Source organism: Streptomyces sp. NPDC102437, assembly GCF_044765565.1.
Taxonomy (GTDB): Bacteria; Actinomycetota; Actinomycetes; order Streptomycetales; family Streptomycetaceae; genus Streptomyces.
Window position 1 is genome coordinate 224,018 of sequence record NZ_JBIWKI010000003.1, and the last position, 112,227, is coordinate 336,244.

Here is a 112,227-nt window from a genome sequence, read left to right on the forward strand (position 1 = left end):
ATGACACCCAGGGCTGGACCCTCATCACCTCACGCAACCCCGGTGACCTGGAGCCGTTCCTCCGCGAGGTGGACTCTGCACTGGCCGTCAACACCCAGTGAGCACGTTGCCGGGACGGGTTTGCGGGCCCGAGACCGTGAACGCGTAACCGCCCGCTGTTCAGCCCGCTGCCCCGATCCGGTGCAGCGGAAAAGCCCAGCCGGCCTGTGGAGCGCGCCCTCAGCGCGGCCCCCGATGTGGCTCCGCCGGGTAGGTGACTGCCTCGGCTGTTCTCGCGCGCGGAGCGCCGATTTTGCGTGCAGGGCCTGTTGTCTGTGTGCTTGCGCCCTCCTCCCGAGGGGCGATGGATCCAAGGAGGGGTGCTGTGACGGAGCAGGGCGGCGATGTGATCGTGGAGCTGACGGCCGATCATCGTGAGCTGGAGGAACTTTTTTCGCAGATCGAATTGCAGCCGATCGATCACCCGCAAAGACGGGTGCTGGCGGACCGGCTGACTGCGGAACTGGTTCGGCATACGATCACCGAGGAACTGCATCTGTATCCCGTCGTGCGCCGGCACGTATCGCACGGGCCGGCACTGGCGGACAAGGAACTCGCCGATCACGCCAGAGTCGAGCAGATGCTCAAGAGCCTCGAAGACCGAAGCGTCTGTGATCCGCGGTTCAACGACACGATCGCGAAACTGAAGTTCGAGGTCGCCTCCCACGTGCGGGAGGAAGAGCACGAGCTGTTCCCGAGACTCTCGGCGGCGCTCCCGCCCGAGCAGCTGGACGAACTCGGCCGACTGGTCCGACGGGCCAGGGAAGCTGCCCCTTTCCGCATTCGCGCCTCCCTCCCGAGCACCTCGCCCGCGAACAGGCTGCTCGTTCCCGGGGCCGGATTGGTGGACCGCGTTCGCAACTTGTTCCACAGCCACAGAACCACCAGTTGAGACCCAACCCGCGCGTGCCCCGCCGTCCATCCCGCATCCGGAGGAACACATCGAATGCCTAACATCGAGAGAAGCACGCCGGTGACCGGCGCACCGTGCTGGGTGAACCTGATGACACAGGACCTGCGCGCGGCACAGTCCTTCTACTCCAACGTCATGAACTGGACGTTCAGGGAGAGCGCACTCGGCAGCGACTTCTCGGTCGCTCTGGCGCACGGCAAACCGGTCGCCGGAATCGGATGCTGTTCAGGCGGTGGCTATCCGGCCGTCTGGACCCCGTACTTCGCCGTCAGGGACGCGGACGAGACAGCAGCACGGATCAGCGAGCGCGGTGCCACACTCGCCATCGGCCCTCTTCCCCTGGGCGAGGGGCGTGCCGGGATCGCCGCCGACCGGGACGGCGCCATCTTCGGATTCTGGGAAGGCCCGACGGTGTCGTGGTCCGTCGGGTGGGGCAGTGCCCCGGCCCGGCTGGACCTGCGGACCCGCAACGCATTCGACGCCGCCATCTTCTACGCGGGGATCTTCGACTGGGCCCAGCCGCCGGGAGGCTGCACGGTGGACTATGCCCAGGACCACATCATCATCCAGGCCGCGGGACATACCGTCGCCACCCTGTACAGCGGAGGCCTCGAAGCCGACCCGAACCCAGATGTCCGCCCCAGGTGGAACGTTGACTTCCGCGTCGATGACAGCAAAAAGGCCGCAGCGGCCGCCGCCACAGCTGGGGGCAGTTCCTCGCCGGCGCCCTCACCCGCGGGCGCCCCGGCCAACGCCTTCACCATCCGCGACTCCGACGGCGCCGTTTTCACCGTGTCCGGCACTTGACGACGTCCGCCTTGTCCGGCGTGCTTCCACTGCCCGCTCCGGGTAGTCAACACCCTTCGGCGCGCAAGGCCTCGAAGGGTCCTCATGCGAGGAATCGTGCCGCCGTTCTCAGATCCGACAGGAGCCCTCCGTAGGCGTCGGCTCGGTTCTTCGCCCGCAGTACGGCCGAGGGATGCACGGTGGCGAGGAACCAGTGGCTGCCTGCGGTGTCCTCCCGCTCGGCTCCGAGCGTCGTGGGGATGTCCCAGTGCGATACCGGCAGCAGCGCTCCACGGGCCTCCGTCACCCTGTAGGAGCTGCCGAACAATGCCTTGCCCGCGGTAGCACCGAGCGCGATCACCAATGCCGGATCGACACGGTGCAGTTCGGCTGCCAGCCACGGGCGGCAGGCACTGATCTCCCGAAGGTCCGGCGTCTTGTGGATACGCCGCTTCTGTGTACTCGTGCTCGGTGCGAACTTGAAGTGCTTGACCGCGTTGGTGAAGTAGACCTGCTCCTCTTCCATTCCGGCTTCGGCCAGCGCCTTGCGCAGAAGCCGGCCTGCCGGACCGACAAATGGCAGGCCTTGGCGGTCCTCTTGGTCGCCGGGCTGCTCTCCGACCAGGACGGTCCGGGCACGGGCCGGGCCTGTACCGAAGACCGTCTGTGTGGCCTGCGCATACAGCGGGCACCCACGGCAGTCGGCCGCGGCCCGGCGCAGCGCCGACAGGCCTCCCCGAACAGGCACGTAGGCGAGAGCGCTCTCGTGGGGGCCTTCCGCGGTATTGGGCATGACGCCTCCTTGCGTGGCCCCCTCGTGAGACGAACGCCGTCCCGTGGCTGCTGGGCCCCACACCCCGGCGGCATCCATCATTTCAGGTCAGCGCTGGCCTGTCCTGGTGGCGGTATGCGGCGACCGCTGAGGCGAATAGCGCGCTGGAGCCGTCGTCTCCAGCGGGGCTGCTGCTATCACGCCCTCGCCTTCGGTGTGCGGCGCAGCGGCCGGCCGGTGCGTGGCGGCCGCAGGCGCGGCTCATAGGCACGACTCATCCACTCCCTGTGGGTTTCCCCGCGTCCGATGCCCGAAACGGACCGGACTTCGTGATCGCTCCTTCGCACGTGGTCGCCACCGCCCCATGGGCATCCGGGCCACGAGAGGCGAGATGGCTCGGTCACTGGTTCGCTGGATGAGTCGGCTCGTACCGGCGCGAAGCGGCTTGGCAGACCTGGACGGCGCTCGACCGCGTCGGAGCCCGCGATCGGCGGGGCCGCCTCTGCGGGTACTTCAAACCACTGACGGGTGTGGGAGCAGCCCATCCATGAGCGCGCTTTCAGCGAGGCACTGTCGGGAGGAGCGACCCAATGCGTGCACTCACCTATCGGGGAGCGTGACACGCATGGAGACCCCCGTGGTCCACTTCCTTACCCTTCCACCTCCCGCTGTCCGCTGTCGGGCGGCCCGAAGACATCGCTTGCGCACTGCTCCTGGCAAGGAGGGCGAATGTTGAAGAAACGTTGCCGGCCATTGCGGGGCCCCGCGCCCGCTGTGCGCAACGCCCCGTCGCGCACAGCGCCCACGCTGTCGCCGAGCCCACCTTGGGCCCGTTCGGGAAGAGAAGGGAATGACGATGAGCACACGTGAGCGCTTGCGGGTCGTGGTGACAGGGGCCACGGGCAATGTGGGGACCAGTGTGGTCAAGGCCCTGTCGCAGGACCCGGACGTGGCGTCCGTTCTGGGCCTCGCTCGCCGGCTGCCGAAGCTGTCGATCCCAGGGGTGACATGGGGCACGGTGGACCTCTCCCGGCATGACAGCCCCGGCGCCCTGGACAAGCACCTGGCCGGCGCGGACGCCGTCATTCACCTGGCCTGGCGATTCCAGCCCACGCGTGACCCTGTGGTCACCTGGCGGAGTAATGTTCTGGGGTCGAATCGGGTCTTCGAGGCCACAGCGAGGGCGAGTGTGCCGGTGCTGATCCACGCCTCCTCGGTGGGCGCCTACTCCCCCGGCCCCAAGGACGAACCGGGGGTGGACGAGGAGTGGCCCACGCACGGGTGGCCGGATGCCGCCTACTGCCGGGAGAAGTCGTACCTGGAGCGTGTGCTCGACACGTTCGAGTTGCGACACCCCGGGATCCGGGTGGTCAGGATGCGGCCCGGATTCCTGTTCAAGGAACAGGCAGCCAGTGAGCAACGTCGAATTTTCGCGGGCCGTTACGTCCCCGGTGCACTGCTGCGCCCCGACCTCCTGCCCTTCGTTCCTGATCTGGAAGGGCTGCGTTTCCAGATTCTCCATACCGATGACGCGGCGCAGGCCTACCGGGCGGCCGTGACAACTGACGTTCGGGGTGCGTTCAACCTGGCGGCGGAACCGGTCATCGACGCGCAACAACTCGCCGACCTCCTGGACGCCAAGGTGGTGCGGGTTCCAGCGGCACTGATGCGGAGCGCTCTGACTGCCGCGTGGCACGCCCGCGCGGTCCCCGCTTCGCCACATCTCTTCGACGCGGTGTTGCGGCTGCCGGTCCTCGACTGCGGCCGGGCGCACGATGTGCTGGGGTGGCAGCCGACCAGAACGGCGCAGGAGGCGCTGTCGTCGTTTCTGAGGGGGGTACGTCGCGGCGCGGGCCTGGAGACGGCACCGCTCGCAGACAAGCAGTTCGGGTGACCAGGAAGTGCAGTGGGCTCCCGGCGGACCCCACGCAACCTCCTTCGCCTTGGCCCGCGATCGCTTCGTTGTGCCTCTCAGTAGTCATCGGGAAGAGGATCAGCCATGAAGTCCGAGCCTTTCTCCCGGCCCCCTGGGCCAGGACAGGAATCCTTCGCCGACGCGGCCTTGGATACCAACGCGCTGGAGAGGGAACTGCGCCGGCGTGTACGAGGAGAAGTGCGCTTCGACGCGGGCAGCCGAGGGGCCTACTCCACGGATGGATCGAACTACCGACAGGTGCCGATCGCCGTCGTCGTCCCTGACGATGTCGATGCGGGAGCTGAGGCGGTGAAGGTCTGCGCGCGGTTCGGCGCGCCGGTGCTGTCCCGGGGCGGGGGGACCAGCCTGGCCGGTCAGTGCACGAACGCGGCAGTGGTCATCGACTGGACGAAGTACTGCCATCGGCTGGTCTCCGTGGATGTCGGGCAGCGGACCTGCGTGGTCGAGCCCGGCATTGTTCTTGACGAACTGAACCGCCAGCTCAGCGGGCGCGGGCTGAAGTTCGGGCCGAAGCCTTCCACGCATAGTCACTGCTCGCTGGGAGGCATGATCGGGAACAACTCCTGCGGCGCGTCGGCACAGGCGTACGGCAAGACCGTGGACAATGTGCGGCGTCTGGAGATCCTGACGTACGACGGGATGCGTTGCTGGGTCGGACCCACGTCGCGGGCCGAGTGCGAGGACGTCGTGGCTGCAGGGGGGCGCCGCGGCGAACTCTACGCGGGGCTGCGCTCAGTGGTGGATGGTCACCTTGCGGAGATCCGCCGTGGTTTCCCAGATATTCCGCGCCGGGTGTCCGGGTACAACCTCGACTCGCTGCTTCCGGAGAACGGGTTCGACCTGGCACGCGCGCTCGTCGGGAGCGAGGGCACCCTCGTCACCGTCCTGCGCGCCGAACTCGATCTGGTACCCGTGCCGCCGTGCGAGGCGATGGTCGTACTCGGTTACGACGACATCTGTGCCGCGGCCGACGATGTGCCGCGGTTGCTGGAGTGCTGCGAGCCGGAACTGCTGGAGGCGCTGGACGGCCGTATGGCTCAGCTCATGCGCGAGGAGCATTCCCATGTCGAGTCGCTGAACACCTTGCCCCAAGGCGAGAGTTGGCTGCTCGTCCAGTTCAGTGGGGCGACCAAGGACGGTGTGGACGGGCAGGCGCGAGATCTGCTGGACGCCCTCGGGCGCCGCGCCGACGACCCGATGGTCTCCTTCTCGGACGACCCTGGGCGTGAGCAGAAGATGCTCCGTGCGCGCGAGGCGGGCCTTGGGGTGACCGCACGTCCTCCCGACGAGCGGGAAACATGGGAGGGGTGGGAGGATTCCGCGGTTCCGCCGGACCGGCTCGGTGACTATCTCCGCGACCTGAAAAGGCTGTTCGCCGAATTCGACTACGATCACCCCGCGCTTTACGGGCACTTCGGCCAAGGGTGCGTGCACACACGTATCCCGTTCGAGCTCAGGCATGCCGAGGGGGTGGCGGCTTTCCGGGAGTTCCTGTTCCGAGCCGCTGACCTGGTGACGTCCTACGGCGGGTCCCTTTCGGGAGAGCACGGCGACGGGCAGGCTCGGGGTGAACTGCTGGTGCGGATGTTCGGTCGGCCGCTCGTCGACGCGTTCGAGCAGGTGAAGCGGCTCTTCGACCCGGGCAACAGGATGAATCCGGGGAAGGTCGTCGCACCGTACCGGACTGATGAGAACCTCCGGCTCGGAGCACGGTGGCATCCGGCCGACCACGCCACGCACTTCGGCTACCCGGACGACGACGGCTCCTTCACCAAGGCGGTGAAGCGTTGTGTCGGGATCGGCAACTGCCGGAGTCACACAGGTGGGGTGATGTGTCCGTCCTTCCGGGCGACGGGTGAGGAGGAGCATTCCACGCGCGGCCGGGCGCGTCTGCTGTTCGAAATGCTGGGCGGACACCGTGATTCGCCCGTGACTGACGGCTGGCGCTCCACCGAGGTCCGTGACGCGCTCGATCTGTGTCTGTCCTGCAAGGGGTGCAGGTCCGAATGTCCCGTCGGGGTCGACATGGCCACCTACAAGGCCGAATTTCTGTCCCACCATTATGCGCGGCGGCTGCGTCCGGCGGCCCACTACTCGTTGGGATGGCTGCCTGTGTGGGCGCGACTGTCGCGTTTCGCACCGCGTGTGGTGAACGCGCTTCTCCACGCTCCCGGCATTGCCAGTGCGGGCAAACTTCTGGCGGGAGTGGCCTCGGAGCGCGCGGCGCCGGTCTTCGCACCGGAGTCCTTCAGTCAGTGGTGGGCCGCACGTGGCATGCCCGAACCCGACCCCGCCGACCACCGTACGGTCGTTCTGTGGCCGGACACGTTCAGCAACTACTTCCATCCGGCTGTGGCGAAGGCCGCAGTGCGGGTCCTTGAAGACGCCGGGTTCCGTATCGCAGTGCCGCCTCCTCCCGTTTGCTGCGGCCTGACCTGGATCTCCACCGGCCAATTGGTCACCGCGAAGAAGGCGCTGCGCCGTATGGCGAACCTGTTGCGTCCGTGGATCGAGGCCGGCACGCCGATCGTCGGACTGGAGCCTTCATGCGTCGCCGTCTTCCGCGCCGACGCCCCCGATCTCATGCCGCAGGACCAGGACATCCAGCGCTTGTCCCGTCAGTTCCGCACCTTCGCGGAGCTGTTGGTCAACGACGTTCCGGACAGAAACTGGCGGCCTCCGAGGCCGGCGCGGACCGCCGTGGTTCAGACGCACTGCCACCAGCACGCCGTGCTCGAGTACGACGCGGACCGTGAACTGCTGCACCGTGCCGGTGTCGACGCCGTCGTGCTGGACGAGGGCTGTTGCGGACTCGCCGGGAACTTCGGCTTCGAACGGGGGCACCACCGTCTGTCCATGGCAATCGGCGAGCAGGGCGTCCTGCCTGCCGTACGGACCGCGCCGCCTGCTGCGCTGGTCCTCGCGGACGGCTTCAGCTGCCGCACCCAGATCGAGGGCGGCGGAACAGGGCGGCGCGCGATGCATCTGGCCGAGGCACTGGCGCTCGCCTTGGACGGCCCCCTGCCGTCGGACCTGCCGGAGAAACTCACCGACCGGCCCGAGGCTTCGGCGGACGACGGGCGGCGCATGACACTTGCCGTCCTCGCCGCGTTGGCAGCCGCGTGCGCCGCCGCGCGCACGATGCTTCGGCGCAGCCGTCTCCGGTCCGATACCCGCACCTGACCACAAGAGCCCACCCGAGTGCCTGACCCATCGCGCCGAGGGTCGGTCCCGCGGCCACAGGCACCGGAACGAGATGAGAGGACCGAGGCAGATGAAGGTAGCCGACTACGTTCTTCAGCGCCTGCGCGAGTGGGAGGTTGACCATGTCTTCGCCTACGCCGGCGACGGCATCAACGGTCTCCTCGCTGCCTGGGGGCGCGCGGACAACGATCCCGAGTTCATCCAGGCCCGCCACGAGGAGATGGCCGCCTTCGAGGCGGTTGGCTATGCCAAGTTCTCCGGCAAGGTAGGGGTGTGCGCGGCGACCTCGGGGCCGGGCGCCATCCACCTTCTCAACGGGCTGTACGACGCGAAGCTCGATCACGTTCCCGTGGTCGCCCTTGTGGGGCAGACGAACCGCAGCGCCATGGGAGGCTCCTACCAGCAGGAAGTCGATCTGCTGAGCCTGTACAAGGACGTCGCGTCCGACTTCTGCGAGATGGTGACCGTCCCCGAGCAACTCCCCAACGTCATCGACCGGGCATTCCGCACCTCGTATGCCGGCCGCACGGTGACGGCGGTCATCATCCCAGCGGATGTCCAGGAACTCGACTACACACCGCCCACGCACGCCTTCAAGATGGTGCCCTCCAGCCTGGGTCTGGCGTCGTCGGCCCCGGTTCCTTCCGGCGAGGACATCGCACGGGCCGCCGACGTGCTGAACGCGGGTGAGAAGGTGGCGGTCCTGATCGGACAGGGTGCCCGGCATGCGCGGGCGGAGGTCGAGGAACTCGCGGACGTGCTCGGTGCCGGGGTGGCCAAGGCGCTGCTGGGCAAGGACGTGCTGTCCGACGAACTGCCGTACGTGACCGGGGCCATCGGGCTGCTGGGTACGCGTCCCTCGTACGAGCTCATGCGGGACTGCGACACATTGCTGGTGGTGGGCTCCAGTTTCCCCTATACGCAGTTCCTGCCCGAACTGGACCAGGCCCGCGCGGTGCAGATCGACATCGACCCGCACATGATCGGCCTCCGCTACCCGTTCGAGGTGAACCTGGTAGGCGATGCGCGGGAGACGATCAGAGAGCTGCTGCCGCACCTGAAGAGGAAGAAGCACGGGGCCTGGCGCAAGAAGATCGAGAAGGACACCGCCCGTTGGTGGGAGGTCATGCAGCGCCGCGCCGCCGTGGAAGCCGACCCCGTCAACCCGGAGTACGTCGTGCACTGCCTCGACGCGCTGCTGCCGGACGATCTCCTACTGGCTGCCGACTCCGGTTCCGGCGCCAACTGGTACGCGCGCCATCTGCGTCTGCGCGGCCGGATGCGCGGCACGCTCTCGGGGACACTCGCCACGATGGGCCCGGGCGTGCCGTACGCCATCGGTGCGAAGTTCGCCCACCCCGACCGGCCGGCGCTGGCACTCGTCGGAGACGGCGCCATGCAGATGAACGGCATGGCGGAACTCATCACCGTCGCGAAGTACTGGTCGCAGTGGCAGGACCCGCGTCTGGTCGTCGCAGTGCTCAACAACCAGGATCTGAACCAGGTCACCTGGGAAATGCGCGCGATGTCCGGGGCCCCGCAATTCCTGCCCTCCCAGTCCCTGCCCGACGTGCCGTACGCCGACTTCGCGCGCTCGATCGGTCTCGGTGGCATGCGAGTCGAGAAGCCCGGTGACGTCGAGGACGCCTGGCGGCGGTCCCTGGAAGCCGACCGCCCCTTCGTCATCGACTTCGTCACCGACCCGGCCGTCCCGCCCATCCCCCCGCACGCCACCCGGGAGCAGGCCGAAGCGGTGGTCTCCGCGATCGCGAAGGGCGACAGCGACCGTGGCGGTGTGATCAGACAGGGGCTCAAGGCAAAGGTGCAGGAGCTGCTGCCCGGACACCACCACCGCGGCGCTGCCCCGGCCGGGCGCGGGAGAGCTGAGTGAACGCGATCCCGGCAAGTGGCGAACCGCTGATACGCACGGTCGAAGCCGCGGCGTACACAGTCCCGACGGACACCCCGGAGGCGGACGGCACCCTGGCATGGGGGTCGACCACCCTGGTGCTCGTGCGGGTGGGCACAGGCGAAGCGACGGGGCTCGGATACACCTACGGTGCGGCCGGCGCCGCGCGGGTAGTCGACGATCTGCTGGCAGATGTCGTGACCGGTCTGCGCGCGTGGGATCCGCCAGGCGCGAACGAGGCGATGCGACGCGCGGTGCGCAACGCCGGCTTCCCAGGACTGGTCGCGGGCGCCGTCTCGGCCGTCGACATCGCTCTGTGGGACCTCAAGGCACGCCTGCTGGGGCTCCCGCTCGTGGATCTGCTCGGCGCGAGCGCACGCGACGTGCCGGTGTACGGCAGCGGAGGCTTCACCACCTATGCCGCCGGGCAACAGGACCGTCAACTGCGCGGCTGGGTCCATGACCAAGGCATACCCCGGGTCAAGATCAAGATCGGGGAGTCGTGGGGCCGCGCCGAACAACGCGACCGGCAGCGCATCGCCGCGGCCCGCGCGAGCATCGGTGACACCGCGGAACTCTACGTGGACGCGAACGGCGCCTACACCCGGAAGCAGGCAGCCAGACTGGCCCCGTTCCTCGCCGCCGAAGGCGTGACCTGGTTCGAGGAACCGGTTTCCTCCGACGACCTGACGGGGCTGTCCATGGTCCGGGCCGCAGCCGCAGCCGACATCGCTGCCGGGGAGTACGGCTGCACGTTGCCTTACTTCCGCCGAATGATCGATTCGGACGCGGTGGACTGTCTCCAGGCGGACGCGACCCGGTGCGGGGGAATCACCGGTTGGCTGCGCGCGGCTGCTCTGGCAGAGGCCGCCGGGCTGCAGATCTCCGCACACTGCGCGCCCCACATCCACGCCCATGCAGGGGCCGCCGTGGCCAACCTCCGCCACGTGGAGTGGTTCCACGACCACGTCGGCATCGAACAGCGCCTCTTCGACGGCGCACTGACCCCTGAGGCCGGAACGCTTCGTCCGGACCGCGGCGGCGGCTCGGGCCTCGGCCTGGAACTGCGCGAGGAGGTAGCCGAGCGCTACCGGGTCCGACGGTGATCCACGTCGGCACCGGTTGCCGGCCAGAACGAGGAGGCCCCATGTGAACCGCATCCGCCCGTCCCGGAGCAGTACACCCCAGCCCCATGCGCTGCGCGACTACGCCCTGATCGCCGACGGCGAGCGCGGGGCCCTTGTCGGCCCGCGCGGGGACATCTCCTGGCTGTGCGCGCCACGCTGGGATTCGGAAGCGGTGTTCGCGGCCCTCATCGGAGGCGCCGGCCACTACACGGTCACTCCGCGCGGTCGCTTCGTAAGAGGCGGCTACTACGAAGACGGCAGCCTCGTCTGGTGCAACCGGTGGATCACCGAAAGAGGCATCGTCGAGTGCCATGACGCTCTCGTGCTTCCCGGCGATCCGCACCGGGCTGTCCTGCTGCGCCGGATCGAGGCTGTGGACGGGACTGCCGAGGTCATGGTGGGTCTGGAACCGTGTGCGGGTTTCGGCACGGAGGCGGCCCGAGACGTCCGCCGGGACGCGGAGAAAGTCTGGACGGGGCGGTGCGGCACCTTGCGGTGGCGGTGGAGCGGGGCGCCGGAGGCGCAGCCCGTGCGCCGAACGCTTCGCACCACGGGCCTGGCCGCGGACCTCGTTCTGGATCCGGGAAGCTCCCGCGATCTGGTGCTGGAGATCTCCGACCAGCCGCTGGGCGATCCGGTGGTCGCGTCGCGGGCGTGGGCGGCGACCGAGAACGCATGGGCCGAGGCGGTCCCCGTACTCGCGTCGACGCTCGCGCCCGGGGACGCCCGCCAGGCCTGCGCCGTACTGCACGGTCTGACCAGTGCCGCGGGCGGGACGGTCGCCGCGGCCACGACGAGTCTGCCGGAGCGTGCCGAGGAGGGCCGCAACTACGACTACCGCTACGTCTGGATCCGTGACCAGTGCTACGTGGGGCAGGCCGCGGCGGCCTGCGGTGATCACGCACTGCTGGACAGTGCGGTGCGGTTCGTGACCGCCCGCCTGCACCAGGACGGTCCACGGCTTGCCCCCGCCTACACCGTGACGGGCGGCCCGGTTCCCGATCAGCGCACCTTGGGGCTGCCTGGCTATCCCGGCGGGTACGACCGGGTCGGCAACCTGGTCAGCAAGCAGTTCCAGCTCGACGCCTTCGGCGAAGTGCTGCTGCTCCTCTCCGCTGCCGACCGGCTCGGCCGGCTCGACACCGACGGCCGGCAGGCCGCCTGCGTCGCAGCCGACGCGATCGCCCGCCGCTGGCAAGACCCCGACGCCGGGATCTGGGAGCTGGAGAACCGCCCGTGGACCCACAGCCGCCTGATCTGCGCGGCCGGCCTGCGCTCGGGCGCAGGTATCGCTTCTGCCGGACGGGCCGCTTCCTGGGCCGCTCGCGCCGACCGGATCGTCGCCGCGGCCTCGGCCACCGACCTCCATCCCTCAGGACGCTGGCAACGTTCCCCGGGCGACCCGCGCGTCGACGCGGCGCTGCTGCTGCCACCACTGCGCGGGGCGCTGCCGGCTCAGGACCCGAGAACACGGGCGACTCTGCAGGCGTACCGGCAGGAACTGACCACCGATCACTACGCCTACCGGTTCCGGCACGACGAACGGCCGCTGGAGGAGGCGGAGGGCGCCTTCCTGCTCTGCGGCTACGTCATGGCCCTCGCCGAGCACCAGCAGCATCATCAGGAAGAAGCCCTGCGATGGTTCGAACGCAATCGCGCCGCCTGCGGGGCGGCGGGGCTCTTCGCCGAGGAGTACGACATCCGTCAACGACAGCTCCGCGGAAACCTCCCCCAGGCCTTCGTCCACGCGTTGTTCCTGGAGAGCGCCGCCCGGCTCGCGCAGCCTCCGCGTTGACAGGTTCGCCCGCTTGCGGAAGATCACATGACGGCGGGGCGTGTGCGTCAGAGGTCTGTCACCCGTTCGGCAGCGAATCCCCCACGGCCGGGCTTCGTTCATATCGGTGGAGAGCCTGTGTACCGGGTCTGTCGCCGGTCGCCCTCACCGTCGGCAAGCCCGGCCAGGCCCCTGCACAGGCGGGTTTTCGGCCGATCGGATGAGGCTGCCCAGCATGCGCGGTAGTGGATCCGGCCACTGCTGCCAATCGGAACGGCGGAGGCGCCCCATGTCACGGCTGGAACATCCACGGTGGGCGCTCCCGGAGGAGGCTGTGCGCGACAGCCCCCGGGTGCTCGCGGGGTCCCGGATCCGGGAGATCGTGACGACGACCGATCACAAGACGATCGGCAATATGTACCTTGTCACGTCGTTCGCCTTCTTCCTGTTCGCCGGGACGCTGGCGATGATCATGCGCGCGGAGTTGGCGCGGCCGGGTATGCAGATCCTGAGCCCGTTTCAGTACAACCAACTGTTCACCGTGCATGGCACGGTCATGATGCTGCTGTTCGCGACGCCGACCTTCGCCGGTTTCGCGAATGCCATCATGCCGCTGCAGATCGGTTCGCCCGACGTGGCGTTTCCCCGGCTCAACGCTCTGACCTACTGGCTGTTCCTCTTCGGCGGGCTGATCGTCGTCAGCGGTCTCCTCGTTCCCGGCGGTGCCGCCTCCTTCGGCTGGTTCGCCTACGCCCCTCTGAACAGTGCCATCCGCTCGCCCGGGGCCGGGGGTGACCTGTGGGCCATGGGGCTGGTCCTGAGCGGTATCAGTACCACTCTGGGATCCGTGAACTTCATCGCCACGATTCTCTGCCTGCGTGCCCCGGGGATGACGATGTTCCGCATGCCGATCTTCACCTGGAACATCCTCTTCACCTCGCTCCTGGCGTTGCTGGCGTTCCCCGTTCTGACGGCGGCCCTGCTGGCGCTGATGGCGGACCGCAAGTTCGGCGCGCACGTCTATGACCCCGCCAATGGTGGAGCGCTGCTCTGGCAGCATCTGTTCTGGTTCTTCGGGCATCCGGAGGTCTACATCGTCGCGTTGCCGTTCTTCGGTGTGGTGACCGAGATTCTTCCCGTGTTCAGCCGCAAACCCGTCTTCGGCTATGTAGGGATGGTGGGTGCCACCATTGCCATCACCATGCTCTCGGCCGCCGTCTGGGCCCACCACATGTTCGCCACGGGGGCCGTGCTGCTGCCCTTCTTCTCTCTCATGTCGTTCCTGATCGCGGTCCCGACCGGTGTGAAGTTCTTCAACTGGATCGGCACGATGTGGAGCGGAAGCCTCTCGTTCGAGACTCCGATGCTCTGGGCCCTGGGGTTTCTCGCCACTTTTCTGCTCGGCGGGCTGAGCGGCGTCCTCGTCGCCTCACCGCCCATGGACTTCCACCTCACCGACAGCTACTTCGTCGTCGCCCACCTGCACTACGTCCTGTTCGGCACGATCGTCTTCGCCATGTTCGGCGGCTTCTACTTCTGGTGGCCCAAGCTGACCGGCCGAATGCTCGACGAACGGCTCGGCAGAATTCACTTCTGGACACTCTTCATCGGATTCCAGATCACCTTCCTGGTCCAGCACTGGCTCGGCGAGATGGGAATGCCCCGCCGGTACGCGGACTACCTCGCAGCCGACGGCTTCACCGTTCTCAACTCCCTCTCCTCAGCGGGCTCCTTCCTGCTCGGACTCTCCACCCTGCCGTTCCTCTACAACGTCTGGAGGACCGCCAAGTACGCACCCGCTGTGACGGTGAACGACCCCTGGGGGTTCGGCCGTTCGCTCGAGTGGGCTACCTCCTGTCCCCCACCACGGCACAACTTCGAGGCCTTGCCACGGATCCGTTCCGACTCGCCGTCCTTCGACCTGAACCACCCGGAGGCGTACGGGCCGGGAGCGGCGGAGAGCAGCGGTGCGCCTACACCGGACACGCTCGAAGGGCGGAGCGGATGAAACCGGAAGCCCAACTCTTCGCAGGCGTAGCGGTGTTCTTCCTGGTGACCGATGTCGTCTATGCCTGTTTCGCGCGCGAACCCGCCGGCGTCGCTGCCCTGACCGTCTCATTCCTCATGTCGGCGCTCATCAGCTTCTTCTGCGGGACGAACCATCGCAGGAAGGGCTCGCGACCTGAGGACCACCGGGACTCGGAGATCCGGGAACGTTCCGGCGTCGTGGACTTCTTCCCCCCGCACAGCGTCTACCCGGCGGTCATCGCCGTGGGCGCGGCACTGATGGGCCTGGGCGTGGTCTACGCACTCTTCCTGTTCCTCATCGGCCTGGGGGTCGCCCTCGCCGGGGTGTTCGGCATGACGTTCCAGTTCGCCGGGCGGGAGGACTGAATGTGACGCAACGCGGCCTTTACGAGCCGACCCCTGCCGAACCGTGTCAGGCCCCTTCGTGAACCCAGGAGAGCCGGCACCTCTCGCGGGACGGTGCGTTTCCCGGACAGAGCGGCACTGCCGCACGGCGGGGAGACGAGCGTTTTTCTACCGCTTCTCCGGATCCCCCGCCAGGTCGTGGAGCTTTTCCTCGATCTGCGCGCGCTGTTCGGCGGTCGTCGGCATGTCGACCCGGTCGCGGTAGTACCAGCGGCTCAACAGCGAACGAACCCGTGCACCTCGTGTTGCTCTGCCGCTTGGCGGGGCGAGGGGGCGGGGAATGTCCCTCACGAGTGCACGGTAGCGCCGGGCGGGGTCGAGCGGTCGGTGGCCTTCGCTGATCGCACCGTAGACATTCTGCTCGACCTGGCCCGTTTCTGTTCCACTTCGCATGAGTTGACGCTCACGTGACTGCAAGGCGAGGCACACACGTTTGGTGACGAGGAAGGCGATCACCGGACCGGCAACCAACGCGATTCTGAGGATCCACGTCAGTACTTCCACGGAGACGCGGAAGACGAGGGCCGTGACGTCGTTGCCGCCCGCCAGCAGCAGTACCGCGTAGAAGACGACGGCCGCCACGCCCAGACCGGTGCGTGTGGGGCGGTCCCGCGGCCGGTCGCAGAGATGATGTTCCACTTCGTCGCCGGTGACCCACTTCTCGAAGAAGGGGTAGAGGTAGAGGACGAGGAAGAGCAGGCCGGGCAACAGCACCGCGGGGACAAGCACGTTCCACATGAGCGTGTGCCCTGCCACCTCGTTCTCCCAAGGGGGCATGAGCCGCAGCGCGCCTTCCAGGAATCCGACATACCAGTCGGGCTGTGAGTCGAGGGAGACTTGATCCGCCCGGTAAGGGCCGTAGCTCCAGACCGGGTTGATCTGGGCGGTGGCGCCGAGCCAGGCGGTGACACCGGCGACCATCAGGCTCAGCCCTGCAGACTTGGCGGCGAAGTGCGGAAACATCGGCTGTCCCACCGCGTTGCGATTGGTCTTGCCGGGCGCCGACCACTGAGTGTGTTTCAGGTAGACGACCATCACCAGGTGCAACAGCACCAGGCCGATGAGCAGAGCAGGAACGAACAGGACGTGGACGACGTAGAGGCGCGGAAGGATGGCATGGCCGGGAAACGACCCGCCCCACAGAAAATGGCTCAGGTACGTACCCACAACGGGGAGGGACATCACGATGGTGTTCGCCGTACGCATACCGGTCCCCGACAGCAGGTCGTCGGGCAGGGAGTAGCCGCAGAAACCCTCCAACAGAGCAAGGAGGAACAACGTCACGCCCACCATCCAGTTGACCTCCCTGGGCCGGCGGAACGCACCGGTGAAGAACACCCGGAGCATGTGCACGCCCAGGGCCGCGACGAAGATCAGGGCAGCCCAGTGATGCATCTGCCGGACCAGCAGCCCGCCTCGCACATCGAAGCTGATGTGCAGTGTGGTGGCGTACGCCTGTGAAACGGTCAAGCCGCGCAGGGGACCGTAGGAGCCGAGGTAGGGCCCTGATTTCATGCTGGGGTCGAAGAACAGCGCCAGAAAGCTGCCGGTCAGCACCAGGACGACCAGACTGTACAGGGCGAGTTCGCCAAGGAGGAACGACCAGTGGTCCGGGAACGCCTTTCGCATCATCCCCTGTGCAGCCTCTGAAAGAGGTGTTCTACGGTCGGCCGCGACAAACCCCGCCTGGGCGATCCGGTGTGTCCTCTCCTTGATCACGCGTCTGCGTCTGGGAAACAGAAGCACCGCTCGACTCCCTCTTCAGCTTGCGGCCGGCACACCGAGTAGCGCGACCACGACATACACCGCACCACTGCGACTATGGGGGGCTGTCTGGGACGGACTGCCGCATTACGCGGATCAGGGGCACGGCGCTCCCACGAGCGGCTGCCAAGGGGCTTCGCCGGACAGCGCAGCCGCGACGTCGGCGGCGGCGAGCGGGAGGAGCATGGGTCAGCGGGTGAGCACTCCCTCTCCCCCGAGCCGCTCACCAAGTCCACCGCCGCGCGGGGACGGCCCGCGGTGGGAGCCAGGACCTCACGGAGCTCCCGGATCGGCCAGGAGGCAGGCGGCCCAGCTGACGACGGTCTCGTCGACCCAGGTGCGCCAGGCGGTGTCGTCGGGATGTGGGTCGCATCCGGTGAGCCAGTCCAGTCGGCGGGATCCGCTGGGGGCGAGCAGCGGAGCAGTTGGACGTAGGGAGACGCTCGCGTCGTGGCAAAGCCGGAAAGTGGGAGCATTGAGAAGTGGGGGCGTCTCACGATGGGGCGCCGACGCACGTGAGGAGGGCTCGTCTCATGTCCGACCCCGAGTTCTACCGCCGTGACCGGCCGGAGGACACCAGTCTTCCCGAGGACCGGCCCCGTGGAGGCGGCCCCGAAGATCCATCACCCAGACACCGCACTCCGTGGGTGTGGATCATTGTAATCGTGATCATCCTGGTGGCGGTCGCCATCGTCGTACCGCTGATATAGATCGGGGCAAGGAGCCGCGCCGGTCACCAGTGTTCGTGCGACGTCGTCTCACCAGGTGACCTCTGCCGCCCGGCCGTGCGCCGGGCGGCGGTCATTCCTGACTCGAGCGAACAACGGCTCAGCAGAGGTACGTTGTCAACGCGAAGATGCTGGTGGACCTGACTGCCCAGACTCGGAACTGCCAGGCTGCGGCGGCCTCCGTCACGGCGGGAGTCCTGACCGGTTCCCTCTCCCGTCGGCGCCCCGAGCTGCGCCTTCGGCATCCGCGGCTGCGATGGCGCCCTCTTCACTGTGTCCGACATCTGACGACGGGCGCCCTGTCCAGCGTAATCACCAAAACCGATCCGCCAACCGGGTGTGCGACCGACCGCGGAGCCGGGGTAGCTCTCGGACTTGATCTACTGCACCACCGCCACTCTGAGTGACGGAACCCTTCTGGTCCACGCCGGGGCGGAACCGCCGGGCGGACCAGACTCTCCTGGGTCGGTTCGTTGCGGCGCTCTGGCTCTGCGGCGGCGGCCGAATACACCATGCAGCGTCCGACGCACCGTGCCTGGTCTCGCAGCAACCCGATACCGCGCGTTAACACATGACAAGCGTCTGAGGGCTGCTGCTGCGAGGATGTGATGGTGCGGACCGTTGGTGTGGAGGAGGAACTGCTGCTCGTCGACGCACACAGCGGCGAGCCTCGGGCGCTTTCGACGGCCGTGCTGGCCGTCGCGGAACGCCGCTCGGAGGGAGATTCGGCCTTCGAGCCGGAGCTCCACGATCAGCAACTCGAATTCGCCACCGAACCGCGCAGGGACATGCGTGAGCTCGCGGACGAGGTTCGCCGCTGGCGCGCCGAGGCAGCAGAGAGCGCCGCCCGGGCGGGGGCAGCTGTAGTGGCCCTTGCGACCTCTCCTCTGCCGGTCAGTCCTTCGGTCGGCCAGGGAGAGCGGTACAGATGGCTGGCTGACAGGTTCGGCCGGACCACGCAGGAACAGCTCACGTGCGGATGCCACGTACACGTCTCGGTGGTATCGGACGAGGAGGGCGTCGGTGTGCTGGACCGCGTGCGCACCTGGTTGCCAGTGCTACTGGCGCTGAGCTCCAACTCGCCTTTCTGGCAAGGTCGCGACACCACGTACAGCAGTTACCGGAGCAGAGTATGGGGGCGCTGGCCCTCGGCCGGACCGGTCGAGATCTTCGGCTCCGCGGAGCGTTACCACGAAGAGGTCCAGGCACTCATCCAAACGGGAGTCCTGCGGGACAAAGGGATGATCTACTTCGACGCGCGGCTGTCGCACAGGTACCCCACGGTCGAGATCCGGGTGGCGGACGTCTGCCTGGACCCGGCCGACACCGTCCTGCTTGCCACGCTCGTCCGCGGCCTCGTCGAGACCGCGGCACGCGAATGGCGCGCCGGCGATCCGCCGGACCCGGCGGGAGCGAGTGTCCTGCGTATGGCTGCCTGGCAGGCCGGCAGGTCGGGACTGGAAGGACAACTGCTCCACCCTCGCACCATGCGCCCCGAACCCGCGGCCGATGTCATCGCGGCCCTGCTCAGGCACGTTCGAGGTGCCCTGGAAGACAGCCACGATTTCGCTTCGGCTGAGCAAGCACTCATGGACGTACTGGAACGGGGGACCGGGGCACGGACCCAACGGGAACTACTCGCTCGCACCGGCAGTCTCCGTGACGCAGTGGCCGAGTGCGTGTCCAGGACACTTGGCTGAACCTCGGTGCCAGGGCACCGTGAGCGGTGGGATGAGTCGCGGTTGTCCGATCGGTGCCTTGAGGCCGGAATGGGTTCTGCCCGACAGGTGTGGTGGCAGAGCCAGTCATTCGCCGCGACCGGTGATGAAGTCGCGTACACGGTCTACCAGTCCCAGCCCAGGAGAAAGGATCTTGCCGACCAGTGCGGAGCTCGGGATGCCGGGGTGCGGACGAGTGGGAGCCGTCTCCTTGGCCGTTCGGACCTCTTGCCCCAGAAGATCCAGAAGCTCTGGACCACAGGCCGCGCGAAGCTGAATGAACAGATTGTCTTCCTCGTCCCTGACATGTGCACGGACCTCGGTGCGGAGCTTGACGAACAGGTGGATAAGCTCGGGATCGTCCGCACTCATCCCCTCCAAGTCTTTCAGCAGCCGCTCGACGCGGACGTGATCGGCAGTCTCCTTTTCGACCAGCGCATCGCCGCCCGGGACGTGCTCTCGCACAGCCGGGTACAGATGCCGCTCCTCTGCGACTGCGTGCCGTACGAGCTCCATGGTCAGTTGGTCCAGCAGCCGTCTGCGTTCCGGGCCCCGTGCCGGAACGGCTTCGATCCGGTCGAACAGTTCGTCCGCCTCACGGTGGTCGGCCATCAACTCCTCGACGACATCGCCGCTATCCCGCATGATGCATACCGCCTTCGGGTCCAGGTTGCGCGGCCGGAACGGACACGCGGAAGAATGAAACGCGTCCACAGCCGTGCAACAGACATCCCACGCAGCGGCTCTGCTGGACATGTCCGCAGCCCCGCCGTTGCTTCGTCCCCTGGCCGCCGGCCCGGAACGTTTTTCGCCGAGCCGCCCTGTCAATGACCGAGTGCCTTGCGCAACTCCTCTTTGTTCATCGTCGAGCGGCCCTCGACGTGCTTCTTCTTCGCCTCCTCGTACAACTGGTCCTTGGTGGGCCCCTGAGCTCCGCGATGGGACCGCTCTCCGCCACGCTGTGAGGCGGATTTCGGATCGCGCGTCGAGGTCTTGCTGGCTGTTTTGGCCTCCCCGGACCGGGCCCGCTCCTTGTTGACCGTGCGCGCGGCAAGCTCCTTCGCACGCTCCTCGGAAGCACCGCGCTTCTCCGCACTCTCCTTGATGTGCTCGTACTGCCTCTCCCGCTTACGACTCGAACCTGCAGGCATCAAATGCTCCTTCTCTCATGTCCGACTCCGGGCACGGAAGTCCGCGAGGGACTCCCACGCCGGGCGTGCTGACCCTCACCGGGCCGCCGCGTCCACTCCACCCATACGCCCCCCACGCCACCCACGCCACCCGGGACAGCCCGGCGACCCGTATGGGGGCACTCGCCCGGTGGTAGCGGTGGGGCCGCTGGCGGCGGTCGGGCGTGGCAGGCAGGCCGGGCCCGTCGCTCACCGCCGCGGGGGTGTTCGGCGAGTCCCGCCAACTCGGCTGCCGTGGAACGGATCTGGGAGACGAGTGCTGGGGGCACCATCGATGCCTGGCCGGAGGTGGAGCCCCGCTCCCGTCAGCGTGCTGTGCGGGTTGGGGACGAGTGCTCGCCTCTCGTCTCGTGTGTCTCAGCACGGAGAGCAGGCGCGGAAAAAAGCGGTGCGGCGGGTGTTTGTGTGGAACCAGAATCGGTGTCCCGCGTCTCATGGACGCCGAACTGCCGGCGGGATCACTCCCCTGGCAAGCGTTCGTTGCCTCGCGCTCTGGTGCTGATCACACTCCGCCACCCTCGGTCGGCTTCGCGTCCTTGAAATGCCCGTGACACATTCCGTCGAGCGAGCCGTCCCCAGCTGAGGCAGGCGGTCAGGGATGGAGGCACGCTTCGAGTATGGGTGAGATGCGGCTGAGGACGAGTGACGCCGACGGGCCTGGTATCAGACGTGTCCGTTCGGGCCGCGGATTTCGCTACCAGGATGCCTCGGGGCACCGCATCGGCGACCCCGAGGAGAAGGACCGACTGCGGCGGCTCGCCATTCCCCCGGCGTGGCGGGACGTCTGGATCTGTCCTTGGCCCAACGGGCACCTCCAAGCCACCGGTACCGACTCCGCAGGCAGGCGCCAGTACCTGTACCGCCCGAGGTTCCGCGAACAGCAGGAGGCCGCGAAGCACGACCACGTCCTTGAGGTCGCCGCCGCGCTGCCCGAAATGCGCGCGCACGTCGCGGAGGACCTCGATGGGCGCGGATTGACCCGCGGGCGCGTCCTGGCCTGCGCCGTCCGCATGATTGACCTGGGATTCTTCCGCGTCGCAAACGAGGCGTACCGGCGGGACAACGGGGCATACGGACTGACCACCCTCTCAAGGAGCACGCCGTCTGCCGGAGCGGCGAGGTGTGCCTCACCTACCCGGGGAAGTGCTCGAAGACGCAGACGCGCGCGTTCGTCGACCCTCCCGCCTGTACAGTGCTGCGCTCTTTGCTGCGCCGCCGCGGCGGCGGTGAGCGGCTGTTCGCCTACTGGGAGGGCCGGGCCTGGCACGGGGTACACGCCGAGGAGCTCAACGACTACTTGCGTGCCCGCGCGGGAGCGGACATCACGGCGAAGGACTTCCGGACCTGGCACGCCACCGTCCTCGCGGCGGTCGCCCTCGCAGTGTCGGCAGAGGTGGCCGATGAGTCGAAGACCGCACGCAAACGCGCCGTCGTCCGCGCTGTCCGCGAGGTCAGCGAGTACCTCGGCAACACGCCCGCGGTATGCCGGGCCTCGTACATCAACCCAAGGGTCATCGAACTCTTCGAGGAAGGCCACACGGTCGCCATCGCGCTCAGCAGACTGGGCGACGGCGCTGCCCTGGGCCGGCCGGCACGCAGGGAGCCGTTGAGGAGGCGGTCCTGCGGCTGTTGACCTGAGATGGCAGCACCGCACGGGCCCCTGCCGGGGGCCGAAGCGCCGCAGCCAGTCGTGGCTGCAGGACGGCAGCGTCATCACGCTGCTTCGTACCGGTGCGCCCGCCCCCCGCGCCATTCGATCCAGTGGGGGTCGTCGACAAGTTCCCACGCGTCGTCGAGCCCGGCACGCCTCAGGAATTCGACGAGGTCGCTGTCGTTATGGGCCAGCCCGACGACCTTGCCTTCGATAGCGACTCTTCGTCCGCCAGAACGGGAGAGGCCATGGACAATTATCGGCGCCTTCATCTCTCCAGGGTGCGACGGGATGCTGCTCACAGCACCCCGCGTTCCATGTCTGACGACGTCTTCCGACGGTGTAGCCGTGGCAGAGGCCGGCCAAGCCGACGAATGATCGGTCGACGCTGCTGCCCACTGCCTGGCAGGCGGTCGCCTACGCGGACGTGCCGCCCGGAGGCAGCGTCACGGTCCTGGGCCCTGGACCCATCGGCGACATGGCAACCAGGGTCGCCCAGCACCGTGGTGCCGGGCTTGTGATCGGTGTTGATCTTGTGCCTGAGCGGCTGGTCAGGTCCACCGGGCGCGGGGTTCAGGTGTTCGACGTGAGCCAATACGGACAGACTCTGCCCGATGCCCTCGGGACCTCACCCACGGACGGGGCAGTGATGCCGTCATCGACGCCGTGGGCATGGAAGCCCATGGCGCGCCTCTCGCGAAGGCAGCTCAGCGGGCGACCGCGGGGGTGAACTGCGTGCCATTGGAGTGTGCTCTTCCGGCTTTGCGTCGAGCCGCGACCTGCGCCGGGCAGGCCGCTCACATCATGAGTGTTCGGCCTGGCGGGAGCAGGCAGGCCAGGAAGCAGAGAGAACACAGAATGGCTGGCGCACGAGAAGAGACGACCTCAGAGGCCTGGCACACGGGCGGGGACTCGCCGAGGTCCTGTGCGCCATGACGGAGCAAGGGGCCCAGGGCCGTGGGTTGGCGAGGACCACCGCCTGGCGCACACTGCTGGTCGTTCCTGTCCTCGGTGTGGTACTCGGCGGGTGCGGCGGCTCCGGCGAGCGCGGCTCGGACGCGTCTGCTGCCGCGGCGGGATTCGAGCGGGCCATCGGCACCGGGGATACGACAGCCGTATGTGCGGCTCTGGCACCGGATACCCGCAGCGAGGTGGAGGAGTCCGGGAAGGGAGCGTGTCCCGACGCGATCCCCGAGGCAGAGCTGCCCGTCGGCGGATCCGTTCTGACAGTCGATGTCTACGGTCGGCAAGCACGGGTCGTCCTCGCGGCGGACACGCTGTTCCTCTCGCAGTTCGCCGACGGCTGGAAGATCGTCGCCGCCGGGTGCCGGGTCCTGACCGGCCGCCCGTACCAATGCTCCATCAAGGGTGGGTGAGACGTGTGCGGGTCATGTTCACACTGCTGCTGGGCGGGGTACTGACGGGTCTTGCCTATTTCATCGCGATCGGGTTGATGCACCGGTGAGGCCACGCGGAGTTGCAGGTCAGGAGAGGGCCGGAGTTCTTCGCTTCTTGCGTGACAACGGACTGAGTCTGGGCTTCGGAACCGCCTTCCTGCTCGCTCTCGCGGGGCAGGCGATCGCCGGGCATGCGGAGTTCAACGATCAGCTCGCGACCGACGGCCTCGCGCGGATCGGGTTCGGCGCCTATCTGATGTCCTCGGACTTCGCCGTCGATGTGACGGAGAACTGGCAGTCGGAGTACCTGCAGTTCTTCCTCTACATCGTCGCGACGGTCTGGCTGCTGCAACGCGGTTCGCCCGAGTCCAAGAAACTGGACAGAGCCGGCACCGAATCGGACCGGGAACAGCGGATGGGTAAACACGCCCGCGAAGACTCCCCACGCTGGGCCGGCATCGGCGGAGCCCGCCAAGCGCTGTTCAGCCGCTCCCTCGGCCTGGTCATGGCCGGACTGTTCCTGCTGTCATGGCTGGCGCAGTCCATCGCGGGCGCCAGCGCCTACAACGAACAGCAGCTGCGCTCGCTCCAGGCCCCCATCAGCTGGGGAAACTACCTCTCATCCGCCGACTTCTGGGGCCGCAGCCTGCAGAACTGGCAGTCCGAACTCCTGGCAGTCGCCTGCATGGCCACCTTCTCCGTATACCTGCGCCAGCGCGGATCCCCGGAATCCAAACCCGTAGGAACCCCTCACGGAACAACGGGAGTCGAGGGATGACACGCCCTCCCCAACGACGAACCGGACGGTACCGGTCCGGCCAACCCGCCAACGAGATAGGACCGCTTGAGAACTCATCTCAATTGGTCAGTGCGCTGCGCTTCGACGAGTGAGGGCCAGGTGCTTTTCGGTCCAGGCGCGATGGCTTGATCGTGATGTGAGACTTGCAGCATGGATCTGGAGCGTGAGTCGCGGTGGGAAAAGGACGCAATGACGGTGGAGATCGTTTTTGCTCTGGTGACTGCAGTCGTGCTGGCTGCGGCGGTCTTTGGCAGTCGCTCTGGCTCTCACACTGGCTCTTGGCGTCTCTGGTCCAGCGGGGAAGGGCACGTTGGTGGGGGGTGCGCTGCTCGGAGCGGCAGCCGGGGTGCGGCGTCTGGTACGGGTGCTGTGTCGGTTCGACGCACAGCGCTGTAGAGGTCACTGACTGCGGGCCTCCTCCCGGTCGATAGCCTGCCGGCGTGGGGACTGTCCAGGGGCTGGTGCCGGATGAGATGTGGGAGTTGTTCCAGAGTGGTGCGCCGAAGGCACCCTCGCGCCTCAGGGTGACGGTCTGCGTCGGCGTGGCGACCGTGGGGTGCTGGCGGCGATCGTGTTCGTGGATGCACGTGGCAGCAGCCGTCCGCCGCGTCGTTCGGGCCGTCCGGGGATCAGCGATGACCTGCACGTTCATCTCGTGCCGCTTGGCCTTCCCGGAGTGGTAGGGGCGGTCGGGGGGCCCGGAACCGAGAAGGGTCAGCGCATGCCGACTACGATGGAATGGCGTCATGTGAATATGGCGTGGGTCAGTAATGTCGTCTCCGAAATCCCGGAGAGGGAACATGGCCGTAGACGAAGAGGGCGAGACAGAGAGTGTCCGGCGCCCGTCCAGCAGGAAGACCGCCGGGAAAAGCAACACGGGTCGGGCCGAAAACCGTACGAGCGCGACGAAGCGCGCGCCCCGTCGGACTTCGGCACCGCGGGCCATGCGGTACGCGGCTGAGCAGCTCCAGGAGCTTCTGGGACGAGCTCCCGAATCTGTCTCGGCGCTGAAACCGACTGATGACGGCTGGCAGGCGGACGTAGAAGTCCTGGAGCTGGAACGTGTTCCCGGCACGACAAGCGTGATGGCCAGCTACCGGGTGCTGTTGGACAAGGGTGGCGAACTGGTGTCGTACGAACGCACACGGCGCTACACCCGAGGGCAGATCGACCGGGGCTGAGGCCCGATATGACGCGCCGATGCGCCGTTTGTCGCCCGCACGAGAAGGTCGCGCCGGAATCGGAGCGAGCCGTTGAAAGGGGGCACCATGACTGTGGTGCCGCAAGCCGGAGGAGCCATTGCCAGGGGCGGTGGAGGAGGTTCCGCCAATCTTTACGACATCCTCGATCTGATCCTGGACCGCGGTCTGGTCATCGATGTCTTTGTACGTGTCTCGCTGGTGGGCATCGAGATCCTCAAGATCGATGCCCGCATAGTCGTGGCGAGCGTGGACACCTATCTCCGCTTCGCGGAGGCCTGCAACCGCCTCGACCTGGAGCAGGGCCGCAAGGCCCCCTCCAAGCTGACCGACCTGGTGGGCGAGGTCACCGAGGGCGGAGCACACGGCAAGACCAAGGGCGCCCTGGCCGGGGCCGCCGAAATGCTGACCGATGCCCTCAAGGGAGGCGATGACGACGAGACCGAGCATTCCGGAAGGAGCCGCAAGGAGCCCGAGGAGAGGCGGGAGCGGCCGCGGCGTCGGCCCGCCGCCCGGCGCCGCGAGGAGTGAGCCATGGCCGTATACGTCTACTCCATCGTCCTGACCAGCCATCCGCAGCGCCTGAACGGCCTCGAGGGAGTGGGGGAACCACCGGCAGCACTGCGGACCGTGCATACCGGGAAACTGTCCGCTGTCATCAGCGACGCGCCCGAGGAGCTGAGGCCCAAGCGTCGGGACCTCGGCGCGCACCAGGCTGTCCAGGAGAGGCTGATGGCCGACGGTACGGTTCTGCCGCTGCAGTTCGGTTTCACCGCCCCGGACGACGATGCGGTGCGAGCGGTTCTGGAGCACCGTGCGGATGAGTTCAGCGAACGCCTGCGAGCGCTGGACGGCTGCGTCGAATACCACCTGAAGGCTGCCCAGGACGAGGATGCCCTGCTGCGCCGGATCCTTCAGGAGTCCGATGAAGCCCGCGAGCTCAACGAGGCGATCAGGAGTGGCAGCAGCAGCCCGGACCTTCCCCTGGCCCTCGGCGAACTGGTCTCTCAGGAAGTGCAGGCGCGGCAGGATCAACTCGCGGCAGGCATTGTCGATGCGCTGCGCGGATTCGCGCGGGAGGAACGCTCGTCGCAGGCGACCGGGAACGACTTCCTGAATGTGTCCTTCCTCGTGGCGCGGGACAACGAGCAGAGCTTCCTCGGCGAAGAGCAGGGTCTGGCCAAGGAACTGGGCGAGGACTTCGACCTCCGGCTGCTCGGACCGCTACCCACCTACAGCTTTGTCTAGGGAGCGTTCATGGGACTGCTGACTCAACTCGCGACCCTTCCACTGGCTCCGGTCCGCGGCGTGACCTGGGTGATGGAGCGCGTGGTCGAGGCCGCGGAGAACGAGTACTACGATCCAGCGCCCGTCGAACGGGAACTCGCCCAACTGGAGCGACAGCTCGTGGCCGGGGAAATCGACGAGGAGACATTCGACCGGCGTGAGGACGCGCTGCTGGACCGGCTGGACGAGATCAGGAGGCATTTCCAGGGCGCCTCCACCTGATCACCCGCAATCCGCGGAACGAAAGAGCACGGTCATGCGGCGCCGTTGATGTGTCGTGATACCAGGGAATCGAGGTGCAGGGTCCGTGTCCGAACCCGTCGCCAGGAGACTGGGCGATCTTCCGTCCAGGTCCGCTCCGTACGGCCAAGGCTCCTCAGCCAATCTCGCCGACATCTTGGAACGGGTCCTGGACAAAGGCATCGTCATCGCCGGCGACATCCAGATCAACCTCCTGGATATCGAACTGCTCACGATCAAGCTGCGCCTGCTCATCGCTTCGGTGGACAAGGCGAAGGAAATGGGCATCGACTGGTGGGAACACGACCCGGCACTGTCCTCCGGCGCCAACGACGGCTACCGGTCACTCGCCGAGGAGAACAAACGGCTGCATGCCGAGATCGCCGCCCTGCACGAGGACCGTGAGCTGCCACCGGCCGAGGAGAGAAAACGTCCCTCGACCCCCCGCCGCACCAAGCGGGCAGATTCCAGAGCCCGCGGCGAAGGGCGGGACGAGCCGTGACCAGGACCCTCACCTACGCGTACGCCGTCGCACGGGACGCCGACGGAACCTTGGCAAAAGCGCTCTCCGAGCTCCATGGAGTGTCGGATGCGCCAGTGCATCTGGTGCGTGCACCCGAGGGCCGCGATGTGGTGGTCGCCGTGAGCCCGGTACCCGAGCGGGACTTCCAGGAAGCCGCACTGCGAGTCCATCTCGAGGACTTGGAGTGGCTGGAGTCCGTCGCCCGCTCCCACCACCACGTGATCGAGGCACTGGCCGCCCGCACCACCGTCCTGCCGCTCCGTCTGGCGACGGTGTACCTGGACGACGAACGCGTACGAGTCATGCTCTGTTCCCACCACGAGGCGTTTGACCGTCGGCTGACCGACCTGGCGGCGCAGGTGGAGTGGGGTATCAAGCTCTACGTCGAAACGGCCGCGTCGACCGAGATCCCTGAGGAGGGGCCCTCGCAGACGGGCCTTGGTCCCGGGCGGGCGTACCTCAGCCATCGCAGGGCACAGAGACACGCTCGCGAAGACACCTACCGGGACGCCGAACGGGCAGCCGCGCGGGTCGAGACCGCCGCCCGCAGCCGTGCGGTTGATCGCGTGCAGCACCGGCCGCAGCAAGGCGAACTCGCCCGCGGGCCGGGGGTGAACGTCGTCAACGACGCCTACCTTGTGCCGTTGAGTCAGACTGAAGAATTTCGCGCCGACGTAGTGAGGGCGGCAGATGGAATTCCCGGAGTGCGTATCGAAGTCACCGGGCCGTGGCCTCCGTACTCCTTCGCCGCCGAGATCGAACCGTTGAAGGGGGCCACTTCATGAGGGCGGTGGGCAGTCTTCCAGCCACGTCGCGGGAGCCGCTGCCGGAACGACAGATCGCACTGATCGACCTGCTGGACCGGTTGCTCAGCGGAGGCGTGGTCCTCACCGGCGATGTCGTACTTTCCATCGCGGATATCGACCTCGTGCGCATATCGCTGCGTGCCGTGATCGGCTCCATCACTGAGCAGTACCCCTCCCCGTGGAGTGCAGTCTCAGCACACGTGGGAGAGGACCATGACGGCTGAGGAACATGCACCTCGTGATCGCCTCGACGAGGTTGCCGACGCCGCCGTCCGCGCCTTTCGCATGCTGCCCGCGATGCCACAGGACGCCCCGCCCCGGGACAGGGCGGAAGCGCGAAGGCCGGCCCGCCGGGTCACCACGGACCCCGACACGGTGGAACGGGACTTGATGAAGCTCGTCCTCACCCTCGTCGAACTGCTGCGACAACTCATGGAACGCCAAGCGCTTCACCGGGTCGACGCAGGAGATCTCACCGAGGAACAGGAGGAACGTCTGGGAGCAACTCTGATGATTCTACACAGTCGTATGATTGAACTCTGCACCCGATACGATCTTTCTATGGAAGATCTCAATCTGGATCTCGGGCCCCTCGGGCCTCTGCTACCACCAGCCGAATAACTCCCATGGAGCACAAAATGGGCCTCGGAAAGAAAGCCAAGAACATCGGAAAAATAGCAGAGGGGAAGACCAAGGAAGCGGCCGGGAAGGCCGTAGGAAATGAAAGCCTGGAAGCAAAGGGAAGGGCACAGAAGACGAAGGGGCAGGTGAAGCAGGTGATCGAGAAGGGCAAGGACACCTTCAAGCACTGACGGATGCCAAGCGCATCAAGAGCCAGACGCCGGCCTGCCGCACTCGGAAATGCGGCAGGCCCCGCCTGGTGCGGTCAGTGAACTGGTAGGGGGCCGGCCGCCGTTGCCGATACATGCGGCCCGCGCTGGCGTTCTCTGTGACGCTGCGTTTCACAACGGTGGCGAGTCGAGGCCTGTGGCAGGAAGAGCGATATCTTTCCCCGGCCTCCGTCGGGTCGACCCACAGGCCGACCAGCGTGTCCAGCGACTGCAGCGCTCCACACCTGTGACCGCCCGGCACGGCCCCGTCCGGGACCCTCGCTTCCTCATCGTCGCCTTACCCTTCGGCGCCCTCTCTGCACGTCTCCATCCTCGTCCTCCTCGCCTTCGCGGTCGTACTCGTCTTCCTCGCCGTCGTGCTCGCCGTCGTGCTCGTCGTCGCGGTCGTACTCGTCGTCCGCGCCGTCATATTCTTCGTGAGCCCCTTCTTCTTCAAGAGCCCCTTCTTCTTCAAGAGCCTCTTCGTGGGTCTGCACGACCTCGCCGTCGCGGATTTCTCCTCGCCAGCCCTCGGGCTCTTCGTCGGTGAGAGTGACGTGGCGCTGGAAGTGCTTGAGGTCCAGCCGAAGTCGCCGCCCCTGAGCACGCCAGAGATTTCCAGTCTTCTCGAAAAGACCCGATGCGTAGTATTCAACGACCAGAACAATTCTGGTCAATCCGGGCGCCAGTTCATGGAAACTCACCGCACCGCGCGTCGACCCTTTTGCTCCCTCGGATGTCCAGACGATGCGTTCGTCCGGTACCTGTTCCTGCACAGTCGCTTTCCAGCCCCGAGTCGACGGGCCGACCTTGGCTTTCCAGTCGCTGGTCCTCTCACCGGTCCGAGAAACATCCCGTACGCCCTTGGTGAAGCTGCTGAACTTCTCGTACTGCGTCCAGTGGTCGTAGGCGGTACGCAACGGCACACCGACATCGATGACCTCGATGATATTGGTGACCTTCTTATCTCCTGACTTGCGCCCCTTACCGCCGCCGAGGGCTCCCTTCGCCTTCCCTATGACGTTGTCCTTGACGTTCTGTGCCGCCCCGGAGAGCATGCCTTTGAGCGGGGAGTCGCCTCCCAGGAGGTTCGCTCCGACCTTGGAGAGCGATCCGCCGTTCTCGGCGACGTCGGTGAGCTGGTCCGTCGCGTCGATCAGTTTGTCGCCGGCTCTTTCTGCCAGGTCCCCCACCCGGGCCGTCAGGTAGTCACCGAGTTCTTCACGCAGCCGATCAAGTCCCGAGTACGCGTTGCCTTGCTCCGTTTTTGACATGATCCGCTACCTCCGACGCTCGACGCCCGATGACGCCTTCTTGGCCCTCTTCCTGGTGGTCTTCTTCGCAGCGGGCGCAGCTTTCCTTGCCGCAGCTCTCTTCCTCGCAGGCGCCTTCTTGGCCGTTTCTTTGGGCGTTCCGGTTTTCTTTGCCGCCGCCTTTTTCGCAGTAGACTTTTTGGCAGTGGCTTTCTTGGCTGCAGTTTTCTTTTGTGGCGCAGATTTCTTCGCAGCAGCCCTCTGGGAGGTCGCTTCTTTCTTGGCGGTCTTCTTGGGAGCCGACTTTCTTGCATCCTTCTTGGCAGGGGCCTTTGCCGCTTCACCTTGACCAGCGGCCGACTTGCGCCTCCGTGGCGGAGGCTTTTCAGCAACGTGGGGAGCACGACGTCGGGCCCGCTCTTTGCGCTCTTCCTCCGGCTCCGCGTTCTCGGGCTCTTCCTCTTCCCCTTCATATTCCTCTTCAGGCTCGGTCTCGTCTTCCTCCTCGTAATCTTCTTCGGGCTCCTCCTCCCCCTCGTCGTACTGGGGCCCTTCTTCCTCTTCCTCCTCCTCATCCGGTTCTCCCCCACGACTCTCAAGCTGGAGGGTGCGTTCATGGAGTGAATCAGCAAGTGTCGTCATCCGACGGTTGAAGGCTGCCGCGACAGCCTCCCGGCCGGCGTCCTTGACCTCCCCTCGCAGCTGCTCGCCCAATTCCGCGACTTGAGGAATCTCCCCTAGCTTGCGCATACCTTGTGTCACGAGCTTTCGCGGTTCGAGTCCGAATTGACGTCCAGCAATGTACGACGCGGCTGTGAGGGCGAGTCGGCCTTTCTTCGTGCGGCCCAGCAAATAGCCGCCGGCCAAGGCAGCGGCAAGCAGAATCCTGTTTCCATCGTTCACGGGTACGTCACCTTTTCGTGGGGGTCTACAGCCGTGGGCGTCTGCTCAGCAGGACGCCACTCACCGGCACAGCCCTGCCATACCTCCAGAGTGATCGGTGTCCTCGTCCACGCATCCCGAGCAGGCCGACAATGCTCCGTTGGCGCGAAAGGCCCAGGGGAGCGAGTTCCTGGATGCCAGGGGAGCTCGTTGTGCACGGCCCGTCATACGGGTTCACACTCCGTCGGTGGCCGGGGTGGGACGCCGCAGACCGGCTGCCTCGAACCTGCATCGGGGCTGTCACACCAGGCCAAGCGCGGCCACTACGGCGCGCACACCTACCGCCGCACCGACCGCGAGGGTTCCTTCCACACTCTCTGGGGCGGCGACCGGTCGGAGGTCCTCGCGGGCTGACGCGCGGACTGCGGGGGCGGATCGCCGGGCCGCCCCGCGTTCGGTCGGCCGGATGGCCGCGGTTGCGGCCCCTTCGCGGCCGTGCGTAAGTGGCAACTGACCCCCGCCCCATCCCGCACCACAAGGCCCACTGCCCCTTCCCGACGTCGCCGCCCCTGGAGCCCTCCTATGCCCGACGCCACCACGGAGCCGGATACGGCCGCGGCCCAGCCCGTAGTCGCGCCGCTGACCAGCGCCGCGCTCATCCTGGTCGCCACGATCGAGCCCGGTGGCGAGCCCGCCGTGCGCGAGGTGCTGCCTGGCCTCGCGGCCTTCGCCCGCTCCATCGGATTCCGGTTCCCCGACGCCGGCCTGGCCTGTGTGACCGCCATCGGGTCCGGTGCCTGGGACCGGCTGTTCGACGGGCCGAGGCCGAAGCAGCTCCACCCGTTCCAGGAACTCGACGGTGCCCGCCACCACGCGCCCGCCACCCCGGGGGACCTGCTGTTCCACATCCGGGCCGAGCGGATGGACGTGTGCTACGAGTGGGCGGCCCGGATGCTCGACCGGCTCGGCGGCGCGGTGACCGTCGTCGACGAGACGCAGGGGTTCCGCTACTTCGACCAGCGGGACCTGCTCGGGTTCGTCGACGGCACGGAGAACCCGGTGGGGACGGACGCCGTCTCGGCGGTCCTGGTGGGCGCCGAGGATCCCCCGTTCGCGGGCGGCAGTTACGTCATCGTGCAGAAGTACCTCCACGACCTCACGTCGTGGAACGCGCTGAGCACCGAGGAGCAGGAGCGGGTCATCGGCCGTACGAAGTTCGACGACATCGAGTTCGCCGACGACGCCAAGCCCGCCGACTCGCACATCGCCCTCAACACGATCACGGACCCGGACGGCACGGAGCACGACATCCTGCGGGCCAACATGTCGTTCGGCAGCTTCGGACAGGGTGAGTTCGGCACGTACTTCATCGGCTATGCGGCCGATCCCGGCGTCACCGAGCAGATGCTCCGCAACATGTTCCTCGGCAGTCCGCCCGCCACCCACGACCGCATTCTCGACTTCTCGACCGCGGTCACCGGCACCCTCTTCTACGCCCCCAGCGCCGACTTCCTCGACGCCCCGCCGCCTCCGCCCTCCTCGGCCGGGACCGATTCCGTGCCGGAACCCGCGTCCGCGCCGGTGACGGCGAAGACCTCGGCCCCGGCCGCCCCTGCCGACGGTTCGCTGCACATCGGCAGCCTGCAAGAAAGCGCCCAGTGATGAACAATCTGCACCGCGAACTCGCCCCTGTCACGGAAGCCGCCTGGGACCAGATCCAAGAAGAGGCCCGGCGCACCTTCAGCCGCCATGTGGCGGGCCGCCGGGTCGTCGATGTCACCGGCCCGGACGGGCCCGAACTGGCTGCCATCGGCGACGGTCATCTGCGCGACGTCGATCCGCCCGCTCCCGACGTCATCGCACGGGCCCGCACGTCGGTGCCGGTCATCGAGTGGCGCGTGCCGTTCACGGTGACCCGGTCGGCCGTGGACGATGTCGAGCGCGGTTCGGACGACAGCGACTGGCAGCCCGTCAAGGACGCCGCCCGCACCTGTGCGTTCGCGGAGGACATGGCGATCATCGACGGGTACGCGTCGGCCGGGATCACCGGGCTCCGGGACGGCTCCTCGCACTCGCCGCTGGCACTGCCCGCCGATGCCCGGGACTATCCGGCCACCGTCAGCCAGGCGCTGACACAGCTGCGGCTGTCCGGTGTCGACGGCCCGTACCGGCTGCTGCTGGGCGCCGACGCGTACACCGAGGCCACCGAGACCTCCGACCACGGGTATCCGGTCGCCACCCATCTGGCCCGGCTGCTCGACGACCAGATCCTGTGGGCGCCCGCGGTCACGGGTGGGGTGCTGCTGTCCACCCGTGGCGGCGACTTCGAACTGCGCCTGGGCCAGGACCTGTCGATCGGCTATCAGGACCACGACGCGACGAGCATCCGGCTCTACTTCCATCAGGCGTTCACCTTCCGGATGCTGACGCCGGAGGCCGTGGTCCCGATCATCGCCTGAGCGGCTACCGCCTGTGCCCGGTCGCCCTGACGTTCCAGGTCAGGGTGTCGGTGGCCAGGGCGCGGACGGCGGGGTCGCGGATGGCGTCCGTACGGTCCACGGCCTCGGCGGTCATCCGGTGGCTGCGGCCGTCCGCGCGGACGCCGAGCGCCGCGGGGGTGACGGCGGTGCGCCCACGGGCGGACACCTTCTCGACGCCGTCGACATACCAGCGCAGCTCGGTCCTGGCGAGACCGGTGGCGGCACCGGGGCGGTTCGGGTGCGTGCCGGCGACAGCACTGCCGAGGTCCGCCAGGCTCACGGCGATCCGCCGGCCCGGTCCGACGGCGACGCCGGTGTCGACGGAGCTGCTCAGCGCGTTGCCCGCGCGGTAGAACCCGGCGATCATCGCCTCGCGCCCCGGCAGGTTGAACTCGGTGTTGCTCAGCTCCCGCATGATCGACGACTCGGTGGGGCGGTTGAGCCCGAGCGGGTAGTAGGCGCTGCCCTCGAACGTACCCACCGTGCCGCCCGCGGGGTCGGTCCGGCCCAGCCAGCGGTACCACTTGGCCTGCTTCTCGGCGAGCTGCGCGGCCGTGTAGGTGGTGGAGTTGGTCCCGCCCGGCTCGCCGCCGGTCCACGTCCCGTACTCGGGATAGGTGTACTCGTCGTCGAGCAGGCCGACCGAGTGCCCTATCTCGTGGGCGGCGATCAGGCTGGACGAGGCATGGTCGGAGGAGAGGGTGGAGACCCCGTTGAAGGGATGGCCCTCGGCCTGGAGCCCGGAGTAGCCCGCGCCGCCGTACTTGGTGGAGTTGGCGATGACGACCACGAGGTCGGCGGCGGGGGCCTGGGCGGCGTACGCGGCCACCTTGTCGATGTCGGTACAGATCAGCCGCTCGATGTCGGAGCACCAGAAGTAGCTGCCGAGCGCGGTGTCCCTGACGGTGTCCGGACCGGGATCGCCGCTGATGCCGGACTCGTTGGAGACCGCGTCGACCGTCCACACGTTGAACAGACCCTGGTAGCTCTTGTACGGCTCCAGGGCGGTGATGTCGGCCCACTTGGCGGTGGCGTCGGCGTGGAAGTCCTCCTGTTGGTCCGCCGTGTAGCCGTCGCCGATGATCACGATGTCCAGCCGGTCGTCGGACGGACCGGTCACCGCCTGTTCGCCCACCGTGCCGTCGACGGCGGCCTCCGCCGCGCTCAGCGGCGACGCGGCCGCGCCCTTCCGGACGGGGGCACCGACAGGGACCTCGACCGTGCGGCCCGAGCCGCCCGGATCGGGGAAGTATTCGACGGCCACGCGTCGGTCACCGCCGGCACCCGTGGGGGCGGCCGAGGCGGGTGCGGTGGCGGCGGTCGCGGCCAGGAGGCCGGCGAGGGCGAACCCCGCCACAGCTCCTGCCGTGCGGCGCGTGTGGAGGCGTCTACGCATGGACAACTCCTTCTGATTCTAGGGGACTTGGCGAACATCACGGGCACTTGCGGGTGCTAGCGAGTACTCGCAGGGACTATCGGAGGTACGCGGTGGCTCACAGGGCACGGACATCACATAACCCATGAGTTAAATCGACTTAATGCAATGCTTAACCTAGAGGTGGACGGGGTTCTCGAACAAGGCCCGGATGCCTGGTGGTTGAGGATCACAACCGGGCATTTACGATGCATGGACCGCATTTCGGAGCGGGGCGAGGCGGAAGGGACGGTGCGATGGACGAGGGGCGCACAGCGAGAAGGGGCGCAGGGCCGGCCGACGACCCCGGCGCCGTCGGCCGCCGGGTCCAACGACTGCGCACGAAACGCGGCCTGACACAGCGGCAGCTGGCAGAGCCCGCCTACACCCCCGCCTACATCTCCACGCTGGAGGCCGGCCGCGTGCGCCCCTCGGAGGCGGCCGTGCGCCACCTCGCGGACCGGCTCGGCGTCACGTACGAGGAACTGGCGACGGGGCGCCCCGCCCATCTCGCGACCGGTCTGCGGCTGAAACTCGTCGAGGCCCAGCGGACCCTGGCCACCGGCGCCGCCGAGGACGCCGCCGGCGCCTACAGCGGTCTGCTCGCCGAGGCCGTCCGGCACGGGCTCGACGACGAACGCGCCGCGGCGACGCTCGGGCTGGGCCACTGCGCACTGGAGACGGGCGATCTGCCCGCGGCCCGCGAGCACTTCGAGGCGGCGGAGAGGCTGCTCGCCGACGCCCCGCTCCCCCGGCGCGCCCCGGCCGTCCGGGGCAGAGCGGTCGCACACCTCCTGGCCGGCGAACTCCGTTATGCCTGCTACCTGTTGGAGAGCGCGATCGACGAGCTCAACACCTCCGGCCTCCAGGACCCGAGCGCGCTACTGCTGCTGTACACGGCCGCGATCGCCCCGTACATGGACATGGGCGCGCACGCCCGCGCCGCCCAGGCGAGCGAGCTGGCGCTGGCCCTCGCGCCACAGGTGTCCGATCCGGAGCTGGTCGCCGGACTGCACCGGAGCGTCGCCCGTACGCTCATAGCGGCGGGCCGCACCGCGGAGGCGGACGCGTCGCTGGCCAGGGCGGCCGAGATCTACCAACAGCTACAGATCCGTACGGAGCTCGCGCACTGCCACTGGATGCGCGGCTACGTACACGCGCAGGACGGCGATCTGTCCGGCGCCGAGGCCGAACTGCGCGCCGCCCGCGACATGCTGGCATCGAAGCGCGCCGCCCTGTACACCGCTCAGGTCGAGGTGGAGCTGGCCGATGTGCTGCGCCGGGGCGGCAGGACCACCGAGGCCCGGGAGCTGCTGCACAGACTCCTCGGCGAACTGCACCCGGAGCGGGGGGCCGTCCACGCGGGCGGCGCGCATCGGCTGCTGGGTCTGATCCACGAGGAACAGGGCGAGCTCGATGCGGCCGAGGAGCACTACGTCGCCGCACTGGCGCTGCTGGAACGGGCGGGTGCCGCTGGGGATCTCGCGGACATCTGCCGGCTGCTGGGCGATCTGCTGCGGCGGATGGGCCGGACCGAGGCGGCGATGGACGCCTACCGGACCGGGCTCGGCCATCGGGCCTCACCCGGCAGCACCACACTGGGCCCGGCACCGGTCCGCCCACCCACGGCCTGAGCCCGGTCCGGTGGCCGGGCCGCCCGCCCCGTCGGGCCGGTCTACGCCCAGGTGAATGCCGCCTTGTTCGCCCGCCCCGTCACCAGCCCCGCTGGGGTGCGGGCTCCGGCACCGGCTCGGGGCGTGGTTCGGGCGGCTGCGGGATCGGGTCCGGCGCGGGGCCGGGGGGGACGGGGCCGGGTGGTGGAGGCGGCGGCTCCGGCAGCGGCGACGGCGGCCCGGGCATCGGTCCGGGGGTGGGCGCCGGCGGCACGGGGTCGGGGTACGGGTTCGTCATCGGGAGGCCTCCGAACGGTTCGGGTGGATCTGCTTCCACCGTCTCCCGGAGCAGCGGCCCGCGCCTGGTGAGTCCGGGCCCGCGGGTTCGGGATGACCGGCCGGGGGCCGGGGCCGTACGGAGGTCAGCGCGCTGCGGCCGCCGCGGCGGCGAGACCCGGGCCGGGGCTGGAGAGCATCGGAATGCGGGTGCCCGTACGGGTGACCGCGTCGGCCATGGACGCCTGTGCCAGCACGATCGCGTCGGCGTCGCTGACCGCGTCGGCCGCGGCCGCGACGAGGTCCAGGTAGCCGTCGCGGTCACCGGCCTCGAAGCGTGCCCAGGCCCCGTCCACCACGACGGTGCGTACGTCGACGGGTCGGTCCCCCGCCTCTTCGGCGAGCAGCGCGAGGGTCGGCGCCAGGGTGCCGGCGATCGCCGCGAGCACCACCACGCGGTCCTGTGCCGCGGCGGCGGACGCCATCGGGCGGTCGACGCGCAGCACTGGAACTCCGAGCGTCGCCGACTCCGCCTCGGCGACGGCGCCGATCGTCGAACAGGTACAGAGCACGGCGCGGGCACCGTCCGCGACGGCGCCCGCGAGCAGGGCCCCGATCTCGCCCGCCACCGCTTCGGGGCCCGATTCCCTGGCCCTGGCGAGTAGGTCCTCGTGCACCAGGTGGCGGAGCGCGAGTCCGGGATGGCCGGCGTCCCGGAGCGCGTCGAAGACACGTACGTGAACCGGGGAGGTGTGCAGCAGCGCGAGCGTCATCCGCCGACGGTACCGCCCCGGCCCACGTCGGTCAGTACAGCTCGGGGTGCGCCTTGAGCTGCGTCTTCGCCTGCTCCACCAGGTCGGCCGGGACCTCGGGAGCCTGGTCGGGGTGGCGCGCCGCCCACTTCGCGGCGTACGGGCAGAGCGGCACGACGGGCACAGCCTGGCGCGCCGCGGCACAGAACTCCCGGACGAGGGCGCCCGCGATGCCCCTGCCCTCGTGTCCGGGCTCGACGACCGTGTGGACGGCGACGAGCGCGGCGGGTTCACCGTCCATCACGAAGTACGCGACGACCCCGGCGGCCTTGCGGTTCTCGTACGCGAGCAGGTTCCCGCTCGCGCGATCGTCGCGGATGTCGAGTTCGACGCGTTCTGCCGGCTCTGCCATGACGATGCTCCCTCGGGTGTCCGGACCGGGTCAGCGCGCCGGGGGAACGGCGTGCGGGCTCCGTTCGGTGACGGTGCCGGGTACGGGTGCGGACGCGTCGGAGCCGAGTCCGATGATCCTGTTGCCGGCGTCGACGTGCACGACGCGCGGCTCCAGGTCACGGGCCACGGCGTCGTCGACCTGGGCGTAACTGATCAGGATGACCAGGTCACCGGGGTGGACGAGGCGGGCGGCGGCGCCGTTGATGCCGATGACACCGGAGCCGCGCTCGCCCTCGATGACGTACGTCTCCAGACGGGCACCGTTGTCGATGTCGACGATGTGCACCAGCTCCCCGGGCAGCAGATCCGCCGCCTCCATCAGCTCGGCATCGATGGTGACGGAACCCACGTAGTGCAGGTCGGCCTGGGTCACGGTGGCCCGGTGGATCTTTGATTTGAACATCGTGCGCAGCATCGAGGTACTCCTGAACATAGGCTCCCTGCCTGCGTTTTTGCAGGTCAAAGGCGGTTTCCCTACCATACAACCAGTCGCACGTCCGGTCAGCATTCCCCAGGTTCTCCATGGCTCATGCTGACCACTTGCCGACTCTTCCGACACATCGTCAGGTGACTGCTGGAGAGCTTCGCCCGCTCTCCCGGAACCCACCACGACGCCTGCACGCAGCGCCCTCCGAGAGCCATGCGCTCCACCGTGCCGACTGCCGCGACCGCCTCCGGGGCGGCTGCGACCGTGACCCTGGGCAACTCGTCCGGACTCGGGTGCGAGCCCACGCGGCCCACCCGCTCCGCGTCGAGAACCAGTGTTCGGGCACGAAGTTCGAACATCATCGGCTGGTCAACGGCGTGGCGGTGACGCTGGTGGCTTCACCGGATGCCCCCCGATACCGGACGACTTCAGCCCGACCGGACCAGGGCGGTGGGCATCGGTTTCCGTGGATGGGCCTATCTTGGCGCGTATGCAGTTCTACACAATTGGCCAGGCCGCCCGACTTCTTGGTGTGAGCCCGGATACCGCTCGGCGCTGGGCCGACGCCGGCCGGGTGGTCACCCGTCGGGACGAGGGCGGGCGGCGACTCATCGAGGGGAAGGATCTTGCTGCCTTCTCCATGGAGCTGGCCAAGGGCAGCGGCGGTGAGGAGGACGCCTCGTACACCTCGGTCCGCAACGCCTTCCCCGGGATCGTCATCGCGGTGAAGATCGGTGACGTCGCCGCCCAGGTGGAGATCCAGGCCGGGCCGCACCGACTGGTGTCGCTGCTGACGCGGGAGGCAGTGGAGGAGCTGGGGCTGGAGGTCGGGATGGAGGCCACCGCCCGGGTGAAGTCGACGAATGTACACATCGACCGCGCCTGACTGAGCAGCGATGGCCTCCCTCGGACCAGTCGCTGCCCGAGTACGAATGCGCCCCGGTACTGATCGTGGACGACGCGGTGGCGCAGGTAGAAGGTCCAGGCGGGCCGGCCTCAAGTGGTGTCGCTCCGGACCGGCGTCCTGGGCAACCAGGCGGCTCAGCCATGTCCGTGCGTTCTGCGGCAGCGCGTGGCGCCTCGGCGCGGCCCATCCGGACGAAGTGCCGTGCCCGCCGAGCTGGACGCTCTACGCCATCACCCCACCTACGTGGAGTTCTGGCAGGCGAGCATCGACCGTGTCCGCCACCGGATGGTGTGCGGCCGGGACGAGGCCGGACAGCCCACCTGGCACCACGGACTGCTCTGGCCCTGACGGCGCGCGGCGGCGGCCAGGGCCCGGCGGGCGCGGGCGGGTCGTCACGTCCAGGAGGCGTAGCCGCCGTCCACGCGAATCGCGTCGATGCCGCTGATGTGCCGGGCGCCGCAGCGGTCCTGGGGGCAGGACGAGCTGGGCGCCGGCGTGGTCGAGCAGCGTGCCGTCGACGGTGGCGGCGAGCAGTACGGGCGCGCGGCCGAAATCGGGGTCGATCTCCGCCCAGGACAGCAGGGTGTGGTGGCCGTCCGTGCCGGACACCGCGATCAGGAAACGCAGGCGGTCCTTGCGGCGGGCGCGATCGAAGACGGGACCGGCCGACGAAAGGACGTCGTGCAGGAGCGGCCCGGTGAAGCGGTGGTGCCGGGTGCCGCTGGTGGCGCACTCGAAGCTGACATCGGCCTCGTGCTGCGGCCAGGCGAGCAGATCGGGCACCGTCAGGCGGGTCGGACGGGTCAGGTCTCCGGTGAGGGCGGGTTCCGCCATCGTGACCGCCGATGCAGGGGACTGGCTCATGGGCTACCACTTCCTGGATGCCCATACCCCGGCGCCCTTCCCGTACAAACGCACATGCAACCCAGAAGGATCTGCACTCCGGCTCATGCAATGACACAGAAGACTTTCACCTCGCATCTGCGGCACTATCATCAGTGCATGCACATCTACCGGATCGGGGACGCGGCCGCCTTGCCCGGCGTCAGTGCCCACACCGTGAGGCGTCTGGTCGACGGCGGGAAAATCACCGCCGAACGTGACGGGACCGGCTGCCGGATCATCCCCGGGCCGGCCCTCGCGGCCTACGCCCGGCAGTTGCATCGTGCGGAGCGGGATTCCACGGGCTCATCGGCCCACAACGGCTTCTCCGGCATCGTCGCCGATGTGATCCGCGGCGACGTGTCGGCGCAGGTGGAAATCCAGGCCGGGCCGTTCCGGGTGGTGGCGATGGTCAGCCGCGAGTCGGCTGAGGAGCTGAAGCTGGAGCCCGATGTTCCGGCGGTTGCCGTGATCAAGTCGACCAACGTGGTCGTCGACAGACCGTAGACATGTCCGTCAGGACCAGAGGGAGTGGACCCTTGATAACCCGTACCGCACGCCGGACTCTGCAGGTGACCGGTGCAGGCACCGCCGCGCTGCTGGGACTGAGCGCCTGCTCCTCGTCCGACGATTCCTCGTCGGTGAAGTCGGACTCCTCCGCCTCGGACAAGCTGTCCGGCACGGTCACCGTGTTCGCCGCGGCCTCGCTGAAGGAGAGCTTCACGACCCTGGGCAAGGAGTTCGAGAAGCAGCACCCGGGGACAAAGGTGACCTTCAGCTTCGGCGGCAGCGACTCCCTCGCCGCGAGCATCACCGGCGGCGCACCTGCCGACGTGTTCGCCGCGGCCAGCCCCAGGACGATGAAGGTCGTCACCGACGCGGGCGACGCCTCCGGCACGCCCGCCACCTTCGTCCGCAACCAACTGGAGATCGCCACCCTGCCGGGCAACCCCGACAAGATCTCCTCCCTCAAGGACCTCACCGAGTCGAGCCTGAAGGTCGTGCTCTGCGACAAGGAGGTGCCGTGCGGTGCCGCCGCGCAGAAGGCCCTCGACGCCGGCGGTCTCAAGCTCACCCCGGTCTCGTACGAGCAGGACGTCAAGAGCGCCCTGACCAAGGTCGAGCTGAAGGAGGCCGACGCGGCGGTCGTGTACAAGACCGATGTGAAGGCAGCCGGTGACAAGGTGGCGGGCGTGGAGTTCCCCGAGTCGGCCGACGCCGTCAACGACTACCCGATCACCCTGCTCAAGAACGCCCCCAACGCCGACGCCTCCAAGGCATTCATCGCGCTGGTGCAGTCCGCCCAGGGTCAGAAGGTCCTGACCGGGGCCGGGTTCCTGAAGCCGTGACCTCGACCACGAAGTCCGACGCCGCGACCGGCACCCTCCGGGGTGGGCCGCGGCGTCGGCGCGTCGGGACGGGTGGCGGCCGCGGTGCACCACTGCCTCTGCTCGTGCCCGCGCTGATCGGCCTGGCATTCCTGATCGTGCCACTGATCGCCCTGCTCGTCCGGGCCCCGTGGCGCAGCATGCCCGAGCAGCTGACCAGCGCCGAGGTGTGGCAGGCGCTCCGGCTGTCCCTGATCTGTGCCACCGCCGCCACCGCCGTGAGCCTGGTCATCGGGGTGCCGCTGGCCTGGCTGCTGGCCCGGGTCGAGTTCCGCGGCCGTGGCCTCGTGCGCGCGCTCGTCACGCTCCCGCTGGTCCTGCCGCCGGTCGTCGGCGGTGTGGCGCTGCTGACCTCGCTCGGCCGCAACGGCATCGTCGGACAGTGGCTGGACTCCTGGTTCGGCATCACATTGCCGTTCACCACGGCGGGGGTCGTGGTGGCGGAGGCGTTCGTGGCGATGCCGTTCCTCGTCATCAGCGTCGAGGGCACACTGCGGGCTGCCGACCCGCGGTACGAGGAAGCGGCAACCACTCTGGGCGCGTCCCGCTTCACCGCGTTCCGCCGGGTCACACTCCCGCTGATCGCGCCGGGCATCGCGGCCGGAGCGGTCCTGGCGTGGGCACGCGCGCTCGGCGAGTTCGGCGCGACCATCACCTTCGCCGGCAACTTTCCCGGCCGTACACAGACCATGCCCCTCGCCGTCTACCTCGCCCTGCAGAGCGACCCGGAGGCGGCGATCGCCCTCAGCCTGGTGCTGCTTGCCGTGTCCGTCGCGGTACTGGCCGGACTGCGCGACCGTTGGATGACCGCCGGATGACCGAGACACACGACCTCCACACCGGCACCGCCCCCGACGGGCTCGACGCCCGTCTCGTGGTGGACCGCGGTGCCTTCCGACTCGACGTGGCGCTTACCGTCGCGCCCGGCGAGGTGGTCGCCCTGCTCGGCCCGAACGGTGCCGGCAAGACCACGGCGCTGCGTGCGCTGGCCGGCCTGACACCGCTCACCGGCGGTCAGCTGCGGCTGGACGGCACGACGCTGGAGCGTACGCCGCCGGAGTCCCGCCCCGTCGGCGTCGTCTTCCAGGACTACCTGCTCTTCCCCCACCTGACCGCCCTGGACAACGTGGCGTTCGGGCCCCGCTGCCAGGGGGCGACCAAGGCGGAGGCACGCGCGCAGGCCGCCGAGTGGCTCGACCGCCTGGGACTGGCGGATCACACCGGCGCCAAGCCCCGGCGGCTCTCCGGCGGCCAGGCGCAACGTGTCGCCCTCGCCCGCGCCCTCGCCACCCGCCCCCGTCTGCTCCTCCTCGACGAGCCCCTGGCCGCACTCGATGCCCGTACCCGTCTGGAGGTCCGTACCCAACTCCGCCGCCACCTGGCAGAGTTCGAAGCAGTGGCCGTACTTGTCACGCACGACCCGCTCGACGCCATGGTCCTCGCCGACCGCCTGGTCGTCGTCGAGCGCGGCGAAGTCGTCCAGAACGGCAGCCCGGCCGACATCGCCCGCCACCCCCGTACGGACTACGTCGCGCAGCTCGTCGGCCTCAACCTCTACCGGGGCCACGCGGACGGCCACACGGTCCGCCTCGACACCGGCCCTGCCATCACCACCGCGGAGGTCCTGTCCGGACCGGTCTTCGTGGCGTTCCCCCCGAGCGCCATCACCCTCTACCGCAGCCGCCCCAGCGGCTCGAGCGCCCGTAACCTCTGGCGCTGCGAGGTCGCCGGCCTGGAGACCCACGGCGACCAGATCCGCGCCGCCCTGACCGGCGATCTCCCGCTCGCCGCCGATCTCACCGCGGTCGCCGCTGCCGAGCTCGACCTGCATCCGGGCGCGGAGGTCTGGGCGACGGTGAAGGCGGCGCAGACCCATGCGTACGCCGTCTGAGAACACGCAAGGACCGGCGATCGTCCATGACCTGCTTCTTCTCGTCGAGCGACAGCACCACTGCTCCCGGGGGCGGTCCAGGTAGAGGGCGCACACAGCGGCAGCACGCTGCCAGAAGTCGGGGGTATCCCGACGGGTGAGCCAGCCGCGGACCTTGTGCGGTTTCAGCCAGCGAGCCATGCGCGGCATGCGAGCGGTCTACTGGGCGGTTATTGCTGCGTTTCGTCGGCCGCATTGCAAAGAGCCGGTCGGCGCTCCTACGAGTGGCTGTGTCGGGTCAGGCATCCTGCCGGATCCGGCAGTGGGTGCAGGTCAAGCATCATGTCGAGCGATAGAGACCAGTCCGCCTCTGCTAAGAAGCTCACCGGTTGGAAGCCGTTCTTCTCGTAGTAGCGGATGGCGCGGAGATTGTCGGCTTGGACGCCGCCCCACAGGATGATCCTCGTCCTACCGAGCAGTCGTGCAACCTCCGTGACAAGCGGGAAGGCGAGCGTCCCGATGCCCCGGTCCTGGTAGTCGTCAGCCAGAGTGGGGCCGAAGCGGCAGTCAGCCGCTCCAGTGAGGCGGATGCCCGCGTCCTGGTAGCGCGCAATGTCCGTCGGAGTCAGATCGAGGCTGAATTCGAGAAGGCCGACGATCCTGCCGGCCGGCATGTCCTCAAGTACCAGCCTGAGCTTGTCGTAGCGCGATCGCGCCACACATCTCCCGGGCGGTCGCGAAGTCGTACCCGTCGAACATACTGAATCGCCTCGACTCGGGGGACAAGGCCTTGAGAAACTCGGCCAGGTGCCCCGTGTCGGCGTGCACGAGGGGGCGAAAGATGAGAACCGAACCATCATGAGCTTTTAGACGGTGAGCCAGGCACAGGGGGTCCTTCGCAATACCCGTCAGCGTAAGCACCCCAGTAGCCTCTCTGCCTATCAGTGGCCTCTGTCCAGCCCGGCGCTCTGGTCATCCAGTTGTGAGACTCCTCAGTTCGAAAAAGCGACGTCTTATGACAGATCCTTACGCATCATGGTGCACATCGTCTCGTGGCGGCGCACTGTTCCATCGGGGGCCTGCTCGTTCCATGCGTCTGGCCGACGTTCGTAGGCACGGTAGCCCTCGTCCGACCGGTCCGCTGGGGCTAGTCGACGGTGACGGTGTAGGTGGTGCGCTCGGGAGCCTGGGAAGGGGACTCCGCCCCCGTGGTCGGGGTGGCGGGAGGTCCGGCCGTCTCGGGGGGCAGTGTGGAGTTGTTGCGATGATGGTCACCGCGTGGGCGCCGTCCTCGCCCGAGACGTCGACCGGCACCGGCCGCCCCTGCGCCACCGGCTTCCGGGCTTCCCGGCTTCGGTGAGGACTGCCCTGCGGTCGGCGGCGCTGTCCAGGTCCTGGCGCCCGTAGTCACTGCCGGTGGCACTGCCGACGGCGGTGTCGTTGATCCGTTCCTGCCCCTCGGACCCCATTCCGCCCCAGTTCTCGCCGCCGTCGCCTTCGGTGTGCAGCCGGTGCTGTTCGGCCACCAGTCGCTGCTTGAAGGCCTCGCCTCGGGGTCGTCCTGATCCACCGCTGGCCGTCGAACGTGACGAAGTTCGTGGGGTTGTTCGCACCGTCCGGCGCCAGGCCATTGCCGTTCATGCTGTCCGTGGCGGTGACCACCGGCGTGGGATGCCGGCGCATCCAGTCGGGAACCTCGCCGTTGATCTTGTCCTGGAATGCGCCGATCTCGCCGACGCTGGCGCCTGCCCTGCATCGATGTGTCGGTGGGAGTCCGCGTACCGCCGACGTGAACGTCCATCACATCTCCCCCGTGCGAGTTCGATCACGACCGCCCGGCACGGTAACACGCACTGCGCGTAAGGGAGATCTCCTGTCGCCTTCCGCACACACCTCCTCCGCATCACCCCGTCAAGGGCTGTTCCCACAGTCTGCAAAGGCGCATTGCCGACCCATGCGGCCGCCGACCTGTTGCGGCTGTTCGCCGAGTTCGCTGACGCGGGCCCCTCCATGAACCGTGCGAATCAGGCATCGGCTCGGGCTCGTTGACCGGTTCCGGACCGGGCCCCCGAGTCGACTCCGGCCCGTTGACCGATGCCGGACCGGACCGCGGAATCGACTCCGGCCAGTTGACCGGCTCCGCATCGGGAGTCGTCGGCCCGTGTCCCTTCTGTTCGTCGCGGTTGCTCGACCGTCCGAGGGGGCGAACGGCACGCCGAACGGAGCTCCACCGTCCGGCGGCCTGGGCCGTCTTCATCCACCAGGGCGATCCGGGGCCGTCTCCGCGGTGCACCTGTGGTGCCGCTGCCCCGAGCGCCCGATCCGCCTGCGTGCCGTGGCGCTGCCTGCCTCTACGTCTCCGGCGCCGGCTCCGTGGTCCGGCGGCTCCGGCCGGCCCGGACGTCGTGGGCCCTGGTCTTGGGTGTTGCCGGCAACACCTCAGACCGGGGCCCCAGGCCGACTGACCGGACGCCGGTCGCGCAGCAGACTCGTTCCCAGCACCGGCGAGGACCCGCCGGGCACAGATCACGGACGGGGAAGAACGATGAGCAGTCACACGCGGCGAAGGATCCTCCGGGGCGCGGCACTCGCGGCGGCCGGCAGCGTCGTCGGAGGCTACGGTCTCGGCCACTACGCCGCCCCGGCGCAGGCCGCCACCCGCGGCACGGCGTCCGAAGGCCCCGGGTCCACCCCGTTCCTGGAGGGCACCTTCGCCCCGGTCACCGAGGAACTCACCGCGTTCGGCCTCGAAGTGACCGGCCGGGTCCCGCACGACCTGGACGGCCGTTACCTGCGTACCGGACCCAACGCGCTGGGCATCGAGGACCCCCGGGCCCACCACTGGATGCTCGGCGACGGCATGGTCCACGGGGTGCGGCTGCGCGCCGGGCGAGCCGAGTGGTACCGCAACCGGTGGGTGCGCTCATCTCAGGTGGCGCGGAAGCTGGGCGAGCCGTATCCGGGCGAGGTGCCGCCGGACGACTTCGCCTGCAACACGCACGTCATCCCGTACAAGGGGCGCATCCTGGCCCTCCAGGAGAGCGGGCCGCTGCCGTACGAACTGGACGGCGAGCTGAACACGCTGCGCCCGTACGACTTCCGCTCCACGCTGGAGGGCGCGTTCACCGCGCACACCAAGTACGACGCGGCGGCGGACGAACTGCACGCGGTGGCGTACTACCCGACCTGGGACCACGTACGGCACATCATGATCGACCGGACCGGCCGGGTGGCAAGGACCCACAGGATCCCGGTCGCGGACGCGCCGATGATGCACGACTTCGCTCTGACCGGGAAGTACGTGGTGATCGTCGATGTGCCGATCACGTTCGACATGGCAGCCGCCGAGGCGGGCGCACCCGTGCCCTATGTGTGGAACGCGGAGCACCCGATGCGGTTGGGGGTGATGCCGCGCAGCGGTGGCACGACCCGTTGGTTCGAGATCGATCCGGTGTACTGCTCGCACACGCTCAACGCCTACGACCAGGGCGACACCATCATCATGGAACTCACCACCATGCCCGCTCCGTTCTACGCCGCGGGCCGCGGTAACGGCGGCCCCTCCACGACCGGCACACCCGTGCTCGACCGCTGGACCATCGACCTGCGTGCGGGCCGTGTCCGCAGTACCCGCGTCGACGACCTGCCGCAGGAGTTCCCGCGCGTCAACGAATCCCTGGTGTCTCGGCGGCACCGCTTCGCGTACACGGCGAGCGCGGCGGAGATGTGGCGCGCCTACGAGACGGTCGACGGGGTGCCGCCGGACGACAGGTTCACCAACTGCCTGCTGAAGCACGACATGCTGCGCGGCAGCCGGCAGGTGCACCGCTTCCCGAACGGCGCGGCGGCCGGCGAGCCGGTGTTCGTGCCGCGTCGCGGGGCACGGGACGAGGACGACGGTTACCTCCTCTCGTATGTGCACGACCCGGGCCGCGGCGCGAGCGACCTGGTGATCCTCTCCGCGCAGGACTTCACCGCCCGTCCCCTGGCCCGCGTCCACCTGCCGGGACGGGTACCGCTCGGCTTCCACGGGAGCTGGGTGCCGGACGCGTGAGTGGTTCCCCCGCAGAGGCACCAACAGGCTTTCTCGGTAACGGAGTCGAACGAAACGGGGCCTCTGGCGGCCCGACGGGCTGTGTGTCTCCCGCCCCTGGTCTTCTGGTTCGAAGAGCATGGCCATCAGTGCCTGCGGTCGGCTGAGGGGATGGAAGTCATGAGCGACATGTGGACCGGTGAGAAGGTGCGTCTGCGCGGCGTCGAGCCCGGGGACTGGGAGGGCTTTCGTTCCCTGGCCCGGGACACCGTCGACGTCCGCAACGCCGGTCTGGTCGAGCCGCCCCGCTCCGATGAGAGCTTCCGGGCCTGGACGGCCGACCGTGCTGTCCGGGCCCCTGGCGGTGAGGCGTTCCGGCTGGTGATCGAGACGCTGGCCGACGGCACGTTCTCGGGGTCCGTGACGGTCGGTGAGACGGACACTCGCGCAGGACGGTTCAAGACCGGCATCGAGATCGCGTGTGATCACCGTGGTCGGGGCCACGCGACAGAGGCCTCCGAACTGCTCCTCACGTACATGTTCGCCGAGCAGCGCCACAACAAGTGCGAGGTCGAGGTCCATGCGTTCAACGACGCCTCGCTCGCCCTCTACCGCAAGCTCGGCTTCATGGAGGAGGGACGGCTGCGCCAGCACGAGTTCTTCGCAGGCAGCCACCACGACGTCGTGCTGCTCGGCATCACCGCCGACGAATTCTGGGCCACACACCGGCGTCCCGCCGTGCGCTGAACGACGAACCGCCGCCCCGCCCGCTGTCCGGCCCCTCCCGCCGGTGATCGATCGAGCGGATTCGGTCCGAGGGGTAGGCCCGCACGACACTCTTGCTATACGTTCCGTCTAACAGCTTGCTAGACGTAACGTCTAACAAGCGATGGAGGCGCTCGGCAGCCACGCACCCATCGAGCGGGTACGGGTGGGGTCAAGGCCGGCCGGCGTCGAGTCGAGCTGTCGAATCGAGGAGCCGCACCATGGCAAGCAGCACCCTTCGGCCGGAGGACCAGGACCGGCGCGACGAGCAGGACGTCGCCCGGCGGCTGCTCGACTCGTCGGCGAAGCTGTCGTACGACCCTGCCACCGAGGTGGACTGGGACACCCCGCTGGACAAGGACTTCCACGGTGCGAGCCCCGAGTGGAGCACGCTCTACGGCACGGCGTACTGGAACGAGCTGACCGATGCCCAGCGCAAGGAGCTGACGCGGCAGGAGGCCGCGTCGGTGGCCAGCACCGGCATCTGGTTCGAGATGATCCTCCAGCAGATGGTGCTGCGCGACATCTACACGACGGACGCGACCGACCCGCGGTTCCAGTGGGCGCTCACGGAGATCGCCGACGAGTGCCGGCACTCCATCATGTTCGCCCGCGGGGCGGCGAAGCTGGGCGCCCCCGCCTACCGGCCGCGCCGTGCGGTGGTGGAGCTCGGCAGGGCGTTCAAGACGCTCGCGTTCGGCGAGGCCGCGTACGCCGCGATCCTGGTCGCCGAGGAAGTGCTCGACGTCATGCAGCGGGACTGGATGCGGGACGAACGGGTCGCGCCGTTCGTGCGGACCATCAACAACATCCATGTCGTGGAGGAATCACGGCACATGAAGTTCGCCCGCGACGAGACCCGCAAACGTATCCGGAACGCGGGCCCGCTGCGCCGGCAGCTCAACGCGTTCGTGATCGCGGTCGCGTCCTACTTCATCGTCACCAGCATGGTGAACCGGCAGGTGTACGAGAACGCCGGGCTCGACACACGGCGCGCCGTCGCCGAGGCCGGGGCGAACGAGCACCACAAGTCCCTGATGCGGTCCAGCTGTTCGGGACTCATGGAGTTCCTGGCCTCGGCCCGCCTACTCACCCGGCCCGCGCTGGCTCTGTACAAGCGCGCCAACCTGATCTGATCCGAGCGAGCCGAGCTGACGAGATGACCTACGCCATCACCCAGACCTGCTGCAGCGACGCCACGTGCGTCGCCGTGTGCCCCGTCAACTGCATCCACCCGACACCGCAGGAGCGGGCCTTCGGCAGCACGGAGATGCTGTACGTCGACCCGAAGTCCTGTATCGACTGCGGTGCCTGCGCGGACGCCTGCCCGGTCGACGCCATATTCCCCGTGGAGAGCCTGCCGGCCGCGCAGGCGGAGTATGCCGCGATCAACGAGGCGTACTTCGCCGGGCAGGAGCCCGCTCCGGTCGGCACGGGACCGAACTTCCACCGCTGGAGCGCCCCGTCGTTCGAGCGGAGTCTCCCGTCCGACTTCGCGCCGATCCGCGTCGCGGTCGTCGGCACCGGCCCGGCCGGGATGTACGCCGTCGAGGATCTCCTCCTGCACACCAACGCCGAGGTGACCCTGGTCGACCGGCTGCCCGTGGCCGGTGGGCTGGTCCGGTACGGCGTGGCGCCCGACCACCCCGCGACGAAGAAGGTGGGCGACACCTTCGCACGCTTCCACGACCACCCGCGGGTACGCATGTACCTGGGGGTCGAGATCGGCAAGGACATCACCGCTCAGGAACTCGCCGCCCACCACGACGCGGTCGTCTACGCGGTGGGTGCCTCCACCGACCGCCGCATCGGCATACCCGGCGAGGAACTACCGGGCAGCATATCGGCGACCTCGTTCGTGGCCTGGTACAACGCCCACCCCGAGGTCGCACCGGACGCCGTCGACCTGTCCTCGGAACGGGTCGTCGTGGCCGGCAACGGCAATGTGGCCCTCGACGTCGCCCGTATCCTCGTCGCGGATCCGTCGGCCCTGGCCGGCACCGACATCGCGGATCACGCGCTCGCCGCGCTGCGCGCCGCGAAGGTGCGCGAGGTGGTGCTGCTCGGCCGACGGGGACCGGAGCACGCGGCGTACAGCGCCTCCGAGCTCCTCGCCCTCAAGCATCTGCCGGGCGTGGAACTGGTGGTCGACGACCACCAGCCACGAACCGGCGTGACGATCGACGGCGCGACGCCGGACGAGAAGGCCGGCTTGCTGCGGGACATGACCCGCGAAACGGTGAACTGGTCGCGTACGCCCGAGCCGGGACGGCGCATCGTCTTCCGGTTCCACTCCGCCCTCGTCCAGGTGCTCGGCGACGATGCCGTAAGGGCCGTGCGGGTGACAGGAGGTCCGGGCGAGCTGGACATTCCGGCCGGCACACTGCTGCGGGCTGTCGGCTACCGCGGCGCGCCCGTCGCGGGGCTGCCCTTCGACGAGGCGACCGGCACTGTCCCGCACGAGGGCGGCCGGGTGGCGGGGATGCCCGGGACGTACGTCGTCGGCTGGATCAAGCGCGGGCCCTCGGGTGGCATCGGGGCCAACCGTGCCTGCGCCGCCGAGACCGTCGGCACGCTCCTGGACGATGCGGTGGCCGGCGCCCTGCCCGCACCGACGCCCGCGCCCAAGGCGTTCCTCCGGCTGGCCCGGAGCCGCAGCCGCCATGTCGTCGACGCCAAGGGGCTGGCCGCCATCGACAGGGCCGAGATCGCGCGTGGCCGCGACGGCGGGCGCCCTCGGGTGAAGTTCGGCTCGGTGCCGGAGCTGATCGCATCGGCGAAGGGCGGCCGCTGGAGGCTGTCGAGCTGAAACGCCGAGGTGGCGAGGGGGACCGGACGGCTCCCTCCCTGGGGTGCCGCCCGGTCCCTGTCCTGTCGGGGGGTCAGGTCGCGTCGGGGTCGACCGCGACCCGCCCCTTGGCACGCCTGCCGACCACGGCCGCCGCCGCGACGGCACTGCCCGCGAAGGCCAGCGCGACCATCCACGGCTGGTCGAAGGCGTGCCAGGTGGCATGGTCGACGGAGTAGCGTCCTGGCCCTGTCAGGCCGATTGCCGCGGCGGTGAAGCCGAGGAAGGCCGGATACTCGTAGCCACCGCCCTGCGCGAAGAACCCGGCGGGCGCGTGGACGGCCACGGCCCCCGCCATCGCCCCGGCCGCGGCCGCACCGGCTGCCGGGGTGGCGAGGCCGAGGGCAAGCAGCACTCCGCTGCCCGCCTCGCCGAGCCCGGCGGCGACCGCGCTGTGCTTCGGCGGATGGAAACCCATCGCGTCCATCGCTGCGGTGGTTCCTTCGATGCCTCCGCCGCCGAACCAGCCGGCCAGCTTCTGGGCGCCATGCGCGGCCAGTACCGCGCCGGTGCCGACGCGCAGGACGAGCAGGCCGAGGTCATGCCGGTCGAGGCAGGCCATGGGGGTCTCCGCAGGGTTGGGGGGTGGAGGTGGGAGGCATGCAGTGGAGGGCATCTCTGTCGATGTCGACCGGATGCCGTAGTTCCACTTTCCGCGGCGCGGGGCGCCGACGTGTCCCTGTGTTACGCCGTCCGGGGGACGACGGTCTCCGCAGCCATGAGATCCACGCCATTGTGCAACTTGTTGCACAATGGCGTTCCGGTGGTCTACAACTGGCGCAGACGACACTGCGTGAGGAGCCGCCGCATGAGCCCGTACCCGAATCTGCTGAGTCCGCTCGATCTGGGGTTCACCACCCTCCCCAACCGGGTGCTGATGGGCTCTATGCACATCGGTCTCGAAGAGGTCGAGCGCGGCTTCGAGCGGATGGCCGCCTTCTACGCGGAGCGCGCCCGGGGCGGCGTCGGCCTGATGGTCACCGGTGGCATCGCTCCCAACGCCCGGGGCTGTTCCTTCCCCGGCGGGGCGAAGATGACCACCGAGGCGGAGGCCGAGCAGCACGCGCTGGTCACCTCGGCCGTCCATGCGGCGGGCGGCCGGATCGCCATGCAGATCCTGCATTTCGGCCGGTACGCGCACCATCCCGATCTGGTGGCTCCGAGCGCGATCCAGGCCCCGATCAGCGCCTTCACCCCGCACGCCCTCGACGACCACGAGGTCGAGGAGACCATCGAGGACTTCGTCAAGGCGGCCGAGCTGGCACGCCGCGCCGGGTACGACGGGGTCGAGATCATGGGCTCCGAGGGCTACCTGATCAATGAGTTCATCGCCTCCGCCACCAACCACCGCACCGACCGCTGGGGCGGCTCGTACGAGAACCGCATCCGGTTCCCCGTCGAGATCGTGCGCCGGGTCCGCGAGCGGGTCGGCAGCGACTTCATCCTGATCTACCGGCTGTCCATGCTGGACCTGGTGCCGGGCGGTTCCTCGCTGGAGGAGGTCGTGCGGCTCGGCCGCGAGATCGAGGCGGCGGGCGCGACGATCATCAACACCGGGATCGGCTGGCACGAGGCCCGTATCCCCACCATCGCCACCTCGGTGCCGCGCGGCGCCTACACCTGGGTCACGGAGAAGGTCCGCGGAGCCGTCTCCGTACCGCTGGTGACGAGCAACCGCATCAACACTCCCGAGGTCGCCGAGGAGGTCCTCGCCTCGGGGCGCGCCGACATGGTGTCGATGGCCCGGCCGTTCCTCGCCGACCCCGATTTCGTCGCCAAGGCGGCCGCGGACCGCGCCGACGCGATCAACACCTGCATCGGCTGCAACCAGGCCTGCCTGGACCACATCTTCAACGGCAAGGTCACCTCCTGCCTGGTCAATCCGCGCGCCTGTCACGAGACCGAACTCACCCTGTCGCCGACCCGCACCGTGAAGCGGGTGGCGGTCGTGGGCGCCGGACCCGCCGGTCTCGCGTGCGCCGTCTCGGCGTCCGAACGCGGTCACGAGGTGACGCTGTTCGACGCAGCCGAGGAGATCGGCGGCCAGCTGAACGTGGCGCGCAAGGTTCCCGGCAAGGAGGAGTTCGACGAGACGCTGCGCTACTTCCGTACCCGGCTGCGGGAGGAGAAGGTCAAGCTCCGGCTCGGTACCCGGGTCACGGCCGACGCGCTCGGCGGCTTCGACGAGGTCGTCCTCGCCACCGGTGTCACCCCGCGTTCCCCCGGGATACCGGGCCAGGACCACCCCAGCGTGGTCGGCTACCTCGATGTCCTGCGCGACGGGGCGCCCGTCGGCGATCGGGTCGCGATCATCGGCGCGGGCGGCATCGGCTTCGACGTCGCAGAGTTCCTGACCGACTCGGGCGACGCCGCGAGCAGTGACCCCGAGGTGTTCTTCCGGCAGTGGGGCGTCGACACCGAATACCGCGAGCGGGGCGGGCTCCGCACCCCGGAACGTGCGAAGGCGCCACGGACCGTCCATCTGATCCAGCGCAGGACCGGCAAGGTCGGCGCGGGCCTGGGGAAGACGACCGGCTGGATCCACCGCACCGAGCTGCGCCACCGCGGCGTCAGGACGATCGCGGGCGCCGCCTATGACCGGATCGACGACGAGGGCCTGCACCTCACGGTCGGCGGCGAGCAGCATCTCCTGCCGGTCGACACGATCGTGCTCTGCGCGGGTCAGGAGCCGCGCCGTGACCTGTACGAGGAACTGCTCGCCGCAGGTCGTTCGACGCATCTGATCGGCGGCGCCGATGTGGCCGCCGAACTGGATGCCAAGCGGGCGATCCGCCAGGGCACGGAGCTCGCCGCCTCGCTCTGACACGCGGACACCCCGGCCTCGTCGACCAGCGCTCGCGCCACGGGGCCACGCCGTCCACGAGGCCGCTGCCGCGCCGGCCCACGCCCGGCCGTCCATAGGATGCACCCCATGTCACTCCCGCATGCGATCCTCACCGCCCTGCTCGAGAAGCCGTCGTCGGGGCTGGAGCTGACCCGCAGGTTCGACCGGTCGATCGGCTATTTCTGGTCCGCCACGCACCAGCAGATCTACCGGGAACTGGGGAAGCTGGAGCAGGCCGGGCAGATCCGGGCGCTGCCCTCGGAGCAGCCCGCCCGCGGCCAGAAGAAGGAGTACGAGGTGCTGCCGGCCGGCCGCGAGGCGCTCCGTGCCTGGGTGGCCCGCCCCGAGGACCCCAAGCAGGTCCGGGATCCACTGCTGCTGCGCATGCGGGCGGCGGCGGTCGTCGGGGCCCCCGGGCTGGACGCTGAACTCCGGCGCCACCTGGAGCTGCACCGTCGGCAACTGGCGGAGTACCTGGAGATCGAGGAGCGGGACTTCCCGCCCGAGCGGAACTCCGAGGAGGACCGGCTGCGGCATCTGGTGCTGCGCGGCGGCATCGATCTGGAGAACTTCTGGATCGGCTGGCTGACACGGGCACTGGACCGGGAGGAGAGGCCGGGACCATAGGTGCGTCGTTTCTGAACGTGACAGTGGGGTGGGCGAATGTCACGTTCCTCGGCGCACCACCGGCCGGCAGGCATCACTTCCGCGAGTTACGGACCGCCCACCGGTGCCCGGTCCAGTTCCGGCCACAGCATCGGCTGGTCCATCGGTCGCCGGCTCGCGATGACGACCCTCGACGGCGATCCGGCCCCGGGCTTCGGCTCGTCCCCGGCCGGACCGGCGACGGCCGAGGTCTGCGCCTGGGCGCGGCTGAGCAGGATCACGCCCCGTACCGACGCCACCGTCCCGAGCAGGGCCGGGAACAGGCTGGCCGTCCCGCCCTGGAGGCGTTCGCCGAGCAGGGCCAGGCCGATGACCGCCGCAGCCACCGGGTTGGCGAGCGTGACGACCGCCAGCGGTGCGCCCAGACCACCCCGGTAGGCGGTCTGGGAGAGCAGCAGCCCGCTCATCGCGAACGCGGAGACCAGCAGCGCGACGACGACCAGACGCCAGCTGAACAGCGGGCCGGTGTGGTCGGTGACCGAGACGGTCAGGGTCTGGGTGAGCGCGGAGGCGACCCCGGACGTGATGCCGGATGCGGCGGCGTGCCGCAGACCGGGCCGCGCTCCCGGGCGGCTGAGTCCGGCGACGACGGCCATGGTCCCGGCCCCGACGGCCAGCGCCTCGGGCAGGCTGAGTGTTTCGTGCGGGGCGGTGCCGCCCGCGGTCATCAGCAGGGCGCCCAGGCCGAGCAGGGTGAGGATCGTGCCGCGCCATTCGGTCCTGGTGACCCGGCGTCCGGCGGCCCTGGCGCCCAGCGGAACCGCGGCGACCAGGGTGAGGGCACCGAGCGGCTGGACGAGAGTGAGCGGCCCGTACTTGAGAGCCGCGACGTGCAGCAGCGCTCCGCCCGCGTTCAGCGCGACCGCCGACCACCAGGCGCGCCGGCCGAGCAGCCGCAGCACACCGGCGTTCCGTTCGGTCCGCGCGGCGAGCCGGGACTGCGCCACCGCGGCCGAGGCGTATGCGGCGGCGGAGACCAGGGACAGCGCGACGGCGATCACGGTGGCGTTCATCGCCGGGCTCCGGTCGAGGCGTATGGGGCCGGGAGGGCGGGATCGGTGGCGTACGGAACGGCCGACGGCGCGGGTTCGCCCGTCGTGGACGGCCCCGGGAGATGTGCCCGTACCGGAGCTGTGCACGGCAGCCGCAGCGCCGCGAAGGCCACCACGAGCAGCGCGGAGACGACGATCGAGTCGAGCCAGTAGTGGTTGGCCGTGCCGACTATCACCAGCAGGGTGACGAGGGGATGCAGCAGCCACAGCCAGCGCCACCGCGAGCGGGTCGCGACGATCAGCCCGACGGCGACCATCACGGCCCAGCCGAAGTGCAGCGAGGGCATCGCGGCGAACTGGTTGGCCATCGAGTCGGTCGCCGGTGTCGCCCCGTACACCGACGGTCCGTACACCTGGCCGGTGTCGACCAGCCCGGTGCCGGCCAGCAGCCGCGGCGGGGCGAGCGGAAACAGCAGGTGGAGGACGAGTGCGGCGCCGGTGAGTGCGGCGAGGATGCGTCGCGACCATATGTAGTGACGGGGGCGGCGCCAGTAGAGCCAGACGAGGAAGAGCAGCGTGGCCGGGAAGTGAACGGTCGCGTAGTAGGTGTTCGCGAGGTGGACCAGCGTCTCGTTGTGCAACAGCAGGCTCTGCACCGCGTCTTCGCCGGGCAGGTGCACGGAGCGCTCGAAGTCCCAGACGTGTGCGGCATTGCGATACGCCTCGTCGACGTGACCGTTCGCGACCTGACGGCCGAGCTTGTAGATCACGAAGAGTCCCACGACCAGAAGCAGTTCGCGGACGAGGGGCGGTCGGGCAGAACTGTCCGGCTCCCGATCTGCTGGCTCGCTACCGGCGTACATCACCCGGTGCCCCTTTGCTGACGAAGCGGTGTTACGGCGGCATGGTCCAGTCCATGCCGTATCGATACGCCAGTGTACCGATACGCGAACGTATCGGTACACGTGCGTATCGGTACACTGGCGTATCGAAGGCCTCTGTCGCAGAATCACTGAGAGGGAAGGCACATGTCGCCGCAGGAAGCCGCACAGGAACCGGTACAGACGCCACGCCGCTCGAAGATCACGCCGGAGCGGGCGCAGGAGTTCTACGTGGCCGTGCTCGACATGCTGAGGGAGTCCGGTTACGAGGCACTCACCATGGAGGGAGTGGCCTCGCGGACACGCTGCGGCAAGTCCACGCTCTACCGGCAGTGGGGATCCAAGCCCGAACTGGTCGTGGCCGCACTGCACGGCACCCGACAAGCACTGCTTCCGCACATCGACACCGGAAGCCTCGCGGGCGACCTGCGCGAGGCGGCGCGGTCGATCGGCGCGGGCTCGGGCCGCGACACACCGCTGATGCACGCACTCAGCCATGCCGCGCTGCAGAGCCCCGAGCTGCTGTGCGCTCTGCGCGAGGCCCTGATCGTGCCCGCACTCGCAGCGATCGACGCCATGGTGCGGCGCGGAGCGGAGCGCGGCGAGATCCGGCCGGACAACCCGGCGGCGGAGTTCGTCTCCGCACAGCTCCTGGGGGTGATGCGCGCCCGGCCGCTGCTGGAGGGAAAGAACGCGGACGAGGCATATCTCACCCGTTTCATCGAGAACGCGATCCTTCCCTCACTCGGACTGAGTGCGCCCGCGCCCTAGTCCCGACAGACGTGGGCCGTTGTCCGAGCGGATGACGACGACCCGCCGGCGCCGCACCGTGGGGACGGGGGCGGCGCACCATCCGGGCGGCTGGTGACTCTGTGGAGTCACCGGCCGCCCGCGGTTTCGACACCTGTTACACCAAACAAACAGTTGGTAGATTTACCCGACCGTGCAGAACGGAAGACGGCGGGGCGGACCCATGGACATCGGCAATCCCATCGACCTCACAGGGCGGGCCGCGATCGTCACCGGCGGCACGAAGGGCATCGGCGCCGTGATCGCCGAGGCGTTCCTCGCCGCCGGGGCGGACGTACTGGTCTGCGGCCGCGGCAAACCGGCCGAGCTGCCCGGGAGCGGCGCCCGCAGGGCGCACTTCCAGCCGGCCGATGTCCGTGACCCGGCGGCCGCCGCCGCCCTGGTCGACGAGGCGGCGCAACGCTTCGGACGGCTGGACGTACTCGTCAACAACGCGGGCGGCTCCCCCGACTCCGACGCGGCCACTGTGTCCCCGCGTTTCGTCGAGAAGGTCATCGCCCTCAACCTTCTGGCCCCGTTCCATGTGTCACAGGCCGCCAACCTGGTCATGCGGGAACAGGACACCGGAGGCTCGATCGTCAACATAGGCAGCGTCTCCGCGCACACCCCGCAGCCGGGCACGGCCGCGTACACGGCCGCGAAAGCCGGGCTGCTCGCACTGACCCGGGCGCTGGCCCTGGAGTGGGCGCCGAAGGTGCGCGTCAACCACATCACGACCGGACTGGTCCGCACGGAGAGCGCCGCATCGGTCTACGGCGACGACGGCGGGGCAGCCCTGGCCCAGGTCATCCCGATGCGACGGATGGCGACACCGGACGACGTGGCCCGCGCCTGCCTTTATCTGGCGGGCGATCTGGCCTCCTACGTCAACGGCGCCGATCTGGCGGTGCACGGCGGAGGTGAAGTGCCGGCCAGATTTCTCGCAACGGCGCGGGACACGACGGCCGGGGCGAGCAATCACCCTTTCTCGTCCTCTTGACGACAATCACCACCCCCTTTATCGTCTTCGTGACGAGAAAAAGAGGGGGCCCGACATGGCCGACATCACCAGGCGCTTCGGCTGGCGCCATCTGCGCTCCGCACCCACCGCGCACATCCGCCATCACAAGCGCGGCCGACTGGCGCACGACGGGCCGGGGCTGAGCTTCTGGTACCGCTCACTGAGTGCCGCCCTCTCGGAAGTCCCGGTGAACGACCGGGAGTTGGCGATGGCGTTCCACGCCCGCACCTCCGACTTCCAGGACGTCACGGTGCAGGCCACCGTGACGTACCGGATCAGCGACCCGGCCGAGGCCGCCGCGCGGCTGGACTTCTCGGTCGACCCGGACACCGGGGTCTGGCGCGGGGCGCCGCTGGAGCAGATCGCCACCCTGCTGACCGAGACCGCCCAGCAGCACACCCTGGACGTGCTGGCCAGGACGGCGCTGGCCGAGGCGCTGGTCGACGGTGTCGCGTCGGTACGCGAGCGGGTCGCCGCGGGGCTCGCCGCCGAGCCGCGGCTGCCCGCCACCGGGATCGACGTGGTCGCGGTGCGGGTGGTGGCGATCCGGCCCGAGGCCGAGGTCGAACGCGCGCTGCGCACCCCCGCCCGAGAGCAGATCCAGCAGGAGGCCGACCGGGCCACCTACGAACGCCGTGCGGTAGCCGTGGAGAGGGAACGGGCCATCGCCGAGAACGAGCTCGCCAGCCAGATCGAACTGGCCCGCAGGGAAGAACAGTTGGTGGAGCAGCGCGGTACCAACACCCGCCGCGAGGCCGAGGAGAACGCGGCGGCCGACGGGGTGCGCGCCGAGGCCGAAGCGGCACGCAAGGTGCGGCTGGCGCGGGCCGAGGCCGAAGCAGCCCGCGAGGTCGGCGCCGCGCGGGCGGAGTCGCAGGCAGCCTGGCTGCGGGTGCACGGAGAGGTGGACGCGGCGACCCTGCACGCCCTGGCGGCGACCAGGCTCGCCGAGAACCTGCCGCGCATCGACAGCCTCACCCTCTCCCCCGACGTGCTCACCGGCCTGCTCAGCAAGCTCGGCAACGCCGGCCCCGAGACCCGGGCATGAGCCTCGCGCCGCGCGCGGTACTGGTCCACCGCACCACCGAGTACGAGGAGTTGCTGGCCCGGCACGGTACGCACGGACAGGCCGCCTTCTTCCTGTCCAGCCGCGACCGGTCCATCGACGCGGTGGCGCGGCGGCACCGGCAGACCCGGCAGGCACTGGCCGATGTGGCGGCGGCCGTACCGCTTCAGTGGCGTCAGTCTCGGGTGGAGCGCGCGGACCTCGACCGCTTTCTGTTCGGGCCGGAGGACGTGGTGGTCGTCGTCGGACAGGACGGGCTGGTCGCCAATACCGCCAAGTACCTCTCCGGCCAGCCGGTCGTGGGCATCGACACCGACCCCGGGCGCAATCCGGGCGTGCTCGTACGCCACCGGCCCCGGGATGCGGCCGCCCTGCTCCGGGCGGCCGCGTCCCCCGGCGGCACTGCCGACGAACTCACCATGGTCGAGGCAGTGTCCGACGACACCCAGCGCCTCCTCGCCCTCAACGAGATCTATCTCGGCCCGCCCGGCCATCAGACCACCCGCTACCGGCTCGGCCCGGACGTCCCCGATGCCCCAGCCGAGCCACAGGCCTCCTCCGGTGTGCTCGTCGGCACCGGTACCGGCGCCACGGGGTGGCTGCGCTCGCTGTGGCAGGAACGCCGCAGCGACCTCCGCCTGCCGGCGCCCACCGAGCGGCGCCTCCTCTGGTTCGTCCGCGAGGCCTGGCCGTCCCCCACGACCGGCACCACACAGGTCGCGGGCGAGCTGGGACGCCGGCAGGGGCTGAGGCTCACGGTCGAGTCCGACCGGCTGGTGGTCTTCGGCGACGGAATGGAGGCGGACGCACTGGAGCTGGCATGGGGCCAGACGGTGCGGCTCGGTATCTCGGCGACCTCGCTGCGCCTCACCGTCTGAATGCCCGGCCTCCTCACCCGCCGACGGACGTGCGGCGGACGGCGGCACGGCTTGTCCGTAGGCTGCCTCGTACGGCCGGAACACGAGGAACACAGGGAGCACCATGACGACCACGCCCACGGACACCTCTTCCCGCAACACCCGCCCGCCGAAGGCACAGGCGGCGCTCGGTGTGGGTGTCATCGCGCAGGACGGCCGGGGGCGGATCCTCCTCGGCAGGCACCACGGCGGAACGTGGGAGCTGCCCGGCGGCAAGGTCGACCCGACCCATGAGTCCGTCGCCGAGGCGGCCGCCCGTGAGCTCCGGGAGGAAACGGGGCTGGAGGTCGATGCGGCGGGCGTGCGTGTCTTCGCCATGCTCCACGACGTGGTCGGGGGCATCAACCGGGTGTCGATGGGCGCCGAGGTGACCGTCCGGTCGGGAAACCCGGAGGTGACCGAGCCCCATCTGATCAGCGCCTGGCAGTGGACCGGGCTCGACGAGCTGCCCAGGTCCTGGTTCGGCCCCTCCGCCCAGGTCCTCGCGGCCTGGCGCCCGGAACTGTCGATCGAGCACCCGCCGGCGCACCGGCTGATGATCGCGGACAGCACGGGCGGCGCCGGCGGCGCATAACCTTGCACTATTAACCATTTGCCTAGCCATCATAGGCAGCGTTAGCGTCCCTCGCATGAAGGCCCTGACTGAGCAGGACATCCGCACATCGTTCATCAACTGCTCGAAGGGGGAGGCCAAACGTCTGCCACTCCCCCGTGATCTCGACGAGCAGCCCTGGGACGACCTGGACTATCTGGGATGGCGGGATCTCTCCGCTCCCGGACGCAGCTACATCGTCACCGAACGCGACGGCGAACTCATCGGCGTGACATTCCGCTTCCCCGCCAAGCAGCGCGGCTTCCTCCATCGGAGCATGTGCTCGCTGTGCCTCACGACGCACCCGGGGAACGGCGTCTCGCTGATGACCGCCCGCAAGACCGGCGCGGCGGGGCGCGAGGGCAATTCGGTCGGCCTGTACATCTGCACCGACCTCGCCTGTTCGCTGTACGTCCGGGGCCGGAAGAAGCCGGCGCCCGGTGGCCGCTTCGAGGAGAGCCTGACAATGGAGGAGCAGGTGGCGCGGACCAGGAACAACCTCGACGCGTTCCTGGGCAAGCTCTACGCCTGAGCCCGGCGGCCCGGCCGGCTCCCTGTCCGCTGGGCGCTTTCAGGCCAGGGTGTCAGCAGTGAAGGTGACGGGCAGCCGCTCCGGGCCGCGCAGCCCTCCCGGCCGCCACCGCAGTTCGTCGGGCGGTACGGCCAGGGCGAGCCCGTGGAGGCGGCGCAGGACGGTGCCGATGGCGATCTGGCCCTCCAGCCGGGCCAGCGGCGCCCCTAGGCAGTAGTGGATGCCGTGCCCGAACGCAAGGTGGGCGTTGTCCTGCCGGGAGATGTCCAAGCGGTCGGCTTCCGGGAAGTGGTCCGGGTCGCGGTCGGCGATGGCGGATGCCACGAGCACGGTCGCGCCGCGCGGGATGTCCACGCCCGCGATCGTGACGTCCTCGCGCGCGAACCGGGCGATGCCGGGGCTGACCGGTCCGTCGTAACGCAGGAATTCCTCGATGGCCACCGGCAGCAGCGCCGGATCGTCCCGCAGTCGCCGGAGCTGGTCGGGGTGGGCGAGCAGTGCCGCGATCCCGCTGCCGATGAGGTTGACCGTGGTGATGTACCCGGCGGCCAGCAGCAGGAAGGCCATGGCGATCAGCTCGTCCTCGTCCAGCCTCCGCTCCTCGTCCCGGGCGACCACAAGTGCGCTGAGCAGATCGTTCCCGGGCCGGGCCCGCTTCGCCCCGATGAGCCCGGTCAGGTAACCACGCATGTGCCGCCATGCCTCGTCCGTCCGGGCCGGATCCGGCGGCTCGGCCCCCTGCAGGACCAGGTCGTCGGTCCACCGCTGGAAGTCGCGCCGGTCCGCCAGGGGCACGCCGAGCAGTTCGCTGATCACGGTGACCGGGAGCGGCAGCGCGAAACTCGCCACGAGGTCGGCACGTCCGTCGGGCGCGATCTCGTCGAGCAGCCGGTCGGCGATCTCCTGGACGCGGGGCCGCAGCTCGGCCACGCTGCGGGCGGTGAATGCCTTGGACACCAGGCGGCGCAGTCGGGTGTGGTCGGGCGGATCGGTGCGGAGCATATTGCGCAGTACGGATCCGCGGTCGGTGGCTGGCAGCCGCTCGATGAGCCGGGGGTCCGACGCATCGCGGACGTCGCTGCTCAGCCTCGGGTCGGAGAGGGCCGCGAGGCCGTCCTCGTACCGTGTGACGAGCCATGCCTCCAGGCCGCCGGCGATGATGGCGCGCCGCACCGGGCCGTCCTCGCGCAGTTGCCGGTAGACCGGGAAGGGGTCGGCAACGAAGGCGGGATCGGAGTAGGGAAGAAGGACCGGCTGCTGACTCATCACGCCTCCTCGAGGTCCACTCTGACCTATTTCAACCGCTTCGTACCAGCTTAATGGGCCTGGGACGGCCCCTGTTGTGGGACGGGGGACGGTGCGGGGTGGGAGGCGGTGCGGCGCGGCACCGGTGGCTCAGGACTCCGGTTCGCCGTTCCCGCGGCACCAGGTCCGCAGCAGCACCCTCCACCCCTTCACCTCCCGCGCGGCGAGGTCGTCCGCGGTGGGCACGAAGCCGGCCGTTCGCGCCACGGCGGCGCTCGGGGCGTTCTCGACCTCTATCCGCAGAATCACCCGTAAGGCAGCGGGGCCCGGCCGCCTGCCCGCCGGGACGGTCCGTCAGGCGATGGCGAGCCGGTCCACCAGCAGTTCCACTCTCTGCTCGGTGAACTCCGGCGGCAGCCGTCCCGCCCGGGTCAGGGTCGCCAGGCCGTGCAGGGCCGCCCAGAACGTCTCGGTGAACAGCCCCGGGCCGACACCGTCCCCGGCGACCTCGCCGAGAGTCTCCAGCAGGGCGGCGAACGCGTCCTTCAGCGGCTCGGGGGTGTCCTCCTGCGCGTACGCCAGGCCGCCGTCGAGCTGGAACAGGGCGTCGTAGACCGCCGGGTGACGTGCGGCGAAGTCGAGGTAGGCGCGGGCGAGGGCGGCGACCCGCTCGCGCGGGCCGTTCGCTCCGAGTGCCGCGGCCCGTGCCGCCGCGGCCAGCTCGGTGGCGCCTTCGAGGGCGACGGCGCCGATGATCTCGCGTTTGCCGCGGAAGTGGCTGTAGAGGACGGGCTGGCTGTATTCGATGCGCTCGGCGAGCCGGCGGGTGGTGACCGCGTCCCAGCCCTGCTGCTCGGCGAGTTCGCGGGCCGTCGCCACGATGAGGCGCTCGCGTTCCGCCCGTTCGCGCTGCTTGCGTTCCTGTACCGACATGATTCGACCCTAGCATCGCTAGACAACCGAGCGGCAGCAGTCTAGCGTTGCATCGTCATCTAGCAGCGCTAGATCCCAGGAGGGGTTGTCATGCTCAACGCACTCGAGGTGTTCACCACCGTGGTCGTCGGCCTGATGGTGGGCGTGGAGTTCTCCGTCGCCTTCGTCATGAACCGGATCTTCGACGCACTCCCCGAGGACAGCGGCCAGCTCGGCCGCGCCCACGGGGGCCGGATGCTCGGCGCCGTGATGCCGGTCTGGTACATCACCTCGCTCGTCCTTAGCGCGGTGTGGGCCATCGCCGGACGGCATCACGACGGCGCCGGGCTCGTCGTCACCGCCGGCGCGCTGCTGATCCTCAGCGTCGTCATGTCGATCCTGCTGCTCGTCCCGATCAACAACCGGGGCAAGACATGGACCCCTGAGAACCGGCCCGAGGACTGGAAGGAGCAGATGAACCGCTGGGACCGCTACCACTACGTCCGCGTCGCCGTCATCATCGCCGCCTTCACCCTGCTGGTCGCCGCCCTCGCCTGATACCAAAGCCGCCCCGGCACGCACTGGTTCACCCCCGCATGTCGACGGCTTTCGCCCCGCCGGTGTGAGCCCGACAGGGCTTCGGATCACGGACCTCGCGGGCCGACGCCGTGCCGGTGGCGCACAGTCCCCGCACCCCGGGTGCGAACCCGACGAACTACGCCCTCGATCGGCCGCGTCCACGCGGCCCGATCAGGCCCCACACGCCTCAGCAAGCTCCACCAAGCCCACCAAGCCGACGAAGACTCGCAAGGAGAAGAACAATGTCGCTGAAGAAGATCAACACCGTCCTGGCCGCCGCCTTCATCCTCTTCATCCTCTGGTTCGGGACGGAGTTCATCCTGAGCCCGGAGACGACGGCGCCGGACTTCGGCCTGCCGAGCTGGCCGTCCGGCGACGGCGACGGCTTCCTGATCATCAAGGGAATCCGCGACGTCGTCCTGGCCCTGGTCCTGGGCATCCTGCTGGTGACGGGCCACCGCCGGGCGCTGGGCTGGGCGCTGCTGGTGGAGGCCCTCGCCGCGTACGGCGACATGGCCAACGTGCTGGCCCACGACGGCTCCGTGGCCACCGCGCTCGGCGTCCACTGCCTGACCGCGACACTGATGGTGGTCAACGGCCTGCTGATCATGCACGAGACCCGCAAGGTCGCGGCCGCTCCGGCCACGCCCGCCCCGCAGCCCGCCTGACGCCACCTTGGCACGTGTCGGGATTCGCCCGTCAGCGCCCACCTGGAAAGGCGAGGCACGCAATCTTCTTCCACTGGGCGGCGGGCGGCGGCCTGGTAGCGTTTCTCCGGGACGGCGTAGCGCGGCCCCTACCGAAAGCAAGCAGACGCCGTTCCCGGCCGCGGAGATCGAGCGGCAGCTGGGCGCCGGCGCCACAACCCCGAGCTGATCCACAACCTCGCCTCGGCTGTCCGGCATCGGCTGCCACGGTCGCTGCCTACCGATGGGCCTTCGGCACAGATGGCCGGGATGGTGCTGCGTACGGGGTGGGAGGTCGACCGGCGGGCGCTGGCCGAGGTCGTGGCAGCGCAGGACGGGCAGGGGGTCACCGCCGCGTGGGGTCTGGTGGCGGTCAACAGTGCGAGGCCCAGGCCGCACAGTACGGGCTCAACCTGCCAGCAGGCAGCCGGGCCCCACGCCGCGCAGCGGCACCGACCAGCACAAGGAGACCCGGTGCCCCGGTCATGCACCTCGGGTCAGGCTCGGACCCTGCGCTGTTCGAAACCTACGCTCCGCGGCCGTCACGTGCACGGCCCGGCGGCGCACAACACGGCGCCACAGCATGTGGTGCTGACGGCTGGATCCCGCCCACGGTCCACGGTCGTGCCTCGCAGCCGGACGGGCCTCAGCCGATACGCCCGTACTCGTCGTCGGCGCCGCTGGCCGGCGCCGCCACCCGTCGCTCCGTACCGACCACCAACCGACTCCTTGCGTATAGGCGGTAATTCGTTGAACGCGTCCACTTACCCCCGGTCCGCAAGTACCGCCGTCCTGATCGTAAACAGCCGCGGCGAGTACCTCCTTCACTTGAGGGATGCACACAGGCCGATCTGTGATCCTGGCACCTGGTCCCTGGTCGGCGGCGGGCCCGAGCCCGGCGAGACGCCGGACGAAGCGATCGCCCGCGAGATCCTTGAGGAGACGGGTCTCGTCCTCTCCGGTGTCACCGCCTACACGACCGTGCAGGCCCACGGCCCGGACGTCACCGAGGGGAACATCCAGGTCTACATGGCCCGCTGGGACGGCGTCGCCCATGACCTGCCCGTCACCGAAGGGATCATGTTCGCCTGGTTCGACATCGCCACCATGGAGCAGTTGGCGATGTGCCCGTGGGCTCATGAGGTCATCAAGGCCCACCACGTCGAGCACCCCGCACCACTGCTGCCCGGGCCACGGGACGACGTCTGTCAGGGCGGGGCGGGAGCGGTGAAGAACGTAATCGGCGCACACCTGTTCCTGGAGCGCGACGGCCGTACTCTGCTTGGTCGGCGCCATCCGGATGTGGATTTCGCGGGTGGGGTGTGGCATGCCCTGGCCGGTCATGTGGAGTGGGAGAGCGTTCGCGCGTGCCTGATCAGAGAGGCATTCGAGGAGGCCGGGATCATCGTCGAGCCCGCAGACCTCACCCTGGTGCATACCGTGCACCTGCTCGCCGGTCGCGAGAACGCCGAACCCCGGATCCAGTTGTTCTTCCGGGCAAGCCGATGGTCCGGAGAACCGGAGATCCGCGAGCCCGACAGATGCACGGCATGGCAGTGGTGGCCGCTGGACGGCCTGCCTGACCCGATGGTCGGCTACACCCGTGCCGCGATCGAAGGCATCCTGGCGGGCACCGCGTACACCGAGCTCGGCTGGGCACCCGCCGTGCCTACCACCGGTGGCAGGTGAACTGCGGTGCAAGCTGAATCCGGCCCGGCCGGCTCGGTGACCGGGGGCCGGCCCATCGATGCGGCATCCGCGCGTCTGGCGTTGGTCGAACGCCTCCAAGCCGACGGAGCGTTGATGGATCCGCTCCTGCGGGATGCTCTGTCGCGCCTGGACCGCGGGGTGCTGATGCCACTGGCGTACATACGGCGTAGCGAGCCGGTGGGGTGGGAACTGCTCGACGGAGCACATCCCGAGGACCGGGCCGAGCGGCAGGACCTCGTGTACTCGGGCGAGTCGGTCCTGGTCCAGCGTGACGGCGATACCGTGAGCAAAGTCGCCTTCGGCGCCGCCCATGGCGATCCCGAACTGGTCGAGCGCGACCGCCGGACTCTGGCCCGGGTGCGCTCTGAGCACCGATCCTGCAACTCGCTGACTGGAGAGAGTCCATGAGCCGCGATACGGCCCCTGCCACCACGATCGGTTCGCCGGGTGCGGTCCGGCGACCGGTGGTCCCGAGTATCCGGTCGAGCGGCGAAGCCGCCGGGTCCTCGATGGCGACGGAGCAGTACGCCGAAACCGTCCCCAAGGCAACCCTGTGGGCATGTGTCTACTTCACTGACGAGGACGACCATCCGCTTCAGGTCCACTCCGTCTACTCCCCTGCCTACCCGTGGCAGTTGGTGGGCGGGACGATGGACCCCGGCGAGCCCCCGTGGCAGACGGCCGTGCGGGAGTGCCGGGAAGAAACCGGAATCACGCCGCCCGGGCCGCCCCGGATCCTGGCCACGGTGTACGGCCCACCCGGCGGCGGATGGCCCTACAGCACGATCGGCTGCGTCTTCGATGGCGGCCGGCTCACTGCGGCCCAGATCCGTGGCATCGCTCTCGACCCGGAGGAGCACGACGAGGTCCGTGTCCTGCCGCTGACCGGATGGGAAGAGCTGATGCCGCCCAGCGACTTCGCTCGCCTGTGCGCCGTGGAGGAGGCGCGCCGTACCGGCGTGGCCGCGTACTTCGACACCTGGGGCTGGGGACCCGAGTGACCGTACCTGCCTGCATGCCGGCAGCCTGCGGGAGGCGTCGCTGTCCGGCGGGCGGGGACCCACCGGCATCGCCCCGGACGCCGCCCTCAGTGGTCCGCCTCCGGTTCGGGCGATACTCCGACCTGCACGGGCGCCCGGACGAAGTCGGCGATGGCACGGGGGCCCGGCTGGTATCCGTCCGAGGTGTCCACGGTCAGGGTGGGAACGTCCAGGGAGATCGGCACCCAGGAATCGAGGGAGTGCTCTCCTGCAGAGATCGCTCGAAGCAGGTCCTGGTCGCCGTGGGCGGCCCGGTGCGCGTCTTCCTTCGCGCGCTGGACGATGCGGTCGTGCGCGATGTCGGTGTGGGCGGTGCAGCGGATGACGCGGAGGTGCGCGAGACCGGTGAGCGGTTCGAGATTCGGCCGCCAGAGGCGGTCCTGGAAGGCGGCTTCGGCGACGAGCGTGACGCCGGCCTTCAAGAGCACCTTCAGCACACCGAAGAAGGCATCGAGGGTGGGGTGGTTGAGGGGATCGTCGCCGCCACCCCGGTAGCCAGGGTGGGACAGGACCATGCCCTGCTTGATCTCGTCGCGGATGATCGCGGGGCATCCGAGCATGCGGGCGAGCTCGTGCGCGAGCGTGGTCTTTCCCGTTCCCGAGCCGCCGCTCACGACGACCAGGGTCGGTGTGCTCATCGCGTGTTCTCACAGGTCAGCATGGGGTTCCCGTTCGTGGTGTCATGCCGTCAGGGCAAGGTGGATGGGCATTGTGTCCTTCGCGAGCCGGAAGGTGATGAATCCGGGCTCGCGGGACAGTTTGGCGTATTCGCGGGGGTGGAGTCGGGCCATTGCGGGGGCGTGGGCCGTCTTGCTCCTCGCCCGGGCGCCCGAAACGTACGGCCCGCGTCAGATCCTCGCGGCAGCAGCAGACGGGGCATCTGCGAGTGCCGTAGGTGCTGCCCGCCTTCGCGTTCTGTCAACCGCCGTCGCTCGTGGTGGCGGTGGCGGCAGGGGTTCAGGGACCGCGGTGGCACCGGCGTCCGTGAACCGGGCACGACGGGGCAGCAGAGAGGCCACTACCCTGCCTGGTTTCTCCGCTAGCCTTGCTGCCGGTCGCCTACTGCGGCTGGAACGAAGCCGGGAGAGAAACATCGTGGTGAAGGTCCTTATCGCCGGGGGAGCCGGCTACATCGGCAGCACCGTCGCCTCGGCCTGCCTGGACGCAGGCATAACCCCGGTGATCCTCGACAGCCTCGTTCGGGGCCGCCGCGAGTTCACCGAAGGCCGCACCTTCTACGAGGGCGACATCGCGGACGGCGCACTGGTCGACCGGATCTTCTCGGAGCACCCGGACATCTCCGCCGTGGTGCACTGCGCGGCGCTGATCGTGGTGCCCGAGTCCGTCGCGGACCCGATCGGCTATTACGAGGCGAACGTGGCCAAGAGCCTGGCCTTCATCAGCCACCTGCACCGCAACGGCTGCGATCGCATCATCTTCAGCAGCTCGGCCTCCATCTACCGGGCCGGGGACGGTTCGCCCGTCAACGAGGACTCGCCGCTGGCGCCGCAGAGCCCCTACGCGCGGACCAAGGCCGTGTGCGAGGAGATGTTCGCTGACATCGCCGTGGCCGGCCCGCGCGTGCTGTCGCTGCGGTACTTCAACCCGGTCGGGGCCGACCCCGAGCTGCGTACCGGGCTCCACCTGAAGCGGCCCAGTCATGCCCTGGGTGTGCTCATCCAGGCACACCAGGAAGGCCGTCCGTTCCCGATCACCGGGACGAACTACCCGACGCGCGACGGCAGCGGTATCCGGGACTACGTGCACGTCTGGGATCTCGCCGCGGCCCACATCGCGGCGATCGAGCGCTTCGACTCCATCCTCACAGGGTCGAAGCGCTCGATCGCGATCAATCTCGGCACCGGAGCCGGTACCACGGTCCGGGAGCTGTGCGAGGCGTTCAACAACGTCGTCAGCACCCCCTTGGAAACCGTCGAAGCCGATCCGCGGCCCGGTGACGTGGCCGGCGGCTACACCAAGAGCGACCGGGCGGCGGAGCTGCTGGGGTGGACGCCGAAGCTGCCCCTGGAGGACGGCATCCGATCCGCCCTGGACTGGATTCCGGTGCGCGACGCGCTGTTGACGGACTGACCCCGCCTGCCCTCCTCCGGGGCGCTCGGGTCCAGGAGCAGGTGGGCTTCGAGGGCGAGCAGGTGCGGCATGGCGGGAGCGAGCCACGCGGTGTCCCACCGGTGGTCTGCCAGCGCATCCCGACAGGCGTCGTGGGAGACGTCGAACGTTGAAGGCCCGTACAGGGCCTGGCAGAAAGGCCTGTGCGTCCGGGGCTTTGGCCTCCCGGAAGCAGATGCTCCGGTACAGCCGGCGCCCTGGAAATTCTTGCCGTGCCCGGACTCGGAGGACGCAGGGTGAGGCCCCTCGGGGAAGCCGGCGCGGTAGGTCCCTCGGAGTCCGGAGGTCTCCCTTCCGCGGACCGCCGCGCCTACTCTGGCAGGCATGACAACGGGGGATGAACTGCTCCTGCTCGCGATAGTCCCGGGCAGACAGCGCATACGGATACGAAGCGAGGACCGACTTCGGTACGCCCTGCGGACCTCGGAGTTGGCGGACCTGTGCCTGGCCGGACGGATCGCCGTCGGGCGCCGGCAGATCGAGGTGCTGGACACCCGGCCCGTCGAGGACCGTCGCCTGAGCAGTGTCCTGCAAGGTCTCGGCGCAGCTGCTCCCCCGCCCGGCCTCAAGGACTGGCTGCGCCGGACACCGCGCTCCCTGACCGTCGAGTACCTCTCCCGGCTGGAGGACCAGAAGGTGGTCCGTGTCCGTCGGTGGCGCGATTCCAGCGGCCGTACCCGCAACGACATTCTCTCCGTGGACCTGCCGCGCCGCCAGGCGCTGCTGACCCGCCTCGACACCATGGTCCGCTCGGGCTCCGCAAGGTCAACCGCCGACCTCACCCTCGCTCTGCTCGCCAGGCCGCGCGCCTGGCCCCTGCCGCCTACCCTGGACTGCGCGGCATCACCGACCGCCGCCGAATGGCCGCCCTCGCCGCAACGCACCGTTCCACCCCCGCAACCGCCGGAGCGGTCCCGGTCGCCGACGAGGAACTCGCTGCGGCACTGACCAACGGCGCCGACGTCCTCACCCGCCAACTCCTCGGCGAGTTCAGTGACCTCTACGCCGACTTCACCACCGGCGGCCACGGTCTCGGCCACGGCCTGCACTCCGGCAGTTGGTCCGAGGGCGGCTCAGGCGGCACCGGCCACCACGGCGACGGGCACTCCGGCTGGTGACTCCGTCGGCCGGGAGTCGCACGGCTCTCGACCGAGCCCGGGCCCGGCGGAATTCGGTGCGCGAGCCGTACGGGCATCCCTCGCGACCGATCACATGACAGGTGTCAGGGTGTCAGGGCTCGTGCCCGAACCGGTACGGGCCGTGGGCCACGCTCCACACCCGATTCCGGCGGTGGGCCTTGGACGGCCGGTTCGAACGGATGCTCCGGGTCGCCCCGGCAAGGACCGACGCAGTCGGGGACCCGGACGTACACAAGATCTCGGCTGTCGGCGGCGCGGCGTTCTCCGCGCGCCTCAGCGTGCTGCATGCACCGTGCTCCCTGCCGGGCCCGATCGTCATGAACCCGCTGACACCGGTCAAGGGGACTGCTCCCCCGCCTGGTCCCCAAGAATGGCCAAGGGCCGGTTTCGGATTTCTCCGAAACCGGCCCTGACCTGCGACTGTCTCCAGTCGGGACGACAGGATTTGAACCTGCGACCCCTTGACCCCCAGTCAAGTGCGCTACCAAGCTGCGCCACGTCCCGATGCGGTTCCCCCGGTGTTTCCCGGCGGGCTCGCAGGACAAACATTACCTCACTCCGAGGGCCGGATCGACGCCCGTGCCTGGTGGGCGCGGTTCGCCAGGGATTCCGCACCGCATGCGGTGGCCAGTTTGTGGGCTCGGGCGAGTTCGCGCGGTGAGCGGATCGCGATGCCGTAGTCGACGAGGGCCAGCGCGTGTTCGTACGCGGACGGGGACGCCTCCAGGTGGCGGACCGACTCGGCCAGCAGGTGGGTGGCATCCTCGGGACGGGCGAAAAGGGAGACACAGCGCAAGGCCTCACCGATCGCGGTGTCCGTGCCGAAGCGCTCGGCGTGCACCCGGGCCGTGGCGGCGAGTTGGGCGGCGCGGGCCGGGTCCTCCTCGGCCAGGGCGCGGGCCAGGTCGCCGGCCCAGGGTGCCCAGACCCCGTTGAACCTTCCTCGGGGTTCGAGGGCATGGCCGGCCGCTTCGAGTTCGACGATCGCTTCCTTCGTACGGCCTTCGGCCAGCAGCAGGCGACCGCGTACGCACGGGCCGTCGGGGAGCACCATCGCGCTGGGGTACGGAGCGCCGAAGGCGTAGCGGTCGGCGATCTCGCGGGCCTCGGTGACCCGGCCACGGGCGACCAGGGTGTCGATGAGCAGGCACGCCGCGTCCCAGTGGACCGGGAGTCCGCTGCCGACCCGGTCGGCGAGGCGCAGCCCTTCGCGCAGGAAGCCCTCGGCCTCGGCGAGCCGTCCGCGACGGCGGTGGACCAGTCCGAGCAGGGTGTGCGCGAAGGCGAGGTGCGCCCCGCTCCATCCGGAGATCTCGAAGGCTCGGACCGCCTCGCCGAAGAGTTCCTCGGCCCGGTCGAGCTGGTCGGTGAAGGCGTAGGTGATGCCGACGAGGGTCGGCAGTTCGAAGCCCCACTCGGTGTCGGTCCAGCCGAGGCCGCGGGCGGGGTGGCCGTCGACCAGGGCGCGTTCGCAGAGGTCGACGATGAGCTGGGAGTTCTCGCCGCGCAGCATGGCGTCGAAGGCACGGAGCGTGAGGAGGGCGCGCTCGGCGTTGTCGCGGCCGTGGAGGTGGTCGGCGTTCCGTGCGAGCCGGCCGGATCGGCCGGGACCGTCCTCCTCCCCGGCCTGCATGCCCTCCCAGAGGAAGTGGGCCGCCTGGAGCCGCATCAGGCCGGGGCCCGGAGCGGTGCGTGCGGCCTCTGCGGCGAGGGCGCTCGCTGCTTCCTTGAGCTGGTTGTTGTGCGAGTGCGCTGCTGCGAGCCGGTAGGTGGCGTCGACGCGCTGGTCGTCGCCCAGTCCCGGCATGTCGAGTGCGGCGCGCAGGTGTTCGACGGTGGTGGCCGGGGAGCTGAGCAGCGTGGCGCAGCCCAGTTCGTACAGCAGGGTGGCCTTCGCGCGCTGGCGTGGTGGTTCCTGCAGGGCGCGTTCGAGGCAGCGGCGGGCGGCCTCCGGGGCGCCGACGGCGAGGTGCTGCTTGGCCGCTTCGCGGAGCTGCTCGACCAGTTCCTGGTCGTCGTCCGGGTGTACTTCGAGCAGGTGGCGGGAGGCCGCGGCGGGGCCGAGGCCCGCCCGGGTGATCGCCCAGGCCGCGCGGCCGTGCATGGCGGTGCGGGTGGCCGGCGGGATGGACCGGTACACCGCGCTGGCGATGAGCGGGTGGACGAATTCCAGCGGGTCGAAGCCGGTGACGATACGGGCTTCGCGCAGCCGGGCAGTGCAGTCGGCGGCCTCGGCGGAGCTCATTCCGGCGAGGGTAGCGGCAAGGTCCTGGGAGATGTCCGTGCCGAGTACGGCGGCGGCCCAGGCGAACCGGTTGGCGTTGGTGCCGAGCCGTTCGAGCCGTGCGACGAGGCCGCTGCCCCGGGCCGAGGCGCCGAGCTCGCGCAGCAGTCCTGCCGCCTCCTCCAGCGGTGCCAGCTCGCGGTCCTGCACCTTGGCGACGAGTTCGACCGCCTCGTACGGGTTGCCGCCGGTCACGGCCCACACCTCGCGGCAGAACGGGTCGTCGGCGTGCTCGCCGAGGGCCGTGCGGACCAGTTCCGCGGTGGCGTCCGGGGTGAGTGCGCGCAGCGCGACCCTGACCTGGAAGGGGTGGGCGCTGCCCGGTCCGCTCTCCTTCTGCCGCGCCGCCAGCTCTTCCGGGCGGTGGGCCTGGACGACCAGGACGGGCAGTTCGCCGAGGCGGGCGGTGAACGAGGCGAGCCAGGCGAGGGATTCGCCGTCCGCCCAGTGCGCGTCGTCGATGATGAGGAGCAGCGGACGGTGGCTCAGCCGGGAAGCGAGCCGGGCGACGACGAAGTCGAGGCCGTCGCGCACACCTTGCGGGTCCGGCCGCGGACCGGTCGGCTCGGCCAGTCCGAGGGCCGGTGCGGCGATCTCGTACCAGGGCCCGAACAGGGTCCGCACCTCGTCGGGCGGAAACCGGTCGAGTGCGGGTTGCAGCAACTGGCGCACGACGTGGAACGGCACCGAAGTGACCGTCTCGCCGCCCCGTGCCGACCAGACGGTGCAGCGGTCGGCGGCGATCGTCTGGATCTCGCCGAGCAGTGCTGTCTTGCCGATGCCTGCCTCGCCGCTGAAGATCAGCAGCCCGCCGACGGCCTGGGCGCCGCAAAGGGCGTCCACGGCTTGTGCGGCGGCAGCGAGTTCCGGTTCGCGCTCGTACAGCGGCCGGGACGGCTTCATGCCTACCCTCCCCAGGGTGGTGCGGATGGCTTTCGACACTAGTCGGGTACGGGGGTCCACGGACAGTGGTTCGGACAGTTCGCCGCAGGTGCGGGGCACAATCGTGGCGTGGACGAGACTCGCAGGGACCGCGACACCGACGGCCGGGCGCGCAATGCCCGCCCGCGCGACGGGCTGGGGCGCCCCCTTCCGTACGGGGCGCCGGGGGTCGAACGGCAGCCGGAGGGGGTGGTGCGTACCCCCGAGGAGACGGTGCGGGAGGCACAGCGATTGCTGGACGCGGGGATGCCGTTCCACGCGCACGAGGTGTTCGAGGACGCGTGGAAGTCGGGCCCGGTGGCCGAAAGGGAGTTGTGGCGCGGTCTTGCCCAGTTGGCCGTGGGGCTGACTCATGCGGCCCGGGGCAACGCGAGGGGCGGGGCCCGGCTGTTGCGGCGCGGGGCGGCGGCGCTCGCGGAGTTCGCCGGGGTCCGGCCGTACGGGATCGGCGTCGACCGGCTGATCGGCTGGGCCGGTGAGCTGGCCGGGCGGGTGGAGGCCGCGGGTGGCGCGGGCGCGGCCGGTGGCGGGGGCGTGCGGGCCGAGCCGGTCGACGCGGCCGCCGAGGCACCGTGCCTGCGGCCCCCGGCCCGGTGACCCGGGCCGCAGGGATGTGGCCGGGCACGCCGCACGCCCGCGTCATATTGCGCCGCCCGTCTGCCGGAGCGGTGAACAGGGCGGCCCGTACCGATTACGATCGCGCGTCATGAGCACTTCTGACCAGGACCAGGCCGTGGAGACCCCGATACCCGGTCCCGAGGCCGATCCCGAAACCGGTCCCGGGGCCGATCCCGAGGCCGGGCCCGAGGCCGTCGCGAAGGCGGAGCCCGCCGCGGACGAGGAGCCCGGGGCTGGCGACGAGACGGTGCCGGACGAGGAGACGGGTGCGGATGAGGAGACCGGGAACCGGAAGCTGACGCCTCGTCAGGCGAGACGGCTGCGGGTGGTCCTCTCGTCGGTCGGCATGGCCGCTATGGCGGTGGTCCTCGCGCTGCGGATCGCCAGCCGGTCCTCCGTCCTGGTGGTCGGGGTGTACGGGCTCGCGCTGATCCTGTGCGGGATCGTGATCGAGCTCAGCCGGAACGGCCGTACCCGCCTGGGCAGTTGGCTGCTCGCCGTCGGCCTGGTCGCGGCGATCGGATCGGACTGGCTGCTGATTCCCTGACACACAGTCAGCGCACCGAGACCCGCACGGTCCCGCCGCCCGGGTCGGCCCGGTCGAGCCAGTCGCCGCGCAGATGGAACGGACGGTCCGGCACGGCGGGCAGCAGCAGCCGCTGCCGGTGGAGCTCCCGGCCGTCCTGGCGGACGACGAGCAGGGGCGAGGTCAGCCGTCGGTCGGTGCGCAGGACGAAGCGGCCTCGGAGCGGGAGGCCTCCGTCCGGGTCCACGAGGTTCGGCGCGACCCACCGCAGGGGGGAGTCGACCGCGACGGCCGGCCGTCCGGTGGGCCATGCGCCGGTCGTCAGATGACGCAGTACGGGCGCGGCGACGGCCCGGCCCTCGGCCAGCGCGACGCCCGCGCTCTCCACGCCGTGCAGCAGGTTGCCGACGGCGAAGACTCCGGGGCGGTCGGTGCGGTGGGCGGCGTCGTACGCGGGGCCGCGGGTGCCGGGGTCGAGGGTGACCTCGCCGCGGCGGGCGAGTTCGTGGTCGGGGATCCAGTCGCCGGTGAAGACGACGGTGTCGCAGCCCAGGGTCGCGGTCCGGCCGTCGTGGTGGCGCACCGAGACTCCGGTGAGCCGTTCCCGGCCGGTCAGGGCGGTGACGGTGGTGCGGCCGAGGACCGGGGTGCGGTCGCCGGGCGGACGGGTCAGGGCGGCAAGCTTGGGAGCGGGCCGGCCGGTGACCATGGCGACTACGTCCACGCCCGCGACGCGCAGGGTGTCGGCCGCGGCACGGCTGACGGGCTCGTCACCGATGACGACCGCCCGGGTGCCGATCCGCTGCCGGTACAGATGGACGGCCTGCTGGAGTTCGCCGGTGGTGTAGACGCCGGGCGGGCGGCTGCCGGGGACGAGGCGGGCGCTTCGGGGGCGTTCGCGGGCGCCGGTGGCGAGGATCACCGCGCGGGCGGTGATGCGTTCGAGGCCGGTGGGTGCGGTGGTGTCCACGGTGAGCGGTCCGGCCCAGCCGGTGACGGTGACACCTGTACGCAGCGTGGCTCCGGCGCGGACGGCGCCGGCCACGCAGTTCCGGGCGTACGCGGGACCGGTCGCCCCTCCCCCGCCGATGGTGCGGCCGCCGAATCCGCCGTGGTGGCAGTGGCGGGGGACGCCGCCCGCGGTCTGTTCGCGTTCCAGGATCTCGACCCGGCCCGCGCCGGACGCGGCGAGTTCGGCTCCGGCACCGAGGCCGGCCGGGCCGCCCCCGACGATCAGCACGTCGACGGTCCGTTCGAGCCGGGTCATGGCCTGGCCTCCTCGAAGAGTGCGCGGACCGCCGCCCCGCAGTAGAAGCCCTGGCACCGCCCGTTGCCGGCCCGTGTCCTGCGCCGCAGGCCGTCCGGGGAGTGCGGCGGCACCGGGCCGGCCAGGGCGTCCCTGATCTCGCCCGCCGAGACCCGTTCGCAATGGCAGACCAGCGTGCCGTACGCCGGGTCCGCCGCGATGAGCGCGGCGTCCTGGTACGGGCGCGGGAAGGCCTCGCCGAGGTTGGGCATGGTGACGGGCGGCAGTTCGTGCGGCGTGCCGAGAACGAGGCCCGAGTCGCCGAGCAGGTCGGCGACGTGCGCGGCGATGGCCATGGAGGCGGTGAGTCCGGTGGAGCGGATGCCGCCCACGGTGATGTACCGCAGTTCCGGCCGGGAGCGGATGCGGTAGTCCTCCTGGCCCGTCGCGGCCCGGAGTCCGGCGTAGACGGCGGTGACTTCCTCGTCGAGCAGTTCCGGCAGGATGCGGCGGCCCTTCTCGCGGAGCAGGGCGATCGCGTCGGCCGTCGATCCGGTGGCCGTCTTGTCGTCGAGGTCCTCGGCGGTGGGGCCGAGCAGCACGTTGCCGAAGACGGTCGGTGCGACCAGGACACCCTTCCCGGCGGCAGTGGGAACCGGCAGCAGGATGTGGTCGACGAGGTCGCGGGCGAGCTTGTCGAAGACGATGAGCTGGCCTCGGCGCGGGGTGACGGTGAAGTCGTCGTGGCCGAGTTCGCGGTCGATTTCGTCGGCGTACAGTCCGGCGGCGTTGATCAGGTGGCGGGTGCGCAGCGGTCCACGGGTGGTGGTGAGGGTGTGGGCGTCGTCGCCGCTCCCGATGTGCCGCACACGGCAGTTGAGGTGCAGATGGACTCCGGCCCGCACGGCCTGGGTGGCGTAGGCGAGCGGGGTCGTCCAGGGGCAGATGATGCTCTCGTCGGGGATTTCGAGCGCGCCGAGGGCGCCGGGGCCCAGGTGAGGTTCGCGGGCACGCAGTTCGTCGGCGTCCAGGAGGCGGGCCGCGTGGTAGTCGTTCCGCTCGGCCTTGGCCAAAAGGGCTGGGAGCGTTGCGAGTTGTTCTTCGTCCCAGGCGACGAGCAGGGCTCCGACGCGTTCGACGGGGATGCCGGTCTCGGCCGCGTACGCGCGGAGTCTGTGCTGTCCCTCGCGTACCAGCCGGGCTTCCAGGGAGCCGGGTACGGCGTCGAAACCGGTGTGCAGGATGGCGGTGTTGGCCTTCGAGGTTCCGTTGCCGATGTCGTCACCGGCGTCCAGGAGTGCGGTGCGCAGCCGGTAGCGGGCAAGTTCGCGCGCGATGGCGGCGCCGACCACGCCCGCACCGACGACGGTCACGTCGTAGACCGGGCCGCCGGGCGGGTCGCCGGCGGACAGTTCGCCGGCCGTTGTGATCGTGGGGCTCATCGCGTGACTCTCGTACGTCTCAGGCATGGTCCAGCAGGGTCTGTACGGCGGTCCGGAACCCGGCGAGCCGTTCGGCGGCCTCGTCGGCGCCGATGCGGGGTTCGTACACCGCGGCCGGCTTCCAGTCGGGCAGGGCCCGGCGGACCGGGAGCCGCGGGTCGAGGCCGAGCCTGGCGACGGCTCCGACGCCGAGTGCGGTGACATCGGGCAGGGCGGACACCTCGACGGGCCGTTGCAGCAGGTCGGCCTGGGTCTGCATGAGGAGTTCGGAGCGGGTCAGGCCGCCGTCGACCCGGAGCGCGGTCAACGGCGAGCCGAGGTCGGTAGCGACCGCCTCGGTGAGCTCGACGACCTGGGCCGCGATGCCTTCGCACAGGGCCCGCACCAGATGGCCCGGGGCGGTGCCCAGGCCGAGGCCGGTCATCGATCCGCGCAGGTCACCACGCCACCAGGGAGCGGCGAGTCCGGCGAGTGCCGGTACGAAGGTGACGCCGCCGGAGTCGGGGACGGCCGTGCCGACCGGGTCGAGGTCGGCCGCGCCGGAGATCACCCCGAGGCCGGTGAGCCAGTCGACGGCGGACGCGGCGGTGTAGACCTGCCCGTCGAGGCAGTAGCTGGTGCGGCCGCCGAGCCGCCAGGCGACGCAGCTGGCCAGTCCGGTGGAGCCGCGGCGTGGGGCGGGCCCGGTCTGCGCGAGCAGGAACGCACCCGTTCCGTAGGTGCATTTGGCGTTGCCCGGCTCCAGTGCGTTCTGGGCGAGCAGGGCGGCCTGCTGGTCGACGAGCAGGCCGGTCAGCGGGAGTTCACCGCCGAAAGCGGTCGTCGTGCCGACCGTGCTGTCGCAGTCGACGACATCGGGCAGCCGTTCGTCGCCGAGGCCGAAGACGTCCAGGGCCCGGGGCGACCAGTCCGCCCGGTCGAGGTCGAGCAGTTGGGTGCGGCCCGCCGTCGCCGCGTCGGTGACGAACGCGCCGGTCAGCTGATGGACGAGCCAGGAGTCGCTGGTGGTGACGACGCCTTCGCGGGTCAGCTCCCGGCGGATCCAGGCCATTTTCGGCGCGGCGAAGTACGGGTCGAGCGGCAGTCCGGTGAGGTGCGTCAACTCTCGGTCGTACTGGGCAAGTTCGGCGCAGACCGAGGCGGCCCGCCGGTCCTGCCAGACAATCGCGTCGGTGAGCGGCCGCCCCGTGTCCGGGTCCCAGGCGAGCACCGTCTCGCCCTGGTTGGCGAGGCCGACGGCGACCACGGGTTCGGCGGCCTCCCGTAACGCCCGGCGACCCGCTTCGACGACCGAGCCGAGCAGTTCGGCGGCGTCCGCCTCGACCACTCCTCCGGCGCCGTGCCGGGTTCGCACCGGAACGGAAGCGGAACCGATCACACCTCGCTCGGGGCAGATCACCAACGCCTTCGTCCCCGACGTGCCCTGGTCCACGGCGAGTACCGGGCCTGTCATCGACTCTCCAGCTGTGCGGAAGCTCTGCGGCTTGAACGGAATCGTGATCACTGAACTCGCCGCCCAGAGTGGTGCAGACCACCGCGTACGTCAAGGGCAGTCCGGGGTACGACCGGAACAACCGGTACATCTTTCAACGTCCTGGGGAATCAACTGACTTGAGTAAGATCCGCGAATCGGTCCGGAGTTCGGAGCGACTGGCCTTACACTCACCGCCGAGCAACAACCGGACGCTTTCGAGCAGTTCGTTTCTCAACAACTGCTTCACCCCCCACGTCCTTGAGGATTGATGAGACCGACACTCTGCGCCGAACCACCGACCACCGATGTCCCGGCCTTTTGCAGTCGCACGGGTTCCATGCCGCCAACGGGTGGCGTGACGTGCTGAGCAGATCTCCCGACCGACATATGCCGGTCTGTCGTGCAGGGGCAGGGACAGGGCGAGTCCATGGCCAACAGTGATTTCCGGCCGGTCTATCACCCGGCCGGCCACGACAACGATCTACGGGTCGCGTTACAGGACCTGCGCACCGGACGCTGGATGTCCATGCGGAATCTGCTGGAGAGCACGCCGGACTGGATCCTGTGGACCCAGCGCACGCAGGTGCTCGGGGCGGTTGCCGCCGGTTCGGACGCGGTGCAGGCCTGGCTGGCCGAGGATCCCCGGAGCGTCGCCGCCACGGTGATGCAGGCGCGCGTCGTCGTCGAGCGGGCGGTGCGCGCCCACCGCGAGGGCCACCACCGGGCACAGGAGTTGTGGCAGGAGGCCTGGCAGGCGTGCCGGACGGCCGCGAACGCCTCGCCCGCGGACCCGGTTCCCTGGGTATGCCTGCTGGCCCTGTCCCAGCTGGACGAACACCAGCAACTGGAGGAACACCGGCTGCGCCCGCCGGGGCCGATGCTCTTCCCCGGTCCGTGGGGGCTGCTGGCCGAGGCCGACAAGCGTGATCCATGCAACCGCGAAGCCTACCACCGGATGCTCCAGTTCGTTTATGCGCGCAAGGCCGGCGGATCGCTCTCGGAGGCCGTCAACTTCGTTCAGTGGGCTGCCTCTTCGGCGCCCGACGGCTCCGCACTGCACGTACTGCCGCTCTATGTTCGGGTCGAGCGCTACCGCCGCGAGCAGGGCCACGAAAAGGCCCTGGACCTGCACTGGGTCACCGAGGACGCGGAACGGGACGCGGCCCGTGCGCTGGAACTCTGGTTCCGTCGCACACCACCGATCTCGCACTCCCTGCTCGACCTCAACCACCTGGCCCACGCCCTGTGGGGAGCCCTCCAATTCGCCGATGCCGCAGCCGTGTTCCAGGAGCTCGGCCCCTATTTCACCTCGGTTCCATGGGTGTACCGCACACGGGGCCGCAAGGGCCCCGGAGACGCGGAGGACGTCTTCCTGCGTGCCCGCAGCCGCTGCCTCTCCGTCTCCCGCGACCCCGGACGGGGGCCGCAACGCTGAGCGACGCCACCGCGATGCCGTGTGCCCGCCCCGTCCCGAACCGATGACCGACCGTCCCCTTTCACCATCCGCTCATGGAGGTTTTCCCGATGTCCATATCCACCCCGACCCAGTCGGGTGCGGAGGCAACCCCGCCGAAGGACGAGGAGGAGCGGCTGCGCGAACTCGGCTACCAGCCGGTGCTCGCCCGCCGCATGGGAGGCTTCGGCAACTTCGCCATCAGCTTCTCCGTCATCTCGATCCTGTCCGGCTGCATGACCCTGTACGGCTTCGGCATGTCGACCGGTGGTCCGGCCGTGATGCTCTGGGGCTGGGCCGGTGTCGGGCTCTTCGTGCTCTGCGTCGGCATGGCGCTCGCCGAGGTGACCAGCGCGTACCCGACCTCGGGAGCGCTGTACTACATGGCCGACCGGCTCGGCGGCCGCAAGTGGGGCTGGTACACCGGCTGGCTGAATCTGCTGGGTCTGCTGGGCGCGATCGCGGGCATCGACTACGGTGCGGCGCTGTTCACCGGTGCGCTGATGAACCTCCAGTGGGGATTCACTCCCACGCCCGGCAAGACGATGATCATTTTTGTCTGCATCCTGCTGCTGCACGCCGTGCTGAACCTCTTCGGCGTCCGCCTCGTCAGCGTCCTCAACTCCATCAGCGTCTGGTGGCACCTCGCCGGTGTCGCGGTGATCGTCACCGTGCTGGCGATCGTCCCCTCGCACCACCAGTCGCCGTCGTTCGTCTTCACCGAGTTCGTCAATGACACGGGCTGGCACAACCCGTTGTACGTGGCGGCGATCGGCCTGCTCCTCGCGCAGTACACCTTCTGCGGTTATGACGCGTCGGCCCACCTGTCGGAGGAGACGTCGAACGCCTCCGTGACGGCGGCCAAGGGCATCGTCCGCGCGATCTGGGTCTCCTGGATCGCCGGCTTCGTGCTGCTCGCCGGGCTGACCTTCGCCATCCAGGACTACGTGGGCACCCAGAAGAGCCCCACCGGAGTGCCGCCGGCACAGATCCTGATCGACGCGCTCGGCACCTCCGGGGCCACCGCCATGCTGCTGATCGTGATCGCGGCCCAGCTGTTCTGCGGCAACGCCGAGGTCGCGGCCGCGAGCCGGATGGTGTTCGCCTTCAGCCGTGACAACGCCCTGCCGGGCTCGGCGCTGTGGCGCAAGGTGAGCGCCCGGACCCAGACCCCCGTCAACGCGGTGTGGCTGTCGGTCATCGTCGCAGGAGTGCTCGCGCTGCCCTCGCTGTACTCCGCCACCGCGTACGGCGCGGTGACCGCGATCAACGTCATCGGCATCACACCCGCCTACGCGATCCCGATCTTCCTGAAGCTGCGCTCCGGCAGCCGGTTCGAACGCGGGCCGTGGCATCTGGGCCGCTGGAGCAAGCCGATCGGCTGGATCGCCGTCGTGTGGGTCGCCATCGTGACCGTGCTGTTCCTGCTCCCGCAGTCCTCCCCGGTGACGGTCGACTCGATGAACTACGCGTCGATCGCGCTGATCGCCGTGCTGGGCCTGGCCACCGTGTGGTGGTTCGTCGCCCGTCGTTCGTACAGCACGCCCTCGGCGTACGGGAACGCCCGCGAGCAGGCCGAGATCGAGGAGGGCATCGTCTGATCCGGCCCTTCTTCCCCGCCGGCCCTTCCGGAACCGCCCCGCCGACAGGCAGCGGTCCGGGAGGGCCGCGTGCGTGGTGGCTCCCCGCACGGTCCACTGCGCCGCCTCCCGACGGCTCCACGCGCTACGGCAGCCAGAGGCAGGCGGCGGCCACCAGTGCCACCGCCGCCCCGCCGGTGAGCACCGGCACATTGCCCAGCCAGGCGGCGAGCGCACCGCCGCCGAGGGCGCCGATCGGCACCGTACCGATGAGCGCGGCCTGCAGGACCCCGGCGACCCGGCCCTGGAGCTCGGACGGTGTGATCAGTTGCTGGGTGGTGGTCATGGAGATGGCCCAGACCGTGGCCGCGAGCCCGAAGACGAACTGGTACGCGAGCAGCGCCGGGAAGCCGGGCCCCAGGGAGGCTCCCGGGATCAGGAAGATCGCGAGGGCGGCCACCACGGCGCAGATCCGGGTCGCCCTGGCCAGTCCGATGGTGGCGGCGAAGCGCCCCGCCAGCAGCACTCCGAGGACGGTGGCGACGCTGAACGCGGCGTAGACCGTGCCCAACTGCCAGGCCGGCAGTCCGAGATCACGTGTGGCGTAGAGCACAAAAAGCGCGTCGACGGCTCCGCTGCCGAGATTGAACCCGGCCCCGGCGAGCACCTGCCGGCGCAACAGCCTTTCGCCGCGCACCACTTCGAGTCCGGCGCGCAGTGCGACCGTCCGGGATTCCTTCTGGTGACTGGCCTTCCGGACCGAGGAGTTGAGTATGGCGGGGAGACCCAGCAGCAGCAGTGCCTCGATGCCGTACGCCGCACAAGCGGCCAGCAGCGCGGTGGAGGCCCCGGTCAGGCCCACCAGCACACCGCCGAGCGCGGGGCCGCCGATCTGCCCGGTGGTCCGGGCACCGGTCAGCGCCGAGTTGGCGGACAGCAACTGCTCGGGGTGCACGACCCGGGGCAGGGCCGCCTGGAGGGCGACGGCGAGCATGGACGTCAGCGCGCCGGACAGGGCGGCCACCAGGTACAGCTGGGGCAGCCCGAGCCGTCCCAGGGTGTCCGCCAGGGGTACGGAGCCGACGACCAGCACCTGGAGAACGGTGAGGAGTACGGTCAGTCCGCGCAGCCGTGCCCGGTCGACCAGCACCCCGGCGAACGGGCTGAGCAGCGCGCCGGGGAGGTAGCTCAGCGCCATCAGCGCGGAGGCGCCGAAGGGCCCGGCGCCCAGCCGGGTCACGGCGAGCAGCGCGAGGGCCAGGGTGGCGACCTGGCGCCCGACGGAGCTGGCGATCTGTTCCCCGCACAGCAGCGCGAACGGCCGGTGGCGCAGCAGGGCACGTCCGGACCGCCCGGAGCGGTCGGTCCCGGCACCGGCGGAAGGGATCTCGGCTGACGGCGTCGGCGGGTCGGGCAGCTGCTCCATCCCGTTCAGATGTCGGTGCAGGGGACGGGCCACCGGCGGATGCGGGGCGGCAGGGCCACCACCCAGCCGTCGGTCACCCGGGCGAGGCGTTCCGACACCAGCAGCTCCACCGCTTCCCGGCCGATAGCGCTCAGTTCAGCCAGGGCGGTGGGGTCCTGGACGGTGCGGAACGTGGCGAGCAGATCGGGGTCGTCGATCGTGAAGCGGGCGGCGGCCGATGGCTCCCTGCGGTCCATGACGGTGACGAAGTCCGGTCCGCGCCGGTGGAAGAGCTGTCCGTAGGCGTGGCGGTCCCGCCAGGTGGTGAGCTCCGGCGGTTCGCCGGGCAGCGGGCCGGGGGCCGGCAGGTGGCGCAGCAGGCCCGCCGTGTCGGCCACCTCGTGCGCGGGCCCGGTGAACAGCGGGTCGTCGGTCGCCGGAAGCCAGCGCACGACGAGATCGTGGCTCTGGCATTCGCGCAGGAACCGGACGGCTTCCGCCGCCGACCGGCCGTCGGCGCCGAGCCGCAGGGGTTCGTCGACCGTCACCAGCCGTCCTCGGATCCCGTGCGGCACCTGCCAGGCCGGCAGGGCGGGGGCGGTGCGGGTCGGGGGTGCGGGCAGCGGGCTCATCCGGCGGCCTTCTCTCCGTTGTCCGGCGCGCCCGACGGCCCGAGGGCCGTCCCGTCCGGCGCCTGGGTGCGCTCGACCGACCGGACCGGCACGTGCCAGGTGGGCAGCGACACATACGACCGCCCGTCGTCGAAGAGGAGCCCCAGGGCAACCGCTTCGCGGAGCCAGGCGTCCAGTTCCTCGGCGGTCGGCGGGTTCGTTTCGGCCGTGAGCAGGCGGTGCAGTGCCGTCCGGGTGCGGCCCGCCTCCAGGTGGCGCAGGGCGGCGGCGTGCCAGCCGGTCAGCCGGTGGGTGCGGCGCGGCCAGCCGCGCCGTCGGTCGTGGACGAGCAGTATCTCCTCGCCCTCGGGCTGTTCGAGGACCAGGGTCGAGGCGGGATGGCCGGTGTACCAGTCGCGGGCCGCGGCCTTCAGCCGCGCTTCGGTCCCGCCGCCGATCCCGGCGGGCGGAGTGTCGAAGAGGTAGACCAGATCGGCCAGTTGTTCCTCGGGCAGGTCGTAGACGTGGCGGTACATCTCGGCGGGCCGCCGCTCGGGGAAGCCCAGCGCGGGGTTGGCGAAGTTGGGGCTGAACCGCTCCAGCTGGATGCGGTGGGCGCCGCCGGGCGGCTGGAGGTGGACGAGCGCGGGCATCTGGTCGATGACGAAGGCGTAGTCCTCGGCGGTCTCCCCCGGGAAGCCGTAGAGGTAGTTCCAGGAGCAGGTGAGCGAGTGGTTCTCGCACTCGCGGAGCGTACGGATGTTGCGGGCCCCGCTCACGCCCTTGTCCATGAGCTCCAGGGCTTTGTTGTCGAGGCTCTCGATGCCGGGCTGGATGTGGACCGATCCGGCTCGGGCGAGCGTCTCCAACTGCTCGGCGGTGAGGTTGGACTTCACCTCGTAGTGCATGCGCAGGTCCCAGCCGCTGTCGGCGGCGAGCGGGAGGAAGTCCTTGAAGTACGCCATGTCGATGATGTTGTCGACGGTGACGATGTCCAGGATGCGGTGGCGCCGGACCAGGCGGTCGACCTCGTCCCAGAGCCGGTTTCCGGGTTTGGCGCGGAAGGTCATCGCCGAGCCGTTGAGTCCGCAGAAGGTGCAGTGGTGCTTCTCGCCCCACCAGCAGCCCCGGGCCCCCTCGACCACGAGTTTGGGATGGACGTACTCGGCGAGCGGGGAGGTTTCGATGGCCTGCTGCCAGAGGTCGTAGTCGGGCGAAGGGATGTCGGCGGGCGCGACGGTGCGCCGGGACTCCTCGTTGGCGCTCGACTTCGGCCCGTCCCACCAGCAGAGTCCGGGTACGTCGGCCGGTGCGGTGCCGGCGTCGATGTGGGCGAGCAGGGCGGGCAGGGCATACTCCCCCTCGCCGCGCACCACATGGTCGACGAAGCGGTGGTTGCGGTGCAGGGCGTGGCCCATCGGGCCGTCGCAGTTGCTGCCGCCGAACACCACGGTCAGTCCGGGGCGGCGTCGTTTGAGTTCAGCCGCGAGCGCCAGCGAGGAGACGTTCTGCATGAACGTGGAGGTGAACCCGACGACATCGGGTGCGTCGTCGAGTATCGCGCTCGCGCTCTCGTCGATGAACTCCGCCGCGTGGACCCTCATCGCGGTCGCGGTGGACATGTCGGTCCCGCGCCGCGTGGCGTACTCCTTGAGCTGCGCCACGCCCCATTCGGGATCGTCGTAAAGGACGCCGGAGAACACCCAGTCCCCGAGGCCGTCGAAGATCGATTCGCTGCCGACCGCGACGTGATCGCCGGGCCGGATCGCCCCCTGCGAGCGTTCCAGCAGGAATTCCGCCCAGCGCAGGGAGCCGTGGAACTCGCGCACCTCGTCGTCCGGCCGGGTCAGGTCCAGCAGCGCGTGCAACAGTCCCACCTGGAGCGAGGGGAGTTCGATCGGCTGCCACGGCATGGTCACCAGATGTATTCGCACTGCGCCTCCCACGGCACGGGGGCGGACCCCGGATCGCGTCCGGCGTCCGCCCTTTTCGTCACTGTCCGGCCGTGGCGCACCGGCCCCGGAAGGGCGATCGCGTCAGGTGCCGGCTGGACCGGAACGCACCGGTTCAGCGCGTCGGACGTTTCTCGATCGTCTGCCGTTCGCGGTTCTTCGCCTCTTCCTCGCGGACCACTACCTTCTTGATCTCCATCTGCCCCTCCCCTCGGCTTTCGGTCTCAAGTCCGTTGACGTTAGGTCGCGTTGTTACGGAGTCGCAAGAGTGCCTGCTGGGGCCGGTGGGGCGGACGGGGTGGTCCGCACCGGTGGCGGGCCGGAGACCGATCGCTATGCTGCGTGCCGAAGCGCTCACCGGAAGCGCTCAAACGAACAGTGCGCGGCGGTACGACGAGGGGGCCAGCAGCATGCGGGAGCCGGTTGAACTCAGGCGTCAGCGAATCCTGTCGGTGGTGGAGTCGCGCGGCGCCGTGAAGGTCAGCGCGCTCGCGGCCGAGCTCGACGTCTCGGTGGTCACGATCCGGCGGGACGTCGAGGAGCTGGCCCGGGACGGGCGGCTGCGGCGCGGGCACGGGGTGGCCCGCCCGGTGCGTGAGCCGGTTCCGACCGGCGCGGTCCCGGCGGCCAGGGGCCAGGAGCCGGCCGGGGAGGCCGGGGCGGTCGCCCTGGTCGTCCCGGAGCGGCACACGTACCTGTACGAGACCCTGCACGGCGCCCGCTCCGTCCTGGAGGAGTCCGGGATCCGGATCGCGCTGCACATCGCGCCCCCGTCGGCCGGTGCCGAACGTCCGCTGGTCGAGCGGGCGCTGGCGGACGGGGCGCGCGGGCTGCTGATCGCGCCGCGCTGGCTCAGTACCCGCTCGGAGGAGCTGGACTACGGCTGGCTCGCGAACGTGGGGGTGCCGACGGTACTGATGGAGCGGCGGCCCCGGCCGGGCAGCGCGCTCCACGCCCTGGACTCCGTCTGTTCCGATCACTGGTACGGGATCCATCTCGCTGTGGACCATCTGGTGTCGCTGGGGCATCGCCGTATCGTGCTGGCGGCCCGTGACGACAGTCCGACGGCGCGCAGCATCCGTGCCGCGTTCGCCGAGATCGCGGCGGCCCGTCCGGAGGTGGCGGACTGGTCGGTGGTGCTGAGCTCGCCCTCGGCAGCGGAGCCCCACGGGGCCGGCCCGGCGGCCAAACCCCATGGTTCGGCATCGGCGGCCGACGGCCGGGCCGCTCTCGACCTCGCCGCGCTGCTGCGGGAGCGGGGCGCCACGGGGGCCGTGCTGCACGGGGACGTGGACGCGCTGATGCTGGTGCAGCGGCTGGCGGAGAGGGGTGTCGAGGTGCCCCGGGACTGCTCGGTGGTGGCGTACGACGATGTGGTCGCGGCCCTCGGCAGCACTCCGCTGACGGCGGTGGCGCCGCCGAAGGCGGAGATCGGGCGGGCCGCCGCCGAACTGCTGCTCCACCGGCTGTCCGGTGCGGCGGGCGCGACCGGACCGGTGCGCCGCACGGAGCTGCTGCCCACGCTGAAGGTGCGTGGATCGGCCCGGGAGCTGCCCCGTTCCACCGGATGATCGTTTGACCGTTTTGATTTTCTCCTGAGCGATCACTTGACCAGTAACGATCAGCCGATCAGGATTCCCCGTGAGCCGATACAGCAGCCGCGGGAGGCGCACATGCCTGGACGACAGAGCCGTCGATCCGTGCTTGCCACGATCGCCGCTCTGCCGCTGGCGGGTGCGCTCGGTGCCTGCGGAGGCAACGGCGGCAACAGCGACGGGGCGTCCGGGCCGGGCAGCAGAGGCGGCAAGCGTGCCACCCGCATCACCTTCTGGTGCCGGACGAGGTGCTGGAGGCGGCGCGGATGGACGGCGCCGGCGAGCTTGCGGCCTCCTTCCGGGTTGCCCTGCGGATGCTGGGGCCGGGCCTGGTCACCGTCTTCCTCTTCCAGCTCACGGCGATCTGGAACAACTTCTTCCTGCCGATGGTGATGCTCTCCGACCAGCATCTCTATCCGGTCAGCCTCGGCCTCTACACATGGAACAGCGCCGCCGTCGTCTCACCCCGAGTACTGCCCCGTAGCGATCACGGGTTCGCTGCTCGCGGTCCTGCCGTTGATCCTCGCCCTGCTCCAGCGTTTGTGGAAGTCGGGGCTCATCGCAGGCGCCGTGAAGTGACCGGGCCACCGCCCCCGTTCCCCACCAGGAGAGAGATGCCAGCACAGACCCCTGCGCCACCGCCCCCTCCGCCCGGAACCGGCCGCGCGCCGCCGTCGCCATGAAAGCGGCCGCCGCCAACGCGCTCCTCGGCGCCCGGTCCCTGGCCGCGCTCGGCGAGGTGTGCGATCTCGCCGCCCTGCCCGCCCTCGACGACTTCTCCACCGACCGCGCCCGCGCGGTGCTGGCCGACACCGAACTGCTGGTCACCGGCTGGGGCTGCCCGCCGCTTGACGCGGCAGCCCTGGGCGCGGCGCCGCGGCTGCGCGCGGTCGTCCACACCGCGGGCAGTGTGCGTGGACACATCACCGAGGCCTGCTGGGAGCACGGCATCGAGGTTTCCTCGGCGGCCGCCGCCAACGCGCTGCCGGTGGCCGAGTACACCGTCGCGATGATCCTGCTCTCCGGCAAACGGGCCCTGGAGCGGGCCCACGACTACCGGACACAGCGCCGCCGCGACCCCTGGCTCACCATCCCCGACCGGGTCGGGAACTACGGCCGCACCGTGGGCATCCTGTCCGCCTCCATGATCGGCCGGCGCGTCGTCGAACTGCTGCGCCCCTACGATCTGCCCGTCCTGCTGCACGACCCGTACGTCTCCGACGCGGAGGCCGCCGCGCTCGGCGTCCGGCCCGTCGGCCTCGCGGAACTCTTCGCACAGAGCGACGTGGTCAGCGTCCACACCCCGCTGCTGCCGGCCACCCACGGGCTGGTCAGCCGCGAACTGCTCACCTCGATGCGCCCGGACGCGGTGCTGATCAACACCGCGCGGGGCGCCGTCGTCGACCAGGACGCGCTCGTCGACGTACTCCGGCAGGACCGCATCCGGGCGATCCTCGACGTCACCGATCCGGACACACTGCCCGCCGCACACCCCCTCTGGGACTGCGACAACGCCCTGATCACCCCGCACCTCGCAGGCTCACAGGGCAACGAGTTGCGGCGACTGGTCGATCTGGCGGCGGGCGAGGCCGGCCGCTGGGCCGCGGGCGACGGTTTCGCCCATCCCGTACGACGCGAAAGGCTGGCATTCCTCGCATGACCGCTCCGCTTCCGATCTCGACCCTCGAACTCCCGGCGGACGACCGGGTGTCCAGCCCGTACACCGGCTACACCCGTGCTCACTGGGAGGCCGCCGCCGACGGGCTGCTCCGGGCCGCCTGGCAGTGGGCGACGCCGGGCGGCGCCCTGCTGGACCTGCCGGGCCGGCCGTCCGCGTCCGGAGTGCGCTCCGACGGTCTGGAGGGTTACGCGCGCACCTTCCTCGCCGCCGCCTTCCGGGTCGCGGGCGCTCACGGCAAGGACCCGCACGGCTGGCTGGACCGGTACGCGGACGGGCTCGCGGCCGGTACCCGTACCCCCGGCCGCGAGGACACCGAGTCCTGGCCTCTGATCCGCGACCACACCGTGTTCGGCCAGCCCATGGTCGAGTCGGCCTCGGTGGCCATCGGTCTGCGGCTGTCCCGCCCGTGGCTCTGGGACCGGCTGGACGCCCGGGTCCAGGACCGGACCGAGGAGTGGCTGCGCGACGCACTGCGGCACACCCCCGCCCCCAACAACTGGTACCTCTTCCCCTACTCCGTGGCCGGATTCCTGGAGTCCGTGGGCCGGGGCGACGCGCGGACGGCGCGGGCCAAGGAGCGGGCCCTGGAACTGCTGGAGGGCTGGTACCGGGGCGACGGCTGGTACGCGGACGGCGACGGCCGGGCCTTCGACCACTACAACGGCTGGGCGCTGCACCTCTACCCCGTGCTGGACGCGCATCTGTCGGGCGACGCCGAACTGTCCGCGCACTACGGCGCCCGGCTGCGCGAGCACCTGGAGGGCTACTCGCTGCTCTTCGGCGGCGACGGGGCGCCGATCCACTTCGGCCGCTCGCTGACCTACCGCTTCGCGGCGGCCTCCTCGGTGGCGCTCGGCGCCGTCAGCGGGCACACCCCTCTCACGCCCGGCGCCTCCCGGCGGGTGATCAATGGATCGCTGCGCTACTTCCTGGACCGGGGCGCGACCGGTACGGACGGGTTGCTGAACCTCGGCTGGCACGGCCCGCACGAGGCGTCGCTGCAGAACTACTCGGCGCCCGCCTCGCCGTACTGGGCGTCCAAGGCCTTCGTGTCGCTGCTCGCCCCGGACGGCCATCCGCTGTGGACCGCGACCGAGGAGCCCGCGCCGAGCGAGGGCCCCGACCGGGTTCTCGCGCTGCCCGCGCCCGGACTGCTCGTCCAGACCACCCGCGCTGACGGGATCGTACGGCTGCACAACCACGGCAGCGACCATGTGCGCCCGCACGAGGGGGAGTCGGGTGTGCAGGACGACCCGCTGTACAGCCGCCAGTCGTACTCCACGGTGACCGGTCCCACGTCGAGGGCGAACGCGGCGGACAACCACCTGGCCGTGGTCGTCGCCGGGGCCCGCAGCGGTCGCCGGGTCATCCGTGCGCTGGGCGCCGGCGGGGGCGACGGCTGGGGCTGGGCCGCCTCCTGGCACCGCCCGGTGTTCACGTCGGGCTCGCCGATGGTGCCGGGGCTGCGGGTGCAGAGCGTCACGGTGGTGCGCGGGCGCTACGAACTGCGGGCGCACCGGGTGCTCGGTGCGCCGGACGGGGCCCGGGTGGAGCAGACGGGCTGGGCGACCGGCCGCGACGACGCCCTGACCTCCGCGCTGCACGGTCTGCACGGCTGGGAGTCCCGGGACGAGGTACGGGCTCCGCAGGGCACCGCGTACACGCCCTGGGCGGTGGTCCCCCGGCTTTCCGCGCCCGCGACCGGCTCGGTGATCCTGGTCGCGCTGGCCTCACTGACCGCGGAGCCCGACGCGGCGCCGCTCGACGCCGTGGTCGACGCGGTGACGGTGGACGGGGACACGGTGGAGGTCCGCTGGGCGCACGACGGGGCAACGACACGCATCGGCTTCGAGCCGGTGACGGTCACGCACGGCTGAGCGCCGGGGTGCGCGGCCCGGGAACCGTCCCACCGCCGCGCACCCCGCCCTCCGGGCAGGCCCTACGAGTCACATGTCCGTCCGGATCACCACGGCCAGGGTGCGCGGCCCGTGCACGCCCTCCACCCGCTCCAGCTCGATGTCGGAGGTGGCCGAGGGACCACTGATCAGCGTCGTCGGACGCTGCGGTACCAGCCGCGCCACCGCTTCCGGCACACCGGTCTCGACCGTCGACAGATCGACGACGCAGACATGGAGGTCGGGGACCAGGGACAGCGCCCGCCGCCCCTGGTCGGGCGAACCGTCCAGGAAGATGGTGCCGGTCTCGGCGCAGCTCACGGCCGAGGCGGTGACGACCCCGTCCAACGCGTCGAGGCCGGGCGCCGGGATGTCGGCGGAGTCCTGCTGGACCTCGCCGTCGAACGCTTCGAGCCAGCGCGCGTCGAGCCCGGCCGGCACACCGATCCGCCGCGCCCCGCGCTCCCGCAGCACCTCGGCGACGAGTTCCGCGGTGCGATCGGCGGTACAGGTGTGGACGGTGGCCTTGTAGTCGACGAGCCGGTCGGTGAAGAGGGCCAGGCGTTCGTCGTCGGGGAGAGTGCGGCCGGTGCGGTAGGCACGCGGGACGGCGACATCGGGGGCGGGGGCGAGGGAGAGGGCGTCCTTGATCCGCCCCAGCACCGTTTCGCGAGCGTCGGTCACTTCTCCTCCTCCTTCTTCTTCCGGTTCTGTTCGTGCTCGTCCGCGGCGGCCCGCATCGTCTCGGCGCCCTCGGCCGATGCCAGCCAGGAGCGGAAGGTCTGCTTCGGCGGCACTTCGGTGTCCCGGCTCTCGCTCCAGCCGTTGAACGGCGGGGGCAGGTGTGAGATCTTGCCGTCCCGCCCGCCGATGACACGGCCGATCCCCGCGCCCTTCTGCGCGGCCGTGAAGAGCTTCGGGTGCTTCATGACGGTGGCCGCGGCCTTCATGGCCAGCTTCTCCGCCGTCGTACCGGACTGCTCGGTGTGCTGGTGGCGCAGTTCGACCAGGAGCGACGGAATGTCGATCTTGACCGGGCAGGCGTCGAAGCAGGCGCCGCAGAGGCTGGAGGCGTACGGCAGCGAGCTGTTGGGGTCGTTCTTGGCTGCGTGCATCCCGGCGAGCTGCGGGGTGAGGACCGCGCCGATCGGTCCGGGGTACGTCGATCCGTACGCGTGGCCGCCGGCCCGTTCGTACACCGGGCAGACATTGAGACAGGCCGAGCAGCGGATGCAGTTGAGGGCCTCGCGTCCGATCCGGTCGGCGAGCGCCGCGGTGCGGCCGTTGTCGAGCAGGACCAGATGGAAGTCCTGCGGCCCGTCGCCCGGCGTCACTCCGGTCCACATCGAGGTGTACGGGTTCATCCGCTCGCCCGTGGAGGAGCGCGGCAGCAACTGCAGGAACACTTCGAGGTCCTGGTAGCGCGGCAGCACCTTCTCGATGCCCATGACGGTGATCAGGGTGCCGGGCATCGTCAGGCACATGCGGCCGTTGCCCTCGGACTCCACGACCGCGAGGGTTCCGGTCTCGGCGATCCCGAAGTTGGCGCCGGAAACCGCCACCTTGGTGGTCATGAACTTCTCGCGCAGATAGGCGCGGGCGGCGGCGGCCAGGTGCGCGGGCACGTTGTCCAGGCGCGGGTCGACGCCCGGGATCTCCTTGAGGAAGATCTGCCGGATCTCGTCGCGGTTGCGGTGGATCGCGGGGACCAGGATGTGTGACGGCTTGTCGTGCGCGAGCTGGACGATCAGTTCGGCGAGGTCCGTCTCGTACGGGGTGATGCCGACGGATTCGAGGTGTTCGTTGAGGCCGATCTCCTGGGTGGCCATCGACTTGACCTTGATGACGTCGCTGCTGCCCGTCGCCCTGACCAGCCGGGTGACGATCTCGTTGGCCTCGACGCCGTCGCGCGCCCAGTGGACGGTGCCGCCGCGCTCGGTGACCTTCCGCTCCAGCTCCTCCAGGAGTTCGGGGAGCCGGTTCATGGTGTCGGTCTTGATGGCCGAGCCCGCCTCGCGCAGTGCTTCCCAGTCGGGGAGTTCACCGGTGACATCGAGGCGTTTGGCGCGGATGGTGCGGGTGGCCCGGCCGAGGTTGCGGCGCAGTTGTTCGTTGCGCAGCTCGTCGTGGGCGGCCTCGGGGAACTTCCGGTCGCCGCGCAGATTGCCCGTCCCGTACGGGGAACGGGGCGGGGTCGAGGGCATGCCGAGGAAGGTGCTGCTCATCGGACGGCCTCCGTGGGGACGTACGGCGAGGTGCGGGTGGCGGAGAGGATCTGCGCGAGGTGCAGGGTGCGGGTGCCCGACCTGATGCGAGAGAGCCCGCCGCCGATGTGCATCAGGCAGGACGAGTCGCCGGCGGTGCAGACATCGGCCCCGGTGGTGGCGATGTTGCGCATCTTGTCCTGGAGCATCGCGGTCGACGTCTCGGCGTTCTTGACGGCGAAGGTGCCGCCGAACCCGCAGCAGGAGTCGGCTTCGGGGAGCTCGACGAGGTCGATGGAGTCGACGGCCCGGAGCAGCTTCAGGGGTTTGTCACCGACGTGCAGCATGCGCAGGGAGTGACAGGTGGGGTGGTACGTCACTCGGTGCGGGAAGTACGCGCCGACGTCGTCCACGTCCAGGACGTCCACGAGGAACTCCGACAGCTCGTACGTCTTGGCCTTGACGGTGGCGACGCCCGCGCGCAGCGCGGCGTCCCCGTACCGTTCGGCGACGATCTCGTGCTGGTGGCGGACCGAGCCCGCGCACGATCCGGACGGCATGACGACGGCGTCGATCGAGGCGTCGCCGAACTGGTCGGTGAAGTTCCGCACCAGAGGGACGGGTTCACGCTGATAGCCGGTGTTGACATGCATCTGACCGCAGCAGGTCTGCCCCGGCGGGAACACCACGTCGTGGCCCAAGCGGGCGAGCAGGACCGCGGTCGATTTCACCGCCTCGGGAAAGAGCGTGTCTCCCAGACAGGTGGCGAAGAGTCCGATGCGCATGGGGGTCTCTCCGATCACTTCTCCATTTTTATGGTCCGACCATACTAGCCTCGGTCCGGAACGTGAAGGATGCGACTCCACGAACCTGAGCGTATAGGCATGCACCTGACAATACTTGAATTCGCACACCGAGGGTTCGGGCCCGTCCGGCACCCCGAGCCCTCGCCCTGCGTCAGGAATCTTCCGGGCCCCGGTAGGAGTTCTCGTCGACCAACGTGCCGTGGAGGCTGCGGATGTGCTTCTCGACCAGGTCGGCGGCGCCAGCGCCCTCGCCCGCGCGCACCAGCCCTAGCAGCTCGGTGTGCTCCGCGTTGAGCGCGGCGGCCGTGGCCGGCCAGTCCTCAACCTCCTCCAGTGCCCGCAGGATCAGCGGTCGCACCGATTCACGGACGGCGGAAGTGAGCGTGGAGGTCAGTTCATTGCCGGAGCTGCGGGCGATGTGCACATGGAACCGGGTGTCCAGATCGTTGAACTCCGACACCGTGACATCCGGCTCCCCCATGTGCGCGACCAGCGCCTCCGCCTCGTCGAGATCCGCCGGGGAGGCATGCCCGGCGGCCGCCTCGAAGCTGGAACGCTCCAGCACGACGCGCGCCTCCAGGACGTCCTCCAGGCTGTAGCTGCCCAGCGCGAAGTGCAGTCGCAGCAGCCGCCCGAGCGCGTCGTCGGGGTTGCGTACGATCCGCGCCCCGGCATCCGGCCCCCGGCCCGGCTGCGCGACCAGCACGCCGATGGTCTCCAGCACCCTCAGCGCCTCGCGCAGCGCGGACCGGCTGACCCCGAGCACCGGCGCGAGCTCGCGCTCGGGCGGCAGCCGGTCGCCCGCCCTGAGCTCACCGGCGAAGACCCGCTCCTCGATGCTCTGGAGCACGAGCTCATGCGTGCGGGACTGCCGTACGGGTTGCCATTCGACGGGCATCCGTCACCCCCTGCCTCGGCCGGAATCGTCCGGTTGCCGTCACGTCTTGCCGGATCTTCAACTATGTCACACACCACATATGGTCAGACCAAAGAAGCGATGTCGGCAGGTGGCGCCGGCAGGCGATGCCGGATCAGTAGGTGACGACGATGCGGCGGACCACGCCGTCCACCTCGATCCGTCCGCCGAACGGGATGACGAGCTGAGGGTCGGTGTGACCGAGGTCGACGTCGAGGACGGCCATGGTCCCGGGGGCGTACTCGCTCAACGCCCGCAGGACCGCCTGCCGTTGCTCCTCGCGGTACCGCTCCCCCGCCACGGCGTCCAGCGGCTGCTCGAACGACCAGTTCTTGGCCCGTCCCATGAGGAGTGCGGGGAACTGCGCGAGCATCCCCCGCTCCCCCATGTTCCGCAGAATCCGGTAGACCTCGTCGGCCGAGGGCATCTCCTCGCTCGTTTCGAGGAACAGCACCCGTCCCGCGTAGCTGTCCACCGGCCGGATCTCACGATCGGCCATCAGCAGCCAGGCCAGGATCTCCAGATTTCCGCCCCAGCTCGCACCCTTAACGGTCCGGCCATCAGTGTTGTGCCATGTCCAGCCGTCGCAGGGCCGCATCGCGGGTTCGGACTCGAAGGTACGGGGCTCGTCCCACCGGCCGCCCGCCCCGTTGGTCTCCTTGGACGGGGTGAGCTCGAAGTCGCCCCGGGTGAAGAGCGCGGCCCGCAGGGAGCCGACGGTCAGCGGGTGCATAGCACCAGGACGACCCATCTCGGCCATCACCGTGCCGCCGTGGTATCCGACGATGCCCAGGTTCTCAAGGAACACGAGCAGGTTTGTGTTGTCGCTGTACCCGAAGAAGGGCTTGGGGTTGGCGCGCAGCAGGTCGCGGTCCAGGTACGGCAGCACGGTGATCTGGTCGTCGCCGCCGATGGTGGAGATCACGGCCTTGATGTCGGGGTCGGCGAACGCCGCGTGGATGTCGGCGGCCCGTTCCTGCGGGGTGGATCCCATCTTCCGCGTCGTGGGGTACTCCACCGGTTCGAGGCCGAAGTCCTCCCGGAGCCTGCGCAGCCCCAGCTCATGCGGGAGCGGCAGGATGCCGGGGAGCCCGGAGGCGGGGGACAGCACGGCGACGCGGTCGCCGGGCCGGGGCTTGTCGGGGTACGTGTGGGTCGGCATCCGCCGAGCGTAGGGCGGCCCGCGAGGCGGCGTCGTCGCATTTTCGGCCCGGCCTGCGGCAGCGGGGGCAGGGCCCCGCCGCCCTGGGCCGGTCACCCGTCGAAGGATCCGTGGCGGCCCGCGCCGCCTCCGAACCGTTCGGCCCCGGCCTGTGTCTCCCCCGCGGTCAGCGGCACCAGACCGTGCCGGTACTCCTGGGCCAGCGCCTCCGGTTCGCTCAGGCCGTGTTGCTCGCGCACCGAAAGCCGGTCGTGGCGCAGACACAGCTGCGGGAACGCGGCGATCTCGCGGGCGAGGCTCTCCGCCGCGCCGCGCGCCTCGCCGGGTGGCACGATCCGGTTGGCCAGCCCCATGGCGTAGGCTTCCGCGGCCGGTACGGGGCGCCCGGTGAGGATCATGTCCATGGCCCGGCTCTCACCGATGAGCCGCGGCAGGCGTACCGTTCCGCCGTCCACCAGCGGCACTCCCCAGCGCCGGCAGAACACCCCGAACACCGCGTCGTCCTCCGCCACCCGGAGATCGCACCAGAGGGCGAGCTCAAGGCCCCCGGCCACCGCGGGGCCGGAGACCGCCGCGATGACGGGCTTGCCCAGGTGCATACGGGTCGGCCCCATCGGCCCGTCGCCTTCGGCCAGGACCTTGTTGCCCCGCTCCGTACCGATGCCCTTCAGGTCGGCACCCGAGCAGAACGTACCGCCCTCGCCCCACAGCACGGCGACCGCCGCGTCCGGGGCGGATTCGAACTCCCGGAACGCGTCGGCCAGTTGCCGGGCGGTCGGCCCGTCCACGGCGTTGCGGACCTCGGGCCGGTGGAGGATCACCGTGAACACGGGGCCGTCGCGCTCGATCCGCACGGCTGTTTCTTCGCTCATCGTTCGGCCTCCCGCTGGGACGGCGGAGAACCCCTCCGGCCGGTGGGGCGTCCTGAACCCCGGCTCCGTCCGTGGGACGGAGCGCTGCCTCACCCTATTGATACGAGTCGATCCGCCACAGCTGATTCATGCGATTCTCACGCAACCGTTCTACGGTGGGGCCCGTGACCCAGATGACCCCGCCCGGCTGGCACCCAGACCCCGGGTACACAGGAATTGGCCCCGTTCACGAGCGCTGGTGGGACGGCACCCGGTGGACCGACCAGTTGCGCTTGCCGCCCGCCACGATCCGGCGCCGCCGGATGCGCGTCGGACTGGGCATCACGGCCGCTGTGGTGCTCCTCGCCACGGTAGGCGGCGGCGTCCTCCTGCTGTCGGACAACTCCGGCGACGACAACGAACGCGCGGCCACCACCCCGTCCGCCCCGCCCTCGGACTCCCCCCGTCGCGGGCCGGGCGCTCCGGGAGGCGGCGGCGGGAGCGGCGCCCCCGAGCAGCGGATGCCGGGGACCGAGGACGGCTACGCCACCGACCTGACCAGCGGGATCAACCTGCCGGTGCCCGACGGCTGGAAGGGCACCTCCGGGGTCACGGGTGCGGGAGTGACGACGGGTGAGTACCCGTGTCCCGGCGACACGTCCGAGCAATGTGTGCGCGGCGGGGTGTTCTCCGCGCCCGCGAAGGCCCTGAAGCTCGACACTTCGACGGCGAAGGCCACGGCGGAGAAGGACATCTCCGTCAATGCCACCGAATCGTACGGCGAGAAGATCTACGGCGGCATCACCTCGCACCAGGAACTCAAGTCCGAGCCGGTGACCGTGGCCGGCGAACAGGGGTACCTGGTGCGCTGGAAGGTGGTGACGAAGAACGGTGACGACGGGTACGTCCAGTCGCTGGCCTTCCCGTCGCCCCGCTCGAAGGACCTGCTGGTCGTGGTCCGGTCGGGCTTCGACGTCAACGCCAAGGCACCCGCGCTCTCCGTCATGGACGACATCACCAAGGGCATCAAGGCAGCCTCGGGAGCGGGCTCCGGCCCCGGCACCACCGCGTAGCGGCCGTCGCGGACGGGCACGGCGGCCCGCCTTCGTACACCCGGGCGTGAGTACGAGGGCGGGCCGAGCTGAGTACGTCGGCCGATCCGCCGGCGGGCGGTCGCTGGTCGAATGACCATCATGGTTCCTGACGCACCGTCCCGTCCCCGCATCCAGCACGTCGCCACCGCCGGCACGACGCTGGCGCTGTCGCTGGCCCCGCTGGTGATCGGCGTGCTGCTCGCCAAGACCATGGCGGCGGACCCGATGACTCCGGTGAACGCGCTGGTCACCCGGGGCGGGCAGCCCGTACCCATCTCGCCCGCGCAGTGGCGCGGGTGCGGCAGACAGGCGCTGCGCAACTGGAAGGCCCCGCTCAAGGCCGGCCGGCGTCCCGTCACCCTCGTGCGGCGGTGCGCCGGGACACGGCGCACGTGCCGCCCGGTGAAGCTGCCGGTCGAGCGCTGAGGGGCGGCGGGCCCGGCAACCGAAGGTGGACCGGATGTCAGGCCCGTCGGCAGTGCAGGAACAACTGGGGCTCGGCCACCGCCGCTTCGTACTCCGGGGTGAACAGGGTGCTCTGCTCCCACAGCACCGAGAGCCCGGCGGCGGTGACCAGCTCCGTGAACTCCTCCGGGCCGAAGCTCGTCGCCCGCACGTTGTGGCCCATGAAGACGACGTCGAAGTCCTCCACGTCCAGCGGCACCGTGGCCACGACCAGATGGCCGCCGGGAACCAGCAGCCGTCCGAGCTTCCGCAGGAGCCGGAACTGGTCGTCGCGGGACATCTGGAGCAGTGAGAAATAGGCGCAGGCCGCGTCGAAACTGCCTTCTTCCAGGGGAAGTTCGCGAATGTCGGCGCATTCGAACACCGCGTCGGGAACCTGCCGGGCCGCCAGTTCGACCATGCCGGGCGAGACGTCAACCCCCAGCACGTCATGACCGGCCTCGGTGAGAGTCCGGGCGGTCGGCCGCCCAGTTCCGCTGCCGACGTCCAGGATCCGGCTCTGCGGTACGAGATCACCCAGCAGCCGTTGCAACGAGGCGTGGTGGGCGGCGGATCCGGCGAACGCCCGCTCGTAGTCGGCGCCCAGCGCGTCGAACACCGTGGCGGCAGCCTGGCCTTGGTCTCCGTCCATCGATGTGTTTCCTTCCCCGAGCACCGCCCAGTGCGGTTCCCGAGGATCGTTTCATCATTCGCCAGCGCCTTCAACGCCCGCCCCTGACAGGGAACATGGAGCCGATCGGGGAACTGGTGCACGCATGCGGAGCGGAGCGAGCTGTCCATGACCGTCCACCGGGCCCGGCGCCACGAAATCCGGTTTCCTGACCGCACCCGGGTTCCTTACACTCACCACGAAACGCGCGCCACGACAACACTGCGGCGCGCACCGTGACCAGTGGGGGGAGACCGGCCGTGCGCTACCGCACCGCTGTTGTCGTTCCCTCGTCGCGGTACGAGGTGATCCTGGTGTCTTCGTGCGCCCGGTGCAGGCTGCGCGGCCCGCATCGGTCCCCCGCGACGGACAACTGACCTCGCAGCGCCCGGCGTCGACACGGCCGGGCGGCGGCTCACCGGTGTGACACACCGTGCCGGAGGTCCTCGCCCGGCCTGATCACAGGCCGGTTCGTCCGGGAATCGCGCTTTCCCGTTCCGGATCGTTCCGAAAGGCCATGGGCCGTGCGTACCGAACTGCACCGTCAACCCACCAGTCCGCTGAACACCGTTCGCAACCTGGGCATTCTCGCCCACGTCGACGCCGGCAAGACCACAGTCACCGAGCGGATCCTCTACCTCACCGGCGCCGTCCACAAGCAGGGCGAGGTCCACGACGGGACGACCGTCACCGACTTCGACTCCCAGGAACGCGACCGCGGGATCACCATCTTCGCCGCCGCGGTGAGCTGTTCGTGGGACGGTCACCGGATCAATCTGATCGACACCCCGGGCCATGTCGACTTCTCCGACGAGGTGGAGCGCTCGCTGCGGGTGCTCGACGGAGCGATCGCGGTGTTCGACGCCGTCGCGGGGGTCGAGCCGCAGAGCGAGTCGGTGTGGCGGCAGGCCGACCGGCACGGGGTGCCGCGGATCGCATTCGTCAACAAAATGGACCGTGCCGGGGCCGAACTGGACACGGCGGTCGCGTCGATCAGGGACCGGCTGCACACCGTCCCGCTGGTGGTACAGCTGCCGATCGGGAGCGAGAACGGGTTCAGTGGAGTGGTGGATCTGCTGCGCATGCGGGCGCTGGTCTGGGCCGACGGCGGTGGCACGTTCGAGGAGGGGCGGGTGCCGGAGGCGCTGTGCGACGAGGCGCGGCGGCGCAGGCGGCTGCTGGAGGAGACGGTGGCGGAGCTCCATCCGGCCGCGCTGGAGGAGTTCTGTGCGCAGTCCTCGGTGTCCGAGCGGACGCTGCGGTCCGCGCTGCGCGACCTGACCCGTACCGGCGAAGGTGTTGTGGTGCTGTGCGGTTCGGCCTACCGCAATCGCGGGATCGAGCCGCTCCTGGAGGCCGTGGTGTCCTACCTGCCCTCGCCGCTGGACGTGCCGCCGGTACGCGGCGCCCTGGACGGCGCGGTGCAGGAGCGGGTCGCCGATCCGGCGGCGCCGTTCGCCGCTCTGGTGTTCAAGGTGAGCTCGACCGAGACGGGCCGGCTGACCTTTCTGCGGGTGTATTCGGGAGCGATCCGGAAGGGGGACACGGTGCTGGACGCGGGCGCGCGGCGCCACGAGCGCATCGGACGGATCCTGCGCGTGCAGGCGGGCCGGCACGGGGACGTCGATGCGGCGGTGGCCGGGGACATCGTCGCGGTGATCGGGCTGAAGGCGGCCCGTGCCGGGGCGACCCTGTGCGCACCCTCGGCGCCCCTGGTCCTCGAACCGCCCACCGTGGCCGAGCCGGTCGTCTCGGTGGCGGTCGAGGCCCGCAGGCGGACCGATACCGAGCGGCTGGTGACGGCGCTGGCGCGGCTGGTCGAGGAGGATCCCTCGCTGGTGGTCCGTACCGATCCCGAGACGGGGCAGACGGTGCTGTCGGGGATGGGGGAACTGCATCTGGAGGTCGCGGTGGAGAAGATCCGGCGTGCGCACGGGCTGGAGATCGGTGTCGGCAGGCCGCAGGTGGCCTACCGGGAGACGGTCGCCCGCGGGGTGACCGGGCTGGTGTACCGGCATGTGAAGCAGGACGGCGGAGCCGGGCAGTTCGCCCATGTCGTCATCGACACGGAGCCGTTGGAGGCCCCCGGTGACGACGGCGGGGACAGTGGGCCGGACTTCGTGTTCCGGTCGACCGTCGTCGGTGGACGGGTGCCGCAGGAGTACGTCCGTGCGGTGGAGGCCGGCTGCCGGGACGCGCTTGCCGAGGGTCCGCTCGGCGGGCACCCGGTGACCGGGCTGCGGGTCACGCTGACCGACGGGGCGACCCACTCCAAGGACTCCTCGGAGATGGCGTTCCGCACGGCCGGCCGGTTCGCGCTCCGTGAGGCGTTGCGGGCGAGCGCGATGGTGCTGCTGGAGCCGGTGGCGGAGGTCACCGTCACCGTGCCCGACGATGCCGTGGGCGGTGTCCTCGGCGATCTGGCGGCACGGCGCGGCCGGGTCTCCGGTTCGGCCGCGCGGGCGGGCACGGCGGTGATCACGGCGACCGTGCCGCTGGCGGAACTGTTCGGCTACGCGACCCGGCTGCGCAGCCGCACCCAGGGCCGGGGGACGTTCACCACCCGGCCCACCGGCTACGCCCCGGCGCCGAACCCGGCGGCCGGGTAGCGATCGGTCCGGCCCCACCCGTTCGCGGGTGGGGCCGGTCGGGCCACATGGCGGATCGGCGATCACCAGGGCGGCAAGCGGGCTCAACAGGGCTCTTCGGCACCTTCAGCCGGTCCCGGCCGACCTTCCCGGGGGTGCCGTCGGCGTCCTTCTTGACGACGGCGGCCACCACCGCCCAGCGGCGCGAGAGACTGCGGGTACGGCACGACAGGCGCGAGTACCCCCTCCCAAAAAGAGCGACGGCCCCACAGGGACTCAGCGCGCGGGAGTCTCCCGCACCGGGTGCTTGCTGAGGACAGAGACCCGGTTGAAGGCGTTGATCGTGATCGCCACCCAGATCACGGCGGAGATCTCATCGTCGCCCAGGGCCTCGCGCGCCTGCGCGTACGCCTCCTCCTGGGCCAGGGCGTCGGCGGGGTGAGTGGTGGCCTCTGCGAGCGCGAGGGCGGCGCGTTCGCGGGCGGTGAAGAGTTCGGTGTCACGCCAGGCCGCGAGCACGCCGAGGCGCCGGGTGGTCTCCCCGGCACGCAACGCGGCCCGGGTGTGGACGTCGAGGCAGAAGGCGCAGCCGTTGAGCTGGGACACGCGCAGGTTGACCAGTTCGACCAGGAGCCGGTCGAGGCCGGCCTCTGCAGCCGTCGCGCGGGCGGCGTCGGCGGTCTTCACCAGCGCCTGGTACGCGGCGGGACTCTGCTTGTCCAGGTAGATCCGGCCTGCGGTCCGGGGAACCGTCGTGGCCTGCACCGTCTCCGTCACCCTGTGCTCCTTCGCCTGTTTGTCGCGGGTTGTCATCGCGACTATGATCGCCCATAATTGTTGAAAGCGAAACTACTTTGCGAGAGAGGCCGCGAGATGGATCACACGGAGGTCGAGATCCTCACTGCCCGGGACGTCCCGCTGGGCGGACCGCGAGCGATGACCGTACGGCGCACACTGCCCCAGCGGGCCCGTACGCTCATCGGCGCCTGGTGCTTCGCCGACCACTACGGTCCCGACCGGGTCGCCGACTCCGGCGGCATGGACGTCGCACCCCATCCGCACACCGGCCTGCAGACGGTCAGCTGGCTTTTCAGCGGGGAGATCGAGCACCGCGACAGCCTGGGCACCCACGCCTTCGTACGGCCCGGCGAGATCAACCTCATGACCGGCGGACACGGCATCAGCCACACGGAGGTCTCCACCCCCGGCACCACCGTGCTCCACGGCGTCCAGCTCTGGGTCGCCCTCCCCGGCGAACACCGCCATGCCCCCCGCGCCTTCCAGCACCACGCACCCGAGCCGCGCCACGTCGACGGGGCGGAACTGCGGGTCTTCCTCGGCACCCTCGCCGGCGAGACCTCCCCCGTCCGCACCTACAGCCCGCTCCTCGGCGCCGAGATCCTGATCGACGCCGGTGCCACCGTCACCCTCGACGTCGACCCGGGCTTCGAACACGGCCTGCTCGTCGACGAGGGCGACGTCCACTTCGACGACACCCCCCTGCGCCCCGCCGAACTCGGCTACGCCGCCCCCGGCCGCACCACCCTCACCCTTTCCAACGCGTCCGATCACCCGGCCCGGACGGTGCTCCTGGGCGGCCCGCCCTTCGAGGAGGAGATCGTGATGTGGTGGAACTTCATCGGCCGCAGCCACCAGGACATCGTCGAAGCGCGGGAGGAGTGGGAACGGGCCTCCGACCGCTTCGGCACGGTCGACGGCTATCCGGGCCACCGGCTGCCCGCCCCCGCCCTGCCCAACGCCGTCATCACACCCCGCAAGAAGCCCTCCCACCGCTGACCCCCGTATCGAAAGGCCCATCATGAGCGACCGGACCACCACCGACCCCGTCGTCCGCCACGTCGACGCCCGCCACCGCTACGAGATCCTCGTCGACGACAACCGCGCCGGCCTGACCGCCTACCGCGACCGCGACGACCGCCGGGTCTTCTTCCACACCGAGATCGACGACGCGTACGCCGGCCAGGGACTCGCCGCGATCCTCGTGGAGCAGGCCCTGACCGACGTCCGCGCCTCCGGGATGCGGATCGTGCCCGTCTGCCCCTACGTCGCCAAGTTCCTCAAGAAGCACCAGGAGTTCGCGGACATCACCGACCCCGTGACCCCCGAGATCCTCACCTGGCTCGACGGTCAACTGGGACGCTGACATCGCGGACGGAGTCCCTCGCGGACCACGCACCGATGAAGATTCATTATGAGACCTGTCTCTGCAGACACCCCAAGTGGTCCGACTCTCGCAGAGACACCCCTCAGCGTCGAGGCAGACCGACGATCATTGATCGCGGTCAAGAAATCTTGAGCGAGACTTCGTTTCCTGTTGGCTGAACTCGCCTGCGCGCTATGCAAGTGGGCGAGCGAAGCCGATCCGAGCGAAGAATTCTCGTTCGACTCCATGTCGGCCGATCCCGGGCTGGTAAATATCGTGAAGCGGGAGAACGGGTGGTCGGTTGCCTCGACGCCGGCACCGGGGTCAGCTGTTTGCCTCATAGGGCGAGAGGTACTCGGGAGGGAAATCAGGCGCTTCGCGGCAAATGTTCGTACCGACATTTCCCGCCTCGGCATCGATCCATACTTCATCCCCGAAGAAATCCGATTTCCCTCGCGGTAGCGGTAAGCGCATAAAATATGTAATGACTCGCCTTCATTCGGGCGGGCCATCACACATTCCCACCGTCACGACCGTCCCCCACTACGACGCGTGGCTGTACCCACCGCGCGACCGCACAGCAACCACCACGCCCCCGGACACACGAAAGGCCACCCTCTCACGAATGAGAGAACGGCCTCCGACCTGCGTTTCCGCATGGTCGGGACGACAGGATCTGAACCTGCGACCCCTTGACCCCCAGGAGTGAGAGTCGGGGGTATTTTCTGGATATAACCGGCTTAATTAAGGCGCAAGTTGTGTGCAGCAGTGTCTATCGTGCGCCTTCGCGCACATCGTGTGGTCCCCAACTGGTCCCCAGACTCGCTGCGCTGGCGACCAGGCTCCTGCCTGATCCGTCCGGTCACCTCACGCGTGCATGCGGCTGGCAGCTGACGGTTCGTCAGCATCCCCTCGCCCAAGAGCAGAAGGCTAGGTCTAACGCTTGGCATCGGTGAAGCGTGCCCGTCGCTCTTATGTGTGGCAGGGCTCGTGTCCTTTGTTTTCCATCGGGCAACCACCTCGTCGTGAAGGGCCGACGGACGGCCCGCACGCCATCTGGTGCAGGCACCACTGTCGGCGCCGACAAGGGCGGCAGCATATGGGTCCATGTCGACCACGGGCTGGCCCACGCAGGGCTGCGTGAGCCTGTCCAAAGCACACACGAGGGAACTCCTCCTCGCCTTCGGCCCCGCTCTGCGCCCCGTGATCGTCATGGCAGACGCCGCGTCCCTGCGACGCTGACCAGAGGATCCGTCTCGCCAGAGTCAAGGACCGCCCTCACATGCCGCGCACGGCGGGGGCCGGTGATGGCCGTGCAGGCGGTACACCATCTCGTCCGGAGACGTGACCATGCGGGCCTCGCGCCACGCGGTGTCGTAGGAGAGCGCCCCCTTCCCACGCCGCCAAAGGCGAAACGCCCGCACGCTGGTGAACGGCGCCAGCAGCGCCCGCCAGAGCAGAGTGCTCACCGGGAGGCCCCCCGCTCAGACTCCCCGGACGCCGCGAGGGGGCTCGGCCGACCGGACTCGGCGGGGAGCGACGCCGATCCGCCAGTGAAAGCCTGCAGGGAATCGAGCAGGGCGAGCATCGCCCGCTGCTGCCGGTCGGCGTCGCTGAAGCCGCGGCCGACCTCCTCCCACTGTTCGAGCAAGGGCTGCCACCAGCTCCCACACGCTCTGATGGACCGCGCGAGGCGTTGGAGTTCGGCAACGTGCTCGTCCGCCAGCGTGCCGGGGCGCTGTTCGAGCCGGTCCAGGACCACCAGGTCGGGATGGTCGTACAGCTGGGCCTTGAGGAACCGCAGGCGCCGGACCCGGTCCTCGTCGGCCCGGCTCTGGGCGACGGCCTGACGGCCTTCCGCGGACAACCGCAGCGTGACACGCGCACGCAGGATCCGATAAGACCCACCAGTGGTCCCACGCAGATCACGCAGGGCAGCGTTGACGGCGTCCTGCGCGGCATGCGGATCGGCCGCCTCGCAGCGTCCGGCGGCTTCGGCCGCCACCGCGTGGACCCGGAAGCGCACCAGGTCCTCGAGATTGGAGCCCGTACGCCACGCCGGCCGCCAGACGATGACGAAGACCGCGTCGAAGGGGACTCCGGCCGTGGCGCTCGGCAGGAGGCGCTGGTGGGGACAGTCGCTGATGCGCTCCGCGCGCTGCCAGGGCCATCTCACGCGGACCCCGTTTCGAGCGCGAACACCGAGCGGAGCCGCGGGTCGACGAGGTGCCGGTGGAAGTCCTCCGCCACGTCGACCCCCTCGACGGTCACGGGTGCGTCGGCCAGGGCCCGCATGAACGCCCAGTACGCCTGGAACATGCCGTTGCCCCGCAGGATGTGGACGAGCCGGTCGCGCAACCGCTCGTACCCGACGGCGTCGGTGGCGTACGAGCCGATCCACTTCGTCAGTTGGGGGATGACCTCCTGCGCGATGGCGGCGTCGCCGAGGAGGTCCCGCAACGCGCGGTCGACGTCAATGCCGGCCGCTTCCTCGGACATAAGCCACGGCACCTTCGTGTGCTCCTTCTCCATCAGAGCGAGGAAGGCGAGGCTGCCGGACCTGACGGAGACCTTGGACGCCTGCCAAGCGGCGACTTCGGCAACGAGCATCGCGGTGCGGGCCGGCCGCGAGACCAGCTCCTTGAAGGCCGAGAGGACACCGAGCCGAGTCGCGGGATCGTCGCTCTTCCGGGCGACCCGGCGCAGCCGGACCAAGGCCATCTTGGCTGCGGACGGGCCCGAGGTCTCGTCCAGGAGCACGCTGCGACAGGTGTTGACCACCGTGCGGGTGTACTCCTGCTGTCCGGCCCACCGATAGAGCGTGGCCCAGGCGGCGCGACCGACGTGCTCGTCTCCCACGGCGCGCAGCAGCACGGCGCCGAGCAGCTCGGGATTTTCGGCACAGGCGATGCTTCCCAGCGTGTCCAGATGGTCGGCGGTGCCGTACCGCAGGACGAGACCGGCCAGGGCGTCGACCATCGGCTGGGCCAACACGGAGCCGTCGCCGGGCTGAGTGAGCCAGATGAGCAAGGGCCCGCGCATCACCTCGTAGTTGTCCCACACATAGGTCAGGACGGCCCGCCCGTAGGCAGGCTGGTCGAAGACCACCGAGTCGTGCGTGTTCACGCGTGCGCCCACGTCATGGATACGGCGGCGCAGGCCGCGCCCGGCGAAGACGGACTGGACCAGCGCTTCGGTGGCGGGCTTGTCGCCGTTCGGCGCCGCGAGCAGGGTCCGCAGGCTGCCCGCCGTGGCTGCCACCTCCGTCATGGGCGCGGACTGGCAGACGGCCAGAGCCAGCAGCAGACAGCGGTCCTCCAGGGTGAGTGAGGGGGTTCGCCCGTCGTACGTGGTGGTCGTCTCCCCGAACAGGCCGTCCAGCTTCTGCCTCCAGTCCGACAGCGCGGCCGTCAGACGCTCCGCGAAGCCGGCGGGCCGCTCCTGTCCACCCGTGCGCACGGCGGCGACCGACAGGTGGGGCTGCCCGCCGTGATACTCCTCCCACACCGCCATGGCGGTGAGCGCGGCCCGAACCGCCTCGACAGCGTTGAGCCCGCGCAGGGAGACGACCGCCTCGTCGAGGGACTGGAAGTGGGACACCAGTTGAGGATGTCCGTGGTACTCCAGGTGCGCCTCGACCACGAGCTCCGCCTCCGGCGGCTCGTCGATGTGCACGACCCTGACGTCACCGCGCGGGCTGAGGTAGTGGTCGGGCCAGAGCTCCTTCGCCACGGTCATCACCAGGAACGAACGCGCCGGCGCGAGGTCCTCGGCATGCCGGGTAAGGGAGTCGAGGAAGTCGGCCGAGAGTCGATCGGTACACGTGTCCTTCAGGTCGACCTGGTAGGCGTGCCGGTGGTCCACCGGAAGTCGGCCCCGGCTGGGCGCGCTCCAGTCGGCGTCCAGCTTCACCAGCGTGGTGTCCGCTTCGGTGTGGCGCGCCAGCAGCTGGAGAGCGAAGGTCGTGGAGCCGAACGAGCGCGGTGCCACGACCAGCAGGATGCGCGGTCGCAGAAGGTGAGTCTCCCCGTCGACGACCTGGTCCCAGGCTTCCTTCCAGCGCCCCGCGAGGATGAAGGGCTGCTCGGTGATCTGCTGCCGATCCCGCTCCACCCCCTCGAGCACGTCCCGTTTGCGCAACTCCTGCAGCACGTTCAGCTCATCGACGTGCGCGGCGGCCACGCCGACCTGCTGGATGTGGAGGTCGCCGGGCCGGGGCGTGGGAACGGAAGCGGGGGAGGTGAGATCCGGAGATGCGCCATCGGATTCCGGATTCTTGGGTTCGTCAGATTCGGGCGAGGTGAAGGCGTTCTCTGCCATGGATTCGTTCCTCTTCTGGAAGGGCAAGGAGGTAGGACGGCGCGTGCCCGTCAGCGCTGACGCTGGTCGAGGTTGAGCGTGTCGAGCTCGCCGATGACCGTCGGGCGGTCCATGGCGCCGAGGAAATTCATGACAGGACCGCGGTGGGCCGCCTCCGGAGAGGATCTGTTCGCGGCTCCGTGCGCCGGCGCAGGGGCCGGAGCGGACGACGGCCGGGGACCGGCCGCGTCCGTGATGGAGGGGCCCAGCAGTACGGGTGACACCCCGGGAACGAGAAGCCGGCAGGGCTCCTCGAACTCCGGCTTACCGTCCACGCGGGCCGTGGCCCGCAGAAAGTGGCGCTCGTCGAGATCGAGTGTGCGGCCGTCCCTCACCGTCCGACGAAAAGCAATCTCCGAGACCACGGAGGCCAAGTAGGCGCCATGGGCCTCGGCCGCGTCCAGTGCTTCCCGCACCGCCTCGCTGTCGACCAGCCGGCACGCCTCGACGACGGCCCGACTGCGGCGGTCGGGCAGTGACACCGGCCCGACATGGACGCTGGCCCGCAGACGGATCTCCGGTCCGCTGCGCAGGCGCGCCTTCTTGTCGTACCGGGACAGGGCCGCGTTGAGGTGTCCGAGCAGCGGATCGACCAACCGCGTGGTGTCCCGCGCTGGCAGGACGAAGATGCCGCCGTCGCCGGTGTCATCGAACGCACCGTCGACCCGCCGCGGCATGTCCAGCCCGCTCTGGTCGAACACAGTGTCGAGGATGCTGTCCAGGTCGAAGCGCGCCGGCGCCATCCGCGCTTCGGGGATCCGGCTGTAACCCTTCATGTCGACGACCAGCAGCGCGTGCTCCGGTGGCACGTCGACCGGGTCCGGCTGCGCAGGAGACCTCATGGGAACACCAGCCCTTCCGCCACGACTTTCGCGGCTGGCGCACCATGCTGGCCGGGTCGGAGGCAGCTCGGTGCCCACTACTGGGCACCGAGCCGGTGCGCTCCGTCACCCTCGGCCGAGGGGATGGGTTTTGATCCGGGTGATGTCCCTGATCAGCAGGCCGCCCCCGGGCTCCGTCTCCAGCCATCCGTGATCACGCCACGCCTTGATTGCCGTTCCGACGGCGTTCCGCGACGCCCCGATCAGCTGGGAGAGCTCCACCTGCGTCAGGCGCACATGGACGTGGTCGGCCCTGCAGGAAGCCGACTGGACCAGCCGCCCCAGAGCCGATGCGAGTCGCGCCGGCACCGGAGCGGTCGCGAGTTCGAGCCGCACCGCCTCCGCCTCACGCACACGAGCGATGGCATGGCGCAGTATCGAAGCCGTCAGACCGTGCTCGTCGACGAAACCGAGGAACTCGGGGGCGGGGATGACCCGGACCTGGCACGCCTCCGCCGCGATGACGGACGCCGTGCGCGGGTGGGCGTCCAGCACGGCCAGCTCCCCCAGCAGTTCACCCGCCCCCCGGACGGCCAGCAGAGTCCGCTCACCGTTCTCACCGGTCAGGGTCACGATGGCGGAGCCGGACTCCAGCAGGAGGACGTGCGTCCCTGGATCCCCCTGTCGCAGAAGGACACTTCTGGCGGGCCGTGACCGCAATGGGGCCAGACCACGCAGCTTCGCCCACAAGACCTTGTCGAACATGGCGACGTGCGGCTGATACATAGCACCTCCGATGTGAGGAAGCGTCAGAGGCGGGATGCTCTCAAGAGACGAAGCAGCTGATCAACACACCGATTCCGGCCACCCCCAGGGTAATGACCGTCAGATCCACGGCCACCTTGATGATCCGGAACTTGCGGTGCGCGATAGCGGCCAGCCGCGCTACGTTCCGGGCGTCCGCCTGGTGCCGTCCTCCGGCGGCCTGCCACGCCGCGGCGGCCACGACGGCTTCAGGAACCTCATCGGGACATGGTCCGTCCATCCCCGTAAGCGCCGTACCACCCGGCAGGACGGGGCGCAGAGCCAGGAGCGCCGCGACGAGCGCGGCGGCCGCCCCCGCGCACATCACCGCCAGGGTCGTCCTCACCACCCAGCCGGCTTCCGCGGCCACCGGCATCGCCGCGACCACGACGGCCAGGGGGGCCACGTCCAAACCGCACAGCACGGTCGCTTTGGTGTCGGCCCGCTGCACCTCCACGAACAACTCGGCCGTCCTCGTACGCATCCTGCCCACCGCATCGCAAGACAGAGCGCCTTCAGCCCGCACAACCGATCCGGACACGTCACCCGCCACCTTTCCGCCACAACAGGACCAGCCCTGTCACGAGACCCCAAGGTGCCAGGAAGATGGATGCGGAGGTGCCCAGCAGAGGGCACGACGGCAGGCAACTGCGCCACACACATACTGATCAGAATCCCGTCAGTTCTGATCAATATGCACGTACACCCAGCAGACGAAGAATCTGCTGGCGCACAGACAAGGGAAAGGCAGGCCCGCAGCGAACGTGCCGGGCAGACGCTGCGGCGAAGAGCTGTCCTGGGCGCGGTCGCGGCGGTCGCGCCGGGCGCCATGCTCGGTGGCGGCATACTGATCGGGCAGAACACGGGCGACGGCCGCGCCCTGGAGGCCCACCCGTCGGCACCCTCGGTCACGGCCACCGCGCCGGCCACGCCCCCGGGGAGCGTGAAGGTCGTCGACGGCCACAGCACCAGGACCGGCTGCGAGATGCGCCTGAAGGTGACCCCTGCAGTCGACTGGATCCGCCTCAACGCCTCGGTCACCGGCATCCCGGCGGGAGAGCGCTGCCGCATCGTGGTTGTGGCAAAGGGCGGCAAGCGCGAGATCGCCGGCAGCTGGCTGGTCGCCGACAAGGAGAAGGGCGCGCGGCATCTGGTTCGTCCAGGAGGTACGTGTAGCCGGTGCTGTGCAGCAGAAGTGCGACGGGATCCTTCTCGCTGTTCTCGTCACGGCCAAGCCCGTTGTGAGCACGGAGGTTTGCCCGGACGGCGTCTTCGGATCCGGGTAGAGGTGCGAAGTGGGCAGGGAGGGGACCATGCGGGCGATGCCGGGCGTCCAGCGCCAACTCATGTTGTCCGCGCGGCCGGTCACCAGGACGGGTGCCCGGAGGAACTGTGCGCGCTCGAGGCCGCTGAGCACCCCGCCGGGGACATAGAGCAGGACGGTGGCGCTCGGTGGCTTCTCTGGGCTGCGGCGCGGGATATAGACAGGTGTGGTGCCGCCGAAGCGGGTGATGTGCGGGGTGACACGGATGATCAGCCGGTCATCGTGCGGCATCGTCCTGACGCGGAATTTGGTCTGGTGGGTCCACAGTCCGTACGCGCCGTCGTCGTCCGTGAGTTCGCGGGGCGG

106 protein-coding genes, 1 tRNA gene and 6 pseudogenes (2 of these 113 only partly in view) are annotated in these 112,227 nt (G+C 69.8%); 69 read left to right on the forward strand and 44 right to left on the reverse strand.

Translation table 11 applies throughout. The features are described from left to right. From ACIRJP_RS06040 to ACIRJP_RS06050, 3 genes are all read left to right on the forward strand, one after another. On the forward strand, positions 1-101 hold the 3' end of the coding sequence (locus ACIRJP_RS06040) for a DJ-1/PfpI/YhbO family deglycase/protease (RefSeq protein ID WP_404168625.1). The gene continues 469 nt to the left of window position 1, outside the view; 101 of the gene's 570 nt are visible here — the last part of the coding sequence; the start codon falls outside the window, past its left edge; it ends in the stop codon at positions 99-101. A 263-nt stretch (positions 102-364) separates the two neighbouring features. After that, entirely contained in the window at positions 365-931 is a 567-nt protein-coding gene (locus ACIRJP_RS06045; protein WP_404168628.1) for a hemerythrin domain-containing protein, read from the forward strand. Between the two features lie 81 nt (positions 932-1,012). Continuing rightward, complete coding sequence (locus ACIRJP_RS06050) at positions 1,013-1,759, forward strand: VOC family protein (RefSeq protein ID WP_404168631.1); 747 nt, start codon at positions 1,013-1,015, stop codon at positions 1,757-1,759. Between the two features lie 82 nt (positions 1,760-1,841). On the opposite strand, the gene ACIRJP_RS06055 is transcribed toward ACIRJP_RS06050, so the two are convergent. Further along, on the reverse strand, positions 1,842-2,531 hold the full coding sequence (locus ACIRJP_RS06055) for a UdgX family uracil-DNA binding protein (RefSeq protein ID WP_404168634.1): 690 nt from the start codon (positions 2,529-2,531) through the stop codon (positions 1,842-1,844). A gap of 835 nt (positions 2,532-3,366) precedes the next feature. On the opposite strand from ACIRJP_RS06055, the gene ACIRJP_RS06060 reads away from it, so the two are divergent. The 7 genes from ACIRJP_RS06060 (at position 3,367) to ACIRJP_RS06090 (ending at position 14,854) form a co-directional block, all read left to right on the forward strand. Further along, on the forward strand, positions 3,367-4,404 hold the full coding sequence (locus ACIRJP_RS06060; RefSeq protein ID WP_404168637.1) for an NAD-dependent epimerase/dehydratase family protein: 1,038 nt from the start codon (positions 3,367-3,369) through the stop codon (positions 4,402-4,404). Positions 4,405-4,509: 105 nt separating this feature from the next. Further along, positions 4,510-7,629, forward strand: a complete 3,120-nt coding sequence (locus ACIRJP_RS06065) for an FAD-linked oxidase C-terminal domain-containing protein (RefSeq protein ID WP_404168640.1) — start codon at positions 4,510-4,512, stop codon at positions 7,627-7,629. 91 nt (positions 7,630-7,720) lie between these two features. After that, positions 7,721-9,541, forward strand: coding sequence for a thiamine pyrophosphate-requiring protein (locus tag ACIRJP_RS06070; protein ID WP_404168643.1), 1,821 nt, complete (start codon positions 7,721-7,723; stop codon positions 9,539-9,541). Then, positions 9,538-10,665, forward strand: coding sequence for an enolase C-terminal domain-like protein (locus ACIRJP_RS06075; protein ID WP_404168646.1), 1,128 nt, complete (start codon positions 9,538-9,540; stop codon positions 10,663-10,665). Before ACIRJP_RS06070 ends, ACIRJP_RS06075 begins: the two co-directional genes overlap by 4 nt. A gap of 43 nt (positions 10,666-10,708) precedes the next feature. Then, a complete protein-coding gene (locus tag ACIRJP_RS06080; RefSeq protein ID WP_404168649.1) occupies positions 10,709-12,481 on the forward strand; it encodes a glycoside hydrolase family 15 protein in 1,773 nt (590 codons plus the stop codon). 268 nt (positions 12,482-12,749) lie between these two features. Then, complete coding sequence (ctaD, locus tag ACIRJP_RS06085; protein WP_404168652.1) at positions 12,750-14,468, forward strand: cytochrome c oxidase subunit I; 1,719 nt, start codon at positions 12,750-12,752, stop codon at positions 14,466-14,468. After that, positions 14,465-14,854 (forward strand): cytochrome c oxidase subunit 4, encoded by a 390-nt coding sequence (locus ACIRJP_RS06090; RefSeq protein ID WP_404168655.1) that lies wholly within the window; start codon positions 14,465-14,467, stop codon positions 14,852-14,854. The genes ctaD and ACIRJP_RS06090 overlap by 4 nt, the downstream gene beginning before the upstream one ends. Positions 14,855-15,001: 147 nt before the next feature. Here the strand turns inward: ACIRJP_RS06090 and ACIRJP_RS06095 are convergent, their stop codons facing one another. Further along, positions 15,002-16,525, reverse strand: a complete 1,524-nt coding sequence (locus ACIRJP_RS06095; RefSeq protein WP_404168963.1) for a cytochrome bc complex cytochrome b subunit — start codon at positions 16,523-16,525, stop codon at positions 15,002-15,004. A gap of 665 nt (positions 16,526-17,190) precedes the next feature. Between ACIRJP_RS06095 and ACIRJP_RS06100 the strand changes: the two genes are divergently transcribed. After that, positions 17,191-17,367, forward strand: coding sequence for a hypothetical protein (locus ACIRJP_RS06100; protein ID WP_404168658.1), 177 nt, complete (start codon positions 17,191-17,193; stop codon positions 17,365-17,367). Positions 17,368-17,993: 626 nt separating this feature from the next. Beyond that, positions 17,994-19,085: a glutamate--cysteine ligase gene (locus ACIRJP_RS06105; RefSeq protein ID WP_404168661.1), complete on the forward strand. Its 1,092-nt coding sequence runs from the start codon at positions 17,994-17,996 to the stop codon at positions 19,083-19,085. 105 nt (positions 19,086-19,190) lie between these two features. Here ACIRJP_RS06105 and ACIRJP_RS06110 read toward each other — a convergent pair whose 3' ends face one another. Beyond that, positions 19,191-19,748, reverse strand: coding sequence for a hemerythrin domain-containing protein (locus ACIRJP_RS06110; protein ID WP_404168966.1), 558 nt, complete (start codon positions 19,746-19,748; stop codon positions 19,191-19,193). A gap of 179 nt (positions 19,749-19,927) precedes the next feature. Continuing rightward, positions 19,928-20,254, reverse strand: a complete 327-nt coding sequence (locus tag ACIRJP_RS06115; protein WP_404168664.1) for a plasmid stabilization protein — start codon at positions 20,252-20,254, stop codon at positions 19,928-19,930. A 665-nt stretch (positions 20,255-20,919) separates the two neighbouring features. Here ACIRJP_RS06115 and ACIRJP_RS06120 point away from each other — a divergent pair. Next, positions 20,920-21,931, forward strand: a pseudogene (locus ACIRJP_RS06120) (DNA topoisomerase IB). Between the two features lie 75 nt (positions 21,932-22,006). Here the strand turns inward: ACIRJP_RS06120 and ACIRJP_RS06125 are convergent. Further along, positions 22,007-22,216, reverse strand: a complete 210-nt coding sequence (locus tag ACIRJP_RS06125) for a hypothetical protein (protein WP_404168667.1) — start codon at positions 22,214-22,216, stop codon at positions 22,007-22,009. 74 nt (positions 22,217-22,290) lie between these two features. On the opposite strand from ACIRJP_RS06125, the pseudogene ACIRJP_RS06130 reads away from it, so the two are divergent. The 13 genes and pseudogenes from ACIRJP_RS06130 to ACIRJP_RS06190 all read left to right on the forward strand — a co-directional run. Continuing rightward, positions 22,291-22,667: pseudogene (locus ACIRJP_RS06130) on the forward strand (zinc-binding dehydrogenase); the annotation flags it as partial. A 209-nt stretch (positions 22,668-22,876) separates the two neighbouring features. Continuing rightward, the gene (locus ACIRJP_RS06135; RefSeq protein WP_404168670.1) at positions 22,877-23,320 is read left to right on the forward strand and encodes a hypothetical protein; all 444 of its coding nucleotides are present in this window, start codon (positions 22,877-22,879) and stop codon (positions 23,318-23,320) included. Positions 23,321-23,456: 136 nt separating this feature from the next. Further along, positions 23,457-24,119, forward strand: coding sequence for a DUF6766 family protein (locus ACIRJP_RS06140; protein WP_404168673.1), 663 nt, complete (start codon positions 23,457-23,459; stop codon positions 24,117-24,119). A gap of 171 nt (positions 24,120-24,290) precedes the next feature. Continuing rightward, positions 24,291-24,546: pseudogene (locus tag ACIRJP_RS06145) on the forward strand (DUF6332 family protein). A 394-nt stretch (positions 24,547-24,940) separates the two neighbouring features. Further along, positions 24,941-25,321 carry a gas vesicle protein gene (locus ACIRJP_RS06150; RefSeq protein ID WP_404168676.1) on the forward strand — a complete coding sequence of 127 codons (381 nt, stop codon included), beginning with the start codon at positions 24,941-24,943 and terminating at the stop codon, positions 25,319-25,321. A gap of 87 nt (positions 25,322-25,408) precedes the next feature. Continuing rightward, complete coding sequence (locus ACIRJP_RS06155) at positions 25,409-25,870, forward strand: gas vesicle structural protein GvpA (RefSeq protein ID WP_404168679.1); 462 nt, start codon at positions 25,409-25,411, stop codon at positions 25,868-25,870. 3 nt (positions 25,871-25,873) lie between these two features. Further along, the gene (locus ACIRJP_RS06160) at positions 25,874-26,587 is read left to right on the forward strand and encodes a GvpL/GvpF family gas vesicle protein (RefSeq protein ID WP_404168682.1); all 714 of its coding nucleotides are present in this window, start codon (positions 25,874-25,876) and stop codon (positions 26,585-26,587) included. A gap of 9 nt (positions 26,588-26,596) precedes the next feature. Continuing rightward, positions 26,597-26,848: a gas vesicle protein GvpG gene (locus ACIRJP_RS06165; protein ID WP_404168685.1), complete on the forward strand. Its 252-nt coding sequence runs from the start codon at positions 26,597-26,599 to the stop codon at positions 26,846-26,848. Between the two features lie 85 nt (positions 26,849-26,933). Continuing rightward, the gene (gene gvpJ / locus ACIRJP_RS06170) at positions 26,934-27,368 is read left to right on the forward strand and encodes a gas vesicle protein GvpJ (protein ID WP_404168688.1); all 435 of its coding nucleotides are present in this window, start codon (positions 26,934-26,936) and stop codon (positions 27,366-27,368) included. Then, positions 27,365-28,174, forward strand: a complete 810-nt coding sequence (locus ACIRJP_RS06175; protein WP_404168691.1) for a GvpL/GvpF family gas vesicle protein — start codon at positions 27,365-27,367, stop codon at positions 28,172-28,174. Before gvpJ ends, ACIRJP_RS06175 begins: the two co-directional genes overlap by 4 nt. After that, the gene (locus ACIRJP_RS06180) at positions 28,171-28,419 is read left to right on the forward strand and encodes a gas vesicle protein (RefSeq protein WP_404168694.1); all 249 of its coding nucleotides are present in this window, start codon (positions 28,171-28,173) and stop codon (positions 28,417-28,419) included. Before ACIRJP_RS06175 ends, ACIRJP_RS06180 begins: the two co-directional genes overlap by 4 nt. After that, a complete protein-coding gene (locus ACIRJP_RS06185; protein ID WP_404168697.1) occupies positions 28,409-28,816 on the forward strand; it encodes a gas vesicle protein K in 408 nt (135 codons plus the stop codon). Before ACIRJP_RS06180 ends, ACIRJP_RS06185 begins: the two co-directional genes overlap by 11 nt. Before the next feature lie 5 nt (positions 28,817-28,821). Beyond that, positions 28,822-29,007, forward strand: a complete 186-nt coding sequence (locus ACIRJP_RS06190) for a CsbD family protein (protein WP_404168700.1) — start codon at positions 28,822-28,824, stop codon at positions 29,005-29,007. 305 nt (positions 29,008-29,312) lie between these two features. On the opposite strand, the gene ACIRJP_RS06195 is transcribed toward ACIRJP_RS06190, so the two are convergent. Further along, positions 29,313-30,299, reverse strand: a complete 987-nt coding sequence (locus tag ACIRJP_RS06195; protein WP_404168703.1) for an SRPBCC family protein — start codon at positions 30,297-30,299, stop codon at positions 29,313-29,315. A gap of 6 nt (positions 30,300-30,305) precedes the next feature. Continuing rightward, positions 30,306-31,181: a histone protein gene (locus ACIRJP_RS06200; protein ID WP_404168706.1), complete on the reverse strand. Its 876-nt coding sequence runs from the start codon at positions 31,179-31,181 to the stop codon at positions 30,306-30,308. A 561-nt stretch (positions 31,182-31,742) separates the two neighbouring features. On the opposite strand from ACIRJP_RS06200, the gene ACIRJP_RS06205 reads away from it, so the two are divergent. Together ACIRJP_RS06205 and ACIRJP_RS06210 are read left to right on the forward strand one after the other, a co-directional pair. Next, on the forward strand, positions 31,743-32,822 hold the full coding sequence (locus ACIRJP_RS06205) for a Dyp-type peroxidase (protein WP_404168710.1): 1,080 nt from the start codon (positions 31,743-31,745) through the stop codon (positions 32,820-32,822). Next, complete coding sequence (locus ACIRJP_RS06210; RefSeq protein WP_404168713.1) at positions 32,822-33,619, forward strand: family 1 encapsulin nanocompartment shell protein; 798 nt, start codon at positions 32,822-32,824, stop codon at positions 33,617-33,619. Before ACIRJP_RS06205 ends, ACIRJP_RS06210 begins: the two co-directional genes overlap by 1 nt. 4 nt (positions 33,620-33,623) lie before the next feature. Here the strand turns inward: ACIRJP_RS06210 and ACIRJP_RS06215 are convergent, their stop codons facing one another. Beyond that, positions 33,624-35,036, reverse strand: a complete 1,413-nt coding sequence (locus ACIRJP_RS06215) for a M64 family metallopeptidase (RefSeq protein WP_404168716.1) — start codon at positions 35,034-35,036, stop codon at positions 33,624-33,626. Positions 35,037-35,311: 275 nt separating this feature from the next. Here ACIRJP_RS06215 and ACIRJP_RS06220 point away from each other — a divergent pair, with 275 nt between their 5' ends. Continuing rightward, entirely contained in the window at positions 35,312-36,688 is a 1,377-nt protein-coding gene (locus ACIRJP_RS06220) for a tetratricopeptide repeat protein (RefSeq protein ID WP_404168719.1), read from the forward strand. Positions 36,689-37,089: 401 nt separating this feature from the next. On the opposite strand, the gene ACIRJP_RS06225 is transcribed toward ACIRJP_RS06220, so the two are convergent. The 3 genes from ACIRJP_RS06225 to panD are packed head-to-tail and all read right to left on the reverse strand — an operon-like array spanning position 37,090 to position 38,563. Next, a complete protein-coding gene (locus tag ACIRJP_RS06225; RefSeq protein ID WP_404168722.1) occupies positions 37,090-37,716 on the reverse strand; it encodes an arylsulfatase in 627 nt (208 codons plus the stop codon). 31 nt (positions 37,717-37,747) lie between these two features. Next, positions 37,748-38,107 carry a GNAT family N-acetyltransferase gene (locus tag ACIRJP_RS06230; protein WP_404168725.1) on the reverse strand — a complete coding sequence of 120 codons (360 nt, stop codon included), beginning with the start codon at positions 38,105-38,107 and terminating at the stop codon, positions 37,748-37,750. A gap of 30 nt (positions 38,108-38,137) precedes the next feature. After that, positions 38,138-38,563, reverse strand: coding sequence for an aspartate 1-decarboxylase (panD, locus tag ACIRJP_RS06235; protein ID WP_404168728.1), 426 nt, complete (start codon positions 38,561-38,563; stop codon positions 38,138-38,140). Between the two features lie 502 nt (positions 38,564-39,065). On the opposite strand from panD, the gene ACIRJP_RS06240 reads away from it, so the two are divergent. Further along, a complete protein-coding gene (locus ACIRJP_RS06240) occupies positions 39,066-39,461 on the forward strand; it encodes a molybdopterin-binding protein (protein WP_404168731.1) in 396 nt (131 codons plus the stop codon). Between the two features lie 264 nt (positions 39,462-39,725). Then, entirely contained in the window at positions 39,726-39,830 is a 105-nt protein-coding gene (locus ACIRJP_RS06245; protein ID WP_404168969.1) for a pyridoxine 5'-phosphate oxidase C-terminal domain-containing protein, read from the forward strand. 44 nt (positions 39,831-39,874) lie between these two features. On the opposite strand, the pseudogene ACIRJP_RS06250 reads toward ACIRJP_RS06245, so the two are convergent. Continuing rightward, positions 39,875-40,346, reverse strand: a pseudogene (locus tag ACIRJP_RS06250) (molybdopterin-dependent oxidoreductase). A gap of 138 nt (positions 40,347-40,484) precedes the next feature. Between ACIRJP_RS06250 and ACIRJP_RS06255 the strand changes: the two are divergent. Genes ACIRJP_RS06255 through ACIRJP_RS06270 form a run of 4 tightly spaced genes read left to right on the forward strand, consistent with a single transcriptional unit; the run spans position 40,485 to position 43,643 of the window. Beyond that, positions 40,485-40,871 carry a molybdopterin-binding protein gene (locus ACIRJP_RS06255; RefSeq protein ID WP_404168734.1) on the forward strand — a complete coding sequence of 129 codons (387 nt, stop codon included), beginning with the start codon at positions 40,485-40,487 and terminating at the stop codon, positions 40,869-40,871. A gap of 35 nt (positions 40,872-40,906) precedes the next feature. Then, positions 40,907-41,713: a molybdate ABC transporter substrate-binding protein gene (gene modA, locus ACIRJP_RS06260; RefSeq protein ID WP_404168972.1), complete on the forward strand. Its 807-nt coding sequence runs from the start codon at positions 40,907-40,909 to the stop codon at positions 41,711-41,713. Continuing rightward, a complete protein-coding gene (modB, locus tag ACIRJP_RS06265) occupies positions 41,710-42,570 on the forward strand; it encodes a molybdate ABC transporter permease subunit (RefSeq protein WP_404168737.1) in 861 nt (286 codons plus the stop codon). Before modA ends, modB begins: the two co-directional genes overlap by 4 nt. Further along, positions 42,567-43,643: an ABC transporter ATP-binding protein gene (locus ACIRJP_RS06270; protein ID WP_404168740.1), complete on the forward strand. Its 1,077-nt coding sequence runs from the start codon at positions 42,567-42,569 to the stop codon at positions 43,641-43,643. The genes modB and ACIRJP_RS06270 overlap by 4 nt, the downstream gene beginning before the upstream one ends. 257 nt (positions 43,644-43,900) lie before the next feature. On the opposite strand, the gene ACIRJP_RS06275 is transcribed toward ACIRJP_RS06270, so the two are convergent. The 3 genes and pseudogenes from ACIRJP_RS06275 to ACIRJP_RS06285 form a co-directional block, all read right to left on the reverse strand. Continuing rightward, positions 43,901-44,341, reverse strand: coding sequence for a GNAT family N-acetyltransferase (locus ACIRJP_RS06275; protein WP_404168743.1), 441 nt, complete (start codon positions 44,339-44,341; stop codon positions 43,901-43,903). Positions 44,342-44,635: 294 nt separating this feature from the next. Further along, positions 44,636-44,746: pseudogene (locus tag ACIRJP_RS06280) on the reverse strand (GNAT family N-acetyltransferase); the annotation flags it as partial. A gap of 147 nt (positions 44,747-44,893) precedes the next feature. After that, a complete protein-coding gene (locus tag ACIRJP_RS06285) occupies positions 44,894-45,148 on the reverse strand; it encodes a hypothetical protein (protein WP_404168746.1) in 255 nt (84 codons plus the stop codon). 1,019 nt (positions 45,149-46,167) lie between these two features. Here ACIRJP_RS06285 and ACIRJP_RS06290 point away from each other — a divergent pair. The 4 genes from ACIRJP_RS06290 to ACIRJP_RS06305 all read left to right on the forward strand — a co-directional run bounded on the left by ACIRJP_RS06290 (position 46,168) and on the right by ACIRJP_RS06305 (position 51,229). Next, positions 46,168-47,676: a carotenoid oxygenase family protein gene (locus tag ACIRJP_RS06290; RefSeq protein WP_404168749.1), complete on the forward strand. Its 1,509-nt coding sequence runs from the start codon at positions 46,168-46,170 to the stop codon at positions 47,674-47,676. A gap of 159 nt (positions 47,677-47,835) precedes the next feature. Beyond that, positions 47,836-48,402: a GNAT family N-acetyltransferase gene (locus ACIRJP_RS06295; protein ID WP_404168752.1), complete on the forward strand. Its 567-nt coding sequence runs from the start codon at positions 47,836-47,838 to the stop codon at positions 48,400-48,402. 239 nt (positions 48,403-48,641) lie between these two features. Next, a complete protein-coding gene (locus ACIRJP_RS06300) occupies positions 48,642-49,556 on the forward strand; it encodes a diiron oxygenase (RefSeq protein WP_404168755.1) in 915 nt (304 codons plus the stop codon). 23 nt (positions 49,557-49,579) lie between these two features. Then, positions 49,580-51,229, forward strand: coding sequence for an FAD-dependent oxidoreductase (locus tag ACIRJP_RS06305; protein ID WP_404168758.1), 1,650 nt, complete (start codon positions 49,580-49,582; stop codon positions 51,227-51,229). A gap of 73 nt (positions 51,230-51,302) precedes the next feature. Here ACIRJP_RS06305 and ACIRJP_RS06310 read toward each other — a convergent pair whose 3' ends face one another. After that, the gene (locus ACIRJP_RS06310) at positions 51,303-51,830 is read right to left on the reverse strand and encodes a DoxX family protein (RefSeq protein WP_404168761.1); all 528 of its coding nucleotides are present in this window, start codon (positions 51,828-51,830) and stop codon (positions 51,303-51,305) included. Positions 51,831-52,076: 246 nt separating this feature from the next. On the opposite strand from ACIRJP_RS06310, the gene ACIRJP_RS06315 reads away from it, so the two are divergent. Further along, complete coding sequence (locus ACIRJP_RS06315) at positions 52,077-54,092, forward strand: FAD-dependent oxidoreductase (RefSeq protein WP_404168764.1); 2,016 nt, start codon at positions 52,077-52,079, stop codon at positions 54,090-54,092. A gap of 108 nt (positions 54,093-54,200) precedes the next feature. Next, a complete protein-coding gene (locus ACIRJP_RS06320) occupies positions 54,201-54,740 on the forward strand; it encodes a PadR family transcriptional regulator (protein WP_404168767.1) in 540 nt (179 codons plus the stop codon). Between the two features lie 86 nt (positions 54,741-54,826). On the opposite strand, the gene ACIRJP_RS06325 is transcribed toward ACIRJP_RS06320, so the two are convergent. Together ACIRJP_RS06325 and ACIRJP_RS06330 are read right to left on the reverse strand one after the other, a co-directional pair. Beyond that, entirely contained in the window at positions 54,827-55,792 is a 966-nt protein-coding gene (locus ACIRJP_RS06325) for a DMT family transporter (protein WP_404168770.1), read from the reverse strand. After that, positions 55,789-56,634, reverse strand: coding sequence for a phosphatase PAP2 family protein (locus ACIRJP_RS06330; RefSeq protein WP_404168975.1), 846 nt, complete (start codon positions 56,632-56,634; stop codon positions 55,789-55,791). Before ACIRJP_RS06330 ends, ACIRJP_RS06325 begins: the two co-directional genes overlap by 4 nt. A 165-nt stretch (positions 56,635-56,799) precedes the next feature. On the opposite strand from ACIRJP_RS06330, the gene ACIRJP_RS06335 reads away from it, so the two are divergent. From ACIRJP_RS06335 to ACIRJP_RS06360, 6 genes are all read left to right on the forward strand, one after another. Continuing rightward, positions 56,800-57,423, forward strand: coding sequence for a TetR/AcrR family transcriptional regulator (locus ACIRJP_RS06335; protein ID WP_404168773.1), 624 nt, complete (start codon positions 56,800-56,802; stop codon positions 57,421-57,423). A gap of 202 nt (positions 57,424-57,625) precedes the next feature. After that, positions 57,626-58,441: an SDR family oxidoreductase gene (locus ACIRJP_RS06340; protein ID WP_404168776.1), complete on the forward strand. Its 816-nt coding sequence runs from the start codon at positions 57,626-57,628 to the stop codon at positions 58,439-58,441. Positions 58,442-58,496: 55 nt separating this feature from the next. Further along, complete coding sequence (locus ACIRJP_RS06345; protein WP_376422143.1) at positions 58,497-59,510, forward strand: SPFH domain-containing protein; 1,014 nt, start codon at positions 58,497-58,499, stop codon at positions 59,508-59,510. Then, positions 59,507-60,406 carry a hypothetical protein gene (locus tag ACIRJP_RS06350; RefSeq protein WP_404168780.1) on the forward strand — a complete coding sequence of 300 codons (900 nt, stop codon included), beginning with the start codon at positions 59,507-59,509 and terminating at the stop codon, positions 60,404-60,406. Before ACIRJP_RS06345 ends, ACIRJP_RS06350 begins: the two co-directional genes overlap by 4 nt. Before the next feature lie 103 nt (positions 60,407-60,509). After that, positions 60,510-61,019 (forward strand): NUDIX hydrolase, encoded by a 510-nt coding sequence (locus ACIRJP_RS06355; RefSeq protein ID WP_404168783.1) that lies wholly within the window; start codon positions 60,510-60,512, stop codon positions 61,017-61,019. A gap of 55 nt (positions 61,020-61,074) precedes the next feature. Next, on the forward strand, positions 61,075-61,569 hold the full coding sequence (locus tag ACIRJP_RS06360) for an FBP domain-containing protein (RefSeq protein ID WP_404168786.1): 495 nt from the start codon (positions 61,075-61,077) through the stop codon (positions 61,567-61,569). A gap of 39 nt (positions 61,570-61,608) precedes the next feature. Here ACIRJP_RS06360 and ACIRJP_RS06365 read toward each other — a convergent pair whose 3' ends face one another. From ACIRJP_RS06365 to ACIRJP_RS06375, 3 genes are all read right to left on the reverse strand, one after another. After that, positions 61,609-62,835, reverse strand: a complete 1,227-nt coding sequence (locus ACIRJP_RS06365) for a cytochrome P450 (RefSeq protein WP_404168789.1) — start codon at positions 62,833-62,835, stop codon at positions 61,609-61,611. A gap of 129 nt (positions 62,836-62,964) precedes the next feature. Further along, positions 62,965-63,123 (reverse strand): hypothetical protein, encoded by a 159-nt coding sequence (locus ACIRJP_RS06370; protein ID WP_404168792.1) that lies wholly within the window; start codon positions 63,121-63,123, stop codon positions 62,965-62,967. A 45-nt stretch (positions 63,124-63,168) separates the two neighbouring features. Next, a complete protein-coding gene (locus ACIRJP_RS06375; protein ID WP_404168795.1) occupies positions 63,169-63,747 on the reverse strand; it encodes a TetR/AcrR family transcriptional regulator in 579 nt (192 codons plus the stop codon). A 90-nt stretch (positions 63,748-63,837) separates the two neighbouring features. Here ACIRJP_RS06375 and ACIRJP_RS06380 point away from each other — a divergent pair, with 90 nt between their 5' ends. The 5 genes from ACIRJP_RS06380 to ACIRJP_RS06400 all read left to right on the forward strand — a co-directional run bounded on the left by ACIRJP_RS06380 (position 63,838) and on the right by ACIRJP_RS06400 (position 67,702). After that, positions 63,838-64,284 (forward strand): anthrone oxygenase family protein, encoded by a 447-nt coding sequence (locus ACIRJP_RS06380; protein ID WP_404168798.1) that lies wholly within the window; start codon positions 63,838-63,840, stop codon positions 64,282-64,284. Between the two features lie 263 nt (positions 64,285-64,547). Continuing rightward, positions 64,548-64,973: a DUF4267 domain-containing protein gene (locus ACIRJP_RS06385; RefSeq protein WP_404168801.1), complete on the forward strand. Its 426-nt coding sequence runs from the start codon at positions 64,548-64,550 to the stop codon at positions 64,971-64,973. Positions 64,974-65,741: 768 nt separating this feature from the next. Further along, positions 65,742-66,680, forward strand: a complete 939-nt coding sequence (locus ACIRJP_RS06390; RefSeq protein WP_404168804.1) for an NUDIX domain-containing protein — start codon at positions 65,742-65,744, stop codon at positions 66,678-66,680. A gap of 114 nt (positions 66,681-66,794) precedes the next feature. Then, a complete protein-coding gene (locus ACIRJP_RS06395) occupies positions 66,795-67,109 on the forward strand; it encodes a hypothetical protein (protein WP_404168807.1) in 315 nt (104 codons plus the stop codon). Continuing rightward, complete coding sequence (locus ACIRJP_RS06400) at positions 67,106-67,702, forward strand: NUDIX domain-containing protein (protein WP_404168810.1); 597 nt, start codon at positions 67,106-67,108, stop codon at positions 67,700-67,702. The genes ACIRJP_RS06395 and ACIRJP_RS06400 overlap by 4 nt, the downstream gene beginning before the upstream one ends. A gap of 86 nt (positions 67,703-67,788) precedes the next feature. Here ACIRJP_RS06400 and ACIRJP_RS06405 read toward each other — a convergent pair whose 3' ends face one another. Continuing rightward, positions 67,789-68,379: an AAA family ATPase gene (locus ACIRJP_RS06405; protein WP_404168813.1), complete on the reverse strand. Its 591-nt coding sequence runs from the start codon at positions 68,377-68,379 to the stop codon at positions 67,789-67,791. Between the two features lie 457 nt (positions 68,380-68,836). Here ACIRJP_RS06405 and galE point away from each other — a divergent pair, with 457 nt between their 5' ends. From galE to ACIRJP_RS06420, 3 genes are all read left to right on the forward strand, one after another. Next, positions 68,837-69,832 carry a UDP-glucose 4-epimerase GalE gene (galE, locus tag ACIRJP_RS06410; protein WP_404168816.1) on the forward strand — a complete coding sequence of 332 codons (996 nt, stop codon included), beginning with the start codon at positions 68,837-68,839 and terminating at the stop codon, positions 69,830-69,832. A 363-nt stretch (positions 69,833-70,195) separates the two neighbouring features. Then, positions 70,196-70,819, forward strand: a complete 624-nt coding sequence (locus ACIRJP_RS06415; protein ID WP_404168819.1) for a GPP34 family phosphoprotein — start codon at positions 70,196-70,198, stop codon at positions 70,817-70,819. Continuing rightward, on the forward strand, positions 70,732-70,989 hold the full coding sequence (locus ACIRJP_RS06420) for a hypothetical protein (protein WP_404168822.1): 258 nt from the start codon (positions 70,732-70,734) through the stop codon (positions 70,987-70,989). The genes ACIRJP_RS06415 and ACIRJP_RS06420 overlap by 88 nt, the downstream gene beginning before the upstream one ends. 451 nt (positions 70,990-71,440) lie before the next feature. On the opposite strand, the gene ACIRJP_RS06425 is transcribed toward ACIRJP_RS06420, so the two are convergent. Together ACIRJP_RS06425 and ACIRJP_RS06430 are read right to left on the reverse strand one after the other, a co-directional pair. Continuing rightward, positions 71,441-71,514 (reverse strand) — tRNA-Pro (locus ACIRJP_RS06425). Positions 71,515-71,563: 49 nt separating this feature from the next. Further along, positions 71,564-74,197, reverse strand: coding sequence for an ATP-binding protein (locus tag ACIRJP_RS06430; protein ID WP_404168826.1), 2,634 nt, complete (start codon positions 74,195-74,197; stop codon positions 71,564-71,566). Positions 74,198-74,305: 108 nt separating this feature from the next. On the opposite strand from ACIRJP_RS06430, the gene ACIRJP_RS06435 reads away from it, so the two are divergent. Together ACIRJP_RS06435 and ACIRJP_RS06440 are read left to right on the forward strand one after the other, a co-directional pair. Then, positions 74,306-74,833, forward strand: coding sequence for a DUF309 domain-containing protein (locus ACIRJP_RS06435; protein WP_404168829.1), 528 nt, complete (start codon positions 74,306-74,308; stop codon positions 74,831-74,833). Positions 74,834-74,942: 109 nt separating this feature from the next. Then, positions 74,943-75,401 carry a hypothetical protein gene (locus ACIRJP_RS06440; RefSeq protein WP_404168832.1) on the forward strand — a complete coding sequence of 153 codons (459 nt, stop codon included), beginning with the start codon at positions 74,943-74,945 and terminating at the stop codon, positions 75,399-75,401. Between the two features lie 7 nt (positions 75,402-75,408). Here ACIRJP_RS06440 and ACIRJP_RS06445 read toward each other — a convergent pair whose 3' ends face one another. Genes ACIRJP_RS06445 through ACIRJP_RS06455 form a run of 3 tightly spaced genes read right to left on the reverse strand, consistent with a single transcriptional unit; the run spans position 75,409 to position 79,521 of the window. After that, the gene (locus ACIRJP_RS06445) at positions 75,409-76,647 is read right to left on the reverse strand and encodes an FAD-dependent oxidoreductase (RefSeq protein WP_404168835.1); all 1,239 of its coding nucleotides are present in this window, start codon (positions 76,645-76,647) and stop codon (positions 75,409-75,411) included. Next, positions 76,644-78,068 (reverse strand): NAD(P)/FAD-dependent oxidoreductase, encoded by a 1,425-nt coding sequence (locus ACIRJP_RS06450; RefSeq protein ID WP_404168838.1) that lies wholly within the window; start codon positions 78,066-78,068, stop codon positions 76,644-76,646. The genes ACIRJP_RS06445 and ACIRJP_RS06450 overlap by 4 nt, the downstream gene beginning before the upstream one ends. Before the next feature lie 19 nt (positions 78,069-78,087). Beyond that, positions 78,088-79,521, reverse strand: a complete 1,434-nt coding sequence (locus ACIRJP_RS06455; RefSeq protein ID WP_404168841.1) for an FGGY family carbohydrate kinase — start codon at positions 79,519-79,521, stop codon at positions 78,088-78,090. Positions 79,522-79,969: 448 nt separating this feature from the next. Between ACIRJP_RS06455 and ACIRJP_RS06460 the strand changes: the two genes are divergently transcribed. Next, positions 79,970-80,977, forward strand: coding sequence for a hypothetical protein (locus ACIRJP_RS06460; RefSeq protein ID WP_404168844.1), 1,008 nt, complete (start codon positions 79,970-79,972; stop codon positions 80,975-80,977). Positions 80,978-81,066: 89 nt separating this feature from the next. After that, positions 81,067-82,596: an amino acid permease gene (locus ACIRJP_RS06465; protein ID WP_404168847.1), complete on the forward strand. Its 1,530-nt coding sequence runs from the start codon at positions 81,067-81,069 to the stop codon at positions 82,594-82,596. Between the two features lie 124 nt (positions 82,597-82,720). Here ACIRJP_RS06465 and ACIRJP_RS06470 read toward each other — a convergent pair whose 3' ends face one another. From ACIRJP_RS06470 to ACIRJP_RS06480, 3 genes are read right to left on the reverse strand one after another with little or no spacing between them, the layout of a single operon-like run. Beyond that, on the reverse strand, positions 82,721-84,001 hold the full coding sequence (locus tag ACIRJP_RS06470; RefSeq protein ID WP_404168850.1) for an MFS transporter: 1,281 nt from the start codon (positions 83,999-84,001) through the stop codon (positions 82,721-82,723). A gap of 5 nt (positions 84,002-84,006) precedes the next feature. Next, entirely contained in the window at positions 84,007-84,612 is a 606-nt protein-coding gene (locus tag ACIRJP_RS06475; protein WP_404168853.1) for a DUF5825 family protein, read from the reverse strand. Then, entirely contained in the window at positions 84,609-86,525 is a 1,917-nt protein-coding gene (locus ACIRJP_RS06480; protein WP_404168856.1) for a RiPP maturation radical SAM C-methyltransferase, read from the reverse strand. Before ACIRJP_RS06480 ends, ACIRJP_RS06475 begins: the two co-directional genes overlap by 4 nt. A 428-nt stretch (positions 86,526-86,953) precedes the next feature. On the opposite strand from ACIRJP_RS06480, the gene ACIRJP_RS06485 reads away from it, so the two are divergent. From ACIRJP_RS06485 to ACIRJP_RS06500, 4 genes and pseudogenes are all read left to right on the forward strand, one after another. Further along, the gene (locus ACIRJP_RS06485) at positions 86,954-88,114 is read left to right on the forward strand and encodes a substrate-binding domain-containing protein (protein WP_404168859.1); all 1,161 of its coding nucleotides are present in this window, start codon (positions 86,954-86,956) and stop codon (positions 88,112-88,114) included. 260 nt (positions 88,115-88,374) lie between these two features. Continuing rightward, positions 88,375-88,717, forward strand: a pseudogene (locus ACIRJP_RS06490) (ABC transporter permease subunit); the annotation flags it as partial. A gap of 100 nt (positions 88,718-88,817) precedes the next feature. After that, a complete protein-coding gene (locus ACIRJP_RS06495) occupies positions 88,818-89,798 on the forward strand; it encodes a hydroxyacid dehydrogenase (RefSeq protein WP_404168862.1) in 981 nt (326 codons plus the stop codon). Then, on the forward strand, positions 89,795-91,696 hold the full coding sequence (locus ACIRJP_RS06500; RefSeq protein WP_404168865.1) for a DUF2264 domain-containing protein: 1,902 nt from the start codon (positions 89,795-89,797) through the stop codon (positions 91,694-91,696). The genes ACIRJP_RS06495 and ACIRJP_RS06500 overlap by 4 nt, the downstream gene beginning before the upstream one ends. Positions 91,697-91,765: 69 nt before the next feature. Here ACIRJP_RS06500 and ACIRJP_RS06505 read toward each other — a convergent pair whose 3' ends face one another. The 6 genes from ACIRJP_RS06505 to ACIRJP_RS06530 all read right to left on the reverse strand — a co-directional run bounded on the left by ACIRJP_RS06505 (position 91,766) and on the right by ACIRJP_RS06530 (position 97,674). Beyond that, the gene (locus ACIRJP_RS06505) at positions 91,766-92,398 is read right to left on the reverse strand and encodes a lactate utilization protein C (protein WP_404168868.1); all 633 of its coding nucleotides are present in this window, start codon (positions 92,396-92,398) and stop codon (positions 91,766-91,768) included. Continuing rightward, positions 92,395-93,939, reverse strand: a complete 1,545-nt coding sequence (locus ACIRJP_RS06510) for a lactate utilization protein B (RefSeq protein WP_404168871.1) — start codon at positions 93,937-93,939, stop codon at positions 92,395-92,397. The genes ACIRJP_RS06505 and ACIRJP_RS06510 overlap by 4 nt, the downstream gene beginning before the upstream one ends. Further along, positions 93,936-94,703, reverse strand: coding sequence for a (Fe-S)-binding protein (locus tag ACIRJP_RS06515; protein ID WP_404168978.1), 768 nt, complete (start codon positions 94,701-94,703; stop codon positions 93,936-93,938). Before ACIRJP_RS06515 ends, ACIRJP_RS06510 begins: the two co-directional genes overlap by 4 nt. Before the next feature lie 172 nt (positions 94,704-94,875). Beyond that, positions 94,876-95,622: a FadR/GntR family transcriptional regulator gene (locus ACIRJP_RS06520; RefSeq protein WP_404168874.1), complete on the reverse strand. Its 747-nt coding sequence runs from the start codon at positions 95,620-95,622 to the stop codon at positions 94,876-94,878. Positions 95,623-95,755: 133 nt separating this feature from the next. Further along, the gene (locus ACIRJP_RS06525) at positions 95,756-96,802 is read right to left on the reverse strand and encodes a S66 peptidase family protein (protein WP_404168877.1); all 1,047 of its coding nucleotides are present in this window, start codon (positions 96,800-96,802) and stop codon (positions 95,756-95,758) included. Positions 96,803-96,894: 92 nt separating this feature from the next. Continuing rightward, positions 96,895-97,674, reverse strand: a complete 780-nt coding sequence (locus ACIRJP_RS06530) for a crotonase/enoyl-CoA hydratase family protein (protein WP_404168880.1) — start codon at positions 97,672-97,674, stop codon at positions 96,895-96,897. Positions 97,675-97,847: 173 nt separating this feature from the next. Here ACIRJP_RS06530 and ACIRJP_RS06535 point away from each other — a divergent pair, with 173 nt between their 5' ends. Beyond that, positions 97,848-98,726, forward strand: a complete 879-nt coding sequence (locus tag ACIRJP_RS06535; protein WP_404168981.1) for a DUF2510 domain-containing protein — start codon at positions 97,848-97,850, stop codon at positions 98,724-98,726. A gap of 120 nt (positions 98,727-98,846) precedes the next feature. Beyond that, complete coding sequence (locus ACIRJP_RS06540; protein ID WP_404168883.1) at positions 98,847-99,173, forward strand: hypothetical protein; 327 nt, start codon at positions 98,847-98,849, stop codon at positions 99,171-99,173. A 37-nt stretch (positions 99,174-99,210) separates the two neighbouring features. Here the strand turns inward: ACIRJP_RS06540 and ACIRJP_RS06545 are convergent, their stop codons facing one another. Next, positions 99,211-99,843, reverse strand: coding sequence for a class I SAM-dependent methyltransferase (locus tag ACIRJP_RS06545; protein ID WP_404168886.1), 633 nt, complete (start codon positions 99,841-99,843; stop codon positions 99,211-99,213). A gap of 542 nt (positions 99,844-100,385) precedes the next feature. Here ACIRJP_RS06545 and fusA point away from each other — a divergent pair. Next, positions 100,386-102,470, forward strand: a complete 2,085-nt coding sequence (gene fusA / locus ACIRJP_RS06550; protein WP_404168889.1) for an elongation factor G — start codon at positions 100,386-100,388, stop codon at positions 102,468-102,470. A 255-nt stretch (positions 102,471-102,725) separates the two neighbouring features. On the opposite strand, the gene ACIRJP_RS06555 is transcribed toward fusA, so the two are convergent. Then, complete coding sequence (locus ACIRJP_RS06555; RefSeq protein ID WP_404168892.1) at positions 102,726-103,262, reverse strand: carboxymuconolactone decarboxylase family protein; 537 nt, start codon at positions 103,260-103,262, stop codon at positions 102,726-102,728. Between the two features lie 60 nt (positions 103,263-103,322). Here ACIRJP_RS06555 and ACIRJP_RS06560 point away from each other — a divergent pair, with 60 nt between their 5' ends. The 3 genes from ACIRJP_RS06560 to ACIRJP_RS06570 all read left to right on the forward strand — a co-directional run bounded on the left by ACIRJP_RS06560 (position 103,323) and on the right by ACIRJP_RS06570 (position 105,855). Then, a complete protein-coding gene (locus ACIRJP_RS06560; RefSeq protein ID WP_404168895.1) occupies positions 103,323-104,246 on the forward strand; it encodes a pirin family protein in 924 nt (307 codons plus the stop codon). Between the two features lie 22 nt (positions 104,247-104,268). Next, positions 104,269-104,613 carry a GNAT family N-acetyltransferase gene (locus ACIRJP_RS06565; RefSeq protein ID WP_351258982.1) on the forward strand — a complete coding sequence of 115 codons (345 nt, stop codon included), beginning with the start codon at positions 104,269-104,271 and terminating at the stop codon, positions 104,611-104,613. A 1,107-nt stretch (positions 104,614-105,720) separates the two neighbouring features. After that, positions 105,721-105,855, forward strand: coding sequence for a hypothetical protein (locus ACIRJP_RS06570; RefSeq protein WP_404168898.1), 135 nt, complete (start codon positions 105,721-105,723; stop codon positions 105,853-105,855). A gap of 223 nt (positions 105,856-106,078) precedes the next feature. On the opposite strand, the gene ACIRJP_RS06575 is transcribed toward ACIRJP_RS06570, so the two are convergent. The 6 genes from ACIRJP_RS06575 to ACIRJP_RS06600 form a co-directional block, all read right to left on the reverse strand. Further along, entirely contained in the window at positions 106,079-106,789 is a 711-nt protein-coding gene (locus tag ACIRJP_RS06575; protein WP_404168901.1) for a hypothetical protein, read from the reverse strand. Next, positions 106,786-108,933, reverse strand: a complete 2,148-nt coding sequence (locus ACIRJP_RS06580; protein WP_404168904.1) for a hypothetical protein — start codon at positions 108,931-108,933, stop codon at positions 106,786-106,788. The genes ACIRJP_RS06575 and ACIRJP_RS06580 overlap by 4 nt, the downstream gene beginning before the upstream one ends. Positions 108,934-108,983: 50 nt before the next feature. Continuing rightward, complete coding sequence (locus ACIRJP_RS06585) at positions 108,984-109,814, reverse strand: hypothetical protein (protein ID WP_404168907.1); 831 nt, start codon at positions 109,812-109,814, stop codon at positions 108,984-108,986. Positions 109,815-109,919: 105 nt separating this feature from the next. Continuing rightward, positions 109,920-110,579 carry a Crp/Fnr family transcriptional regulator gene (locus ACIRJP_RS06590; RefSeq protein ID WP_404168910.1) on the reverse strand — a complete coding sequence of 220 codons (660 nt, stop codon included), beginning with the start codon at positions 110,577-110,579 and terminating at the stop codon, positions 109,920-109,922. 40 nt (positions 110,580-110,619) lie between these two features. Continuing rightward, positions 110,620-111,060, reverse strand: coding sequence for a hypothetical protein (locus ACIRJP_RS06595; RefSeq protein ID WP_404168912.1), 441 nt, complete (start codon positions 111,058-111,060; stop codon positions 110,620-110,622). A gap of 216 nt (positions 111,061-111,276) precedes the next feature. Beyond that, positions 111,277-112,227, reverse strand: partial view of a pPIWI_RE module domain-containing protein gene (locus tag ACIRJP_RS06600; RefSeq protein WP_404168915.1) — the 3' portion only. 624 nt of this gene lie beyond the right edge of the window; the window shows 951 of its 1,575 coding nt (coding positions 625-1,575); its start codon lies off the right edge, out of view; the stop codon is at positions 111,277-111,279.

Bases quoted from the DNA above. Each gene is read 5' to 3' on its own strand.
- ACIRJP_RS06195 (WP_404168703.1), bottom strand. From the start codon at position 30,299: ATGTCAAAAACGGAGCAAGGCAACGCGTACTCGGGACTTGATCGGCTG.
- ACIRJP_RS06310 (WP_404168761.1), bottom strand. From the start codon at position 51,830: ATGGCCTGCCTCGACCGGCATGACCTCGGCCTGCTCGTCCTGCGCGTC.
- ACIRJP_RS06165 (WP_404168685.1), top strand. From the start codon at position 26,597: ATGGGACTGCTGACTCAACTCGCGACCCTTCCACTGGCTCCGGTCCGC.
- ACIRJP_RS06230 (WP_404168725.1), bottom strand. From the start codon at position 38,107: ATGGCAGAGCCGGCAGAACGCGTCGAACTCGACATCCGCGACGATCGC.
- ACIRJP_RS06525 (WP_404168877.1), bottom strand. From the start codon at position 96,802: ATGCCGACCCACACGTACCCCGACAAGCCCCGGCCCGGCGACCGCGTC.
- ACIRJP_RS06590 (WP_404168910.1), bottom strand. From the start codon at position 110,579: ATGTATCAGCCGCACGTCGCCATGTTCGACAAGGTCTTGTGGGCGAAG.
- ctaD (WP_404168652.1), top strand. From the start codon at position 12,750: ATGTCACGGCTGGAACATCCACGGTGGGCGCTCCCGGAGGAGGCTGTG.
- ACIRJP_RS06090 (WP_404168655.1), top strand. From the start codon at position 14,465: ATGAAACCGGAAGCCCAACTCTTCGCAGGCGTAGCGGTGTTCTTCCTG.
- ACIRJP_RS06395 (WP_404168807.1), top strand. From the start codon at position 66,795: ATGGATCCGCTCCTGCGGGATGCTCTGTCGCGCCTGGACCGCGGGGTG.
- ACIRJP_RS06520 (WP_404168874.1), bottom strand. From the start codon at position 95,622: ATGCCCGTCGAATGGCAACCCGTACGGCAGTCCCGCACGCATGAGCTC.
- ACIRJP_RS06585 (WP_404168907.1), bottom strand. From the start codon at position 109,814: ATGAGGTCTCCTGCGCAGCCGGACCCGGTCGACGTGCCACCGGAGCAC.
- ACIRJP_RS06190 (WP_404168700.1), top strand. From the start codon at position 28,822: ATGGAGCACAAAATGGGCCTCGGAAAGAAAGCCAAGAACATCGGAAAA.
- ACIRJP_RS06445 (WP_404168835.1), bottom strand. From the start codon at position 76,647: ATGACCCGGCTCGAACGGACCGTCGACGTGCTGATCGTCGGGGGCGGC.
- ACIRJP_RS06380 (WP_404168798.1), top strand. From the start codon at position 63,838: ATGCTCAACGCACTCGAGGTGTTCACCACCGTGGTCGTCGGCCTGATG.
- ACIRJP_RS06500 (WP_404168865.1), top strand. From the start codon at position 89,795: ATGACCGCTCCGCTTCCGATCTCGACCCTCGAACTCCCGGCGGACGAC.
- ACIRJP_RS06560 (WP_404168895.1), top strand. From the start codon at position 103,323: ATGGATCACACGGAGGTCGAGATCCTCACTGCCCGGGACGTCCCGCTG.
- ACIRJP_RS06320 (WP_404168767.1), top strand. From the start codon at position 54,201: ATGTCACTCCCGCATGCGATCCTCACCGCCCTGCTCGAGAAGCCGTCG.
- ACIRJP_RS06485 (WP_404168859.1), top strand. From the start codon at position 86,954: ATGCGGGAGCCGGTTGAACTCAGGCGTCAGCGAATCCTGTCGGTGGTG.
- ACIRJP_RS06470 (WP_404168850.1), bottom strand. From the start codon at position 84,001: ATGGAGCAGCTGCCCGACCCGCCGACGCCGTCAGCCGAGATCCCTTCC.
- ACIRJP_RS06150 (WP_404168676.1), top strand. From the start codon at position 24,941: ATGGCCGTAGACGAAGAGGGCGAGACAGAGAGTGTCCGGCGCCCGTCC.
- ACIRJP_RS06540 (WP_404168883.1), top strand. From the start codon at position 98,847: ATGGTTCCTGACGCACCGTCCCGTCCCCGCATCCAGCACGTCGCCACC.
- ACIRJP_RS06065 (WP_404168640.1), top strand. From the start codon at position 4,510: ATGAAGTCCGAGCCTTTCTCCCGGCCCCCTGGGCCAGGACAGGAATCC.
- ACIRJP_RS06335 (WP_404168773.1), top strand. From the start codon at position 56,800: ATGTCGCCGCAGGAAGCCGCACAGGAACCGGTACAGACGCCACGCCGC.
- ACIRJP_RS06385 (WP_404168801.1), top strand. From the start codon at position 64,548: ATGTCGCTGAAGAAGATCAACACCGTCCTGGCCGCCGCCTTCATCCTC.
- ACIRJP_RS06375 (WP_404168795.1), bottom strand. From the start codon at position 63,747: ATGTCGGTACAGGAACGCAAGCAGCGCGAACGGGCGGAACGCGAGCGC.
- ACIRJP_RS06115 (WP_404168664.1), bottom strand. From the start codon at position 20,254: ATGCCTGCAGGTTCGAGTCGTAAGCGGGAGAGGCAGTACGAGCACATC.
- ACIRJP_RS06345 (WP_376422143.1), top strand. From the start codon at position 58,497: ATGGCCGACATCACCAGGCGCTTCGGCTGGCGCCATCTGCGCTCCGCA.
- ACIRJP_RS06495 (WP_404168862.1), top strand. From the start codon at position 88,818: ATGAAAGCGGCCGCCGCCAACGCGCTCCTCGGCGCCCGGTCCCTGGCC.
- ACIRJP_RS06160 (WP_404168682.1), top strand. From the start codon at position 25,874: ATGGCCGTATACGTCTACTCCATCGTCCTGACCAGCCATCCGCAGCGC.
- ACIRJP_RS06340 (WP_404168776.1), top strand. From the start codon at position 57,626: ATGGACATCGGCAATCCCATCGACCTCACAGGGCGGGCCGCGATCGTC.
- ACIRJP_RS06465 (WP_404168847.1), top strand. From the start codon at position 81,067: ATGTCCATATCCACCCCGACCCAGTCGGGTGCGGAGGCAACCCCGCCG.
- ACIRJP_RS06515 (WP_404168978.1), bottom strand. From the start codon at position 94,703: ATGCGCATCGGACTCTTCGCCACCTGTCTGGGAGACACGCTCTTTCCC.
- ACIRJP_RS06110 (WP_404168966.1), bottom strand. From the start codon at position 19,748: ATGCGGGATAGCGGCGATGTCGTCGAGGAGTTGATGGCCGACCACCGT.
- ACIRJP_RS06240 (WP_404168731.1), top strand. From the start codon at position 39,066: ATGCAGTTCTACACAATTGGCCAGGCCGCCCGACTTCTTGGTGTGAGC.
- ACIRJP_RS06565 (WP_351258982.1), top strand. From the start codon at position 104,269: ATGAGCGACCGGACCACCACCGACCCCGTCGTCCGCCACGTCGACGCC.
- ACIRJP_RS06545 (WP_404168886.1), bottom strand. From the start codon at position 99,843: ATGGACGGAGACCAAGGCCAGGCTGCCGCCACGGTGTTCGACGCGCTG.
- ACIRJP_RS06095 (WP_404168963.1), bottom strand. From the start codon at position 16,525: ATGATGCGAAAGGCGTTCCCGGACCACTGGTCGTTCCTCCTTGGCGAA.
- ACIRJP_RS06210 (WP_404168713.1), top strand. From the start codon at position 32,822: ATGAACAATCTGCACCGCGAACTCGCCCCTGTCACGGAAGCCGCCTGG.
- ACIRJP_RS06155 (WP_404168679.1), top strand. From the start codon at position 25,409: ATGACTGTGGTGCCGCAAGCCGGAGGAGCCATTGCCAGGGGCGGTGGA.
- ACIRJP_RS06325 (WP_404168770.1), bottom strand. From the start codon at position 55,792: ATGAACGCCACCGTGATCGCCGTCGCGCTGTCCCTGGTCTCCGCCGCC.
- ACIRJP_RS06295 (WP_404168752.1), top strand. From the start codon at position 47,836: ATGAGCGACATGTGGACCGGTGAGAAGGTGCGTCTGCGCGGCGTCGAG.
- ACIRJP_RS06225 (WP_404168722.1), bottom strand. From the start codon at position 37,716: ATGACGCTCGCGCTGCTGCACACCTCCCCGGTTCACGTACGTGTCTTC.
- ACIRJP_RS06355 (WP_404168783.1), top strand. From the start codon at position 60,510: ATGACGACCACGCCCACGGACACCTCTTCCCGCAACACCCGCCCGCCG.
- ACIRJP_RS06315 (WP_404168764.1), top strand. From the start codon at position 52,077: ATGAGCCCGTACCCGAATCTGCTGAGTCCGCTCGATCTGGGGTTCACC.
- ACIRJP_RS06365 (WP_404168789.1), bottom strand. From the start codon at position 62,835: ATGAGTCAGCAGCCGGTCCTTCTTCCCTACTCCGATCCCGCCTTCGTT.
- ACIRJP_RS06530 (WP_404168880.1), bottom strand. From the start codon at position 97,674: ATGAGCGAAGAAACAGCCGTGCGGATCGAGCGCGACGGCCCCGTGTTC.
- ACIRJP_RS06535 (WP_404168981.1), top strand. From the start codon at position 97,848: ATGACCCCGCCCGGCTGGCACCCAGACCCCGGGTACACAGGAATTGGC.
- ACIRJP_RS06510 (WP_404168871.1), bottom strand. From the start codon at position 93,939: ATGAGCAGCACCTTCCTCGGCATGCCCTCGACCCCGCCCCGTTCCCCG.
- ACIRJP_RS06135 (WP_404168670.1), top strand. From the start codon at position 22,877: ATGACGGAGCAAGGGGCCCAGGGCCGTGGGTTGGCGAGGACCACCGCC.
- ACIRJP_RS06180 (WP_404168694.1), top strand. From the start codon at position 28,171: ATGAGGGCGGTGGGCAGTCTTCCAGCCACGTCGCGGGAGCCGCTGCCG.
- ACIRJP_RS06060 (WP_404168637.1), top strand. From the start codon at position 3,367: ATGAGCACACGTGAGCGCTTGCGGGTCGTGGTGACAGGGGCCACGGGC.
- ACIRJP_RS06350 (WP_404168780.1), top strand. From the start codon at position 59,507: ATGAGCCTCGCGCCGCGCGCGGTACTGGTCCACCGCACCACCGAGTAC.
- ACIRJP_RS06420 (WP_404168822.1), top strand. From the start codon at position 70,732: ATGGCCGCCCTCGCCGCAACGCACCGTTCCACCCCCGCAACCGCCGGA.
- ACIRJP_RS06330 (WP_404168975.1), bottom strand. From the start codon at position 56,634: ATGTACGCCGGTAGCGAGCCAGCAGATCGGGAGCCGGACAGTTCTGCC.
- ACIRJP_RS06300 (WP_404168755.1), top strand. From the start codon at position 48,642: ATGGCAAGCAGCACCCTTCGGCCGGAGGACCAGGACCGGCGCGACGAG.
- ACIRJP_RS06255 (WP_404168734.1), top strand. From the start codon at position 40,485: ATGCACATCTACCGGATCGGGGACGCGGCCGCCTTGCCCGGCGTCAGT.
- ACIRJP_RS06070 (WP_404168643.1), top strand. From the start codon at position 7,721: ATGAAGGTAGCCGACTACGTTCTTCAGCGCCTGCGCGAGTGGGAGGTT.
- ACIRJP_RS06405 (WP_404168813.1), bottom strand. From the start codon at position 68,379: ATGAGCACACCGACCCTGGTCGTCGTGAGCGGCGGCTCGGGAACGGGA.
- ACIRJP_RS06555 (WP_404168892.1), bottom strand. From the start codon at position 103,262: ATGACAACCCGCGACAAACAGGCGAAGGAGCACAGGGTGACGGAGACG.
- ACIRJP_RS06415 (WP_404168819.1), top strand. From the start codon at position 70,196: ATGACAACGGGGGATGAACTGCTCCTGCTCGCGATAGTCCCGGGCAGA.
- ACIRJP_RS06460 (WP_404168844.1), top strand. From the start codon at position 79,970: ATGGCCAACAGTGATTTCCGGCCGGTCTATCACCCGGCCGGCCACGAC.
- ACIRJP_RS06290 (WP_404168749.1), top strand. From the start codon at position 46,168: ATGAGCAGTCACACGCGGCGAAGGATCCTCCGGGGCGCGGCACTCGCG.
- ACIRJP_RS06570 (WP_404168898.1), top strand. From the start codon at position 105,721: ATGTCGACCACGGGCTGGCCCACGCAGGGCTGCGTGAGCCTGTCCAAA.
- ACIRJP_RS06580 (WP_404168904.1), bottom strand. From the start codon at position 108,933: ATGGCAGAGAACGCCTTCACCTCGCCCGAATCTGACGAACCCAAGAAT.
- ACIRJP_RS06055 (WP_404168634.1), bottom strand. From the start codon at position 2,531: ATGCCCAATACCGCGGAAGGCCCCCACGAGAGCGCTCTCGCCTACGTG.
- ACIRJP_RS06125 (WP_404168667.1), bottom strand. From the start codon at position 22,216: ATGAAGGCGCCGATAATTGTCCATGGCCTCTCCCGTTCTGGCGGACGA.
- ACIRJP_RS06220 (WP_404168719.1), top strand. From the start codon at position 35,312: ATGGACGAGGGGCGCACAGCGAGAAGGGGCGCAGGGCCGGCCGACGAC.
- ACIRJP_RS06105 (WP_404168661.1), top strand. From the start codon at position 17,994: ATGGTGCGGACCGTTGGTGTGGAGGAGGAACTGCTGCTCGTCGACGCA.
- ACIRJP_RS06440 (WP_404168832.1), top strand. From the start codon at position 74,943: ATGAGCACTTCTGACCAGGACCAGGCCGTGGAGACCCCGATACCCGGT.
- ACIRJP_RS06270 (WP_404168740.1), top strand. From the start codon at position 42,567: ATGACCGAGACACACGACCTCCACACCGGCACCGCCCCCGACGGGCTC.
- ACIRJP_RS06400 (WP_404168810.1), top strand. From the start codon at position 67,106: ATGAGCCGCGATACGGCCCCTGCCACCACGATCGGTTCGCCGGGTGCG.
- ACIRJP_RS06430 (WP_404168826.1), bottom strand. From the start codon at position 74,197: ATGAAGCCGTCCCGGCCGCTGTACGAGCGCGAACCGGAACTCGCTGCC.
- ACIRJP_RS06100 (WP_404168658.1), top strand. From the start codon at position 17,191: ATGTCCGACCCCGAGTTCTACCGCCGTGACCGGCCGGAGGACACCAGT.
- ACIRJP_RS06455 (WP_404168841.1), bottom strand. From the start codon at position 79,521: ATGACAGGCCCGGTACTCGCCGTGGACCAGGGCACGTCGGGGACGAAG.
- ACIRJP_RS06475 (WP_404168853.1), bottom strand. From the start codon at position 84,612: ATGAGCCCGCTGCCCGCACCCCCGACCCGCACCGCCCCCGCCCTGCCG.
- ACIRJP_RS06205 (WP_404168710.1), top strand. From the start codon at position 31,743: ATGCCCGACGCCACCACGGAGCCGGATACGGCCGCGGCCCAGCCCGTA.
- ACIRJP_RS06215 (WP_404168716.1), bottom strand. From the start codon at position 35,036: ATGCGTAGACGCCTCCACACGCGCCGCACGGCAGGAGCTGTGGCGGGG.
- ACIRJP_RS06305 (WP_404168758.1), top strand. From the start codon at position 49,580: ATGACCTACGCCATCACCCAGACCTGCTGCAGCGACGCCACGTGCGTC.
- ACIRJP_RS06450 (WP_404168838.1), bottom strand. From the start codon at position 78,068: ATGAGCCCCACGATCACAACGGCCGGCGAACTGTCCGCCGGCGACCCG.
- panD (WP_404168728.1), bottom strand. From the start codon at position 38,563: ATGCTGCGCACGATGTTCAAATCAAAGATCCACCGGGCCACCGTGACC.
- ACIRJP_RS06360 (WP_404168786.1), top strand. From the start codon at position 61,075: ATGAAGGCCCTGACTGAGCAGGACATCCGCACATCGTTCATCAACTGC.
- ACIRJP_RS06185 (WP_404168697.1), top strand. From the start codon at position 28,409: ATGACGGCTGAGGAACATGCACCTCGTGATCGCCTCGACGAGGTTGCC.